The 114,843-nt window shown below is 62.7% G+C and carries 106 protein-coding genes and 2 tRNA genes; 76 read left to right on the plus strand and 32 right to left on the minus strand.

Translation table 11 applies throughout. The features are described 5' to 3' along the window. The first annotated feature begins 131 nt into the window (after positions 1-131). From DFO68_RS00855 to cysQ, 22 genes are all read left to right on the plus strand, one after another. A complete protein-coding gene (locus DFO68_RS00855; RefSeq protein ID WP_133481120.1) occupies positions 132-1,337 on the plus strand; it encodes a glycosyltransferase family 4 protein in 1,206 nt (401 codons plus the stop codon). Between the two features lie 43 nt (positions 1,338-1,380). Further along, positions 1,381-2,466, plus strand: coding sequence for a glycosyltransferase family 4 protein (locus DFO68_RS00860; RefSeq protein WP_133481122.1), 1,086 nt, complete (start codon positions 1,381-1,383; stop codon positions 2,464-2,466). A gap of 2 nt (positions 2,467-2,468) precedes the next feature. Next, the gene (asnB, locus tag DFO68_RS00865; RefSeq protein WP_133481124.1) at positions 2,469-4,481 is read left to right on the plus strand and encodes an asparagine synthase (glutamine-hydrolyzing); all 2,013 of its coding nucleotides are present in this window, start codon (positions 2,469-2,471) and stop codon (positions 4,479-4,481) included. A 103-nt stretch (positions 4,482-4,584) separates the two neighbouring features. Continuing rightward, positions 4,585-4,740 carry a hypothetical protein gene (locus DFO68_RS15430; RefSeq protein ID WP_166637498.1) on the plus strand — a complete coding sequence of 52 codons (156 nt, stop codon included), beginning with the start codon at positions 4,585-4,587 and terminating at the stop codon, positions 4,738-4,740. A gap of 40 nt (positions 4,741-4,780) precedes the next feature. Beyond that, a complete protein-coding gene (locus tag DFO68_RS00870) occupies positions 4,781-5,530 on the plus strand; it encodes a HipA domain-containing protein (RefSeq protein ID WP_133481126.1) in 750 nt (249 codons plus the stop codon). Positions 5,531-5,841: 311 nt separating this feature from the next. Continuing rightward, on the plus strand, positions 5,842-6,459 hold the full coding sequence (locus tag DFO68_RS00875) for a DNA-binding protein (protein WP_133481128.1): 618 nt from the start codon (positions 5,842-5,844) through the stop codon (positions 6,457-6,459). Positions 6,460-6,693: 234 nt separating this feature from the next. Next, on the plus strand, positions 6,694-7,734 hold the full coding sequence (locus DFO68_RS00880) for an EpsG family protein (RefSeq protein WP_133481130.1): 1,041 nt from the start codon (positions 6,694-6,696) through the stop codon (positions 7,732-7,734). Positions 7,735-7,805: 71 nt separating this feature from the next. Next, complete coding sequence (locus tag DFO68_RS00885; RefSeq protein ID WP_133481132.1) at positions 7,806-8,939, plus strand: glycosyltransferase family 4 protein; 1,134 nt, start codon at positions 7,806-7,808, stop codon at positions 8,937-8,939. Positions 8,940-9,085: 146 nt separating this feature from the next. Then, positions 9,086-11,434 carry an MraY family glycosyltransferase gene (locus DFO68_RS00890; RefSeq protein ID WP_133481134.1) on the plus strand — a complete coding sequence of 783 codons (2,349 nt, stop codon included), beginning with the start codon at positions 9,086-9,088 and terminating at the stop codon, positions 11,432-11,434. A gap of 2 nt (positions 11,435-11,436) precedes the next feature. After that, complete coding sequence (tviB, locus tag DFO68_RS00895; protein ID WP_279512784.1) at positions 11,437-12,705, plus strand: Vi polysaccharide biosynthesis UDP-N-acetylglucosamine C-6 dehydrogenase TviB; 1,269 nt, start codon at positions 11,437-11,439, stop codon at positions 12,703-12,705. Between the two features lie 26 nt (positions 12,706-12,731). Next, the gene (locus DFO68_RS00900; RefSeq protein ID WP_133481138.1) at positions 12,732-13,799 is read left to right on the plus strand and encodes a hypothetical protein; all 1,068 of its coding nucleotides are present in this window, start codon (positions 12,732-12,734) and stop codon (positions 13,797-13,799) included. A 966-nt stretch (positions 13,800-14,765) separates the two neighbouring features. After that, complete coding sequence (locus DFO68_RS00905; protein WP_133481140.1) at positions 14,766-16,688, plus strand: asparagine synthase-related protein; 1,923 nt, start codon at positions 14,766-14,768, stop codon at positions 16,686-16,688. A 41-nt stretch (positions 16,689-16,729) separates the two neighbouring features. Beyond that, positions 16,730-17,011, plus strand: a complete 282-nt coding sequence (locus DFO68_RS00910) for a PqqD family peptide modification chaperone (protein WP_133481142.1) — start codon at positions 16,730-16,732, stop codon at positions 17,009-17,011. A 30-nt stretch (positions 17,012-17,041) separates the two neighbouring features. Then, positions 17,042-17,515, plus strand: a complete 474-nt coding sequence (locus DFO68_RS00915) for a lasso peptide biosynthesis B2 protein (protein WP_208107323.1) — start codon at positions 17,042-17,044, stop codon at positions 17,513-17,515. Positions 17,516-17,592: 77 nt separating this feature from the next. Then, positions 17,593-18,741: a nucleotidyltransferase family protein gene (locus tag DFO68_RS00920; protein WP_166637499.1), complete on the plus strand. Its 1,149-nt coding sequence runs from the start codon at positions 17,593-17,595 to the stop codon at positions 18,739-18,741. Positions 18,742-18,859: 118 nt separating this feature from the next. Then, entirely contained in the window at positions 18,860-20,575 is a 1,716-nt protein-coding gene (locus tag DFO68_RS00925; RefSeq protein ID WP_208107324.1) for an ABC transporter ATP-binding protein, read from the plus strand. Next, the gene (locus tag DFO68_RS00930) at positions 20,576-22,489 is read left to right on the plus strand and encodes an asparagine synthetase B family protein (RefSeq protein WP_133481147.1); all 1,914 of its coding nucleotides are present in this window, start codon (positions 20,576-20,578) and stop codon (positions 22,487-22,489) included. It abuts the gene before it with no gap. 377 nt (positions 22,490-22,866) lie between these two features. Continuing rightward, entirely contained in the window at positions 22,867-23,091 is a 225-nt protein-coding gene (locus DFO68_RS16010; RefSeq protein ID WP_133481149.1) for a lasso RiPP family leader peptide-containing protein, read from the plus strand. Positions 23,092-23,222: 131 nt separating this feature from the next. Next, positions 23,223-24,194, plus strand: a complete 972-nt coding sequence (locus DFO68_RS00940) for a hypothetical protein (RefSeq protein WP_166637500.1) — start codon at positions 23,223-23,225, stop codon at positions 24,192-24,194. Beyond that, positions 24,191-25,450, plus strand: a complete 1,260-nt coding sequence (locus tag DFO68_RS00945; protein WP_133481153.1) for a PqqD family protein — start codon at positions 24,191-24,193, stop codon at positions 25,448-25,450. The genes DFO68_RS00940 and DFO68_RS00945 overlap by 4 nt, the downstream gene beginning before the upstream one ends. Then, positions 25,447-26,793: an O-antigen ligase family protein gene (locus DFO68_RS00950; protein ID WP_133481155.1), complete on the plus strand. Its 1,347-nt coding sequence runs from the start codon at positions 25,447-25,449 to the stop codon at positions 26,791-26,793. The genes DFO68_RS00945 and DFO68_RS00950 overlap by 4 nt, the downstream gene beginning before the upstream one ends. Then, entirely contained in the window at positions 26,790-27,617 is an 828-nt protein-coding gene (gene cysQ, locus DFO68_RS00955; RefSeq protein WP_133481157.1) for a 3'(2'),5'-bisphosphate nucleotidase CysQ, read from the plus strand. Before DFO68_RS00950 ends, cysQ begins: the two co-directional genes overlap by 4 nt. A gap of 30 nt (positions 27,618-27,647) precedes the next feature. Here the strand turns inward: cysQ and DFO68_RS00960 are convergent, their stop codons facing one another. The 5 genes from DFO68_RS00960 to leuS all read right to left on the minus strand — a co-directional run bounded on the left by DFO68_RS00960 (position 27,648) and on the right by leuS (position 33,456). Beyond that, positions 27,648-28,541, minus strand: coding sequence for a PA2778 family cysteine peptidase (locus DFO68_RS00960; RefSeq protein WP_243726373.1), 894 nt, complete (start codon positions 28,539-28,541; stop codon positions 27,648-27,650). A 71-nt stretch (positions 28,542-28,612) separates the two neighbouring features. Continuing rightward, on the minus strand, positions 28,613-29,008 hold the full coding sequence (locus DFO68_RS00965; protein WP_133481487.1) for a PA2779 family protein: 396 nt from the start codon (positions 29,006-29,008) through the stop codon (positions 28,613-28,615). A 279-nt stretch (positions 29,009-29,287) separates the two neighbouring features. Next, positions 29,288-30,346, minus strand: a complete 1,059-nt coding sequence (holA, locus tag DFO68_RS00970) for a DNA polymerase III subunit delta (protein ID WP_133481161.1) — start codon at positions 30,344-30,346, stop codon at positions 29,288-29,290. Next, positions 30,343-30,825 carry an LPS assembly lipoprotein LptE gene (lptE, locus tag DFO68_RS00975; RefSeq protein WP_133481164.1) on the minus strand — a complete coding sequence of 161 codons (483 nt, stop codon included), beginning with the start codon at positions 30,823-30,825 and terminating at the stop codon, positions 30,343-30,345. The genes holA and lptE overlap by 4 nt, the downstream gene beginning before the upstream one ends. Before the next feature lie 36 nt (positions 30,826-30,861). Then, positions 30,862-33,456 carry a leucine--tRNA ligase gene (gene leuS / locus DFO68_RS00980; RefSeq protein WP_133481166.1) on the minus strand — a complete coding sequence of 865 codons (2,595 nt, stop codon included), beginning with the start codon at positions 33,454-33,456 and terminating at the stop codon, positions 30,862-30,864. 236 nt (positions 33,457-33,692) lie between these two features. Between leuS and DFO68_RS00985 the strand changes: the two genes are divergently transcribed. Further along, positions 33,693-34,208: a zinc ribbon-containing protein gene (locus DFO68_RS00985; RefSeq protein ID WP_133481168.1), complete on the plus strand. Its 516-nt coding sequence runs from the start codon at positions 33,693-33,695 to the stop codon at positions 34,206-34,208. Positions 34,209-34,283: 75 nt separating this feature from the next. Here DFO68_RS00985 and DFO68_RS00990 read toward each other — a convergent pair whose 3' ends face one another. Then, positions 34,284-35,612 carry a hypothetical protein gene (locus DFO68_RS00990; protein WP_133481170.1) on the minus strand — a complete coding sequence of 443 codons (1,329 nt, stop codon included), beginning with the start codon at positions 35,610-35,612 and terminating at the stop codon, positions 34,284-34,286. Positions 35,613-35,954: 342 nt separating this feature from the next. Next, positions 35,955-36,848: a LysR family transcriptional regulator gene (locus DFO68_RS00995; protein WP_133481172.1), complete on the minus strand. Its 894-nt coding sequence runs from the start codon at positions 36,846-36,848 to the stop codon at positions 35,955-35,957. Between the two features lie 190 nt (positions 36,849-37,038). Here DFO68_RS00995 and leuC point away from each other — a divergent pair, with 190 nt between their 5' ends. From leuC to DFO68_RS01080, 17 genes are all read left to right on the plus strand, one after another. After that, the gene (gene leuC / locus DFO68_RS01000) at positions 37,039-38,508 is read left to right on the plus strand and encodes a 3-isopropylmalate dehydratase large subunit (protein WP_133481174.1); all 1,470 of its coding nucleotides are present in this window, start codon (positions 37,039-37,041) and stop codon (positions 38,506-38,508) included. A 3-nt stretch (positions 38,509-38,511) separates the two neighbouring features. Continuing rightward, positions 38,512-39,165 carry a 3-isopropylmalate dehydratase small subunit gene (gene leuD / locus DFO68_RS01005; RefSeq protein WP_133481176.1) on the plus strand — a complete coding sequence of 218 codons (654 nt, stop codon included), beginning with the start codon at positions 38,512-38,514 and terminating at the stop codon, positions 39,163-39,165. Positions 39,166-39,339: 174 nt separating this feature from the next. Next, positions 39,340-40,419 (plus strand): 3-isopropylmalate dehydrogenase, encoded by a 1,080-nt coding sequence (leuB, locus tag DFO68_RS01010; protein ID WP_133481178.1) that lies wholly within the window; start codon positions 39,340-39,342, stop codon positions 40,417-40,419. 156 nt (positions 40,420-40,575) lie between these two features. Further along, the gene (gene asd, locus DFO68_RS01015) at positions 40,576-41,688 is read left to right on the plus strand and encodes an aspartate-semialdehyde dehydrogenase (protein WP_133481180.1); all 1,113 of its coding nucleotides are present in this window, start codon (positions 40,576-40,578) and stop codon (positions 41,686-41,688) included. A 246-nt stretch (positions 41,689-41,934) separates the two neighbouring features. Next, entirely contained in the window at positions 41,935-44,577 is a 2,643-nt protein-coding gene (locus DFO68_RS01020; RefSeq protein WP_166637501.1) for a FimV/HubP family polar landmark protein, read from the plus strand. A 6-nt stretch (positions 44,578-44,583) separates the two neighbouring features. Further along, complete coding sequence (gene truA / locus DFO68_RS01025) at positions 44,584-45,507, plus strand: tRNA pseudouridine(38-40) synthase TruA (protein ID WP_133481184.1); 924 nt, start codon at positions 44,584-44,586, stop codon at positions 45,505-45,507. Between the two features lie 15 nt (positions 45,508-45,522). After that, positions 45,523-46,158, plus strand: coding sequence for a phosphoribosylanthranilate isomerase (locus DFO68_RS01030; protein ID WP_133481489.1), 636 nt, complete (start codon positions 45,523-45,525; stop codon positions 46,156-46,158). A gap of 61 nt (positions 46,159-46,219) precedes the next feature. After that, positions 46,220-47,434 (plus strand): tryptophan synthase subunit beta, encoded by a 1,215-nt coding sequence (gene trpB, locus DFO68_RS01035; RefSeq protein WP_133481186.1) that lies wholly within the window; start codon positions 46,220-46,222, stop codon positions 47,432-47,434. 15 nt (positions 47,435-47,449) lie between these two features. Continuing rightward, positions 47,450-48,253: a tryptophan synthase subunit alpha gene (gene trpA, locus DFO68_RS01040; RefSeq protein ID WP_133481491.1), complete on the plus strand. Its 804-nt coding sequence runs from the start codon at positions 47,450-47,452 to the stop codon at positions 48,251-48,253. A 76-nt stretch (positions 48,254-48,329) separates the two neighbouring features. Next, entirely contained in the window at positions 48,330-49,352 is a 1,023-nt protein-coding gene (accD, locus tag DFO68_RS01045; protein ID WP_243726375.1) for an acetyl-CoA carboxylase, carboxyltransferase subunit beta, read from the plus strand. A 9-nt stretch (positions 49,353-49,361) separates the two neighbouring features. Then, positions 49,362-50,681 carry a bifunctional tetrahydrofolate synthase/dihydrofolate synthase gene (gene folC, locus DFO68_RS01050; protein WP_133481188.1) on the plus strand — a complete coding sequence of 440 codons (1,320 nt, stop codon included), beginning with the start codon at positions 49,362-49,364 and terminating at the stop codon, positions 50,679-50,681. Between the two features lie 8 nt (positions 50,682-50,689). Next, positions 50,690-51,340 carry an SPOR domain-containing protein gene (locus DFO68_RS01055; protein ID WP_243726376.1) on the plus strand — a complete coding sequence of 217 codons (651 nt, stop codon included), beginning with the start codon at positions 50,690-50,692 and terminating at the stop codon, positions 51,338-51,340. 2 nt (positions 51,341-51,342) lie between these two features. Beyond that, positions 51,343-51,936 carry a CvpA family protein gene (locus tag DFO68_RS01060; RefSeq protein WP_133481192.1) on the plus strand — a complete coding sequence of 198 codons (594 nt, stop codon included), beginning with the start codon at positions 51,343-51,345 and terminating at the stop codon, positions 51,934-51,936. 99 nt (positions 51,937-52,035) lie between these two features. Next, entirely contained in the window at positions 52,036-53,559 is a 1,524-nt protein-coding gene (gene purF / locus DFO68_RS01065; RefSeq protein ID WP_133481194.1) for an amidophosphoribosyltransferase, read from the plus strand. Positions 53,560-53,569: 10 nt separating this feature from the next. Next, positions 53,570-54,766 (plus strand): O-succinylhomoserine sulfhydrylase, encoded by a 1,197-nt coding sequence (locus DFO68_RS01070; RefSeq protein ID WP_133481196.1) that lies wholly within the window; start codon positions 53,570-53,572, stop codon positions 54,764-54,766. A 161-nt stretch (positions 54,767-54,927) separates the two neighbouring features. Further along, the gene (locus DFO68_RS01075) at positions 54,928-55,482 is read left to right on the plus strand and encodes a cytochrome b (RefSeq protein ID WP_133481198.1); all 555 of its coding nucleotides are present in this window, start codon (positions 54,928-54,930) and stop codon (positions 55,480-55,482) included. Positions 55,483-55,541: 59 nt separating this feature from the next. Then, entirely contained in the window at positions 55,542-56,126 is a 585-nt protein-coding gene (locus tag DFO68_RS01080) for a YceI family protein (RefSeq protein ID WP_133481200.1), read from the plus strand. An 86-nt stretch (positions 56,127-56,212) separates the two neighbouring features. Here the strand turns inward: DFO68_RS01080 and DFO68_RS01085 are convergent, their stop codons facing one another. Then, positions 56,213-56,404, minus strand: a complete 192-nt coding sequence (locus tag DFO68_RS01085; RefSeq protein ID WP_279512785.1) for a hypothetical protein — start codon at positions 56,402-56,404, stop codon at positions 56,213-56,215. Between the two features lie 362 nt (positions 56,405-56,766). Here DFO68_RS01085 and DFO68_RS01095 point away from each other — a divergent pair, with 362 nt between their 5' ends. Then, positions 56,767-58,077 (plus strand): MATE family efflux transporter, encoded by a 1,311-nt coding sequence (locus DFO68_RS01095; protein ID WP_133481495.1) that lies wholly within the window; start codon positions 56,767-56,769, stop codon positions 58,075-58,077. Positions 58,078-58,130: 53 nt separating this feature from the next. Here DFO68_RS01095 and DFO68_RS01100 read toward each other — a convergent pair whose 3' ends face one another. The 4 genes from DFO68_RS01100 to cfa all read right to left on the minus strand — a co-directional run bounded on the left by DFO68_RS01100 (position 58,131) and on the right by cfa (position 62,143). After that, a complete protein-coding gene (locus tag DFO68_RS01100; RefSeq protein ID WP_133481202.1) occupies positions 58,131-59,318 on the minus strand; it encodes an aromatic amino acid transaminase in 1,188 nt (395 codons plus the stop codon). Further along, positions 59,319-59,657: a 4a-hydroxytetrahydrobiopterin dehydratase gene (locus DFO68_RS01105; RefSeq protein WP_133481204.1), complete on the minus strand. Its 339-nt coding sequence runs from the start codon at positions 59,655-59,657 to the stop codon at positions 59,319-59,321. Between the two features lie 184 nt (positions 59,658-59,841). Next, positions 59,842-60,756, minus strand: coding sequence for a GGDEF domain-containing protein (locus tag DFO68_RS01110; RefSeq protein WP_133481206.1), 915 nt, complete (start codon positions 60,754-60,756; stop codon positions 59,842-59,844). A gap of 235 nt (positions 60,757-60,991) precedes the next feature. Beyond that, positions 60,992-62,143: a cyclopropane fatty acyl phospholipid synthase gene (gene cfa, locus DFO68_RS01115; protein ID WP_133481208.1), complete on the minus strand. Its 1,152-nt coding sequence runs from the start codon at positions 62,141-62,143 to the stop codon at positions 60,992-60,994. Between the two features lie 146 nt (positions 62,144-62,289). Between cfa and DFO68_RS01120 the strand changes: the two genes are divergently transcribed. The 3 genes from DFO68_RS01120 (at position 62,290) to DFO68_RS01130 (ending at position 64,026) form a co-directional block, all read left to right on the plus strand. Next, complete coding sequence (locus DFO68_RS01120; RefSeq protein ID WP_133481210.1) at positions 62,290-62,598, plus strand: MTH1187 family thiamine-binding protein; 309 nt, start codon at positions 62,290-62,292, stop codon at positions 62,596-62,598. Positions 62,599-62,717: 119 nt separating this feature from the next. Next, the gene (gene cobA, locus DFO68_RS01125) at positions 62,718-63,590 is read left to right on the plus strand and encodes a uroporphyrinogen-III C-methyltransferase (protein ID WP_133481212.1); all 873 of its coding nucleotides are present in this window, start codon (positions 62,718-62,720) and stop codon (positions 63,588-63,590) included. A 49-nt stretch (positions 63,591-63,639) separates the two neighbouring features. After that, positions 63,640-64,026, plus strand: a complete 387-nt coding sequence (locus tag DFO68_RS01130; RefSeq protein WP_133481214.1) for a septal ring lytic transglycosylase RlpA family protein — start codon at positions 63,640-63,642, stop codon at positions 64,024-64,026. A gap of 309 nt (positions 64,027-64,335) precedes the next feature. Here DFO68_RS01130 and DFO68_RS01140 read toward each other — a convergent pair whose 3' ends face one another. After that, on the minus strand, positions 64,336-65,265 hold the full coding sequence (locus tag DFO68_RS01140) for a YihY/virulence factor BrkB family protein (RefSeq protein ID WP_133481218.1): 930 nt from the start codon (positions 65,263-65,265) through the stop codon (positions 64,336-64,338). Positions 65,266-65,376: 111 nt separating this feature from the next. On the opposite strand from DFO68_RS01140, the gene DFO68_RS01145 reads away from it, so the two are divergent. The 6 genes from DFO68_RS01145 to dcd all read left to right on the plus strand — a co-directional run bounded on the left by DFO68_RS01145 (position 65,377) and on the right by dcd (position 70,556). Next, complete coding sequence (locus DFO68_RS01145) at positions 65,377-65,925, plus strand: YqhA family protein (RefSeq protein ID WP_133481220.1); 549 nt, start codon at positions 65,377-65,379, stop codon at positions 65,923-65,925. A 130-nt stretch (positions 65,926-66,055) separates the two neighbouring features. Then, entirely contained in the window at positions 66,056-66,730 is a 675-nt protein-coding gene (locus DFO68_RS01150; RefSeq protein WP_133481222.1) for a spermidine synthase, read from the plus strand. Positions 66,731-66,784: 54 nt separating this feature from the next. Beyond that, positions 66,785-67,198 (plus strand): alternative ribosome rescue aminoacyl-tRNA hydrolase ArfB, encoded by a 414-nt coding sequence (arfB, locus tag DFO68_RS01155; protein WP_133481224.1) that lies wholly within the window; start codon positions 66,785-66,787, stop codon positions 67,196-67,198. Between the two features lie 150 nt (positions 67,199-67,348). After that, on the plus strand, positions 67,349-68,767 hold the full coding sequence (locus DFO68_RS01160) for a hypothetical protein (protein WP_133481226.1): 1,419 nt from the start codon (positions 67,349-67,351) through the stop codon (positions 68,765-68,767). 151 nt (positions 68,768-68,918) lie between these two features. Further along, complete coding sequence (gene apbC / locus DFO68_RS01165) at positions 68,919-69,719, plus strand: iron-sulfur cluster carrier protein ApbC (protein ID WP_166637509.1); 801 nt, start codon at positions 68,919-68,921, stop codon at positions 69,717-69,719. 270 nt (positions 69,720-69,989) lie between these two features. Further along, a complete protein-coding gene (gene dcd, locus DFO68_RS01170; RefSeq protein ID WP_133481230.1) occupies positions 69,990-70,556 on the plus strand; it encodes a dCTP deaminase in 567 nt (188 codons plus the stop codon). A gap of 33 nt (positions 70,557-70,589) precedes the next feature. Here the strand turns inward: dcd and purN are convergent, their stop codons facing one another. After that, positions 70,590-71,330, minus strand: a complete 741-nt coding sequence (gene purN / locus DFO68_RS01175; protein ID WP_133481232.1) for a phosphoribosylglycinamide formyltransferase — start codon at positions 71,328-71,330, stop codon at positions 70,590-70,592. After that, positions 71,327-72,400, minus strand: coding sequence for a phosphoribosylformylglycinamidine cyclo-ligase (purM, locus tag DFO68_RS01180; RefSeq protein WP_133481234.1), 1,074 nt, complete (start codon positions 72,398-72,400; stop codon positions 71,327-71,329). The genes purN and purM overlap by 4 nt, the downstream gene beginning before the upstream one ends. Before the next feature lie 134 nt (positions 72,401-72,534). Here purM and DFO68_RS01185 point away from each other — a divergent pair, with 134 nt between their 5' ends. Together DFO68_RS01185 and hda are read left to right on the plus strand one after the other, a co-directional pair. Beyond that, complete coding sequence (locus tag DFO68_RS01185; protein ID WP_133481236.1) at positions 72,535-73,614, plus strand: AI-2E family transporter; 1,080 nt, start codon at positions 72,535-72,537, stop codon at positions 73,612-73,614. Continuing rightward, a complete protein-coding gene (hda, locus tag DFO68_RS01190) occupies positions 73,611-74,312 on the plus strand; it encodes a DnaA regulatory inactivator Hda (protein WP_133481238.1) in 702 nt (233 codons plus the stop codon). The genes DFO68_RS01185 and hda overlap by 4 nt, the downstream gene beginning before the upstream one ends. 10 nt (positions 74,313-74,322) lie before the next feature. Here the strand turns inward: hda and ehuB are convergent, their stop codons facing one another. After that, positions 74,323-75,210: an ectoine/hydroxyectoine ABC transporter substrate-binding protein EhuB gene (gene ehuB, locus DFO68_RS01195; protein WP_208107325.1), complete on the minus strand. Its 888-nt coding sequence runs from the start codon at positions 75,208-75,210 to the stop codon at positions 74,323-74,325. A 397-nt stretch (positions 75,211-75,607) separates the two neighbouring features. Continuing rightward, entirely contained in the window at positions 75,608-75,976 is a 369-nt protein-coding gene (locus DFO68_RS01200) for a phasin family protein (protein WP_133481240.1), read from the minus strand. A 250-nt stretch (positions 75,977-76,226) separates the two neighbouring features. Here DFO68_RS01200 and DFO68_RS01205 point away from each other — a divergent pair, with 250 nt between their 5' ends. Continuing rightward, the gene (locus DFO68_RS01205; protein ID WP_133481242.1) at positions 76,227-77,606 is read left to right on the plus strand and encodes a class II fumarate hydratase; all 1,380 of its coding nucleotides are present in this window, start codon (positions 76,227-76,229) and stop codon (positions 77,604-77,606) included. Positions 77,607-77,827: 221 nt separating this feature from the next. Here the strand turns inward: DFO68_RS01205 and glpD are convergent, their stop codons facing one another. After that, entirely contained in the window at positions 77,828-79,417 is a 1,590-nt protein-coding gene (glpD, locus tag DFO68_RS01210) for a glycerol-3-phosphate dehydrogenase (RefSeq protein WP_133481244.1), read from the minus strand. A gap of 216 nt (positions 79,418-79,633) precedes the next feature. Next, positions 79,634-80,392, minus strand: coding sequence for a DeoR/GlpR family transcriptional regulator (locus DFO68_RS01215; RefSeq protein ID WP_133481246.1), 759 nt, complete (start codon positions 80,390-80,392; stop codon positions 79,634-79,636). A 219-nt stretch (positions 80,393-80,611) separates the two neighbouring features. Between DFO68_RS01215 and glpK the strand changes: the two genes are divergently transcribed. From glpK to DFO68_RS01230, 3 genes are all read left to right on the plus strand, one after another. Continuing rightward, entirely contained in the window at positions 80,612-82,096 is a 1,485-nt protein-coding gene (gene glpK, locus DFO68_RS01220) for a glycerol kinase GlpK (RefSeq protein WP_133481248.1), read from the plus strand. Between the two features lie 123 nt (positions 82,097-82,219). Continuing rightward, positions 82,220-82,296: transfer RNA gene (locus DFO68_RS01225), tRNA-Val, on the plus strand. Between the two features lie 25 nt (positions 82,297-82,321). After that, positions 82,322-82,398 (plus strand) — tRNA-Val (locus tag DFO68_RS01230). Positions 82,399-82,472: 74 nt separating this feature from the next. Here DFO68_RS01230 and DFO68_RS01235 read toward each other — a convergent pair. The 5 genes from DFO68_RS01235 to DFO68_RS01260 form a co-directional block, all read right to left on the minus strand. Next, positions 82,473-83,117: a phosphoribosyltransferase gene (locus tag DFO68_RS01235; protein ID WP_133481250.1), complete on the minus strand. Its 645-nt coding sequence runs from the start codon at positions 83,115-83,117 to the stop codon at positions 82,473-82,475. A gap of 516 nt (positions 83,118-83,633) precedes the next feature. Next, complete coding sequence (locus DFO68_RS01245) at positions 83,634-84,095, minus strand: GAF domain-containing protein (protein WP_133481252.1); 462 nt, start codon at positions 84,093-84,095, stop codon at positions 83,634-83,636. Next, positions 84,092-84,886, minus strand: coding sequence for a MetQ/NlpA family ABC transporter substrate-binding protein (locus DFO68_RS01250; protein ID WP_133481254.1), 795 nt, complete (start codon positions 84,884-84,886; stop codon positions 84,092-84,094). Before DFO68_RS01250 ends, DFO68_RS01245 begins: the two co-directional genes overlap by 4 nt. Before the next feature lie 96 nt (positions 84,887-84,982). Beyond that, on the minus strand, positions 84,983-85,636 hold the full coding sequence (locus DFO68_RS01255) for a methionine ABC transporter permease (protein ID WP_133481256.1): 654 nt from the start codon (positions 85,634-85,636) through the stop codon (positions 84,983-84,985). After that, positions 85,617-86,675: a methionine ABC transporter ATP-binding protein gene (locus DFO68_RS01260; protein ID WP_133481258.1), complete on the minus strand. Its 1,059-nt coding sequence runs from the start codon at positions 86,673-86,675 to the stop codon at positions 85,617-85,619. Before DFO68_RS01260 ends, DFO68_RS01255 begins: the two co-directional genes overlap by 20 nt. A 315-nt stretch (positions 86,676-86,990) precedes the next feature. On the opposite strand from DFO68_RS01260, the gene DFO68_RS01265 reads away from it, so the two are divergent. The 20 genes from DFO68_RS01265 to DFO68_RS01360 all read left to right on the plus strand — a co-directional run bounded on the left by DFO68_RS01265 (position 86,991) and on the right by DFO68_RS01360 (position 106,526). Next, positions 86,991-87,620: a riboflavin synthase subunit alpha gene (locus DFO68_RS01265; RefSeq protein WP_133481260.1), complete on the plus strand. Its 630-nt coding sequence runs from the start codon at positions 86,991-86,993 to the stop codon at positions 87,618-87,620. Between the two features lie 215 nt (positions 87,621-87,835). Continuing rightward, positions 87,836-89,140 carry an NCS2 family permease gene (locus tag DFO68_RS01270; protein ID WP_133481262.1) on the plus strand — a complete coding sequence of 435 codons (1,305 nt, stop codon included), beginning with the start codon at positions 87,836-87,838 and terminating at the stop codon, positions 89,138-89,140. A gap of 38 nt (positions 89,141-89,178) precedes the next feature. Further along, on the plus strand, positions 89,179-89,724 hold the full coding sequence (locus DFO68_RS01275; RefSeq protein ID WP_133481264.1) for an adenine phosphoribosyltransferase: 546 nt from the start codon (positions 89,179-89,181) through the stop codon (positions 89,722-89,724). Positions 89,725-89,825: 101 nt separating this feature from the next. Next, positions 89,826-90,509: a uracil-DNA glycosylase gene (ung, locus tag DFO68_RS01280; RefSeq protein ID WP_133481266.1), complete on the plus strand. Its 684-nt coding sequence runs from the start codon at positions 89,826-89,828 to the stop codon at positions 90,507-90,509. Between the two features lie 153 nt (positions 90,510-90,662). After that, complete coding sequence (gene upp / locus DFO68_RS01285) at positions 90,663-91,292, plus strand: uracil phosphoribosyltransferase (RefSeq protein WP_133481268.1); 630 nt, start codon at positions 90,663-90,665, stop codon at positions 91,290-91,292. A gap of 383 nt (positions 91,293-91,675) precedes the next feature. After that, complete coding sequence (locus DFO68_RS01290; protein WP_133481270.1) at positions 91,676-92,764, plus strand: ABC transporter ATP-binding protein; 1,089 nt, start codon at positions 91,676-91,678, stop codon at positions 92,762-92,764. Position 92,765: 1 nt separating this feature from the next. Continuing rightward, positions 92,766-93,866, plus strand: coding sequence for an ABC transporter ATP-binding protein (locus DFO68_RS01295; RefSeq protein ID WP_133481272.1), 1,101 nt, complete (start codon positions 92,766-92,768; stop codon positions 93,864-93,866). Beyond that, complete coding sequence (locus tag DFO68_RS01300; protein ID WP_133481274.1) at positions 93,859-94,740, plus strand: carbohydrate ABC transporter permease; 882 nt, start codon at positions 93,859-93,861, stop codon at positions 94,738-94,740. The genes DFO68_RS01295 and DFO68_RS01300 overlap by 8 nt, the downstream gene beginning before the upstream one ends. Position 94,741: 1 nt before the next feature. Next, positions 94,742-95,635: a carbohydrate ABC transporter permease gene (locus DFO68_RS01305; RefSeq protein WP_208107326.1), complete on the plus strand. Its 894-nt coding sequence runs from the start codon at positions 94,742-94,744 to the stop codon at positions 95,633-95,635. A 12-nt stretch (positions 95,636-95,647) separates the two neighbouring features. Continuing rightward, positions 95,648-95,920, plus strand: coding sequence for a DUF2160 domain-containing protein (locus tag DFO68_RS01310; protein ID WP_133481276.1), 273 nt, complete (start codon positions 95,648-95,650; stop codon positions 95,918-95,920). A 57-nt stretch (positions 95,921-95,977) separates the two neighbouring features. Then, a complete protein-coding gene (locus DFO68_RS01315; protein ID WP_133481278.1) occupies positions 95,978-97,720 on the plus strand; it encodes an ABC transporter substrate-binding protein in 1,743 nt (580 codons plus the stop codon). A 143-nt stretch (positions 97,721-97,863) separates the two neighbouring features. Then, positions 97,864-99,480: a glycerol-3-phosphate dehydrogenase/oxidase gene (locus DFO68_RS01320; RefSeq protein WP_133481280.1), complete on the plus strand. Its 1,617-nt coding sequence runs from the start codon at positions 97,864-97,866 to the stop codon at positions 99,478-99,480. Positions 99,481-99,740: 260 nt separating this feature from the next. Beyond that, a complete protein-coding gene (locus DFO68_RS01325) occupies positions 99,741-100,982 on the plus strand; it encodes a uracil-xanthine permease family protein (protein WP_133481282.1) in 1,242 nt (413 codons plus the stop codon). Between the two features lie 164 nt (positions 100,983-101,146). Beyond that, entirely contained in the window at positions 101,147-101,806 is a 660-nt protein-coding gene (gene mobA, locus DFO68_RS01330) for a molybdenum cofactor guanylyltransferase MobA (RefSeq protein WP_133481284.1), read from the plus strand. After that, positions 101,799-102,407 (plus strand): molybdopterin-guanine dinucleotide biosynthesis protein B, encoded by a 609-nt coding sequence (gene mobB / locus DFO68_RS01335; protein WP_243726378.1) that lies wholly within the window; start codon positions 101,799-101,801, stop codon positions 102,405-102,407. The genes mobA and mobB overlap by 8 nt, the downstream gene beginning before the upstream one ends. Further along, on the plus strand, positions 102,404-103,657 hold the full coding sequence (gene moeA / locus DFO68_RS01340) for a molybdopterin molybdotransferase MoeA (RefSeq protein ID WP_133481286.1): 1,254 nt from the start codon (positions 102,404-102,406) through the stop codon (positions 103,655-103,657). The genes mobB and moeA overlap by 4 nt, the downstream gene beginning before the upstream one ends. 12 nt (positions 103,658-103,669) lie before the next feature. Continuing rightward, a complete protein-coding gene (moaC, locus tag DFO68_RS01345) occupies positions 103,670-104,530 on the plus strand; it encodes a cyclic pyranopterin monophosphate synthase MoaC (protein WP_133481288.1) in 861 nt (286 codons plus the stop codon). Between the two features lie 3 nt (positions 104,531-104,533). Beyond that, positions 104,534-104,989, plus strand: coding sequence for a molybdopterin synthase catalytic subunit MoaE (gene moaE, locus DFO68_RS01350; protein ID WP_133481290.1), 456 nt, complete (start codon positions 104,534-104,536; stop codon positions 104,987-104,989). After that, on the plus strand, positions 104,986-105,978 hold the full coding sequence (moaA, locus tag DFO68_RS01355) for a GTP 3',8-cyclase MoaA (protein ID WP_133481292.1): 993 nt from the start codon (positions 104,986-104,988) through the stop codon (positions 105,976-105,978). Before moaE ends, moaA begins: the two co-directional genes overlap by 4 nt. A 257-nt stretch (positions 105,979-106,235) precedes the next feature. Continuing rightward, positions 106,236-106,526 carry an H-NS histone family protein gene (locus tag DFO68_RS01360; RefSeq protein ID WP_133481294.1) on the plus strand — a complete coding sequence of 97 codons (291 nt, stop codon included), beginning with the start codon at positions 106,236-106,238 and terminating at the stop codon, positions 106,524-106,526. Positions 106,527-106,612: 86 nt separating this feature from the next. On the opposite strand, the gene DFO68_RS01365 is transcribed toward DFO68_RS01360, so the two are convergent. The 8 genes from DFO68_RS01365 to flhB all read right to left on the minus strand — a co-directional run bounded on the left by DFO68_RS01365 (position 106,613) and on the right by flhB (position 114,769). Further along, positions 106,613-108,220 (minus strand): ribonuclease J, encoded by a 1,608-nt coding sequence (locus tag DFO68_RS01365; RefSeq protein ID WP_133481296.1) that lies wholly within the window; start codon positions 108,218-108,220, stop codon positions 106,613-106,615. 291 nt (positions 108,221-108,511) lie between these two features. After that, the gene (locus tag DFO68_RS01370) at positions 108,512-109,207 is read right to left on the minus strand and encodes an OmpA/MotB family protein (protein ID WP_133481503.1); all 696 of its coding nucleotides are present in this window, start codon (positions 109,205-109,207) and stop codon (positions 108,512-108,514) included. A gap of 1 nt (position 109,208) precedes the next feature. Next, positions 109,209-110,021: a motility protein A gene (locus tag DFO68_RS01375; RefSeq protein ID WP_133481298.1), complete on the minus strand. Its 813-nt coding sequence runs from the start codon at positions 110,019-110,021 to the stop codon at positions 109,209-109,211. A gap of 158 nt (positions 110,022-110,179) precedes the next feature. Continuing rightward, positions 110,180-110,884 (minus strand): RNA polymerase sigma factor FliA, encoded by a 705-nt coding sequence (locus DFO68_RS01380; RefSeq protein ID WP_133481299.1) that lies wholly within the window; start codon positions 110,882-110,884, stop codon positions 110,180-110,182. Between the two features lie 65 nt (positions 110,885-110,949). Next, positions 110,950-111,363, minus strand: coding sequence for a flagellar protein FlhE (locus DFO68_RS16015; protein ID WP_133481301.1), 414 nt, complete (start codon positions 111,361-111,363; stop codon positions 110,950-110,952). Then, positions 111,360-111,518, minus strand: a complete 159-nt coding sequence (locus DFO68_RS15435) for a hypothetical protein (protein WP_166637502.1) — start codon at positions 111,516-111,518, stop codon at positions 111,360-111,362. The genes DFO68_RS16015 and DFO68_RS15435 overlap by 4 nt, the downstream gene beginning before the upstream one ends. A gap of 3 nt (positions 111,519-111,521) precedes the next feature. Continuing rightward, complete coding sequence (gene flhA, locus DFO68_RS01390; RefSeq protein ID WP_133481303.1) at positions 111,522-113,603, minus strand: flagellar biosynthesis protein FlhA; 2,082 nt, start codon at positions 113,601-113,603, stop codon at positions 111,522-111,524. Further along, a complete protein-coding gene (gene flhB / locus DFO68_RS01395; RefSeq protein WP_133481305.1) occupies positions 113,600-114,769 on the minus strand; it encodes a flagellar biosynthesis protein FlhB in 1,170 nt (389 codons plus the stop codon). The genes flhA and flhB overlap by 4 nt, the downstream gene beginning before the upstream one ends. Between the last annotated feature and the right edge of the window lie 74 nt (positions 114,770-114,843).

Raw genomic sequence — 114,843 nt, forward strand, 5'->3', positions numbered from 1 at the left:
GTTGAGGCAATGGCGAATGCCATTGAAGCCGCGTTGAATGAGCCCGCATGTGTCGATCAGCTTAAAGGGCGCGCTGCCGATTTTCACCCGGCGAAAGCCGCAAAAGCTTATCTTGGTCTGATGAGGCTTTAATGAGCAATACCGTATATCTAACCCGCAATGGCCTTTTGGAGCCCCTTGGCCAAAGCCAGGTGTTTGCCTATCTGCGCGGCCTCTCGCGCGAGCACTCCATTACCCTCATCACCTACGAAAAGGCCGAGGATTGGGAAGACAGCGCACGTATGGCGCGCGCTCGCGCGGATTGCGATGCCCATGGCATCCGCTGGTTGCCTCAGCGTTTCCACTACTCACCTCGCATCATCGCTCCTGCGCTAAGCATGTTGCGCATGACCTGGCTAGCATGGCACGAGGTGCGCAAGGGCAGGGCCGAATTGATTCATGCGCGCTCTTACATTCCTGCCGCCGTGGCTCTGGCGGTGCATCGGCTAAGCGGCGTGCCTTTTATCTTCGATATGCGCGCGCTCTGGCCGGAAGAGCTGATTACGGCAGGGCGGCTGCGGCGCGGCTCTTATATTCACCGAGCCATTTCCTGGATAGAGCGCCGCTGCCTTGCGCGTTCTGCCGCGGTCGTGTCGTTGACGAAGGCAGCCGTCCTTCATTTACGGCAGGAATACCCGAAGGAACTCGAAGGCCAGCGTATTTCGGTGATTCCGACCTGCGCTGATCTGGAGCGCTTTATTCCTGCCCCTGAGCGCGCTTGTGGGCCGATGGTTCACGGATGTATCGGTACGGTGTTGTCGGGGTGGTTTCGCACCGACTGGCTGGCTAGCTGGCTGGCTGTTGCCGCTGCCCGCGATCCGCAGGCGCAATTCGATATTGCCACGCGTGACAACGCCGAGCAGGTGCGTCATGCCCTTGATCCGCAGGGCAAGCTTGCCAACCGCATGCGTATCGGTCCGCGCGCATCGGAAGATATGCCGAAAGCAGTGCAGAAACACGATATTTCGATCATGTTCTATGCCGGCGGGGAGGTTTCTGAGCTTGGCCGTTCTCCCACCCGCATGGCCGAAGTGCTGGGCTGTGGTTTACCGGTTGTGGCCAATGGGGGCGTGGGGGATGTGGCTTCCGTTATCGAAGAAAACCGCGTGGGGGTTCTAGTTGAAGGGCCAGAACCCCAGCAGATTCATGATGCGCTTGATGCACTTGATGCCCTGATGCAAGACCCTGAGCTACCTTCACGCTGCCGTAAGACGGCGGAGGAGATCTTCTCGCTGGATGCCGGCACCGAGGCCTACCGCTCGCTTTACGCTGACTTGCTGGCCGAACGCCCACGTTGATGCACTTGTCGTTTGTTTCTTACGTCGTTTATGGGATGGTTTCTTGAACGTAGCACTTCTTGCCAAGTACTCCCGCCTGGGTGCCAGCAGCCGGCTGCGATCATTGCAGTTCCTTCCCGCCCTGCAGCAGGCCGGCATCGAGGTCACCCCGCATGCCTTGTTTGATGACGCTTACCTGAAGCGACTCTACGGCGGAGAAGGGCGCTCACTGGCCGCCGTGGCTCGCCGCTATGCGCAACGAGCCAAGCAGATGCGACGGCTCAGGCAGGCAGACCTGATCTGGCTTGAGAAAGAGGCGCTACCCTATGTGCCCTATTGGCTGGAGCGCGGGCTTATGCCGCGCGGAGTGCCCTATGTGGTGGATTACGATGATGCGGTGTTCCATCAGTATGATCTCTCCTCCAGGCGCCTGGTCAGGCGGCTGCTGGGCAACAAGATCGACAAGGTGATGGCGGGTGCCTCAGCGGTGATCTGCGGTAACGACTACCTGGCCGAGCGTGCCCGGCAGGCGGGTGCCCGGCGCATCGAGCGGGTGCCGACCGTGGTGGATGCCAACAGATACTCCGTTGGCGAGCCGCCAGGCGCCGAGCCGGGCAGGGCTCCGGTGATCGGCTGGATCGGCTCCCCCTCTACCCAGCGCTATGTGCTGGCGCTCAAGCCGGTGCTGGAAGCGCTGCACCGTGAGCACGGCGTGCGGCTGGTGTTGGTGGGGGCGCAGCCACAACTTGCCGAGCAATTCGGCAAGCTGCCGGTGGAGGTGCTGCCCTGGGCCGAGGAGAGCGAGGCCCAGGCCATCGCCGGCTTCGATATCGGCATCATGCCGCTGCCGGATGGCCCCTGGGAGCGCGGCAAGTGCGGCTACAAGCTGATTCAGTACATGGCCGCCGGCAAGCCGGTGGTGGCCTCCTCGGTGGGCGTCAATGTCGAGATCGTCCAGGGCTGGCAGTGCGGCGAGCTGGCCGATGAGCCGGCCGAGTGGCAAGACGCGCTGAGTGGGTTGTTGCTGGACGCCGCCAAGCGTAGAGCGCTGGGTCAATCCGGGCGGCAAGCCGTGGAGCAGCACTTCTCCTTGCAGGCCCAGGCGCCACGCCTGGCCGAGATCCTGCGCAGTGCGGCCAGGGAGGGCTGACCATGTGCGGCCTGGCAGGTTTTCTCCCGCCCGCTTCCTCGCGCCTTGGTGAGCACGCCCAGGCCGTCATCCAGCAGATGACGACGGCCATCACCCATCGCGGGCCGGATAGCACCGGCTTCTGGGCGGAGGAGGGCGCCGGGGTGGTGCTGGGGCATCGGCGCCTCTCCATCCTCGATCTCTCCCCGGCGGGCCACCAGCCCATGCACTCGGCGTGTGGGCGCTATGTGATGGTGTTTAATGGCGAGATATATAATCACCTGGACATAAGAAAGAAGCTGGAAGCTGGAAGCTGGAAGAAACCCCCTGCCTGGTGCGGGCATTCTGATACTGAGACATTGCTTGCCACATTTGTCGCTTGGGGCATCCAGCCCGCCTTGCAGGCGGCGGTGGGGATGTTTGCCATTGCCCTGTGGGATCGGCAGGAGCAGACGCTGACCCTGGCCCGGGATCGCTTCGGCGAGAAGCCGCTTTACGTTGGATTCGCTGAAGGGCAAGGCAATGAAGAGGGGGCGCTCACGGGGCGTGGTCCGCTGCTGTTTGGCTCGGAGCTCAAGGCGTTGATGGCCCACCCCGAATGGCAGGGCACTCTGGCCAGCGAGGCGCTGGAGGATTATCTGCGCTTCGGCTGCGTGGGCGGCGCGGCGAGCATCTTCCAGGGCGTGGCCAAGCTGCCGCCGGGTTGCTTGTTGACCATCACTCAGGCGGATGTGCAGGCCGGGCGGTTGCAGGCGCCGGAGCAGTGGTGGTCGGCGGAGCAGGCGGCGCGCCAGGCCATTCAGGCGGGGCGCATCGAGGATCCCGAGGCCGCCGTCTCCGCGGTGGAGCAGGCGCTGGGGCAATCCGTGCGCAGCCGCATGCTGGCCGATGTGCCCTTGGGGGCCTTCCTCTCCGGCGGTATCGATAGCTCGCTGATCGTGGCGCTGATGCAGCAACAGGCCGAGCGTCCGGTGCGCACCTTCTCGGTGGGCTTCGACGATGCTCGCTACGATGAATCCCAACACGCCGAGGCAGTGGCCGCGCACCTGGGTACCGAGCACCTGACCCTGCAGGCCACCTCGCAGATGGCGCTGGAGCTGGTGCCGCGCCTGCCCGAGCTCTTTGATGAGCCCTTCGCGGATTCCTCCCAGCTGCCCACCGCGCTGGTCTCGCGGCTGACCCGCGAGCATGTCAGCGTGGCGCTCTCGGGCGATGCCGGTGATGAGCTGTTCGGCGGCTACAATCGCCACCTCTGGGTGCCACGTATCTGGCACAAGCTCCGGCGCCTGCCGCTGCCGGCCCGCCGGGCGCTGGGCGGCTCGCTCAAGGCGATTCCCGCCCACACCTATGATCGGCTGATGCAGTGGGGCGGGCGAGTGCTACCCAGGCGGCTGCAGATGCGCACCTTCGGCGAGAAGCTGCACAAGCTGGCCGCGGTGCTGGAAAGCCCCACTGAGCGGGCGCTGTTCGCCGGCGTGGCCTCGATGAACCGCCAGCCCGCCGCGTTGCTGGAGGGCGCCGGGCAGGGCAGGGCGCCGGAAGCGCTGTTCCCGGCCCTGGCGCAGTTCAACAGCGTGGAGTGGATGCTGCTGATGGATACGCTGCACTACATGGTCGACGACGTGCTGGTGAAGGTCGACCGCGCCAGCATGGCCAGCAGCCTGGAGGTGCGCGTGCCCTTCCTCGACCCCGAGGTATTCCACACCGCCTGGCGCATTCCCGCCGCGACCAAGCTCAAGGATGGCCAGGGCAAGTGGGTGCTGCGCCAGCTGCTTTATCGCCATGTGCCCCGCGAGCTGATCGAGCGCCCCAAGATGGGCTTCGCCGTACCGCTGGACGCCTGGCTGCGCGGCCCGCTGCGCGACTGGGCCGAGGATCTGCTCTCTACCGCCAGCCTCAAGGCGCTGCCGATGCTGGATCTCGCCCAGGTACGTAAGCTGTGGCAGGCCCATCTCAAGGGCCAGGGCCACCACGCCCAGCAGCTGTGGACGGTGCTGCAGCTGCTCGCCTGGCAGCGGCGCTGGGGTGAAGGTTGAAGGGTGAGGAGTGAGTAGCTGTATCGCCGCCTGAAGGTTATGATGCAAGTTTTGCTTGAATCCTGGCTTCAGCAAACCGCAAATGTTTTTGGGGGGAGGCAGTATGGCAACTAGAAAAACACGCAGTGACTGTACCGTTGGAAAATTTGAGAAAAAACATGGCTTACCTGCTGGAACTATCGGCAATGACGATGGGCGTGATACACGCTCTGATAAAAGAATTGGGACTATAAGAAAAGAGAGAACTAAAAGTAAGTGAGTTTGGCTTGGCACTATTGATGACTCATTAAGAGAATGTTATGTCCGATTTCTCGGTTATTGATATCGAGCCAAGCTGGGTGTTGGATGATGAGCCAATGGGGACCAAGGAAAAAGCGTGGGTCGAAATGCCTGGCGACCCTCAGCCTTGGCTTTTCAAGTTTTCTCGCATCAATGAGGGCATCGCTACAGGAGAACATTGGGCCGAGAAGGTGGCAGCTGAGATTGCGGCGTTGCTTGGTATTCCCCACGCTGACGTGGAGCTTGCTCGTTTCGAGGGGCGCCTTGGTAGCCTGACACGCAAGTTCGATGCCCTGAGTGATCCTGGCGTGGAACTGGTACACGGCAATGAATTGTTGGAGGGGGTTGTCGAAGGCTATGACCGCTACAAGTTTCGCGGACAACATGACCATACCCTGCAACATATCCTGGCCGTTGTGGATCGCATCATTGGCACTGAGCCCCGGCGTCGTGAGACGGCCTTCCGTACCATCGGAGGTTTCATCCTGCTGGATGCACTGGTACTCAACACCGATCGTCATCACGAGAACTGGGCGATGTTACGGCAGACAGTCGATGGGGGCCAGGCGCATCATTGGATAGCTCCATCCTTCGATCACGCCTCATCGCTCGGACGTGAACTCACTGAGAATCGCCTGAAGGAATGGGCGCATGAACCGTGGCGTGTAGAGTGGTATGCCAAGCGCACAAGAAGTGGGGTATACCTGAAGACGGAGGGTCGCCATGGCGAGAATCCCTTGCATTTGGCCGAAGTCGCTCATCGGCGTTGAGGTGAATACCTGACTCCCTGGATCAAATGCCTGCAGAGAGTGGGATACGAGCCCTCGCTGAGGGTGGTGGATCGGCTTCCCGTGGGGTGTATCGGCGAGCGCTCCAGAGAATTCACCAAATAGCTACTAACCTATACCCATGGACGACTCAGGGGGCTGAAATGACTCACACTCTTTATCTGGCTTGGGAGGATCGCCGCCGGAACAAAGCGGGGCAGCAGGCAACGCACCACTGGTATACCATCGGTCGGCTCGACGCCGAAGGGGAGAAATAAACTTTCCGTTATACCCAAGGTGCTGAACGGGCACATATGGAGATTGGCTTTCAACCTCTTGAAGCCTTCCCCGATCTGCAGCGACGCTACGAATCCAACGAGCTTTTCTCGGTGTTCAGGAACCGGGTGCCCAATGCCAAACGCAAGGACTACCCGGCGCTGGTCGAGCGCTTGGGGCTAACCATCACAGACGCCGACCCCTTCGAGATCCTGGCGGTGAGTGGCGGGGCGCGCCAGACCGACAACCTGGAGGTGTTTCCGTGGATCGAAAAACAGCCCGACGGTAGCTTTCGCTGTCGCTTTTTCCTGCACGGCTGGCGCTATGTCAGCGCTCCTGCGCAGCGAGCCATTGAAAGGCTGCGTGGTGGCGAGGAATTGCGAGTGGCACTGGAACTGAATAATCCAGCTACCGGCTTGGCCATCCAGCTACAGGAACAAGATACATACTTGATGCTTGGCTGGGCACCTCGCTATCTGATCCCGGACCTGGCCCACTCAATGCTTACCTCGCCAAGCATGCTGGAGGCGCATGTCGCGCAGGTCAATCTGCCACCTGCGCCATACAACCAGCGCCTGTTGATCGAATTCACCGGTTCACTTCCGGCAAGCGTTGAACCGATGACCAGCACCGAGTACCAGCCGCTGGTGGCTTGAAGGCCTGAGGGTGAGGAGGGACTGGATGCTGATAAGCCTGAGCATGGAGGAGGTTTTCAGCGAAGGGTAAAGCAGGTTTCCGAGGTTGTGGGTCAGTATGGCGACCAGTTGCAAAACATTGCTGTTTCATCGCACGCCGGCCTGCATGTTACTCACGATGTGGTTCGGGCGTATCTTTCACTGATCTGCTTTTGGTCTATATGCGCTTCAATCGAGGCGCTTAACTGAGTTCTCATGCTGCCTTACTGGATACTCTTTTTGATTCCTGCCGTCGGGGTGCTGTCCCAACGCGAGCTGGCCGCTGGGTCGCGGCCGCTGATGTGGGGGCTGATCGGCACGCTGTTTACGTTGGTGATCGGCCTGCGCTTTGAGGTGGGCGGGGATTGGGGTGCCTATCTCGCCTACCTGGATCGCGCCGCTGGCATGACCCTGCCTGAGGTGCTGACACACGGCGATCCGGGCTACTACCTGCTCAACTGGTTATCGGCAAAGCTGGGTGGCGGCATCTATGCGGTCAATCTGGTGTGCGGTGCCATTCTGATGAGCGGCGTGATCGCCTTTGCCCGCCGACAACCGCTGCCGTGGCTGGCTCTGCTGGTGGCGGTTCCTTACCTGATCATCGTGGTGGGCATGGGCTACACCCGCCAGGCCGTGGCGCTGGGGTTTGTGCTGCTGGGGCTTGTGGCGCTTGGCGATAACCGGTTGCGTGCCTTCGTGATCTGGCTGCTGGTTGGCGCGGCCTTCCATAAATCCGCCGTACTGCTGCTGCCCATCGCGGGCCTCGCCGCCAGCCAGAACCGGTTCGCTTCCCTGGCCTGGGGAACGGCCGCGACATTGATAGGCGGCTATCTGTTCCTGTTCGATTCCGTCGACCAGCTCTGGACCAACTACGTGGAGGCGGATTACCAGTCTGAGGGCGGGCTGATTCGCGTGCTGATGAACGCGGTGCCGGCCGTGCTGTTTCTGCTGTTCCACCGCTACATGCGGCTCAGCCTGGCGCAACAACGGCTCTGGTGGTGGATGTCGCTACTGGCGATCGCGTGTATCCCGCTCGTCATGATGTCTTCCACGGCCACGGATCGCGTGGCCCTTTATCTGATACCGCTGCAGATGTTCGTGTTCGCGCGTCTGCATCTGATCGTCGGGGATATTGTTTATCGCACCTATATGGTCGCTGGGGTCATGGCCTATTACCTGGCAGCCCAGGCGGTTTGGCTGTTTTTGGCGAATCACGCTCATGCCTGGTTGCCGTATCAAGTGGCGTGGTTGGGCTAAGCTCAGCCTAATGGGTCCGCAATGTGCAAGTTGCCCAGTTTCGCTTCTTCTCACGCTGGATGTGCTAACTGATGCAAGACAAGGACGTTGTGGCGCTGGTCTCCAATACCTCCTGGTACCTCTATAACTTCCGCCGCGGCACCATCCTGGCGCTACGTGAGGCGGGTTATCGTGTGGTGGCGCTGGCGCCGATGGATGAGTACGTGGTGAAGCTGGTGGAAGAACTGGGCATTGAGCACTTGGCGCTGCCCATGGAGGGCAAGAGCACGCGGCTGGTGGGGGAGGGGAAAAGCCTGCTGGCGCTGGCCAATACGCTTCGCCGCCTGAAGCCAGCCTTCGTGTTCAACTTCACCGTGAAGGCCAATATCTATTCCGGGCTTGCCTGCCGAGCGCTGGGCATTGCCTACGCCAACAACGTCTCCGGGCTGGGCACGGCCTTCCTTCACGATAGCTGGCTGTTTCGCCGGGTGCGCTCGCTTTACGGCCTCGCCAATCGCGGCGCGCGACGGGTGTTCTTCCAAAACGACGAGGACCAGGCGCTGTTTCAGCACTATGGACTGCTGCGTGATACCCCGACCACGGTGCTACCCGGCTCGGGCATGGATACCACTCGCTTCGCTTTCTCACCGCTGCCGGCGGCCCCGCCCTTTGCCTTCGTGATGATCGCACGCCTGCTGGGCGACAAGGGCGTACGCGAATACGTGCAGGCTGCCGAGCAGGTCAAGGCTGAATACCCCGAGACACGCTTCATGTTGATTGGCCCCTTTGGGGCCAGCAACCGCACGGCGATTACCGAAGCCGAGGTGCGTCAGTGGCAGCAGGCCGGGGTGATCGATTATCTGGGCGAGCAGACCGATGTGCGCCCCTTTATCGAGCAGGCTCAGGTGCTGGTGTTGCCCTCCTACCGCGAGGGCATGCCGCGCACCGTTCTGGAGGCGGCGGCCATGGGGCGGCCGGCCATCGTGTCGGATGTGCCGGGCTGTCGCCACGCCATCGAGCCGGAGGTGACCGGCTGGCTGTGCGCGGTGAAAAGCGCCGATTCCCTGGCCAGGCGCATGCATGCATGCATCGCCATGCCGGCCGAGCAGTTGCAGCAGGCCGGCAGCGCCGCGCGCGAGCGAATCGAGGCCAAGTTCGATGAACAGATCGTGATACAGGCGGCGCTGGCGTGCCTGTCGCCGGTGCATGATGGAACCAACACGTGATATCTCGGTGGGTGCTCAGATGTTAACTCCGTTCTTTCCCTTGCTGGCGGTGGTGTTCAGTAGCCTCGCCATCGTGTTTCTGCGCCGCCACGCCGTAACCTGGGGCCTGGCCGACATCCCGGGGGGGGCGCAAGGATCATCAGGGCGTGATTCCGTTGACCGGCGGCTTAGGGGTGTTCATCGGCTTTCTGCTGGTGCAGCCGTTGCTGGGCATCCCCATGGGCGCCTGGTACCCGCTTTATCTTGGGCTCCTGGGGCTGATGGTCTGTGGCATGGTCGATGACGCGCGCGTCATTCGTAATACCGACAAGCTCGGCATCCAGCTGACAGTGGCCGCCATGATGGTGGTCTCGGGCGGTCATGTGCTGAATTACCTGGGCACCTTTCCTCTTGTCGGGGAAATACGCCTCGTCTGGTGGTTGGCGATGCCCTTGACCCTAATGGCGGTGACCGGGCTGATCAATGCCGTCAACATGATGGATGGGGTAGATGGTCTGGCCGGGGGCAGTGCCTTGAGCATGCTGGCCTGGTTGGCCTTCGTGGCGGCGCTGCAGAGCCAGCTGGCGCTGTTGGCGGTGATCCTGACGTTAGGCGCGGCCCTGGTGGGGTTTTTGCTGTTCAACTTGCGCCACCCCTGGCGGCGCCAGGCCAGCGTGTTCATGGGTGATTCCGGCAGCATGGCCTTGGGCTTTGCCATTGCCTGGTTCGTGGTGGCCCTGTCGCAAAGCGAGAATGCGCTGGTCAGCCCCGTGGCCTATGGCTGGCTGCTGGCGCTGCCGGTGATGGATACCTTGAGCTTGATGGTGCGCCGGTATCGCAAGGGTATCAGCCCCTTCGCGCCGGACCGTGATCACCTGCACCATATCTTCCTGCGCGCGGGTTTCACGCCGGGGCAGACCACCATGATTCTGATGCTGGTGGTGGGCGCGCTGGGTGGCATCGGGGTGATGTTCTCGTTGGCGGGGGTGCCCGATGTGCTGCTGTTAGCGGGGCTGCTGGGGTTGGTGGTCGTGCATGACATCTTCGTGCGTCGAGCCTGGATGACCAGCAAGGCATTGCGGCGCGTTCACCTGGCGACGCTGAGTGCTGCAAAAGCGCATCAACGCCAGCGGTTGTCGGTACGCCTGCGGCGGCGCCCGATGGTGGGCGGCAAGCGCCGTCAGGTAGCGGTGTTCGGTGCCTACCTGCTGTGTTTCAGCATGACCCTGAACCTGTCCCTTGCGCTAGCCGGGGGCACGATGATGCTGGTGGCGGCGTTGGCCTCGGCGCCGGTGTTATGGCGCGATCTCTACCGGTTGCCGCTGTTCTGGATCAGCCTGCTGCTCAGTGGCTATGTGCTGCTGCGGCTGATGCTCAGCGGCGCGCTGGCTGACCCTTATGGCTGGGCCTTTGTCTCGCTGTGCGGGTTGGTCAGCCTGCCGCTGGGCTGGTGGCTGGCGCAGATGCGTGTGCACTGGGCCTGGTTGGTGTTGACCCTGATCAGCGGTGGCGCCGTCGCCTTCGTGCTGCAGGCCGACTGGTTACGCTTCCAGCAGGGCATGTTGACCAGCCCCTGGGCGTGGGGGCAGCCAGGGCGAGTGGGGTTCATGGCAAGCGCCGGGCTCATGGTGGTGCTGGCCTCGTTGTTTGCTGGCCTGCAGCGGCTGGGGACCGGCTGGCGTCCGGCCTATCAGGTAGCCCTTTCGCTGGTATGTGCGGTATCCGGGGTCGTTATCCTGGTGGGAACGGGCTTCGCGACCGCCTGGCTGGCCACCCTGGCCGGCATGTTGTGCTTTGCCGTGGTCAGCCCGGTGCTGGGGCGCCATCAGGGGCATCGGCTTGGCCGTTGGGGCATGTTGATGCTGCTCATCCTGGGAGTGTTGGGGATTGGCAGCCTGCAAATGATGCAGGGCGGTGGTTCAACCCTGTCATCGATGTTCGTCGAACCTCTCCAGGCGATGGGCATGGTGTTGCGGGGCGAGGTGCAGCAGGCCCATGCGCTTCATCCCGGCATGGTGGAGCGCCTGATGCTGTGGCAGCAGGCGTGGCAGGCCTGGCAGGCTGACTGGCTGTTCGGCAACGGTGGGGGGAGGGCCACCGTGGCAAATGCCTCTCTGGCAGGATACAACCACTACCATTCCTTGCTGGCCGCCGTGGTCTCGGGGCTGGGCGTGGTCGGCGTGCTAGGCTTCGCCGCCGTGGTGCTGATTCCCCTCAATGCTGTCGTGTGGATGGCGCTCAAGCGCGCCTGGCACTCCTCCTGGGCACTCGGCGTATTGAGCTGTGGAGTGAGCGTACTGGTCATGTCGGTGTTGGCCGTGCCAGTGTATTACCCGGAGTCGCTGGTCTTCATCCTGCTCTTCATGGCGGCCGTGCAGGTGGCCGTGATCCAGAAATCCTGGCTGACCACGCCCCGTCATGATGTGCCGGCGCCTTTCTGCAGGATCAAGCCGTTGAGGTCGCCGAACGCTCTGGCGGCCAGTGACCATCGCGATAAAGGACGAAAAGAGTGCTAACAATGGATAGCGTGCGCCTGGGCGTGATTGGTTTGGGCTATGTGGGCCTGCCGCTGGCGGTAGAGTTCGGCAAGCTGATGCCCACCGTGGGCTTCGATATCAACAGCAAGCGCATCAACGAGCTGCGCGGTGGGGTGGATCACACCCTCGAGGTCGAGCCCGATCTGCTGGCCGAGGCCACACAGCTGAGCTTTACGAGCGACCTTGACGCGCTGCGCGGCTGTAACGTCTACATTGTGACCGTGCCGACCCCCATCGATGCCAGCCGGCGCCCTGACCTGACGCCGCTGATCAAGGCCAGCGAGACGCTAGGCCAGGTGGTGGGGCAGGGCGATGTGGTCATCTATGAATCCACGGTGTATCCCGGGGCGACGGAAGAAGATTGTGTGCCGGTGATCGAGCGGATTTCGGGGCTCACCTACAACCGCGATTTCTTTGCCGGCTACAGCCCTGAGCGCATCAACCCGGGCGACAAGGAGCATCGCGTCACGAGCATCATTAAGGTGACGTCGGGCTCGACGCCCGAGGTGGCCGAGTTTGTGGACTCGCTGTATCGCCGGGTGATCACGGCGGGCACGCACAAGGCGAGTTCCATCGCCGTGGCCGAGGCAGCCAAGGTGATCGAGAACACCCAGCGCGATGTGAACATCGCCCTGATCAACGAGCTCGCCGTGATCTTCAACCGCCTGGGGATCGATACCGAAGAGGTGCTGCAGGCCTCGGGGACCAAATGGAACTTTCTGCCGTTCCGGCCGGGGCTGGTGGGCGGCCACTGTATCGGGGTCGACCCTTACTACCTGACCCACAAGGCCCAGCAGGTAGGTTATCACCCTGAGATGATCCTCGCCGGGCGACGGCTCAACGATGGCATGGGCGTCTATGTGGCCAGTCAGCTGATCAAGCAGATGATCAAGCAGCGCATCCAGGTGGAGGGGGCTCGCGTGCTGGTGCTGGGGCTAACCTTCAAGGAGAACTGCCCCGATCTACGCAACACACGGGTGGTTGATATCCTCAGTGAGCTTGCTGACTACAACGTGGCGCTGGATGTCTTCGATCCTCAGGTGAACAAGGACGAGGCCGAGCACGAATATGGCATTCGGCCTGTCGAGACGCCTGAAGCCGGCGCCTACGACGCCGTTATCATTGCCGTGGCCCACCGCGAATTCCGGGAGCTGGGTGTTGAGCGCATGCGCGCCTGGGGTAAGCCCAAGCATGTTCTTTATGATCTCAAGTACCTGCTGCCCAAGGGCCAGGCGGATCTTCGCCTTTAGGCGGTGCCCCATTTCAAGAGGGAGAGGTGTCGATTGGCTACTCCTCGACCACACAATCAAGGGAGTATGAAAAAGTGGCGAGTCAACAAAAGGAACACCAGACCTCTTGTGTGGAGCATGAGATATCACTGTCTCAGCAGGAGCGACGCGGAAATGTCTCCGCGAGTAGCCGGCGTTACTACTATCGTACCTATGGTATGACAATTGCTTCGGAAATCGAGATTCCCGAAATACTGGAAATTCCGCCGGTTGAATCGACTGATCTAGAAATTTTGACACCCGACGTCACGAATCAGATGGAGCACGCGACTTACATTGACCAGTGGTTTCAGATCGGGGATCAGCGCTGTCAGATCGAAATACCCGGGATTGCCCGCTATCGAGTAGAAGGAGGGCAGCGGCTGATGCTCGACAGGCGAGGTGTTGGTGGAAGCGATGCTTCCACAAGGCCTGGCGATGTGCGCTTGTTTCTTCTGGGCTCGGCGTTGGGGGTGTTGATCTATCAACGGCAATGGCTTCCGCTTCACGTGAGTGCCCTGGATACGCCGGCGGGCGTCTGGGCCTTCACGGGCCATTCAGGAGCAGGCAAGTCGACGTTAGGTGCCTGGCTGCATCACACCCAAGGCTGGCCGCTGGTCAGTGATGATGTAGCGGTGATCAAACCGGAAGAGGAGGAGCCGTTGCTGCATCCCGGGCCTTCGCGGGTCAAGCTGTGGCAGGATGCCCTGGCCGCGCTGGGTATCGATAGGCAGGGACTGACACGAGACCTAAGCCGCCATGATAAATATCATCTATCGCTGGATAGGGCATTTGACCTCGAGGCAAAACCGCTGAAAGCACTGGTAAAGCTTGAAAAATCGGAGCCTGGAGAATCGCCTTCATTAGAACGAATTACGGGTATGGAAGCTTTTCTGGTGCTCGCTGCAGCGCTTTATCGTGGAGATTTAGGAAAAGAGTTCTATGGCCCCGGTGAGATGATGAAAGCTCTTACTGAATTGACTGAAAAAATAGACGTATACCGCTTCCGCAGGCCATGGAACTTGGCTAATATCGATGACAACCTCTCGCCTTTACTAAACGAAATAAGTTGCTAGAATATTTGGTTTCCTTAAAAAAGACCCCCGCGGAGCGGGAGTCCTTGTCAGCATTATTTAATATGCTGGATTATGGCGTTAAGAGCTAGTTGGACCTACAAGGCCAAGATCTTTGCCGCTATCTCGACCGATGGCTTCCTCAGGGAATCTGACGGGACCAGTGTAAGTCTCGCGAACCGACATTACATTCAGTTTCGGAGCGGCCCATGCGTTTTTCTGATCGCTTGAGTTTTGAGTATCCATGTGATGTGATTCTCCTGTTTTCTGGATGGGGTGAAAGATGGTGGGATAAGTGAAAATAAGTCCTCAGAGGCAACTTCACCGTAACCACCGTGCCTCATCGAATGATTTTTACCTTCTGCTTTTCCCTACCCATACCATATTAGAACTGGTCAGGGTGCTAGTCAAGAGCCGCAAAGAAATGTTATGGTAGTGTCTTTAGTGCAAGTGATTGAAAAATATCGGCTTTAATCTGAAAGCCACTCATGAAGATAGATTATTGACAATGGTTTTATTGATAATCAGAAGCTATTTTGGATAAAATTTAGGTAAAGTAAAAAATTGGGCAAAGTTTTGGACAAAGTGGAAAAGGTTAATCCCGGGCTGGTCTGATCGTTGACCGCACGATAACGGCTGGTCTTCTGACCCCTGTATGGCTCGGTAAGCGCCAGCACACCGAGTATGGCGAGGGCACGTCACACTGGATGCACCAGTGGCTTATCCCAGCCTACGCGATACCCCCGCCCGCTGTTTTCACGCTGATTTGCGAAGCGCTAAAAAATTTATGAAGGGTGAAGGAAAGTTCTATCTTGCTGATTTTAAATGTTGTAGACGGAAAGGCTCACAAATAATACAGGCTATCATTCTCGCTTATTTATTTATGTTCCATGTTCATGCACCACCGCAAAGGCTTAATTTAATGGCACCGAATACAAACGATAAGGCATAATCCGCAGGAGAGAATGAATGAGTGCCATTTTTGGGTTCGTCAGCTTCAGCAATGCTATGTTACCACGTGCCTCGTTTGATGCGGCATTTGCCACGCTCGATAGTTGGGGAAAAGATGGTCGTGGCGTGCTTCAGATGAAGAATGCCATGCTAGGTCATCAGAAGTTGGCGTTGAGAGAAGTCCATTCGGACCTCACTTCGGAAAACAAGCCAGATGATGTTCAGCCCTACGCAAAGGGTGAGCTGTGCATTGTGGCAGATGCGTTGATTGATAACCGTGAGGATCTATGCCGAAGGCTGGATATATCGAATACTGAAGGAAGCCGTGTCTCCGACTCTCAGCTCATCCTGGCGGCCTTCCTGTGGTGGGGCGAGGAATGTCCTGGGTACCTCTTGGGAGACTTTGCATTCGCGATATGGAACAGCCGTGATGGCACGCTCTTTGCGGCTAGAGATGTGGCGGGGGCGCGGCCCTTTTTCTATGCAGAGCACAATACCCATATCCTGTTCAGTACCACGGTTGAAGCGATAGTGACCACGCCTGGCATCGACTTTGATGTCGATGAATTTCGCGTCGCATTTTTCTTGGCACAACCTTTGCGAGCGAATGAAAACCCGTTCATCAAAGGGGTGAAATTCCTGCCGCCAGGCCATTGGCTTTCTGCTTCAAGGAATGGCACGAAGGTGAACCGCTACTGGTTTCCGGAGGCCATTGAACAAGCTGCACCCGCTAGCCTCGAAGAGTATGCAGAGCGGTTGCGGGAACTTTTGGAACAGGCTGTTGCTGATCGACTATCCCTGAATCATCCCGTTGGCTCACACATCAGTGGTGGGCTTGATTCCACGGGCATTACGGTCCTGGCACATCGTGCCTTACGACAGCATGGCGGAAAGCTTGATAGGGCATATACGTGGGCACCGCCGATCAACGACGAGTTCCCGTTACATCCACAAGGTTTTGACGAGCGTACCGAGATTGATGCGCTGGCCAAGCGAGAAGGTTTCGACGTCACGTTCGGTTCTGCGACCGCGATCAATTACCTTCAATTCTTCAAACGAAATCTCGCGCTTGAAAATTCCGCGGATCTCTTTGAAGAATTGCCATTGATGCAAGAGGCCATGTCACGTGGTACGCGCGTGATGCTGTCTGGCTGGGGAGCGGATGAATGTGTCACTTTCGGTTTACGAAGTTATCCATCTTGGCTTCTTTCACACCGACGTTTCAAGGATCTTTTCAACATGGCAAGAGCCATGGGCGGGGGGCTACGTCATCCATTTGGCGTCGCGAAATTTCTCTTTCAGGATGCCATGCTGCCTTTTCTTCCAGAGTGCGTTAACTCGACTTTCAGCCCTTATTTGAACATGGAAAAGCTGCAGTGCATGGGGCATCCAGACTTCATGAAGCAGCATCCCGATGCCCGGATAGACATCAGTTTGACATCGCGTAATGCAAAAGACCCACGCTCCATGCAGTGTGCCTTGCTCAACAATGGTCATATTGCAGCCAGGATGAGCCTTTGGTCTACGTGGGCAGGGCCTTTGGGTATCCAGTATCGATATCCTTTCATGGATAAGAGGCTCCTGGAATTTTCACTGTCACTGCCTCCTGACATGCTTTGGCAAAAGCGTCGTGGGCGTATTGTTTACCGTACCGCTATGGCCGATGTGCTTCCCAAGAGGGTAAGTAAGTATGATGTGGCAAATGAAACAAAATGCAAAAAGATAAGGTTTGATTGTTGGAACATGCTGAAAGACCATCATGATGAGTACGTGGGCATTGATTGTCCTTGGTTAGATATGAAAGCACTTTCTAGAAAAATAAGAGATGCTCCTTCCTCTTTGGAAGATTTTGATTTATTAAGCTTTATACCCCTTCATAGCAGCATGCGTGTGCTTGAGCTTTGGCACCGTTCCTTTCATGGAAAAATAATCAGATCATGAAAAATATAACCAATACTTATAACTCATAAGGCGATATAAATATGCTGGTAAAATATGATGATACGGTCCAGAGAAATCCCCACATCTTGACAGCAGAAGTCGATGACGAGGTCGTGATGATGAGTGCCGATCAAGGCCAATATTTTGGTTTAAGTGCCGTCGGTGTGGATATCTGGAACTTGGCCGAACGTCCTATACAGGTGAGTGAGGTTATTGGCCGGTTATGTCAGGACTACGATGTTAGCATTGAGAAGTGTGAGGCCGATACACTGCCATTCCTTAATGAAATGATTGCCGCCGGTTTAATGGAAATTGTCGAGTAGTTGTACCGTCCCTAATGGTCGAGGTGTTTCTTGAAAAAGCTTGTTGCTTTTTTAAAAAAACCGATGTTCTTCAAGCTGTGGTTCATTCCCGTCTGGCTACTGCTTGGTGCAAGCAAGTCGCTGATTAACTTGGTAAGTTTTCGTCGATTGGAACGTTTCATGGGGACATGGCACGGCGTGAGTCCGGCAGTTCCCTTGGTGACTTCGTGCCAGCAAGAACGGGCTCGTTACATTGGTCATCTGGTGCGCCACACGGCGCAATACACTCCCTGGGATTCGAATTGTTTTCCCCAAGCATTGACTGCAGCCATGTTGTTGCGCCTTTATCGAGTCCCTTATGTATTGTGCTTCGGGCTTGCACGTAATCAAGCCACCAGCGAGTATCTTGCTCATGCTTGGGTGACTTCTGGTCCAGTTGTTGTCACAGGCGGATTCAGCTTCAATATCTACTCCGTCGTGGCCTGCTACCTCGAACCCGACGTATCCATTGCTGAATCGCTGTAAGTCAGCAACCCTAACAAGGATGTCTTATGTCAGTTACGGCAGCACGAATGCCAGCGCTAAGCCCGGAGCTTCGCCTGTTGCTGCTTTTTTCTCGGTTGGAGCTTGATGATGACCAGACCAAGGCAGCACTAGCGCTCTGCGACGAGGTAGAGGACTGGGAAGCGTTTCGTTCCACAGCGAGGGATCGCTTCATCCTCCCTGTGGTGTATCGGCATCTGCGCTGCCTTAAGCCCTCCTCGCTGCCTGCGGAAAAGTTAGCGCTGATGAAGCAGCAGGTCATGGCGCTGTACCGGCATAATCTGAACGTGATAGCAAGCCTGGGTGAGATTCACCAGCAGCTGCTGGCACCGCTGGAGATCCCCTATGTGACCTTCAAGGGTCCGTCGCTGGCCGCATGTTACTACGCCGAGCCTGCCATGCGTTTCTCTCGCGATATCGACATTCTGGTACCCAGAGAAACAATGGCTGAACTGTTGGCGCGTGCCCTGGAGGTAGGATATACCCCGCTCGATCCCCCGGCGCTGACCAATGATCCAAGCTGCTTGGCATTTGTGGCCCGTTTTCATGACGTGATTACAGTGTCTTCGCCGGCTGGTGTTGCGGTGGAATTTCATGCGCGGATCGACAAGAGCGGGTGGGTATACGATTCGCCTTCACTAATTCATCGTTGCGAAAAGACCCAGGTTGGCAATGTTAACGTATCAGTGTTGCCGACGGATGAGTTGTTTGTTTACATATGTTTGCATCACACGCGACATTTCTGGTCGCGACTACACTGGCTGGTGGATCTTGATGCCATTCAGCGCCACCCGAGCTTCGATCGCCGGCGTGTTCTTGCTTGTGCCGAGCAACACGGACTGAGCACTACGGTTGACGTCTGTCTCCAAATGGCCGAAGTGTTGGGCTCACCTGATTTCGACCCCCATGTTCAACATGGCGTGCGAGTCGATAAGTTATTGAGACTTTCACTTGCGGCCATGCAGGGAAATGATGAATTCGAGCGCCGTTTAATCGACCATAGGTCGTCACCTGATTTTGCTTTCCGTTGGCAGTCGAGTTGGGGGTATCGGTGGCGATGGCTGTTGATGGGGTGGTTGCGTTTCTTTCGCCCGACTTTCGAACTGTATCGAGAGTGGCCACTACCGTCTCGCTGGCAGTGGTTGTATCGCCCTTTGCGGCCTTGGCGCGCATTCCGGCAACGCCTGTTACGTCACGACACTAACTGAACATGGGGACGCTATGCTTTCTGTAGCCAAGATGATGGCGCCACTCTCTACGTTGAAGCGCATCTTTCCTATTTTATGGGCAAGTAGCCGCAAGTGGACGCTGATTTCCAGCGGACTGATGGTTATCGAGATCATTTTCGGGTTGGCGGTGCTTTTCCTGCTCAAGCAACTCGTCGACGTGGTGACGACGATGCTGGGCAGCGATGCCCCCGCCGATGGCATTGGCCAAGTACTCTGGACGGTGGCGGTAACAGGTGTCTGCTCCCTGGGGTTTCTGGCGGCTCGGGGCTTTTCCGGGCTGGCCAGGGAGACGCAGGGATTGCTGGTGGCCGAGCAAATCGATAGCCAGATTCATGATCGCGCCGTGCGCGCGGATCTCGCCTTCTACGAGAGTCCGCGCTATTTCGACACCCTGCAACGCGCCCGCCAGTCCGGTAGCCAACGACCCGTCCAGGTCGTCAACAACCTGATGCTGTTGGTCAAGAACACCTTGATGCTTGTGGCCATCGTGGTCTTGCTGGCCACCATCAACTGGATGTTATTGCCGCTATTGGTCGTGGCCATTGTGCCAGCATTGATGGTTCGGCTGCGTTTCACCCGAAAACTCTACAACTGGGAACTAAGACGCACGCAGATGGAGCGGCGTGCCGGCTATCTTGACTGGCTGTTGACCTCCGATATTCACGCCAAGGAACTGCGCCTGAATCAGCTGGGCGATTTTCTTCGTGAACGCTACGCCGAAATCAAGGCCACCATTCGCCAGGAGAGGCTGGCGATCAGCCGTCGGCGCACCATTGTGGAAGTAGGCGTGGCGACGGCGGCCACGGCGGCATTTTTCTCGGCCCTGGCGTACCTGGCCTGGGAAACGTCTCAAGGTCGTAACAGTGTCGGTAACCTGGTGCTTTTCCTGCTGGTGTTCCAGCGTGCCCAGTCCATGGGTCAGGAGCTCGTGGGGCAGCTCTCCAAGCTATATGAAGACCACCTGTATATTGGCCTGCTGTTCGAGTTTCTCGATGTGCGTCCGATCATTGCGGAACCCGAACACCCCGCACCCCTGCCCGCCCGCATGAATCAGGGCATGCGCTTTGAGAACGTCGGTTTTCGCTACCCTGGAACTAGCCGCGACGTGTTGAGTCATGTCGATCTCACCATCCGGCCTGGCCAGATCGTCGCCTTGGTCGGCGCCAATGGTTCCGGCAAGACCTCACTGATCAAGCTGCTCTGTCGCCTTTATGATCCCACCTCGGGACGTATCACCCTGGATGGGGTCGACGTGCGCGAGTTCTCGCCCGATGACTACCGGCGCAAGTTTAGCGTGATCTTCCAGGACTATGGCATGTATGCCGATACCGTGCGCAGCAATATTCGTTATGGGGATATCCGTCAACCCGAGGATACACCCCTGGTCGAGGCGGCGGGAGACAAGTCGGGCGCCGCTGCTTTTGTTCATCAGTTGCATAGTGGCTACGACACGCCGCTTACCCGCATGTTCGATGATGGGGCCGAGCTCAGCATCGGCCAATGGCAGAAGGTGGCCCTCGCTCGCGCCTTCATGTACCAGTCCGAAGTGATCATCCTCGATGAGCCGACCAGCGCCCTCGACCCGGGGGCCGAGTTCGACCTGTTCGCCAACTTTCGCGAGCGTATCGATCATCGTGCCGCTCTGGTGATCAGTCACCGGCTCTCGACGGTGAGAATGGCGGACTACATCTATGTGCTCGACGAGGGAGAGATTCGTGAAGCCGGTACCCATGACGAGTTGATCCGCCAGGGCGGCATGTACTGCGAGCTGTTCAGCCAGCAGGCATACCACTATCGGGAAGTGGAAGCCTGAATGAGTGCGATATGCGGCATCGTGAGCCTCGATGGGCGTTGCGACTTGACCTCGCCGCTGGAAGCCATGGTGCTGAGATGCCGGCACCGCGTGGTCGACGAGGTCTTCTATCACTACCAGGATGGCATGGGGCTGGCCTGTCTCTCCCGGGATAGCGCCTCGGACGGCACCGGCGAGTGCTTCCCCGAAACATTTCTAGAGGGGCAGTGGGTCTTTGCTGCGGATGCGCGCCTGGATAACCGCGGAGCCTGCCTTGCATGGCAGCCTTCCGGCTTCGCCGCGGATGACAAGGTATCCGACAGCCGCTTGATGTTCGGGAGCCTGCTGCAAGACCCGCAGCAAGGGCCGGGCAAGCTGATAGGGGACTTTGCCTATGCCCTCTGGGATGCCAGGCTAAGAACCCTGCGGCTGGCCCGCGACACCATGGGGATGCGATCACTCTATTATCGGGTCGAGCCGAGGCGGATTCTGTTTGCCACGGAGCTGAGCCAGATACTGGCCGTGGAGGGCGTGCCGAGACGCCTCAATCGGCAGGCGATGGCATGGCACCTCGCTGACCAGCAGACGCCCCCCGGCTGTACCTTCTTCGAGGGCGTCGAAGAGGTCCTGCCCGGTGAGGAAGTCGAGATCGATGGCCGCGGCAGGGTGCGTCGCCGCGTGATATGGAAGCCGGACCCGACCCATCGGCTGCACTACCGGGACAGCCGCGAGTATGCTGAGCATTTCCGTTCGCTGCTCGTCGAGGCCGTGCGCTGTCGTTGTCGGGTGGCCTCGCCTGCGGCTATCGCTCTGAGTGGTGGGTTGGATTCGGGAAGTGTCGCCTCGATTGCCGGATGGCTGGCCGAGCAGGGCCAAGATGTGCCGGCACTCAGGGCCTACAGCTGGGCCTTCACGGATCATCCCGAGTGCGATGAGCGTGAGAACATCTACCGCATCGCCAAGCGTTTTTCCATCCCCGTCAACGAGATTCCCGCCGAGCAGACCTACCCCTTGATGGACATGGCTGCCTATGCACCGGATGAGGATGGCCCTTTTAACCTGATCTACCAGGGCTTCGTCGACAGGGTGCTGCAAGGCGCCGCGGCAGATGGTTGTCGTAGCGTTTGGTTCGGCTACCGTGGCGATGTGGTGGTGGGGGGAGCGATTCACGATGTCTCGGGCCTGGTTCGCGAAGGACGTTGGCGCGAGGCACGCCATGAGCTAGCTAGTCTTCGACGTGGCCATGGGCTGAGTCGAACTCAGGGCCTGTTGCGTTTCGGTATCCGGCAGGTGTTCGATGACGCTCTCTATTTCCTCACAAGGCCTGCAAGGCGTGCCCCTCTCAGCGATAGCTTCCTTTCAGCTTACTCCCCGCGTGATCGCCTGCCGCCCTTCGTGACGCCCGATCTGGCGCTGGATTGCGGCTTGCCCGACAGTGATCCACTGGTTGCCGATGCCAACGCCTGGAGCCTAGCCTCTCAACGTGAGCGCTATCGACAGATCTTCTCGCCTCTGGTCATGAGCGTGATGCGCCACGCCGAACGCCACTGCGCCAGCCATGGTCTCGACAAGGCGGATCCATGGAGTGATCGGCGCCTGGCGGCCTTTGTTCTCGCCTGTCCCCAGCATCAGGTCAACAGGTTCGGTCAGCCGAAACGAATTGCCCGCCAGGCGATACGCGGTATCATGCCGGATGAGGCGCTACTGCATTGCCGGAAGGTGGTGCCGTCGCCTCTGTACGAACATGCGATTCGCCATCTGGTCCACGATTCGGTGCTTGGCCTGTTGACCGACAGCCGATGCGCGGCTCTTGGCTTTGTCGACGAGGCGCATTTTCGGGAACGGTTTCAGCGCCATTGTCGCGGAGACCTTCAAGATGTCGACTTCTGGTCTACGCTGTCGCTGGAACTCTGGCTGCGTCGATGGTGGCCATAGGAAGCAGGGTTTTGTCATGCTACTCGTTGTTTTTATTAATTTTTTTAACAGTGGCTACAATTCGGGGTCTAAGATTTTCTTGGCTCATCGCAGAGTGGTGTGATCGTTGACCTCATGATACCGGCCATCTGACCCTGTAGGCTCGGTAAGCGCCAGCGCACCGGGCATGGCGAGGTCGCCATCGTCACGTCGGATGCATCTCCGCCTTTTCAGCCTACGCGATATTTTCACTGTTTCACGCCGATTCGCGAAGAGCCATTTTTTGCGGAAAATCCGTACCTTTTTCTTGGGTAAGCTGGAATAGTATCTCTGAAGATGGATAAGATCGGTGCTGTGAGATATCGAAACATCATCTTTGATGATCAAGGAGGTCCTTAATGGATACTAAAACAAAGAATACCTGTCAGACTAACGCCAAGGCGCCATATCAACCCCCTCAGCTTAAGGTCTGGGGTACTGTGGCGGAGCTAACTCGCCTAGGTCACACCAGTGGTAGTGGCGATGTGCTTCCCAGCGGTGCTTCCAATGACGATGGCAGCGTGACATGGGCTCAGGGCTCGGGGAAAGGTGGTCATGGTCATGGTCATGGTAAAAATCGATAGTATGAGCATGGTTTTTTTTGTCTTTCGGTAACAAAATATTACGCGAGAATGGGCGAGACGCGATCTCAAGGTTGCGCTTCCGTTACGTCAGCGATGGGTGCTTTTACCCTTCTCGTCTCAGAATTCACCCCGTGGAGGGGGTCATGCCTCGCTTTTACCTGTTCGGCTTTGACACCCTTGCCAATATTGAACTGACTACTTCCATGGCGGAAGCTCCATCGTCGGCGGCTCCCGAGCTCTCTTTTAGCTGCCTGCCGGCTGATTCGGCCGGCAGGCAGGGTTGCACTGGCAATGTCCTCTACCTCAGCAAGCGTCTCAACGGCTCGGGGGAGTCCCGCGTTCAACTGTTCGAGGAGAGCGGAACGACCTGGTTGATGCGATTTCCCGGCATTGCCGACTTTTTCTTGCGCCCGGGAGAGATTGAGTGTCGGCTGGTCGATCCCGCGCTTGCCTTCATGGTCAATGTCCTGCTGCTGGGGCACGTCATGGCCTGCTATCTGGAGCGTCAAGGCATCCTCGCCCTGCATGCAGGTGCACTCGCCGTTGGCGATCATGCCGTGCTGCTGGCTGGCCACAAGGGGGCGGGTAAGAGCACTTTGGTGACCTCGATGGTCACGGCGGGCTTTCCCTTGATGGCAGATGATATCGCCGCCGTGGAAGCGCGCGATGGGAGCGTGCCGTGCCGTTCGGCCTTTCCCCAGCTCAAGCTGACACCCGAGCAACTTGGGTGCTTCATGACGGATGGGGGCGAGTCGTACCCCCGCTTTCACCCGGGGTTTACCAAGCTGAGCGTGCCGGTGGTCGACCTGGGAGCTTTCGACCTTGGGCCTCGTCCGGTTGGGGCGATCTATCTGCTCGAGAGGGAGAGCTGCGACGTCCCTGTCATCGAGAGGCTGCCGCCCGCCCGCGCCGTGGTGGAGCTGGCCAGGCACTCGTTTCTCGGCCACATGCTTGAGCGGACCTCCCTGCAACGCGAACGTTTCGCTCATCTAGCACGCCTGGCACAAGCCGTGCCCGTCAAGCGCTTGCGTTACCCGAATAGCTTCGATCATCTGGCGGATGTGCATGCGGCCATCGCGCGTGACCAGAAGGCTGGTACGTGAGCGCAGTCAACCTCATGGTGCCACTCTATGATGGCACTCGCGTTCCCCCGGAGAGACTCCTCTCGTCGACCGCTCAGCCGGACGTACCTTCGGCTCTCGAGGAGCTGGCGGCGGCCATTCGTGCCAATCCCCTCTGGTCTCGGCTGCCTGGCTTGGTACTGATCGGGCGGTGCGATCCCTCGCCGCTGCTGGCGGTGGCAGGCACCTTTACCGATGAACAGCAGACGCTGATGGTGGAGCTGAGAGAGCACTTGGATGTCCTTCTGTACGAACGTCAGTTTGTCGACTATGCGCAGGCAGAGACCGTGTGTGGCCGGCTGGCAGAGAGACTGGTCGCGGCCTTCGGTGCCGAGTTGCTGGGATCTGCGCAGTTTGCCGCCATTCCCCGCGGTGGCCTGATCGTGCTGGGAATGCTTGCCTACCATCTGGAGCTGCGGCCCGACCAGCTGACCACCTTGGATGCTGCCGATACCGAGAGGACGCTGTTCTTGATAGACGATTGCAGCCTCTCCGGTACCCGGTTGCGAGAAAGTCTTAGCCGCACCCCCGCCGATTCGGTGGTGTTCTGCCCCCTTTATGCCCCAGAGGCGCTCTGCGCCGGTATCGTTTCGCGAGAACCCAGGATATTGGCCTGTTTGTCCGGCGCGACCCTCGAGGATACATCGCCGGCTCCGGGTGAGGCGGGGCATGACGCGTGGCGCCGCCAGCGTCTCGGCCGGCTCGGTGATAACTGCTATTGGCCGGGGCAGACGCTGGGCGTTGCCTTTGCCTGGTGCACGCCGCAAACAAGGCGATGGGATGAAGTGAAAGGATGCTTCATGGAAGGCTGGGATGTGGTGCCGCCATCACGCTCTCTCAAGCGTCGCCTGCTGCTTCGTCGGCTCGAAAACGATGGCGCTGTGGATTATCTGCCAAGACTGATACTGAATATGCCGGTTTCCGAGGCCGATATTCGCGCCGAGGACCGCGTGTTGTGGTGCTGCCAGGGTGATGGCGTGCTTGTTGCTGTGATACCGCCAGAGGCTGACGAAGCCGCCAGCGTGTATGGCTTGGCGGGTATCAGCGCAGAGTTCTGGCAACTGTTGATGACGCAGGGTTCGATGGAGAACACTTTGGCGGTCCTGTTGGGGCGATACCAGGTCTCTCGCCAGCGGCTCGAGGCGGACCTGAACGCCCTGCTGGAGCAGATGCGCATGGCAGGGCTGCTGGTAGAGCGCGATACAACAGCGCACCCGGCCGGAGGTTCGAAGCCATGAAATGGCGAGAGCAAGGTGAGCTTCAAGAGGGTCTGCGGGCTTTACTGCTGTTTCTTTTCGTCGCCCTGTTGGTGGTAGTGCCCTGGGCTCACTGGGGTATGCCCTTGCTGGGATTGGCGCTGTTTGTGCCTTGCACTGTCGCCATGGAGCTTGTGACCGCGCGGAGTCGTCATGCCGGCAGGGCGCCTGCCAGCCTCGAGCGTGATGACTGGCTGTTGGTCGTGGTGTTGCTGGCCTATGGCGGGCTCTGGTTGCTCGATGTCGCGCGCAGTGGGCACTGGCCGCTGGATTCGCCCGGATGGGCGATTCCGCTGCCGTTCTGGCCATGGTTGGCAGCGCTGCTGCTGATATGGTTTCTGCGCCATCCGCCGGGAGTTCGCGCGTTCTGGGTAGCGGTGTGCTGCGGGGCTCTGGGCGCCGGCACGATCGCCCTCCATGAGCGGCTGGTGCTGGGCAATGTGCGGGCCAGCAATGGCTTGAATGCAATTCCCTTCGGCAATCTTGCCTTGCTGCTGGGTGGGCTCTCGCTGCTGGCCCTGCTGTGGTGCCTTCCCCGCCGCCCTGCCAGGTCACGAATGCTGGCGTGTCTGGCCCTGCTGGCGGGGCTGATGGGCATTCTGGGTTCGCTGCTCTCGGGAACGCGCGGTGGCTGGCTGGCACTGCCCTTCTTGCTGGCACTGTGGCTGCGAACCTCTAGGGGCCTGCTGCAGAACGAATGGCGCTATCTCTCGGTTGGCCTGGTGGCCATGCTCATCATTGGGGCAGCGCTTTTACCCAGCAGCAATGTGACCCCGCGCCTGGCGTTAGCTGTAAGCGAAGTGCAACAGTTTCGGGCAGGGGAGACGCATGGCTCGGTGGGAATGCGTCTGGAAATGTGGCGCAGCGCTCTGATGCTCTGGAGCGAGAAGCCACTGCTGGGCTGGGGTGAGGGCGGGGTCGTGCCGCGTGTCCACGCACTGATCAACGATGGCCAGCTCAGCCCGCTAATCAAGCGCTTTGGCCAATTGCATAGCGATATCATCGACACGGCCGCCCGGCGCGGCCTGGTGGGAGTAACGATGCTGCTGATGCTTTATGGGATACCGCTGTGGCTGTTCTGGCGCCGTTTGCGTTCGGCGGGCCCTGTCGAGGTCCAGCTGATGGCCGGGGCCGGCATGATGCTCTGCGTGGCCTATATCGACTTTGGCCTGAGCCAATCGATGCTGCGTGACTCCGTCGGATTGAGCGGTTATCTGGGGCTATGTCTTGCTTGCTGGGTGTCGTTGCGTGCCAGCGAATTGGCCTGGCAACAGGAACGGGAAGTATCCTTAGGGCATTTCCGACATTTCGAGGAGCCGACATGACCGATTTCGTGACCGATGCCCTGCGTGAGCGCTTGCTTGAGGGCGTGCATGCTGCCGGGCGCGAGGTGCTGGCGATCTACGCCGAGGACTTCTCCGTCGAGGCGAAGGCCGACGAGAGTCCACTGACTGAGGCGGACATGGCGTCGCACCATGCCCTGGTGGCGCTGCTGAAAGCGCTCACGCCAGGTGTGCCGGTGCTCTCCGAGGAGTCCGGGGAGATCCCCTTCGAGACACGCCGCCACTGGGCGCGCTACTGGCTGGTCGATCCGCTGGACGGCACCAAGGAGTTCATCAGCCGTAACGGTGAGTTCACCCTCAATGTGGCGCTGGTCGAGAATGGCGTGCCGGTATTTGGCATCGTCCACGCGCCGGTGCTGGTTACGACCTGGGTAGGCCAGGCGGGGCAGGGCGCCTTCAAGTGGAAGAACGAGGAGCGTTTCGCGATCCATGTGCGGGTGCTGCCCAACCCGGATATCGAGCCGTGGAAGGTAGTGGGCAGCCGACGGCACGGTACCGGGGCCTTCGAGACCTTTCGTGAAGGCCTGCCGGCGCATGTCTGCGTCTCCATGGGCAGTTCGATCAAGCTCTGTCTGGTGGCCGAGGGTGAGGCCGACCTCTATCCCCGTCTGGCCCCTACCTGTGAGTGGGATACCGCCGCCGCCCAGGCGGTGGTCACCGCGGCCGGCGGCGAAGTGCTCGACGCTCGCACCCTGCAGCCCCTGCGCTGCAACCAGCAGGAAGACCTGCTCAACCCTGATTTCATTGTCGCCGGGGAGCGTGACGCGCGTTGGGAAAGGGCGCTGAAGGAGGCGCTCGCGGAGTAAGCAGAGAGAGCCAAGGTGGCGCTGGGTCTATTACAGCGCCGCCAGCGCTTCCAGGGCGGGTTGCTGCCAGGGTCCGGGGAGGGCAGCGGCATTCTGCAGGGCCTGGCGAGCCTGACGGGTTTCGCCTTGCTCGCGATGGAGCAGGCCGAGGTTGAGCCAGGCGACGGCCATCTCAGGTTCTTGAGCTACAGCCTGGGCGAACGCCTGTTCGGCGCCTTCGCTATCGCCGTTGGCGTGACGGGCATTGCCCAGGGCGAAGTATCCCATGGCAGAACCAGAATATCGTACCACTAGGGCCTCCCAGGCAGGCAGGCTGGCGGCTGCGCCCTGCACGCGCTCGAAGTCGGCGATGGCCTGCAGGGCTGGCTCGGCTTCTAGGGAGGCGGGTAGCGCGCCTGGCGGCAGGGCGACGAAGGCCCAGCGATCGCTGCGCGCCCAGGTCGCATCAAAGCGCGAGAAAGCGACGCTGCGCTTCGCTGTCATGCCGCTGTGCAGGGTCAGCGTCTGCTCGTCGAGGTCGAAGCCGATGGCCACGGCGTAGTGCCATACCGGCCAGGCCGGCAGGGAGAGGTTCTGCATCACCACCACCGGATGACCGGCGGCAATCTCAGTGAGCAGACTGTCGAAGTTGGGCGCGATCCGAAAGGGGATGTGCCCGTGGCGGCGCACCGTGGCAAGCATCTCGGGCTGCACACTGCCTTGCCGTCCTGGCAGGAAGACCTGGGGAATCAGAGTGTCGACGTCGACCTTCGCCCCTTGCGCCTGTAGCACCATGGCCAGCGACGCCGGCCCGCACTGGTAGTCGCGTTGGGCGTGGAAAGGCACCCCCTCGAGCAGCACTCGTTCGGGCACTTGCTGCCGGGTAGCCTCACTGAGCTGCGGCGTGGTTGCACAGCCGGTCAGGAGCAGCATCGACAGCAACATGACGCCAACGCCCGCGATGCGGGCGTTGGCGTGTCTGCTAGGGCTCGAGGCGAAAGACGGCATCCTTGTCTTCAGCGCGTGAAGGGGTAGACGTCGGTCAGGCCCAGGATGTCGGTGATCAGCAAAATCACGAAGACCGCGAAGAGGGCGCCGACCACGCTGGCACCGGCCGGCAGCTGGTCGAGCTGATCGGCCATGCGGGCGGCTTCCGCATCGGAGAGGGCGGCCACGCGGGCCTTCACCTCGGCGGGATCGACGCCTTGGGCGACGAGCTGCTGCTGGACATCGTCGCGGGCGAGAATCTCATGGATTCGCGCCCGATCCTCCACTGACCGCTCGGCTTTCAGGGCCTCCTGGGTAGTGATCAGGCCTGCGCCGGGAGTGGCCGGTGCGGCAGCGACCGGCAGGCTGGTTAGCACCAGGGCGGTGATCAGCAGTGGGCTGAGGTAACGGCAGAGTGTGTTCATCATGACGGTGTTCCCTTTTCTCGGGTTGGGCTTCCGGCTCCAGGCTCCATCGTTCCTGCTTCCATGCAGGACGACGAAACAGCGATGCCGCTGCAGTATATGATGGAATGCGGCGATATTTCATGCCCTTGTGGGAGGAGAGCAGGGCATTCGTACGTTGATGATCAAGCAATGAGCGATACCACCCCGTGGGAGCTCCGTTTGCTGAGCGGTTGGCGCCGCCATCGCGATCTGACGTCGTGTGCTGAACCGTCGTTCCCAAAAACCCGTGGTGTCAGGTTAGCCGATGCGGTAGGAGGAGGGCTGCTCGGCGAGCAGGCCGCGTCCGCCGGCCAGGGTCAGGGACAGATCATGCAGGCCTTCCCACAGCGGTACGCGGCTGGCGCCCTTGATCGCCAGGTCGAGGCGCTGGGCGAACAGCAGCAGCTTGTGCAGGCGCTTGAGCGGTAGGCGGGCGAGGGCCTGCTGATAGGCGGGGCGTCGCTTTTCGAAGATCGGCGGCTTCTGGGCCTTGCAGGCATGCTCAAGGCTCTGGCCCTGGTCGAGGTGCTGCTGGAGAGAGAGCAGGATGCGCAGCTCCCGGGAGAGCGCCCAGAGCACGATGGGCGCTTCGACACCCTCGCCGCGCAGGCCGGCGATGATTCGCGAGACCCTGGCGCGCTCGCCCTTGAGACAGGCATCCATCAGGGTGAAGACGTCATAACGGGCGCTGTCCTCCACGCCACCGGCGATTTCCCGAGGGCTGACCCGCGCCCCCGCCGGCAGCAGCAGCGCCAGCTTCTGCAGTTCCTGGTCGGCGGCCAGCAGGTTGCCCTCGGTGCGCTCGCCTAGCAGCCGGGCGGCATCAAGATCCAGGGAGAGGCCGTGGCGGGAGGCTCGGTCGCGCAGCCAGAAGCCCAGTCGCGAGGGGTCTACCGGCCACACCGGCACGAAGAGCCCAATCTTGTCCAGCGCCTTGAACCAGGCGCTCTTCTGCTCGCGGTAGTCGAGCTTGCCGGTGGAGAGCAGCAGCACATCGTCGCTGCCCTTGAGGGATTCGGCATAGTCGCGCAGCACCTTGGCGCCTTCCTGGCCGGGCTTGCCACTGCTCAGCCGCACCTCGATCAGCCGTCGCGTGGCGAACAGCGAGAGGCTGGCGGCGGCCTCGGTGAGGCGTCCCCAGGCGAAGTTGGCCTCCACGTGCAGCACCTCGCGCTCATCGACGCCCGCCTGGCGAGCGGCGGCGCGGACGGCGTCGCAGGCTTCCATGTGCTGCAGCGGCTCCTCGCCGGCGACGATCACCACCGGCGGGAGCTTCCTGGCCAGTGCCTCTTGAAGCTTGTCGGGGAAGACCTTCATAGCGCGCGCAGGCGGTCCATCAGCTGGCTCACGGCTGCATTGCGCAGCCTGTCGCGTGCTGCCTGGCGCAGCTCCTCCTGCGCCAGCAGTTCGTCATCGTTGACCATGATTTGTTCGCGAACCGCCAGGCGCTGCTGATCGAGCAGGTAGGCACCGTCGGAACGCCGCTGCACCGAGAAGGGCACTTCAAGGCTCATCTCCAGCTCGCGCGGCCCGCTGTCGAGCACGCTCAGGCGTCGTTCACGGAAGTCTTCCGGGCCCAGGTTGAGCACAAGCGCCGCCTGCTCGTCGACCCGCGTGCCGCTACTCTTCAATCGGCGGGCGACTTGCTGGGCCAGCTCGCTCTCCGCACCTTCCAGGGCCAGGGCATCGATGGCCTCCAATGGCTCGTCGAAGCCGCGCAGGCGAAAGCCGCAGCCGGCCAGCGCCAGGGAGGCGCCAGCGACGAGGCCGATTCGCAGAAAGTGTCGGCGATACATGGGTCAGTCTCCCGTCTGGCGCGATGAAAGGGGCGTTCAGCCAACCACGATATTGACCAGCTTGCCGGGCACCACGATTACCTTGCGGATGGTCTTGCCCGCGATGTGGCGCTGGACATTCTCGGCTGCCAGGGCCTGGGCCTCGATGGCGGCCTTGTCGGCATCGGCCTCGATCTCGAGGCGCGCGCGCAATTTGCCGTTGACCTGCACCACCAGCTCGATGGTGTCGCGTTCCAGGGCGGCTTCATCGACCTGTGGCCAGCGGGCGTCGATCGCCGGTTCATCATGGCCCAGCGCCTGCCAGAGACTGTGGCAGGCGTGGGGAGTGATCGGCGCGAGCAGCAGCACGCAGGCCTCCACTGCCTCACGGGCCACCGCCAGGCCCTGGGGCGAGGTGTCCTCGAACTTCGAAAGGGCGTTGGTCAGCTCCATGACGGCGGCAATGGCGGTGTTGAAGGTGGTGCGTCGGCCGATGTCGTCGCCAGCCTTCTTGATCGTCTCGTGGGTCTTGCGACGCAGCTCGCGCTGGGGCTCGCTGAGGGCAGCCAGCTCTAGCGTGGCGGGCTCGCCGGCGGCGAGGTGCTCGCTGACCAGGCGCCACAGGCGCTTTAGGAAACGATGGGCGCCCTCGACGCCAGTATCGGACCACTCCAGGGACTGCTCCGGCGGGGCGGCGAACATCATGAACAGGCGCACGGTGTCGGCGCCGAAGCGCTCGATCATCGATTGCGGGTCGACGCCGTTGTTCTTCGACTTCGACATCTTCTCGATGCCGCCCATCTCCACCGGCGCCCCATCACTTGCCAGCACGGCGCTGACCGGGCGCCCCTTCTCGTCGCGCTTGACCTCGACATCGGCGGGGTTGAACCACGCCTTGCCGCCGTTCTCGGTGGAGCGGTAGTAGGTCTCGGCGATCACCATGCCTTGGGTGAGCAGGCGCTGGAAGGGTTCGTCGCTCTTCACCAGCCCCAGGTCGCGCATCAGCTTGGTGAAGAAGCGCGCATAGAGCAGATGCAGGATGGCGTGCTCGATGCCGCCGATGTAGAGGTCCACCGGCAGCCAGTAGTCGACCCGCTCGTCGAGCATCGCCTGCATGTTGTCGGCACAGCAGAAGCGCGCGAAGTACCAGGAGGACTCCATGAAGGTGTCGAAGGTGTCGGTCTCGCGGGTCCAGCCGTCGCCGAGGTCGTAGAACTCGGGCATGCGCTTGAGCGGCGATCCGCTGGCATCGACGGTGACCTCCATGGGCAGGGCCACCGGCAGTTCCTCGTCGCTGAGCGCTACCGTCTGGCCCTCGGGGCCGTACTTGACCGGGATTGGCGCCCCCCAGTAGCGCTGGCGAGCCACGCCCCAGTCGCGCAGGCGGAAGTTGGTCTTCACCTCGCCGCGGCCGAGTTCCTCAAGCCGCTTGGCGATGGCATCAAACGCTGCCTCGAAGTCCAGCCCATTAAACTCGCCTGAGTTGATCAGCATGCCGTAGTCGGCATAGGCGCCTGCACAGAGATCTGGTTCCTGGCCGTTGTCGTCGGCGATCACCGGCTCGATGGGCAGCCCGTACTTGGTGGCGAACTCCCAGTCACGCTGGTCATGGGCGGGTACGGCCATCACCGCGCCGGTGCCGAACTCCATCAGCACGAAGTTGGCCACATAGACCGGCACCTCGCGGCCGGTGAGAGGATGCACGGCCAGGTGGCCGGTGGGCATGCCCTGCTTCTCGCGGGTGGCCAGCTCGGCTTCTGAGGTGCCGCCGCGGGCGCACGCGGCGCAGAAGTCGGCCAGCGCCGGGTTGTGCTCGGCGGCCTGCCTGGCCAGCGGATGGTCGGCGGCCACGGCCATGTAGGTGACGCCCATCAGGGTATCGGGGCGGGTGGTATAGACTGCGAGCGGCCCCTCCCCGGTCTCGAGGCCGGAGCCCTCGGCGGGTTTGATATCAAAGGTCAGCTCCACGCCGCGCGACTTGCCGATCCAGTTGCGCTGCATGGTCTTGACCTGCTCCGGCCAGTCGATGCGTTCCAGATCGGCCAGCAGCTCCTCGGCGTAGTCGGTGATCTTGAGGAACCACAGCGGGATCTCCTTGCGCTCCACCAGCGCGCCGGAGCGCCAGCCGCGGCCCTCGATCACCTGCTCGTTGGCCAGCACCGTCTGGTCGACCGGATCCCAGTTGACGGTGGACATCTTCTTGTAGACCAGACCCTTCTCCACCAGCTTGGTGAAGAACCACTGCTCCCAGCGGTAATAGTCGACATCGCAGGTGGCGAACTCGCGGCTCCAATCGTAGGCGAAGCCCAGCGCCTTGAGCTGGCGGCGCATGTAAGCGATGTTGTCGTAGGTCCACTTGGCTGGCGGTACCCCGTTCTGGATGGCGGCGTTCTCCGCCGGCATGCCGAAGGCGTCCCAGCCCATGGGCTGCATGACGTTCTTGCCCTGCATGCGCTGGTAGCGCGAGACTACATCGCCGATGGTGTAGTTGCGCACATGCCCCATGTGCAGCTTGCCGCTGGGGTAGGGGAACATCGACAGGCAGTAGAACTTCTCGCGGCTGGCGTCTTCCACTGCCTTGAAGCACTGGTTCTCGTCCCAGAACTGCTGGGCGTCGCGTTCGGTGTCGTGGGGCTTGTACTGTGCGTCCATCGCTCTGTTCGGGTACCTTGAAAGTCGAGCGCAGCGGCCTGGTGCTGCGCATGTCAGCGGCCCTTGTCCGGCGTCAAGATCCGGCGCCGTGGCGGCGCGAAACCATTGAATTTCCGGCGGGATGTCGTCTAAATGGAATAACTGGCTGTGCGCTAGGATACCCCAGCACGGCGCCCGGCGGCTACGGGCCAACGCTGCCGGGCGCGCAAGCCCCATCGCGATACGAGGAGAGCCACATGAGTGAGCACAAGGATCCGCACCACGACCACCGCCTTCGCGAGGGCTACGAGCGCATGCTCGACCGGCTGCGCGAGGGCGCCGAGGAGCTGACCTGGGAGAGTCTGCAGAAAGAGCTGGACGAGGCGGTGGAGTTCGAGGAAGAGCTGGCGGAGTTCACCAAGGACGAGCTGTCGCTGCTGCGTGCCTGGGTGGAGCGCGACCTTAAAGAGATGCGTCGCTACCTAGGTGCCGGCGGTGAGAGCGTGGCCAGCTGGCTAGGGATCGATCTTTCGATGCTGTCGCGCAAGGTGGTGGAGTCGCTGTTTTCCATCGCCGATCGCAGCGTGATCGAGCGCGAGCGGCTCGAGGACGACCTGGAGGCGTCCCGCGCCGACTACGTGGCTGGCGAGATGGCCGCCCCCGGGCGCATGGCCTGCGTGCACTGCGATGCCCTCGTCGAGCTCGAGGGGGTGACCCGCATCGAGCCTTGCCACCAATGTGGCCATCGCTACTTCGTGCGCGCACCGAAGTAATCTGCCGGATCGCCGCCGCTGCGCGGCGGATCGCGACGCAAGCGATCGCTCCTACAGGGCGGCCTCTCCAATGCCTTAAAGGCTTGTTTCCATCACTAGAATGGCACCCACCACCAGTAGCGTCATGAGGGCGGCATAGCCGAGATTGTGGCGCATCATCGTCATTCCGCTGACGCCGTAGCGCCCTTGCAGCGAGAGGTTGATACCCGAGAGCGGGCCAACGCTGGTGCCCACCGCCCAGGAGGCCAGCGCCACGAAGGCGAACAGGGTCTGACGTTCGGCGTTCAGGTCGAGCATCGAGGCGAGCACCGATACACCAATGATCGGATGCAGGCCAGCCACGGCACTGGCGACGATGGCCAGGAAACTGGCGATGGCCTCCAGGGGGCCGAAGTGGGCAAACAGCGTCCAGTCGCTGCCCGTGGCCGCGGTGATGAAGGTTGAGAGCCCCTGGGTTAGCAGTCCCGCGCAGAGGAACAGCGATATCTCGCCGCGCATGGCGGGCAGCCGGGTCAGGGTGTGCTGATGTACTCGGCGCAGGGTCCAGTGTGGCCCCTGCGGCAGGTTGGTGAGCAGTGCTACGCTCGGCAGCAGGAAGGTGATGATGCTAACGATGGGCAGGTGGGGAGTCAGCACGTAATGGAACAGCATCACCAGGGCCGCCATGCTCACCGGCATCAGTAGGCTCGGCGGCGATAGCGAGAAGCCGGCGGTGTCGGCCAGTTCGAAACGGCGCGACAGTTCGCCGACCGTCAGCAGGCCCGAGACCAGGGCCAGCGGCAAGCCGAAGGCGAGGATGGTGGCATAGTGCATCGCCGGCGTCAGCGTCATCACCACGCCCATGGAGGCGAAGAAGGGTGACCACAGCGCGGCGCTGGTGAGGCCGCGGTTGAGTCCCAGCAACTGGGGTGTGGAGAGCGGGGCACGACGCTCGAGACGGTCGCCAACCATGAACACCGTGGAGAGATTGAGAATCGAGCCGAGCAGATGCACGCCCAGCCAGGTGCCCAGCATGCCGCGGGTTCCGGTTAGGGCCTTGCCCGACGGACGTGACCGCCCGCGCAGGTTGCCGATCAGGCCGATGAAGCTGACGCCGACCAGCATGGTGACCACATAGGTATTGCCGTCGAGGATACCGGCCCAGTCGATGCTGGCGTCGTGCCAGCTGCGTGTCAGTACCAGCAGCCCCAGGCCGATCGCCGCGAGAATCCCGGCTTGGCGGCGAGTTCGCCGGGGAATGTCGACCCACAGCAGCGCGGTGGCCAGCCACAGGCAGTAGCCCACCGCATGTGCCAGGGGGAAAAGGTTGGTGAGCTGTGCTATCTGCAGAATCAAGCCGGCCAGCACCAGCCCTCCGGCCAGGGCGCGACGCGGGACGATGCTTGTCGCGGGAGTGTCGGACACGCAGGAGGTTCCTGTGGCAAATGCTAAGCAGTCTAAACAATTCCTGGCGTGTCTGTCCTGGGAGTAGGGTGGCTTACTAAAAATAGGTTCTTCGCAAATCGGCGTGAAAACAGCGGGAGTGTCGCGTAGGACGGATAAGCCGGAGGCGCATCCGGCATGACGATGGTGCCCTCGCCATGCCCGGTGCGCTGACGCTTACCGGGCCTACAGGGTCGGATGGCCAGCCGGTATCGTGTGGTCAATGATCACGCCAGTCTGCGATGAACCTAAACATAACCCCGTCGCCACTTCGCAACGGATCGCAGCGCAGGCACGGCGCCTACAAACCCCTAGACCTTAACGTCACTGCCACTCCCTGGCCGCCGGCTCACGGGCGGCATTGAGTTGGGCCAGCATGGCCCGGGCGGGGTTGGAACGGGTACGGCTGCGATGCACCAGGTAGCCCAGCGGGCGATGGATGGGCGGGTGGTCGACGTCCAGCTCGTGCAGCTCGCCGGCCACCATGCGCTCCGGCAGCAGGCTCCAGCCCAGGCCGATGGCGGTCATCATCTTCAGCGTTTCCAGGTAGTTGGTGGAGAGCGCCACCGGAAGTTCGAGCCCGGCCGAGGCGAAACGCGACTCGATCAGCCCGCGGGTGAAGGTCAGCGGGCCCGGCAGCACCGCATCGAAGGTGCAGAGCTCGTGCAGTCCCAGCCGGCCTCGCCCGGCCAGGGGGTGGTCCGGTCCGCAGACGAAGCACAGCCGGTCGACCCACACCGGCACCACCTCGAGCTGCGGATCCGGGTGCGGAGCGAGGGTCACCACGGCGAGCTCCAGCTCGCCGTCCAGTACCCCCTGATAGGCCAGCTCGGAATCCAGGAAGTGGAGGTCGAGTCGCACGTCGGGGTGCTCGCGGGTATAGGCCTTGAGCAGCGGCGGCAGCCGATGCAGGCCGATATGGTGGCTGGTGGCCAGCGTTAAGCTGCCGGCCACGCTGCCCTCGAGGTTACCCAGCGCCCGGCGGCTGTCGTCGACCATCACCAGGATCTGACGCGCCCGGGGCAGCAGTACCCGGCCGGCCTCGGTGAGGCTCACGCGCCGGCCGATGCGATCGAACAACCGGGCGTCGATCTGCCCCTCCAGCACGGCGATGCGCTTGCTGACCGCCGGCTGGGTCAGGTGCAGCTGCTCGGCGGCGCGGGAGAAGCTGCCGCTGTCGGCCACGGCGAGAAAGGCCTGCAGGCTCTGGGTATCCATGAGTGCCCCTGGTGGTGAGCTTGTATTCCATTAAGGAATCCAATTTATAAATAACATGAATTGATTTTATGGTCGAGGGGCGGGAAACTGCACTCAAACAGGAAGCGAGGAAGCATCTACGTAGGATCCTTGACCCCTTGCCCAGAAACACGACCGGACGAGAACAGGGCGAAATGCCCGGGAGAACGATATGGCAGGCCAGACACTCTACGACAAGTTGTGGACGCAGCATCTCGTCAAGCAGCGCGACGACGGCACCGCGCTGATCTACATTGACCGTCAACTGCTCCACGAGGTGACCTCGCCCCAGGCCTTCGAGGGGCTGCGCCTGGCGGGGCGCAAGCCGTGGCGCATCGATGCCAACCTGGCCACCCCCGACCACAATGTGCCCACCACCCTCAGGGAGCGTGCCGAGGGCAACGCCGGTATCAAGGACCCAGTGTCATTGATTCAGGTGCAGACCCTCGACGACAACTGCGGCGAGTTTGGCATCGAGGAGTTCAAGATCAACGACCCGCGCCAGGGCATCGTCCACGTGGTGGGCCCGGAGCAGGGTGCCACCCTGCCGGGGATGACCGTGGTCTGCGGTGATTCCCATACCGCCACCCACGGCGCCTTCGCGGCGCTCGCCCATGGCATCGGCACCTCCGAGGTGGAACACGTGCTCGCCACCCAATGCCTGCTGGCCCAGAAGATGAAGAACATGCAGGTGCGCGTCGAGGGCGAACTCGGTACCGGCGTCACCGCCAAGGACATCGTGCTGGCGATCATCGGCCACATCGGCACCGCCGGTGGTACCGGCTACGCCATCGAGTTTGCCGGCAGCGCCATCCGCGAGCTTTCCATGGAGGGCCGGATGACCGTCTGCAACATGGCCATCGAGGCCGGCGCACGGGTTGGGCTGATCGCTGTGGACGATACCACCATTGACTACCTGCGTGACCGTCACTATGTCCCGACGGGCGAGCAGTGGGACGCCGCGGTGGCCGACTGGCGCCACCTGGTCTCCGATGCCGATGCCGATGCCGCCTTCGACAAGGTGGTGACCCTGGATGCCGCCGAGATCGAGCCGCAGGTCTCCTGGGGCACCAGCCCCGAGATGGTCACCGGCATCTCCGGTGAGGTGCCGGATCCTGCTGAGGCCGGCGATGAGACCATGCAGCGTGGCTACACCCGGGCGCTGGAGTACATGGGGCTCTCGCCGAAGCAGAAGATCACCGATATCCGCCTCGACAAGGTGTTCATCGGCTCCTGCACCAACTCGCGCATCGAGGATCTGCGCGAGGCGGCCAAGGTGGTGCGCGGCAAGAAGGTCGCCGACTCCATCGCGCTGGCCATGGTGGTACCCGGTTCCGGCCTGGTGAAGCGCCAGGCTGAGGCGGAAGGCCTTGACAAGGTATTCATCGAGGCAGGCTTCGAGTGGCGCGAGCCGGGCTGCTCCATGTGCCTGGCCATGAATGCCGACAAGCTGGGGGCCGGGGAGCACTGCGCTTCCACCTCCAACCGCAACTTCGAGGGCCGTCAGGGCTTCGGCGGGCGCACCCACCTGGTCAGCCCGGCCATGGCCGCGGCCGCGGCGATTGCTGGCCACTTCGTGGATGTGAGGGAGCTGGGAGACACTGGTGCCGCCAATGACGATGCCCAGGCACAGGAGGCCTGAACCATGAACAAGTTCGAACGCACCCAAGGCCTCGTCGCACCGCTCGACCGGGCCAATGTCGATACCGATTTGATCATTCCCAAGCAGTTCCTGAAGTCGATCAAGCGCACCGGCTTCGGCGTTAATCTCTTCGACGAGCTGCGCTACCTCGACGAAGGCCAGCCTGGCCAGGATGTCTCGAAGCGCCCCAAGAATCCTGATTTCGTGCTCAACCAGCCGCGCTACCAGGGGGCCAGCATACTGCTCACGCGGCGCAACTTCGGCTGTGGCAGTTCGCGCGAGCACGCGCCCTGGGCGCTGGAGGACTTCGGCTTCCGGGTGATCATCGCGCCGAGCTTTGCCGACATCTTCTACAACAACGCCTTCAAGAATGGCCTGTTGCTGGTGACCCTGCCCGAGGAGACCGTGGATCGCTTGTTCGCAGAAGTCGAGGCCAACGAAGGCTACCGGCTCGACGTGGACCTGGAGAATCAGCAGGTGATCACGCCCTCCGGTGAGACAATCACCTTCGAGGTGGACGCGTTCCGCAAGCAGTGCCTGCTCGAAGGCCTGGACGACATCGGCATCACCTTGAAGGACGAGGAGGCCATCCGCGCCTTCGAGGCGAAGCACCGCGCAGCGCGGCCTTGGCTGTTTCGCGATTCCGCTCAGGCTTAATGACGTAGATCTGGCTGTTCTTGACGGGACCGGGGCGCCGGGGACAAGCCGAAGAGGAGGTCCTATGCCAGGGGGATGGCATTGGCAGCGCCCAGGGATGGGTTCACAGCGCCTCCTCGCAGGCTTGTCGCCGGAAAAGCCTTGTACCGGGGGTGGCCATACAAGGAAGCAAAGATGACGCAGAAGATTCTGGTACTACCGGGGGACGGCATCGGCCCCGAGATCACCGCCCAGGCCAGCCGTATCCTGGCGGCCTGCCAGGCCCGCGGTCTCGACATCGAGGTCGAGGAGGGGCTGCTGGGCGGTGCCGCCTATGAGGTACATGGCGAGCCGTTGCCAGCTGAGACCCTCGAGAAGGCCAAGGCGGCGCGAGGCATCCTGCTGGGTGCTGTGGGCGGCCCCCAGTGGGACAAGATCGAGGATCTCAGCAAGCGCCCGGAAAAGGGGCTGCTTGGGGTGCGCAAGCAGCTGGGCCTGTTCGCCAACTTGCGCCCGGCCATCACCTATCCGCAGCTAGCCTCCGCCTCCAGCCTCAAGCCTGAGCTGGTGGCCGGCCTGGATATCATGATCGTGCGTGAGCTCACCGGCGGCATCTACTTTGGCCAGCCGCGCGGCATCGAGGAGCGTAACGGCGAGCGGGTGGGCTTCAATACCTATGTCTATTCCGAGAGCGAGATCGAGCGCATCGGTCGCGTGGCCTTCGAGATGGCGCACAAGCGCGGCAAGAAGCTCTGCAGCGTCGACAAGGCCAACGTGCTCGAGGTCACCATCCTGTGGCGCGAGGTGATGGAGCGTCTGGCGCCAGAGTATCCGGACGTCGAGCTCTCCCACCTGTACGTCGACAACGCCGCCATGCAACTGGTGCGCGCACCCAAGCAGTTCGACGTGGTGGTCACCGGCAACATGTTCGGCGATATCCTCTCGGACGCCGCCGCCATGCTCACCGGCTCCATCGGTATGCTGCCCTCGGCCTCGCTCAACGAGAGCGGCCAGGGCATGTACGAGCCCTGTCACGGCAGCGCACCGGACATCGCCGGTCAAGGCATCGCTAACCCGTTGGCAACCATTCTCTCGGTGGCCATGATGCTGCGCTACTCCCTCGACGAGCCGGCGCTGGCAAGCCGCATCGAGGCTGCCGTGGGCACGGTGCTGGACGGCGGCCTGAGAACGGCCGACATCGCCCTCGAAGGCACGCGCAGCGTCTCGACGGCCGAGATGGGCGATGCCGTGCTGGCGGCCTTCGAGGCGCAGTAAGCGGCCCAGCGCCAAGCAGCCAAGAACCACCTCCCGCAGAGTAACCTGCGGGAGGTTTTCCTTTGGTGCTTTAGTGTTGCGCGAGCAGCATCCTGCTCGGCGCTCGTCCCGGCTTTCTGTATAATGTCCTTACATTCGATTTCTGGAGGGCTTTACATGTTGAACGTCGGTTTTGTCGGTTGGCGTGGCATGGTGGGTTCCGTCTTGATGCAACGCATGCTCGAGGATGGCGATTTTTCGGGCATCGAGCCGATCTTCTTCACCACTTCCCAGGTCGGTCAGCAAGGCCCCGATGTCGGCGTCGACGTGCCGCCGCTCAAGGATGCCTTCGATCTGGACGCCCTCAAGGCACTGGACGTGGTGGTGACCTGCCAGGGCGGCGAGTACACCGAGAAGGTCTATGCTGACCTGCGTCAGGCAGGTTGGAAGGGCTACTGGATCGATGCCGCCAGCACCCTGCGCATGGCGGATGACGCGACCATCGTGCTCGATCCGGTCAATCGCAAAGTGATCGATGCCCAGCTGGCGAAGGGCGCCAGGACCTTCGTCGGCGGCAACTGCACGGTGAGTCTGATGCTGATGGGCCTTGGCGGCCTTTTCGAGGCGAACCTGATCGAGTGGATGACCTCCATGACCTATCAGGCCGCTTCCGGTTCCGGCGCCAAGCACATGCGCGAACTGCTCAACCAGATGGGTCACCTGCGCGACAGCGTGGCTGATGAGCTCGCCGACCCGGCCAGCGCCATTCTCGACATTGACCGCAAGGTCACGGCGGCCATGCGTAGCGGTGATTTTCCCACCGACAATTTCGGGGCACCGCTGGCCGGTAGCCTGCTGCCGTGGATCGACAAGCCCATGGAGAACGGCCAGAGCAAGGAGGAGTGGAAGGGGTCTGTCGAGACCAACAAGATCCTCGGCCTTCAGGACAATCCCGTTCCCATCGACGGCCTCTGCGTGCGTATCGGTGCCATGCGCTCGCACAGTCAGGCCTTCACCATCAAACTCAAAAAGGATGTCCCGATCGACGAGATCGAGGATCGTATCGCCAGGCACAACGACTGGGTCAAGGTGATTGCCAACAACAAGGATGCGAGCATCGAGGGCCTCACTCCGGCCGCGGCCACCGGTACCCTGAGCGTGCCGGTGGGCAGGCTGCGCAAGCTGGCCATGGGCGGCGAGTACCTCTCCGCCTTCAGTGTCGGCGACCAGCTGCTGTGGGGCGCGGCCGAGCCGCTCAAGCGGATGCTGCGCATCCTGCGGGAGCAGTAAGCCGCCAGCGCTGACCTGGATCACCTGAATGCAAGCGGGACGCCTTGATGGCGTCCCGCTTGCATTGTTAAGCCATGATGGGGCTGTTGCGCCATCGATAACTCAGGTTGCGGGTGGCGCTGCCGATAAGTATCAGCAGGCGTATCGGTACAGGGAAGATGATGCAGCGGCATCATCGCCAGTAGGATGAACGACGCGGTCACCACCTGTCTGGTGGGACGCAGTGGAACGACGCTAGGGAGTCTGATGAAACGCAAGCTGTTGCTCGCCATGCTGCTTTCGCTCTCCGCCACCAGTCCGTTGGCGCTGGCTCTCGGCCTGGAAGAGGCCGAGGTGAACTCGACGCTTAATGCCCCATTGCGGGCGAGCATTCCCTTGACCGACAGCAGTGGATTGCAGGCTGAGCTGCTTAATGTCTCGGTGGCCGATGAGCAGGCCTTCTCATCGGCCGGCCTGTCGCGTACGCCGTTGGCCGCCAGCGTGAAGATGGAGGTCACTCGTCGGCAAGGACGGCTGGTGGTCGACCTGAGCACCCAGCGGCCGGTAAATGAACCCTGGCTCGATCTGCTGCTGCGCCTGGAGTGGCCGGGGGGCCAGCAACTCCAGGAAGTCACCCTGCTGCTTGACCCGCCCGACTATGACCAGCTTCCGGCGTTGGTCGAAGCGTCATCCATTGCGCCGCGGTCATCGGTTGCCCCGCCACGCTCGAACGCCCCGGCGCGGCAATCCTCTTCACGCTTGCAAGCTCGCACCTCGAGGGCGGACGCGGGAGACCCTGCCTGGATAAGCAGTGGCGATACCCTAATGACGGTGGCGAGGCGGCTGCGACCGGACAGCGGCATTAGCATGAGCCAGATGATGGTGGCCCTGGTGGAGGCTAACCCCGAGGTCTTTCCTTCCGGCAATATTAACGCCATGCGCGCCGGCTTTACGCTGGTGGTGCCGCCTCGCCAGGCGATCACGTCACGTTCCGAGGCCGAGGCCGACCGCCTCGTTCAGGCCATGAACCAGGCCTGGGCCAACCGCGGCAGCGGGTCACCGGCGCCAGTGGCGGTGGCCCGCGCCCCCTCGCCGCAGGGCGCGTCAGCGGCACTTGCCGAGACAGGCCAGCCTAAGGCAGCGTCGCGTGAGGCTTCACAAAGTGGTGATGACACCGCCAGTGAAGGGGGGCAACGGCTGACCCTGCTCAGCGATGCCGAGCTGGCCGCCGAGGTCGCGGCACCGGGCGATGGCGTATCGAACCCGCAGGAGGGCGGTCAGTCAGCTCAGTCAACCTTGTCATTTCAGCGGGATGCGCCGCCGCCCCTGGCCATGCCCGACGGCAGCGAGGGGGCAGGCCCGGTCATCGCTCCGGGGGTGCTGGGGATGATCCACGGCAGCGCCGAACTCACCGAGGCACAGCGCCTGCAGCGACTCGAGTCCCGCTGGCGCGAGAACCGTCAGGCCCTGGAAGCGGTTCGCCGCGAGCGTGACGTGCTGCAAGCACAGCTCGCAAACCTGCGCGATGAACTGCAGGCCATGGGCGATCAACTGGCCGTGCTGACAGCCGATAGGCAGGGCGTTGATGCCGCCGGCGGGGGTAGTGAGGTGGCACCGGACAGCACGGCGGATTCGCTACAACAGGCGCCCTGGTGGGGGACGTTGGTACCGGGGGAGGGTAGCCGCTCTCTGCTGCTGGGAGGGGCAGGCCTGGCGCTGTTGCTTGCACTGTGGGCCGTGCTGCGCCACCGCCGGCGTGATGACAGCGATTCGACGAGGGACTTCAATGAGGCGCAGCCGGTAGAGACACCAGATGATGGCCTGGAGGCGCCGGGCGACCAGACGGCTGCGCAGAAGGATGCCCAGCGCATCGACAGCCAGGCACCGGTGTACGCCTCCATGCCCGAAACCGAGGCGATCAATGAGGCCGATATCTTCATTGCCTACAGGCGCTACGACCAGGCGCGTGAACTGCTCGACGCCAGCCTCGAGCGGGAGCCCGGCCGTGATGATCTCAGACTCAAGCTGCTGCGCGTGCTTCTCGAGCAGGGCGATCATGCGTCTGCCGCGCACCAGGCCAAGCAATTGCGCGATACCGCAGACCCTCAGATCAGCGCCGAGGTCGAGCAGTTGCTGGAAGGCCATGCGCTCAGCGCGGCACCAGACGAGCCCCGAGCGGAGTCGCCCGCCGATCGGGCCATCTTCCCTGCGGCTGACGAACATCCCCCGCGGCTCTTCGAGGCCGCCGGGGTGAATGAGGCGCTCGATACCCATGAGTCAGGCGAGTGCAAAGAGATCACCTCTAGTGCCTGTAGTAAAACGCCTTCTCGTGACATGTCCTCTGATGATACGCGCGATAAGGCGTTGCGATCGTCGAAGGGGCCCAGTCAGGGCGACTCTGCGGCCGAGCGCAGTGAGCTTGCAGCCTGCTATCGTTCTCCTGAACAAGGGCCGCAGTCCCATGGTGCGAAGGGAACCGATGAGCTGCCACAGCCGCCACTGACCGCGCGACAGATGCAAGACGGCAGCCGCTTCATCGACTACCAACCGCCGACGCTTGAAAAGCGCCCGGCACCCCGCGAGGAGACGCCCATGCAGCCCAGCGTGGAGTTCACCTCGGCCACCGGCGGAGGCGGCGAGTCGGCCGCTGCCAAACCCGCTATCAGGGCCGAGCGTGATGACCTTGAGCAGTGGGACGTCGAGGAGGTGGCCTTCCCGCCGCTGTCGCGGGATAATACCCACTATTTCGCGGCGCCTTCCTCTTCCTCGACACTGGCTGAGGCGCGGCGCTTGCTGGACGCCGGCGAGGCCGGCCAGGCTCGTGTACTGCTCGAGAGTCTGATCGACGAGTCCGACGACCCGGATGCCCGGCAGGAGGCCCGCGAATTGCTGGATCAATCCGTGCAATGAGGCCGAATGACCCTTTTCCGATCCCTCGATGACCGCCACCCCCTGACAGGCCGCCTGGCCATGGGAGTGGAGTACGACGGCAGCGCCTACTGTGGCTGGCAGCGCCTCAAGCATGCCCCTTCTGTACAAGGGGCGCTGGAAGGGGCGCTGGCCAAGGTCGCCAACCAGTTCATCACTGTGCATGCCAGCGGGCGCACCGACTCGGGGGTGCATGCCACCCGTCAGATTATTCACTTCGATGCCCCGGTGCCGCGCTCGCAGAAGGCCTGGGTGTTCGGGGTCAATGCCAACCTGCCGCGGGATGTCGCCGTGCGCTGGGTGGCATCGGTTCCCGAGGGGTTTCACTCGCGTTTCAAGGCCCTGGCACGGCGTTACCGCTACGTGATCCTCAACCAGCCCAGCCGCCCGGTATTGGAGCGGGCCAATGCCACCTGGTGCCGCGACCCGCTGGATGTTGAGGCCATGCACCGGGCCGCCCAGGCGCTGGTGGGCGAGCACGACTTCTCGAGCTTCCGTGCCGCCGGCTGCCAGTCGAAGACCCCCTGGCGCCACCTGCACTTCATCGAGGTGCATCGTCATGGCCCGCTGGTGGTCATCGACGTCCAGGGCAATGCCTTCCTGCACCATATGATCCGCAATATCGTCGGCGCTCTGGTCACGGTGGGGCGTGGCGAGCGTGGCGATGACTACCTGGCCACGCTGATGGCACTCAAGGACCGGCGTCAGGCCGACGTGACGGCGCCAGCCTGTGGTCTGCACTTCGTCGACTCGCTGTATGACGCGGCGTGGGGGCTGCCCCGCGAACCGCTGGGCCCCAACCTGCTGGCCTTCCTCGGCGAATGGACCGGTGAGCGGCCGTTACCCGACTGCCCGATGGTCGCGTTCAGACGAGGTAGGCCCCTGGCAGAAGGGGTGAGTGGTGAGGAGTGAGACGTGAGCGATGTCATGAACCGAACCCGCATCAAGTTCTGCGGCCTGACCCGTCCCCAGGATGTCGATGCCGCGGTGGCTGCGGGTGCCGATGCCTTGGGCTTCGTGTTGTGGCCGGGTAGCCAGCGCGCCATCGACGAGCAACGCCTCGCCGCACTGAGCGAACGGGTGCCGGCCTTCGTTACCCGCGTGGGACTGTTCGTCGACCCGGCTCCGGCACTGCTGGCCCATTGCGCCATGCACCTGGATCTTGTGCAGTTTCATGGCGATGAGTCGCCCGACGCCTGCATGGCCGCCGGGCGCCCCTGGATCAAGGCCTTGCGTATGCGCGATGGCCTCGACCTGCGCGCCGCCGCCGAGGCCTTCGGCGGGGCTCGGGCGCTGCTGCTGGATGCCTATCGACCGGGCGTGCCGGGGGGCACTGGCAAGACCTTCGACTGGTCGCGAATCCCCGCACCCCTGGCAAAACCTGTTATCCTCGCTGGAGGCTTGACGCCGGACAACGTGGCCGAGGCGATTGCCGCAGTGGCCCCCTTCGCCGTGGATGTTTCCGGCGGCATCGAGGCTGCCCCCGGCATCAAGGATGCCGCGCAGATGGCGGCCTTCCAGCGGGCCGTGCGCAGAGCCGATAACGCGCGTTGCGGCGCCTGAGCCGCTCGCTCCACCCTGTTTCCCCTGCATCCTTTACTGGCGACCCTATGAGGTGTCTTTCGTGAGCAAGTTCAGTGACCTGACCCGACTGCCGGATGCCCGCGGCCATTTCGGCGCCTACGGCGGCCGGTTCGTCTCGGAGACCCTGAGCTTCGCCCTGGATGAGCTGGAGAAGACCTACCTGAGTCTTCGCGACGACCCGGCCTTCCAGGCGGAATTCGACTATGACCTGGCCCATTACGTGGGCCGCCCGTCACCGCTCTATCATGCCGAGCGATGGTCGAAGCAGCTCGGCGGGGCACAGATCTGGCTCAAGCGCGAGGACCTCAATCACACCGGTGCCCACAAGGTGAATAACACCATCGGCCAGGCGCTGCTCGCCAAGAAGAGCGGCAAGCCGCGGGTCATCGCCGAGACCGGCGCCGGCCAGCACGGTGTGGCGACGGCCACCGTGGCGGCGCGCCTGGGCCTCAAGTGCGAGGTCTACATGGGCGCCGAGGACGTCGAGCGCCAGAAGCTCAACGTCTATCGCATGCGTCTGCTGGGGGCCAACGTCATTCCGGTCACCTCGGGCACCCGCACGCTCAAAGACGCCATGAACGAGGCGCTGCGCGACTGGGTGACTAACGTCGACGACACCTTCTATATCATCGGCACCGTGGCCGGCCCGCACCCGTACCCGATGCTGGTGCGTGATTTCAATTCGGTGGCCGGCCGCGAGGCGCGAACGCAATCGTTTGCGGAGTTCGGCAAGCTGCCCGATGCACTGATCGCCTGCGTGGGCGGTGGCTCCAACGCCATGGGCCTGTTCTACCCGTTCGTCGAGGATGACGATGTCGTCATGTACGGCGTCGAGGCCGGTGGCGAGGGCGTCGAGACCGGACGCCATGCCGCGCCTCTGGCCTCCGGTGCGCCGCGCGGGGTGCTGCACGGCAACCGCACCTACCTGATGTCCGACGAGGGTGGCCAGGTATCCGACACTCACTCCATCTCGGCGGGCCTGGACTACCCCGGCGTGGGGCCCGAGCATGCGCTGTGGAAGGACGTGGGGCGGGTCCACTATGTCGCCGCCAACGACACCGAGGTCCTCGCGGCGTTCCGCGAGCTGACCCGCGTCGAGGGCATCATGCCGGCCCTGGAGTCCTCCCATGCCCTGGCCTATGCCAAGCTGCTGGCCCCCACCATGCGTCCCGACCAGAACATCGTGATCAACCTCTCCGGGCGTGGAGACAAGGACATCATGACGGTGGCAAAGATTGACGGGATCGAATTCTAGATGACGGCCCAGACCATGAATCGTATCGACCAACGCTTCACCGCGCTCAAGGCCCAGGGCCGTCGCGCGCTGATTCCCTACATCACCGCCGGTGACCCGGCACCCGCGCATACCGTCGGCTTCATGCACGCGCTGGTGGAAGCCGGGGCCGACATCATCGAGCTGGGGGTGCCGTTCTCGGACCCCATGGCCGATGGGCCAGTGATCCAGAAGGCCTGCGAGCGTGCCCTCAGGCACGGCGTGCGCCTCTCCCACCTGTTCGAGATGGTGCGCGAGTTTCGCCAGAGCGATGGCGAGACTCCGGTGGTGCTGATGGGTTATCTCAATCCGGTGGAGCGCATCGGCCTTGCGGCCTTCGCCGATCAGGCCGCCGAGGCCGGCGTTGACGGTGTGCTGATCGTCGACATGCCACCCGAGGAGGCCGACGAGGTGGGGCCACTGCTCAAGGCTCGCGGGCTGGCCTCGATCTTCCTTGTCGCCCCTACCACTACGCGCGCCCGGGCCGCTACAATATGCGCCCATGGCGAGGGCTACCTCTACTATGTTTCGCTGAAGGGCGTGACCGGCTCGGCGACCCTCAATGCCGAGGATGTGGCACAGCACCTGGCGCCACTGCGCGAGATGACCGAGCTGCCGCTGTGTGTGGGTTTCGGCATCCGCGACGGGGCCTCCGCCGCCGAGGTGGGCAAGGTGGCCGATGGCGTGATCGTCGGCTCGGCGCTGGTCAACCGCATCGCCGAGAACGCCGAACGGCCCGAGGCGATTCCCGCCGCCCTGCAAGCGGTACTGGGGGAGATGCGCCAGGCGCTGGACGCCTGATCCGCGCCCGTCGCCAACCGAATCGATCCTGCTCCCGGGGCCTCCGGGGGCATCAGCCTATACGGGTGTTTCTGACATGAGCTGGCTAGACAAGATCGTGCCCTCGGTGGGCCGCATCCAGCGCAAGGATCGTCGGGCGAGCGTGCCTGATGGCCTGTGGAGCAAGTGTCCCAAGTGCGAGGCGGTACTCTATCTCCCCGAGCTGGAGAAGCACCATAACGTCTGCCCCAAGTGCGACCATCATTTGCGACTGACTGCCCGCAAGCGCCTGGATTGGTTCCTGGACAAGGCGGGACGCGAGGAGATCGCCGCCCATCTCGAGCCGGTCGATCGCCTCAAGTTCCGCGACTCCAAGAAGTACAAGGATCGCCTGGCAGCGGCCCAGAAAGGAACCGGCGAGCATGACGCCTTGATCGCCATGCGTGGCACCCTCGAAGGGCTGCCGGTGATGGTGGTGGCCTTCGAGTTCACCTTCATGGGCGGTTCCATGGGCGCCGTGGTGGGCGAGAAGTTCGTACGTGCCGCGACCCTCGCTCTGGAAGAGCGCATCCCGTTGATCTGCTTCGCGGCCTCCGGCGGCGCTCGCATGCAGGAGGCGCTGTTCTCGCTGATGCAGATGGCTAAGACCTCGGCGGCGCTCGAGAAGCTCAAGCAGGCCGGTGTGCCCTATGTCTCAGTGCTCACCGACCCGGTGTTCGGCGGCGTCACCGCCTCCCTGGCGATGCTTGGCGACCTTAACGTGGCCGAGCCCAACGCGCTGATCGGATTCGCCGGCCCGCGGGTCATCGAGCAGACGGTACGCGAGCAGTTGCCGGAAGGCTTCCAGCGCAGCGAGTTCCTGCTTGAGCACGGCACCGTGGACATGATCGTGGCGCGTGGCGAGATGCGCGAGCGACTGGGTAGCCTGCTGCGCAAGCTGACCCACTGGCCGGTGGCCGGGCAGGACGATGATCTCGTCGATGCGCCCGACCTGGTGCAGGCCGCCGAGCAGGCCGAGCAGGATGAGGCTCTGGCGGTCAGCGTTGCGGCGTCTCATACCGAGCCGAAGCCCCCGGGTGACGCCGCGCCGGTCGGCGAGCGCCACGACCCGGGGCGCTGACCGATCGGCATGAAGGATCACACCCTGCCCACCACGCTTTCGGCCTGGCTGGCCCGGCTGGAAACGGCTCACCCAGTGGGTATCGAGCTGGGCCTCGAGCGTGTCGCCGAGGTGGCGCGTCGCATGGGGCTTTTCGCCTTGCCGCTTAGCGAGCAGGTAATCACCGTGGCCGGCACCAACGGCAAGGGCTCGACCGTGGCCATGCTCGAGGCGCTGGCACGGGCCCATGGCCTCACCACGGCGAGCTACACCTCGCCCCACCTGCTGCGCTACAACGAGCGTCTGCGCCTCGATGGCCAGGAGGCCGACGACGCGACCTTGATCGCCGGCTTCGCGGCGGTGGAGGCGGCCCGCCAGGGGGGAGAGCCGATCAGCCTGAGCTACTTCGAGATGGGCACCCTGGGTGCGCTGTGGGCCATCGCCCAGCAGCGCCCGGAGCTGGCCATCCTCGAGGTGGGCCTCGGCGGCCGCCTGGATGCGGTCAATATCATCGACCCGGATGTGGCCGTGATCACTACTGTGGCCCAGGACCACGCTGCCTTCCTGGGCACCGACCTCGAGGGTATCGGCCGCGAGAAGGCTGGCATCCTGCGCGCCCATCGACCTGCGGTGCTGGGCAGCACGACGCTGCCGGAGAGCGTGCGGCAGGTGGCTGGCAAACTCGGCGCCGAGGTTCACGCGCTGGGCGAGGCCTTTCATCGCGAGGGCGATGGCGAGGGCTGGCGCTTTCGGGGGCCGGCGCTGGCCTTGAGCGCGCTCCCCGACCCCGGCCTGCCGCTGAATAACGCCGCCGCGGCCCTGCAGGCCCTGCACTTGGCGGGTGTGGTGCTGGAGGCGGACGCCTGTCGCCGTGCGCTTTCCGGCGTCCAGCTGGCGGGTCGCATGCAGTGGCTGGGGCCATGGTGCCTGGATGTGGGACACAATCCCCATGCCGCCCACTATGTGGCCCAGCGCCTGACGGCGCTTCCCTGCACGGGCCGCACCGTCGGCCTGCTGGGCATGCTCGCCGACAAGGATGCCGACGGTGTGATCGCCGCCCTGACGCCGGTGGTAGATACCTGGGTGCCGGTGAGCCTGGGTGGTGAGCGGGCTCGCACAGCAAAGGATCTGGCTGAGCGCCTGGCGTTCGCCGGCGTCGAGGTGTGGCATTGCGCTGCCTCACCGGCTGATGCGGCTGGCTGGCTGGCGGCGCGGCTTGCACCCGAGGATCGCGTGCTGGTCTGCGGCTCCTTCTTCACCGTGGCCGAGGTGCTGGAATGGTACCTGGCGACGCGGCCGGGGCCGGATCAGACTGCAGGGCAAGCCACCATTCTCGAGGGTTTGCGATGAAATATGGAATGCGAGAACGTCTTAGCGGGGCAGTGATCCTGATTGCTCTGGCGGTGATCTTCGTCCCCATGCTGTTCGACGATCCTGCACCGCGCAGCGAGCGCCCCCAGCCGGTGATGACCATCGAGCAGCCGGTGGAAGTCAAGCATCGAGACGTGCCCGACCCGCAGCCGCCGGCGAGCCTGGGGCAGATCCAGTTGCCCAGCGCTTCGACAGCATCCCGGCAGGCGCCGGCGGATCGGCCCTCGAACACCGGGCAGGCGACCGATACCACGGCCAAGGCGTCCTCTGGCGCGAATCAGGCATCTGCCGATGCGGGAGCGCAGGACGCCCAGGGTCAGGATAAGGATCCCATCGCCGCGCTGGCGCGCGCCGCCGAGCAGCGGATGTCGCAACAGGCTGAGCAGGCGGACCGCGCCAGCGCCGCCAAGGGCGGATGGGCCGTTCAGGTCGGCAGCTTCGGCGAGAAGGCGAATGCCGAGCGTCTCGCCTCGAGGCTGTCCGGGCAGGGCCTGCCCGTCTATCGTCGCGTTCGGGAAAGCGGTCTGACCAGCGTCTATGTCGGTCCTTATGAAACCTCGCGTGAGGCTGAGGAGGTAATGTCCGCGCTCAAGGCTGATTCCAACCTCCAGGGCCTGCTGGTACGGGCGGACAACTGAGCATGGCACTGACCTGGATCGATTGGCTCTTCGTGGCGGTGCTGGTGGTGACCGGGCTGGCCGGCTTCGTGCGTGGGCTGATCCGCGAGGCCCTGGGCCTGGCGACCTGGATCATCGCCCTGCTGGTGGCACGGCTGCTGGCCCCGCCGGTAGCGGACCTGTTCTCCGGGGTGATCGACAATCCCGACGGGCGGCTGGTGCTGGCCTTCGTGCTGGTGATCTTTGCGGTGATCCTGCTTGGTGGGTTCGTCATCCGCCTGATGCATGCCGCCGTGGAGTGGGTGGGGATGGGGCTTGCGAATCGGCTCACCGGTGCCGCCTTCGGTCTGGCCAAGGGGGGGGCGATGTTGGTACTGGCCACCATCCTGCTCGGCTTGACGCCACTGGCCCAGCTTCAGGCCTGGCAGCAGGCCGAGCTGCGCCCACCCTTCGAGCAGCTGCGCGACTGGGCGTTGCGTCATCTCGAGGAGTGGGAAGGGCGCATTCCCGAGGCGCCGACATCGCTGCGCGAGTTCTCCCTGCCGCGTCCAGAGCGGCCGTCGGTGATCGACACCCATCCGGCTGGGCAAGACGCTACAGAGTCGATACGCCCCTGACAGAGACATCGTGTGGTGGTTCGCGGTTGCGGTGCATCGCGGTGGCAGTCACAGCAAGTTCCAGTCACAGCAAGTTCCAGGCAAGCGAGGTAAGGTGGAATGTGCGGTATCGTGGGCCTGATGGCCAAGCAGGCGGTGAACCAGGGCATCTATGACGCCCTGACGGTGCTCCAGCATCGCGGACAGGATGCCGCCGGCATGATGACTTGGCACGATGGCCAGTTCCTGTTGCGCAAGAGCAACGGCCTGGTGCGGGATGTCTTCCATACCCGTCACATGACCCGCCTCAAGGGCAACCTGGGCATCGGACATGTGCGCTATCCCACCGCGGGCTCCTCCAGCGAGGCGGAGTCACAGCCGTTCTACGTCAACTCGCCCTACGGCATCACCCTGGCGCACAACGGCAACTTGACCAATTCCGACCAGCTCAAGCAGGAGCTGTTCTCCTCCGACCTGCGCCACATCAATACCAGCTCCGACTCCGAGGTGTTGCTCAATGTCTTTGCTCATGAACTCGGCAAGCAGGGCCTGCACCTGGCACCTGGCGACATCTTCGATGCGGTGCGTCGCGTATACCGTCGCTGCCGGGGCGGCTACGCCGCGGTAGCGATCATCAATGGTGTGGGGCTGGTCGCCTTTCGCGATCCCCACGGCATTCGTCCGGTGGTGTTCGGCACCCGCGACGAGGGAGCCGGCCAGGAGGTGATGATCGCTTCCGAGTCGGTGGCGCTGGACGTGGGCGGCTTCCAGCTGCACCGTGACCTGATGCCGGGCGAGGCGATCTTCGTCGACATGACCGGCGCCATCCATACTCAGCAGTGTGCCGACCATCCGCGGCTCACCTCCTGTATTTTCGAGCACGTCTACTTGGCGCGTCCCGATTCCATCCTCGACGGTGCCTATGTTTACGGCACCCGTATGCAGATGGGTCGCAAGCTCGGTGATCGCATCCAGAGCGAGTGGCCGGCACACGACATCGATGTGGTGATTCCGATTCCCGACACCTCGCGCACCTCGGCACTTGAGCTCGCCCAGCACCTGGGCGTGACCTATCGCGAGGGCTTCATGAAGAATCGCTACATTGGGCGAACCTTCATCATGCCGGGCCAGACCCAGCGCAAGAAATCGGTACGTCAAAAGCTCAACGCCATCGGTGTCGAGTTCAAGAACAAGAACGTACTGCTGGTGGATGACTCCATCGTGCGCGGGACCACCTGCAAGCAGATCATCCAGATGGCCCGCGAGGCCGGGGCGCGCAAGGTCTACTTCGCCTCGGCGGCGCCGCCGGTGCGTTATCCCAACGTCTACGGCATCGATATGCCGGCGGCCAGCGAGCTGATCGCCCATGGCCGCAGCGAGGCCGAGGTCGGCGAGCTGATCGGGGCCGATCGGATCTTCTATCAGGATCTTGAGGACTTGAAGGCCGCCTGCCGCGAGGTCAACCCCGAGCTCGAGGCCTTTGACTGCTCGGTGTTCGATGGCCAGTACGTCACCGGCGATATCGACGCACATTACCTGTCGGCGCTGGAGGCCTCGCGCAATGACGACGCCAAGCAGCAACGCAGCGCCGGCGACCACGCTCTGGTAGGCATGCACAACCAGGAAGACGATCTTGACGATTGAGGGATATGTCATGCAGCAGGATCATACATCGGCCTCGCAGTGGGAACTGGAGACCCTGGCGATCCGCGCCGGTCACCAGCGTACCCATGAGCAGGAGCATGGCGAACCGATCTTTCCCACCTCGAGCTTTGTTTACGGCAGTGCCGCCGAGGCGGCCGCCAAGTTCAGTGGCGAGACACCGGGCAACGTCTACTCGCGGTTCACCAACCCCACCGTGCGTACCTTCGAACAGCGTCTGGCCGCCATGGAGGCAGGCGAGCGCTGTGTCGCCACCAGTTCCGGCATGGCGGCGATCCTGGCCACGGCGCTGGCCCTGCTGCAGTCAGGTGACGAGATCGTGGCTTCGCGCTCGCTGTTCGGCTCTACGGTCAGCCTGTTCGACAAGTACCTGGGCAAGTTCGGCATCACCACGCGCTATGTCGAGCTCTCCGATCTCGAGGCCTGGGAGGCGGCGATGACCCCGGCCACACGGCTGCTGTTTGCCGAGACGCCCTCCAACCCGCTCTCCGAGCTCGTTGACATCGCCGCCCTGGCCGAGATCGCCCACCGCCATAATGCGCTGCTGGCCATCGACAACTGCTTTCTGACCCCGGCACTGCAAAAGCCCATCGCCCTGGGTGCCGACCTGGTGATCCATTCCGCCACCAAGTACCTGGACGGGCAGGGCAGGGCGATCGGCGGTGCCGTGGTGGGGCGCGACAAGGAGCTCGAGGAGGTGTTCGGGGTGGTGCGTACCTGCGGCCCCTGCCTGAGTCCCTTCAACGCCTGGATCTTCACCAAGGGCCTGGAGACGCTCAACCTGCGCATGCGTGCCCACTGCGAGAATGCCCGTTTGCTGGCCGAGTGGCTAGAGGGACATCCCGCCGTAGCGCGGGTCCACTACAGCGGCCTGGCCACTCATCCGCAGCACGCGCTCGCCAGCCGCCAGCAGCGGGGCTATGGGGCGGTGCTGGGCTTCGAGGTGAAAGGCGAGCGCGAGGCGGCTTGGTCGGTGATCGATGCGACGTGCATGCTCTCCATTACCGGCAACCTGGGGGACGTCAAGACCACCATCACCCATCCCGCCACCACCACCCATGGACGCCTCTCCCAGACGCAGAAGGACGCCGCCGGGATCACCGAGGGGCTGATCCGCGTGGCGGTCGGGCTGGAGGCCATGGAAGATATCCGCGCCGATCTGGCTCGCGGGCTCGACGCGTTGGGGTGAGCTCGAGTTGTTCACCCATCGATCAGGATTCTCCCCGTTGCATGTACGGCCATGATGGCGAGGGTGATTTTTGTGAATGATGCGTTCGGCTTTTTTCAGCGGATGTCGATGCTGCCCTGCGCTACGCTGTTGCATTGACACACGCGGATCAAGGGATCGCCATGTGGAAGAACAGCCGCAGCGGCTGGGGACTGATCAGCATCCTGCTGCATTGGATCAGTGCTCTGGCGATCGCTGCTCTCTTCATCCTGGGCTGGTGGATGACCGGGCTCGATTACTACCACAGCTGGTATAACCTCGGCCCGTGGTGGCATCGCTCCGTGGGCATGCTGTTGCTGTTCGCCACATTGATCCGCCTGGCCTGGCGGGTCGTCAATCCCGCTCCGCTGGCGAGGGGAGGTCGTCTCGAGCGACTGGTCGCCCAACTCGGCCACATCGCCCTGTACGTGCTAATGCTGGTGGTGATGATCAGCGGATACCTGATCTCCACCGCCGACGGCAAGGGCATCGCGGTGTTCGATGCCTTCACGGTGCCCGCCGTGATCAGCAACCTGCCCTATCAGGCCACCCTGGCCGGCCAGGTCCACTGGTACAGTGCCCTGGCACTGATCCTGCTGGCGGCGGGGCATGGCCTGGCAGCGCTCAAGCACCATTGGGTCGATGGTAACGACGTCCTGTTGCGCATGGTCGACCCGCGCCATTCGCGTCGCCGCTGAGGCGATATCCTTTCGCGACACACTCGCAAGCCCGACATGCCCGCAAGGAGAGAGACCTGATGATCAAGAAGACCGCCATTGCCACCGCCCTAAGTGCCGCCGCCCTGGTAGGCGTCAGTCAGGCCCAGGCCGCCGACTATGTGATTGATACCGACGGCCAGCACGCCTTCATCCAGTTCAAGATCAGCCACCTGGGCTACTCCTACATCCTCGGCAACTTCGAGGAGTTCTCCGGCAGCTTCAGCTACGACCCCGAGCATCTGGAAGCCTCCGGCGCCGAGCTCGAGGTTCAGATCGCCAGCCTTAACAGCAACCACGCCGAGCGTGACAAGCACATCCTGAGTGATGACTTCCTGGACGTAGGCGAGTATCCCACCGCTACCTTCAACTCCACCGGTTTCGAACCGACCGGTGATGACACCGGCATACTCACCGGTGAGTTGACCCTGCATGGCGAGACCAACACGGTCGAGATGCCCGTCACCCTGATCGGCGAGGGCAAGGATCCCTGGGGGGGCTATCGTGCCGGTTTCGAGGGCTCCACCATGTTGATCCTGGCAGATTACGGCATCGACATGAGCGATTTCCCGGCGGCGATGCATGACCTCGAACTCTATGTGACCTTTGAGGGCATCCGCCGGTAAGCCATTTGCCTGGCGCGACCCGCAAGCAGTAGGACGCCCCCCGCAATGTTCCGGGGAGCGTCTTTGTTACACGCTCAGAGGTAGGCTCAGCGGGTCTCGTTGAGCACCGCATCGGGGAAGTGTCGACGCAGGATACGGTTCTGGAAGTCATCCACGAAGCGGCTGTTGATGATGATGAAGCGCTCGAAGGGCGCCTCGACATCCCGCTGGTGAATGGCGTCCACGCTATGGAAGAGCCGATCGTCGCGCAGGTGCAGGATGTCTCCCGGGGCAAGCATCGTATCGACCAGGGGCGGGTACCCGCCTTGTCGGCATAGAGGTGGTTATCCCCGCCGGCGACATTGTCCCGGTTTAGCACCATGATGCTCAGTGCCTTGCAGCCGTCGGCATGAAAGCCGCGAACAGCTGGTGCTGGTCCGGGAGATGCACTGTGATCTGGTCCAAGGGTTCTATTTCTTCCGCCCCATGCCTGCCCTGGAAATGCAGCGTGTGGTATCCAGTCATGCGAGGTTTTCGGGCTGAGACTGGCGCTCGCTTGGCGTAGAATGCCAACTCTGCGCGTGACCCCGGAGCTGCCGTGACCCCACTCGAAGAATCCCGTTCCTCGCTTGGCTTCACCCTGTGGCGCCAGACCTGGCCGATGGCTATCGGCGTGTTGGCACTGCTCGGCTTTCAGCTGGTGGACAGTGCCTTCATCGCACGCCTCGGCACGGCGCCGCTGGCCGCCCAGTCGTTCACCTTCCCGCTATCCTTCCTGGTTATCGGTATCCAGGTCGGCCTGGGGATCGCCATCGCGGCACTGATCTCACGTGCCCTGGGAGCAGGGGAGGCCGCCAGGGCACGGCGACTGAGCAGCCTGGTGCTGCTGGTGGGAACAATAACCATTGCGCTGTTGGTACTGCTGTTGTGGGCCGTGCAGGCGCCGGTCTTCGCTCTACTAGGGGCCGATGCGTCCACTCGCGCACTGATACGCCTCTACTGGGCGCCCCAGCTACTGGCAGCCTGGCTGGGAGCGGTTCTCTATTTCGGCTATAGCCTGTTCCGCGCCCATGGGGACACCTGGTTGCCCGGCAAGATGATGGTGATCACCAGCCTGGTCAACCTGGTCCTCGATCCGCTGCTGATCTTCGGCATCGGGCCTTGGCCAGGATGGGGGTTGCCCGGCGCCGCTTGGGCCACGACGATCGCCTTTGCCACCGGCCTGCTGGTGCTGGGACGCCGGCTGGTTGGCCGGGGATGGCTGGCGGCCCGAGGCTTGCTCGATGAACTGCGCCGATCGTTGCTGTCCTTCGCCGGTATTGCCGGCCCGGCGATGATCAGCCAGCTGATGCCACCGTTGGCAGCGATGCTGGCGATCTCGGTGGTGGCCTCTCTCGGCGAGACTCAGGTGGCGGCCTGGGGCCTGGCCAGTCGACTGGAAACCCTCTCGCTGATGGTAGTGCTGGCCATGACGATGTCGTTGCCGCCTTGGCTAGGGCGCTGCTACGGCGCCGGGGACTGGAACCAGATCCACCGACTGATGCGCCTGGCGCTCAAGGTGGTGGTGGTCTGGCAGTTGTCGCTGGGGATACTGATGGCCCTGGCGTCGCCCTGGGTGGCACTGGCGCTTTCTGGCAATCCCGAGGTGCGCGACGACCTGGCGATCCTGATTCGCTTCTTGCTGCCCAGCTATGCGGCATTGGGGGTATGCATGATCGTGGTCTCGGCGGGCAATGCGCTGGGCTGGCCGTTACGCGCCATGCTGATGTCGGCCGCCCGGTTGTTCGTCTTCTACCTGCCCTGTCTCTGGGTTGGGGCCTGGCTGGGGGATCTGCTCGGCCTGGCCATGGGGGCAGCGCTAGGTAACCTGCTGGCGGGACTGGCGGCCTGGCAGGTGTTGCGACGCATTCTTGCCAGCCCCGGCCGGCAACCCGCGAATAGCCATCGTACCGCTGGCCAAGAGAGCCCATGAACGACGACGCTCGAGCGATTGCCCGGGCGTCGTGCCTGCTGGAACCGTCGCGATCAGTTGACCGCGGCGATCGCCTTGGTCAGGTAGGCGAGGTTTTCGTGTGAGAAGCCGGCCACATTGGCACGGCCCGAGCGGACCATGTAGATGCCATACTCGTCGCGCAGACGGTCGACCTGTTCGGGCGTCAGGCCGGTGTAGGAGAACATGCCGCGCTGCTCGGCCACGCAGGCGTATTGCTGCGCCAGCCCATAGGGCTTGAGCGCCTCGACGAAATCGCGACGCAGGGTGTTGATACGATCGCGCATCTCGGTGAGCTCCTCACGCCAGATGGCCGCGAGCTCCGCGGAGTGCAGGATCTCGCTGACGATGGCTCCGCCATGGGCCGGCGGGTTGGAGTAGTTCTCGCGGGCAACGATGGCGATCTGTGAGCGGACGTTTTCCATCTGCTCGTTGTTCTTCGCCACCATGATCAAGCAGCCAGTGCGCTCGCAGTAGATGCCGAAGTTCTTGGAGCAGGAGCTGGTAATGATCACCTCGTCGAGATTCTCGGCCATTAGCCGAACCCCGTAGGCATCCTCATCGAGGCCCTCGCCGAATCCTTGATAGGCGAAGTCGATCAGCGGCAGCAGCTGGCGTTCGCGAACCACCTCCATCACCTGTTGCCATTGCTCGCGGGACAGATCGAAGCCGGTGGGATTATGGCAACAGGCATGCAGCAGCACCACGTCACCCTCAGGGATCTGCTCGAGCGCCGCCAGCATGCCGTCGAAGTCGAGGCGGTTCTCGGCGTCCACGTAAGGGTACTTGCGCAGTGTCAGGCCGGCGGCCGGAAAGATCCCCAGGTGGTTCGGCCAGGTCGGATCGGAAACCCAGATCGCCTTGCCGGGCATCTGCTGGGCGATGAAGTCACCCGCCAGGCGCAGGGCACCGGTGCCGCCTGGGGACTGGGTGGCGCTGGCGCGCTTGGTTTGGAGCACCGGCGAGCCCTCGCCCAGCACCAGGGGCAGGATCACCTCGCCATACGTCGCAGAACCATGGGAGCCGATGTAGGTCTTGGTGGTCTCGTTCTTGAGCAGCAGGGCCTCGGCTTCTTTGACGGCGCGCATCACCGGGGTGTTGCCTTGGGCATCCTTGTAGACGCCCACGCCGAGATCGACCTTCTGAGGGTTGGTATCCTTCTTGTAGGCTTCGATCAGACCCAGTATGGCATCCCCGGGAACCCGCTCAATGTGCTCGAACATTTATTTCGCTACCTCGTCGGTTCTTGCGGCAAGAATGAAGTCGTTCTTGTGCAAGCCCTTGATCTTGTGGGACCACCAGGTCACGGTGACCTTGCCGTATTCGGTGAGTATCGCCGGGTGGTGATCGGCCTGTTCGGCGATATCGCCGACACGCTGGGTGAAGTCGAGGGCCTGCACGAAATCCTTGAACGTGAACGTGCGCTCAAGCTGCATGATGCCATCGCGCTCGATGATCTGCCACTCGGGCACCTCCTTGCGGTATTCGGCGATGTCGTCTTCCGTGACGCGAGGGGCATCGACGCTGCACGCTTCGCATTGCTGTGCGGAAAGCTGGCTCATGGAACCTCCTGTTGCCCCAGCGGGGCGTGGTTGGTGAAAAACAAAGAGCTGGCATGAAAAACTGTGTACTGCCTGTCAAGCCCGGCATATGTTCTCCGTCAGGGTCAACCTTCAGTGGTTGAGAGTCGGCAAGCCGACGGCTCAGGCAATGCTTAACTCTCGAACAGTGCGAGCATGTGTCCGCTTAGACGCCGACCATGACCTGATTACGCCCCCGGCGCTTGGCTGCATACAGGCTGTCGTCGGCACGCTGGATTAGGGTCTCGCGGGTATCACCGATACGGTGCTCGGCGATGCCGATGCTGACGGTGATCTCTCCAGGCCCGATTCCAAAGTCATGGTTGGCAATGCGCTCGCGAAGGCGCTCGGCCAATTGCTGGCAGTGTGTCTCTGCGGTCAGCGGCAGCAGCAGGGCGAACTCCTCGCCCCCCAGGCGGGCGGCCAGGTCTTCCTCGCGCAGCATGTCACGGCAGTGTGCCGCAACCCTTTCCAGTACATGGTCGCCCTTGAGGTGTCCCCAGGTGTCGTTGATCGACTTGAAATGATCCAGGTCGAGCATCATCAGTGACAGCGGCAGGGCATGCCGATTGCTCAACGAGATTTCCTCGTCGAGGCGCTGCATCAGCTTGCGGCGGTTGGCCAGGCCGGTTAGATCGTCGGTGTCGGACAGGCGGCGAAGTCGCTGCTCTTCGACGACCTGCTCGCTGATATCGATCATCACGCCGTGCCAGAGGATCCCAGTCTCGACTCGGCAGGGCTGGGCTCGCAGGGCGATCCAGCTCTGACGGCCAGCGGCCATCTTCAGCCGGAACTTAGTGGTGATGGGACGTTGCCAGCGGGCAGAACGCTCGATGGCGGCCATCAGGCGAGGGTAATCTGTCTCGTCCAGACATTCGAGAACCGGAAGCGCATTTTGCATCAGGTCATGCCGGTCGATCCCCAGAAGTTGCGTACCGCTGCCGGCCAGGTAGGGAAAGTGCATCCGCCCGTCTGGTGCACGATGCAGCTGGAAGATTACCCCGGGCAATTGCTCGGTCAAATCGCGGATCCACTCCGGCTGCGGTCTTTCCCCACCCGGCATGACGTCGTTGGAGGGCATGCGGGTGTCCTTTTCCCTGTCTTTCCCTGCTGCGTACAGGTTGTTCATTCTTGGCTTGGTTATTGTCCTGCCCCACGGCGATGACAGGAAGCGTAAGCTGAGCGCTTCTTGGGCAAGCACCTTTATTATACGCCGTCGGGGGATTGCCGATACCCTCCCTCCGGCGTAAGAGATCGCCTACAAGCGGGGTCCGGCTATGACACGGATCGAGGAAGGGGAAGTTTGTTCAGGTGACTCACCGCGGGGCGTCGTAGCGTTCAGGACGTCCACGGGAGAAGACGACCTGCCACAGTTGCAGATGCCGGGCGCGGAAGGCGCCGGCGCAGATCGCCAGGTAGTAGCGGAACATGCGGCGGGTGCGCTCGTTGTAGCGATGGGCAATCTCATGCCAGTGGGCATCGAAGTTTGCCAGCCAGGCCATCAGGGTGCGGTCATAGTCCGGGCCGAAGTTCTGCCAGTCCTCCATCAATAGATAATCTTCGCTGTTGCGTGCGATGTGGGTGGCCGAGGGCAGCACTCCATTGGGGAAGATATAGCGATTGATCCAGGGGTCTGCCGAGATCTTGGTGCGGTTGGAACCGATGGTATGCAGCAGGAAGAGGCCGTCGGCGGGCATCAGGCGTCTTACCGTATCGAAGTAGGTGGTGTAGTTGCGGTGTCCGACATGCTCGAACATGCCGATGGAGACGATACGATCATATAGCCCGTTTAGGTCTCGGTAATCTTGCAGCACGATCTCCACCGGCAGTCCGGCACAGCGCTCTCTGGCCAGGGCAGCCTGCTCGCGGGAGATGGTGATGCCGGTGACTTCGACGTCGTGGTAACGGGCGGCGTGCTCGGCGAAGCTGCCCCAGCCACAGCCGATATCGAGAACTCGCATGCCCGGCTTGAGGTCGAGTTTGCGACACGCCAGCTCCAGCTTAGCCTTCTGGGCCTGGTGCAGGTCATCGGTCGACTTCCAGTAGCCGCAGGAGTAGCACATGGTGGGGTCGAGCATACGCTCGAAGAGGTCATTGCCCAGATCGTAGTGGGCCTCGCCGACCATATAGGCTCGCGCCTTGCTCTGCAGGTTGAGGAAGCCGGCCTGCAGGCGGTACTTGAGGCGTTCGGTGGTTGAGCGGGCATGCTCGCCTAGCCCGTTCAATAGCAGCCGGTAGGCCAGCTCGTCGATACGCTCACACTCCCACCAGCCATCCATGTAGGACTCGCCGAGTCCTAGTGTGCCCTGACGCAGGACCCGCGAGAAGAAATCGGGATGCAGCACCTGGATATCCTGGGACGCATCCCCATTGAGCGTGACGCCTGAGCCCTCGAGCAACTGTTCGATGACCCGGCGGGCCCGAGTGTTGGGTAGGGCAATCGGGCCGATAGGTGTTTCGCTGGTCATGGAGTCCTCCGGGTCCGGTCATCAAAAATATTGGCTGGTCAAGGTGTCGGGCAAGATTTCGTGGCTGTCTCGCTTTTTGCTAATTATCATAGACCAGCATGATCGGGTCGTATATTAAGCCAGGTTAACGAATGAGGAGAAAGCGCATGAACGTGATCATTGATCTTTGTGTGGTGCCATTGGGCGTCGGGGTCTCGGTATCATCGCATGTCGCCGCCTGTCAGCGGGTGATCGAGACGTCGGGGCTCGAGCACCGCCTGCATGCCTACGGTACCAACATCGAAGGCCCCTGGGACGAGGTGATGGCGGTGGTCAAGCGCTGTCACGAAGTCGTTCACGAGATGGGCGCCCCACGTATCACCACCACGCTCAAGCTTGGCACCCGCACCGATCGTGACCAGCACATGGATGACAAGGTATCGAGCGTCGAGCGCCTGCTGGACAGGGGGGAGTGAGCTTGCCGCTTGTGCCAAACCTCTGGATGCAGCATTTATCGACGAGAGAATAGTAGCAAGTAGCCTGCATTTTAATTACCATATCGCATATAAAATGTTTTTTTATGGGGTTCTGGAATATGCAGGCGGATCATCCATGCCATAGTAATCGGAATATCAGGTGGCCGACCGGCTCCGTCTTTCCGGCCGGTGGTGTCAGCCTGGTGGGCGCCGGGCCGGGAGATCCCGAACTGCTGACGATCAAGGCGCTGCGCCGCCTGCAGGCCGCCGAGGTGATCCTGCATGATCGCCTGGTCAGCGACGAGGTGCTTGCCCTAGCGCCCCCGCAGGCTTCGCTGTGCTATGTCGGCAAGGAGCGTTCCCGACATAGCGTTCCCCAGCAGGGTATCAACCAGGCGCTGGTCGACTGGGCCCGAGCCGGCAAACGCGTGGTGCGGCTCAAGGGGGGCGATCCCTTCATCTTCGGTCGTGGCGGCGAAGAGCTCGAGACCCTGATAGGCGCAGGCATCGAGGTGGAAGTGATTCCCGGGATTACCGCGGCCTCCGGTTGTGCCGCTTATGCTGGCATTCCGCTGACCCATCGCGATCATGCCCAGTCAGTGCGTTTTGTGACCGGGCATCTGCGAAATGGCAGCAGCGACCTGGACTGGACGACGCTGGCAAGCCCTGGCCAGACGCTGGTGTTCTACATGGGACTGGGCAGCCTGGCCCTGATCGGCGAGCAGCTTCAGCGCCATGGCTTGCCTCCCGAGACCCCCATGGCCCTGATCGAGCAGGGCACCACCTCGCGCCAGCGGATACATATTGGCACCCTTCAGAACTTGCCTACATCCGGCGATGTGGTTACCATCCGTCCACCAACCCTGATTATCGTCGGCGGAGTCGTGACGTTGCACGATCGTCTGGCCTGGTTCGACCAGGCGTTGGCAACGAGTTCGGGTTGGCTGCAGGGTAAGCATCCTGCGCCGTCAACAACCGATCATGGCGCCTGATCGCTGGACGCGAACGTCGGCGCAATACGGTAAGTCATGAGGTGACAACATGGGGATACGTTCCCGCCTGAGCCTGACCTGGTGCCTGGCGGGCCTGATGACGGTCGGTTTTTCCGGCATAGGGCAGGCCCACGAGAAGACCTCAGAGACCCAGCAGGGTGTCGCGTCCTACTACAGCGACCGCTTCCAGGGCCGGACCACGGCCAGTGGCGAGCCCTTCGACCAGAAGGCCCTCACGGCTGCGCACCCCAGCCTGCCGTTCGGGACCAAGGTATTGGTGACCCGCGAGGATAACGGCCGCGAGGTCGAGGTGCTGATCAATGACCGGGGCCCCTATGCCAAGGGCCGTATCATCGACCTCTCCAAGCGTGCCGCCAAGGAACTCGGCATGCTCAACCGCGGTACTGTGCCGGTGGAAATCTCCTTCATACAGTAAGGCGCTCGTCCCAGGTATCCAGGCATCGACTCCATCGAGTCGATGCCTTTCTTGTTCAGGGTGGCCAGCAGGGCGTCATCCTCCACCAGCAGCAGCGTCATGGGCCGGCTTCGCCGGCCTGGGGCTGATCCTGCCCTATATCGTCGGGCCCATCCTGCGTCGGCGCATGCGGGTGACCAGCGGGACGGGTGGACCGGAAGGCGACTGAGCTTCGCGCGAGACAACTGCCCGGCGCAAGCGGGATCGCCGGCCTATCTTTTGACGGACTGGCGGTTCAAGGCTTTGCACCTTCCCGGCTTGTGGATCGCTTCAGTCGACATGGGTCACGGCCTGGCGTCGCGGGTCGACGTGCCAGGGCAGGCCGAGGCGGGCATTGCGCTCCAGTTCGGCGATCACCTGGGCGCCCAGCAGCAGGATGATGGCGCCCACCTCCAGGCTCAACAGCACCACCACCAGGGTGGCAAGGGAGCCGTAGACCGCATTCACCAGCGAGATGTTGGCAAAATAGAACACCAGCAGCAGGCGCACCCCCTCCCACAGCAGGGCGGCGACGAAGCCCCCCACCACGGCGCGACGCAGCGCGATCTTCACCACCGGAAGGAACTTGTAGATGGCGCTGAACAGCAGGAAGACGCCGAGGAAGCTGGTCAGGTTCAGTGCCGTTTCCGAGAGCCCCGCGAGTGGCAATTCGCGCTCGAAGAGTGCCAGCCACAGGGCGTTCACCGCGCTGACCAGGCTGACCAGCAGCGTCAGGGCCAGTAGCCCCGCGCCCAGCACCAGCATGAAGGCATAGGGCAGCAGCGCCGAGACCCAGGCGCTGCGCCGGGGATGCTGGGTGTCCGGGGTGTGGAAGATGATCGCCAGGGCATCCTCGAGCATGCGAAAGGCGAACGAACTGAACAGCAGTAGCACGGGAAAGCCCAGCATGCCGATCACGTCCCGGGAGTCGAGCAGGGTTCGCACCGCATCGAGCAGCACCTCGGCATGGGCGGGCGCCAGGTGGCGAACCTGGATGGCGAGCACCTCGAGCAGGTGTTGCTGGTCGGCCACCCCGGCCAGCAGCGCGACCAGCAGGGCGAAGAGGGGCACGATGGAGAGCAGGATGTTGTAGCCCACCCCGCCGGCCAGCAGGATGCCGCGGTTGCCGAGGAAAACGACCAATACCCGCCACAGGAAACGCAGAATGCGTGGCAGCAGGGTAAGTGCCAGACGTGCTGAGGGAAAGGATGGTGATGTCATCGCGGCTGCCATGCAAGAATACGTGACTCATCATAGGCGTATCCTGCGCCGTCGGGTCAAACCCGTTCCCGACGTTGCCCCGTCGGGGCGAGAACACTCGAGGAGATAACCATGGATCCGGATTCACGGCCCGAGCCCCGCACCACCCGCAGCGAGCTGGAGCGACGCTTCGAGACCTTCCTGTGGAGTTCGCGTCTAATGGTATTGTTGGCCGTGGTGCCGGCGCTGCTGGGAGCCTTGGTGCTGTTCGTCATCGCCAGCCTGGATATCCTCTCGGTCCTGGCCGATACCTGGCGCCACTATGCCGGGGGTGGAGCGGACATCCACAAGAGCGTGGTTACCGACATTATCGTCGCGGTGGACATCTACCTGATCGCCCTGGTGCTGATGATCTTCGCCCTCGGGGTCTACAAGCTGTTCATCTCGCGCATCGAGCCGGCGGAAGGCCGCGACCCCCATCACCCCTTCAATGTCCAATCTCTCGATCAGCTCAAGGACAAGATTGCCCGGGTGGTGATCCTGGCCGTGATCATCGAGTTCTTCCGTGCCGTGGTGGGCATCAGCTTTGCCACCCCGCTGGATGCCATCTACCTGGCGCTCTCGGTACTGGCCTTGTCCTTGGCGCTCTACCTGATGGCGTTGGCCCACAAGCAGGAGTGAGGTGCCCGCGAGGACGGGTCATGCTGGCGCACTGGTTGCAGTCGGCTGGCATGGCCGGTCGCATGGCACGTCGCCGGCGTGCCCGCGCATAATGCGCGCCCTTGATCCCCTCTTTCCACAGCGAGGCACCATGGCAAAATTCGAAGAGATCGGCACGGCAAGCATTCCCGGCTCGCGCGGCGAGCTGCGGTTGCTGCAGCGTAACGACGAGTTCTCGATCCGTATTGCCGGCAAGACGGGGGAGCTGATGAACACTCGCCTGCACGGCTCCGAGGATGCCCTGGCAGAGTTCGCTTGCGAGCGAGTCGCCGGCCGCTCTGGTGCCCGTGTGCTGGTCGGCGGGCTGGGCATGGGCTTTACCCTAGCGGCGGCGCTGAAGACGCTGGGCGAGGACGCCGAGGTCGTCGTCGCCGAGCTGGTGCCGGGGGTGGTGGAGTGGAACCGTGGCCCACTGGGTGCCGCCGCCGGTCGCCCCCTCGACGATCCGCGTACCCGGGTCAGCCTGGGTGACGTCGGTGAGCTGCTGCGCCGCGAACCCGCTGGCTTCGATGCCATCATGCTCGATGTCGACAACGGCCCCGAGGGGCTGACTCACCGCGACAACGACTGGCTCTATTCGCCCCAGGGCCTGGCCACGGCCCAGGAGGCACTGCGCCCCGACGGGGTGCTGGCGGTCTGGTCGGCCGGCCAGGACCCCGCCTTCACCGAGCGGTTGCGCCGTGTAGGGCTATTGGTCGAGGAAGTCACGGTGCGTGCTCATCGTCCCGGCAAGGGCGCCAGGCACTGCATCTGGCTGGCCAGCTGAGGTGCGCGGTGTCTGCTACCGGTCGCGATTCTTTACCATGTGGAGGCAGACAGCATGCTGGAACTCTCTCGCCAGGTAAGCATCCCCGACCACGAGATCGAGATGCAGGCGGTGCGCGCCCAAGGAGCCGGCGGCCAGAACGTCAACAAGGTCGCCACCGCCATCCACCTGCGCTTCGATATCCAGGCCTCGAGCCTGCCCGAGGGCTTCAAGGAGAAGCTGCTGGCGCTGGGTGACTCGCGCATCACCCGTGACGGCGTGGTGATCATCAAGGCCCAGAGCCAGCGTACCCAGGAGCGCAACCGCGCCGAGGCCCTGGCGCGATTGAAGGCGCTGATCAAGAGTGTCATGTACGCCCCTCGCAAGCGTATCGCCACCCGTCCCAGCAAGGGCGCCAGGCAGCGAAGGCTGGACAGCAAGAAGAAGCGGAGTCGGCAAAAGGCGTTACGCGGCAAGATCGATACCTGATGTCGATGACTCTGAGCGTTGTTCGAGACGTTGATAAGGGCGTCGATAGTCGGGTGGCGACCTTTCGCCGGGCGTGTATGCTGGGAGTCGTGACCAGGACGGCCGGCCAACCAGGGCTGGCGACATTTCACCATGCAGGGGGATGCGGCGATGGCCGATTCGTCAATCAGTGAGCTTTTCAAGGACAACCGTGTCAAAGGCCTGGCGGCCGTGGCAGTGGTTGCCATCATCTGGGCCCTGTTTGCCCAATCCAATGTCAGTTCCAGCAATGAGGCCCGCGAGTCGCTGCAGGCGCGTCTCGAAAAGGTCCAGGCCGAAAACCAAACCTTGTCAAGTCGCGTCGAGAAGCTGCGCAGCGAGGCCGGGAACATTGATGAACTGGCAGAGCAGCGCAACGCTCTCGAGCAGCAATTGCAGGCCACCCAGGAGGAACTGGCCAGTACCCGGGAGCAAATCACTACGGTCCGCAGCGAACTCGAGGACGTCCAGGCCTCATTGGCATCGGTGAAGTCAGAGCTGCAAGCCCGTCAGAAAGAGCTCGAGACCGCCGACCAGGCCTTGGCCAGCACTCAGGAAGAGCGTCAGCAGGCCGTTCAGGCACGCGACGAGGCTCAGGCATCGCTGCAGAAGGCCGAGGAGGCTCGTCAGGCCGCCGAAAAAGAACGCCAGCAAGCCGAAGAAGCCCGCCAGCAGGCCGAGCAGAAGCGCAGTGACGCGATGGCCGAGCGCGACGCGGCCCGTGCCGAACTCGAGGACCTTCAGCAGCAGATTGCCTCAGCCGAAGAGAGTCTGGCGTCATTGAACGACGAGATTGCCTCGCTGCAGCAGCAGCGGGATGCCCTCCAGCAGGAGATCAGCGACCTCGAAGCCAGCCGCAGCGAGGCCAACCAGGCGCTTGAAGCGGCCCGTGCCGAACTCAAGGATCTGAAGCAGCAGATTGCCTCAGCCGAAGAAGCCCGCCAGCAGGCCGAGCAGGAGCGCAGTGACGCGTTGGCCGAGCGCGACGCGGCCCGTGCCGAACTCAAGGACTTGCAGCAGCAGATTGCCTCAGCCGAAGAGAGTTTGGCGTCATTGAACGACGAGATTGCCTCGCTGCAGCAGCAACGCGATGCCCTCCAGCAGGAGATCAGCGATCTAGAAGCCAGCCGCAGTGAAGCCAGCCAGGCGCTCAAGGGGACCCGCGCCGAGCTGGCGGAGGCCAAGGCCCAGGTCGAGCAGGCCCGGGAGACCTTCAATGACCTCGAGGTGGCCATCAAGGTCGGCCGTGAGGAAGTCGCCAAGATCGAATCTCAGGTGGAGTCGCGCCAGTCCCAGCTCGACCGCCTGGAAGGCCAGCTCGAGAGCTGGCGCAACGAGCTGGCTCGCCTTCAGCAGAGCAATACCGTCAGCACCAGCACCCAAGGCGGCGGCAATGCCTCGTCAGCGGCTGCCACTGAATCTGGCAGCGCCGCTACGCAAGCGCCGGCCAATACCGGCAGTGGCGCAGGCAAGGCGGGCAGCCAGCCACAGGCCAATGCTGCCCAGGAGGACGACGGCGAGGAGCATGCGGTCCAGAAGAAGGCCAACTGATCGCCTTTCTCTCATTCCGGAATGCGAGACGGCGAGCCCTGGGCTCGCCGTCTCGCGATGGCGGGCATTGCATGGCAGGCCGGCACGGCGGGTATACTGAGCCCTCAAGCCGCTTGCGTGGCAACCCCCACTGCATAAGGAGCGAGTCGTGATCGAAGGGGTAAAGCATATCGTCGCCGTGGCATCCGGCAAGGGCGGAGTAGGCAAGTCCACCGTGACCGTCAATCTGGCACTGGCGATGGCCGCCGAGGGCTATCGGGTGGGCCTCCTGGATGCCGACATCTATGGCCCCAGCCAGGCCCAGATGCTCGGAGTGGGCGAGGGGGTGCGGCCTCAGTCCGCCGGCGAGAATCGCTTCAAGCCGCTCGAGGCGCATGGCATCCAGGCCATGTCCATGGCCTTTCTGGTCGATATCCGCGAGCCCATGGTCTGGCGAGGCCCGATGGTCGCCGGTGCCTTCCAGCAGATGCTCACCCAGACCGTCTGGGACGATCTCGACTATCTGTTCATCGACATGCCGCCGGGCACCGGCGACATCCAGCTGACCCTGGCCCAGAAGGTACCGGTGGACGGCGCGGTGATCGTCACCACGCCTCAGGATATTGCCCTGTTGGATGCACGCAAGGGCATCGAGATGTTCCGCAAGGTCAACGTGCCGGTGCTCGGCGTCGTGGAGAACATGAGCCTGCACATCTGCTCGAACTGCGGCCACAGCGAGCCGATCTTCGGCGAGGGCGGCGGCGAGCGCATCGCCCAAGAGTACGAGACCCGCGTGCTCGGTCGTCTGCCGCTGACCTTGTCGATCCGCGAGCAGGTGGATAGCGGGCGGCCCACCGTGGTGGCCGAACCCGAAGGCGAGGTGACCGCCACCTTTCGCGACATGGCACGCCAGGTCGGCGAGCAGGTCCGCGGCCAGGGCGCCGAGGGGCCGGAGATCTCCTTCAGCGAGTGAGATGCCAGGCCATTGCTGTTACCCACAGCGAGAGGCACCGGGGACAAGCCGACGAGGAGGTCCTACGCCATGGATGGCGTCGGTAGCGCCCATGGACGGGTTCACAGCGCCTCCTTGCAGGCTTGTCGCCGGGATAGCCTCGAGTGATAGATCCCTTTGCAGTCGCCCTGAGCGAGTGGGCAACTCCCGTGACCTTCCCTGCCCGGGGCCGCTATGATGTGGCCCCGATTTTCATTCGCTGGCTTCCCAGACACAGTTCAGGACGTTTCGATGAGTATCAAGTGCGACAAGTGGATTCGCCGCATGGCCGAGCGCGACGGCATGATCGAGCCCTTCGAGCCCGATCAGGTGCGCTATGAGAACCAGCGGCGGGTGATCTCCTACGGGACGTCCAGTTACGGCTACGATGTGCGCTGCGCCGACGAGTTCAAGGTGTTTACCAACATCCATTCCGCGGTGGTAGACCCCAAGGGCTTCGACGAGAAGAGCTTTGTCGACATCAAGAGCGATGTCTGCGTAATTCCTCCCAACTCCTTCGCCCTGGCACGCACCGTGGAATACTTCCGCATACCGCGCAGCGTGCTGACCATCTGCCTGGGCAAGTCCACTTATGCTCGCTGTGGCATCATCGTCAATGTCACCCCGCTAGAACCCGAGTGGGAAGGACACGTGACCCTGGAATTCTCCAACACCACCAACCTTCCGGCGCGCATCTATGCCAATGAAGGGGTGGCGCAGATGCTGTTCCTGGAGTCCGACGAGGTCTGCGAGACGTCCTACAAGGACCGCGGTGGCAAGTACATGGGGCAGCGCGGCGTGACCCTACCGAAGACATGACACGGCCTTGGGCAGGAGTGATATGCGGTAAACTTACAGCTCCTGATCCTCGTCCAGCTCCTCGGCGGCATCGGCATGCGAGAGGCGCATGCCGCCGGGCGGCAGGGTAACATCGTCAATGCTGGCGCTATCCCCTCGCAGCTGCAGGCGTCCTTCCAGGAACCAGCGCACGGCGATCGGATAGATCAAGTGTTCGCGGGCCTGCACCTTGGCCTTGAGGCTTTCCTGCGTATCGTCCTCGGCGACGGCCACCTCGGCCTGCAGGGCGACCGGTCCACCATCCAGCTGCTCGGTGACGAAATGTACGCTGCAGCCATGCGTGGTGACGCCATCGGCCAGCGCGCGGGCATGGGTATGCAGGCCCGGGTAATCGGGCAGCAGCGAGGGGTGGATGTTGAGCATCCGCCCCAGGAAGCGGTTGACGAAGCGCGGCGTGAGGATGCGCATGAAGCCGGCCAGCACGAGCAGATCGGGCTCATGGCGTTCGATCACCTTGATCAGGGCGCCATCATAGGCCTCGCGGCTGTCGTATTCTTGATGAGGCAGGGCAACGGCATCAATGCCGGCCTCCCTGGCACGTTTCAGACCGTAGGCGTTCGTTTGGTTGGAGATCACCGCGACGATCCTGCCGCCCAGGGCATCGTGGTGCTGGGCATCGATCAATGCCTGGAGGTTGCTACCGCTGCCGGAGATCAGCACCACCACTCGCCGAGCCTCGCTGGGTTCGGGAGTAAAGGCATTTAGGGTGTCGCTTTGGTAGTCGGTGCCACTCATGCCTTGAGGTTCTCCAGCTGGAGCTGCTGCTCGGCGTTGCCTCGCGCGGTGATGACGCCGATGCGATGGACCGTCTCGCCCTGGGCCTGGAGGTGAGCGCGGGCCTGGTCGGCCTTGTCTGCTGGGACCACGATCACCATGCCGATGCCGCAGTTGAGCACGCGGTACATCTCCTGCTCCTCGACGTTGCCCTCGGCCTGGAGCCAGTCGAAGAGAGCCGGGCGCTTCCAGCTGGAGACATCGACGCGCGCCGCCAGGGTCTCGGGCAATACGCGGGGGATGTTCTCGGCAAGGCCGCCGCCGGTGATGTGTGACAGGGCATGCACCGGTATGTCGGTCTCCTTGAGCAGCGACAGCAAGGGCTTGACGTAGATGCGCGTCGGCTTGAGCAGAGCCTCGCCCAGTGAACGGCCATCGATGGAAGTGTCGAGGCGTGCATCGCTGGCTTCGAGGATCTTGCGGATCAGTGAATAGCCGTTGGAATGGGGGCCGGAGGAGGCCAGGCCGAGCAGCACGTCGCCCTCGCCGAGCTGCTTGCCGTCGAGGATCTCGGACTTTTCCACTACGCCGACACAGAAGCCGGCGAGGTCGTAGTCGCTGCCCTGGTACATGCCGGGCATCTCGGCGGTCTCGCCACCTACCAGGGCACAGCCGGCCTGCTCGCAGCCGTGGCCGATACCGCTCACCACATCGGCAGCGATATCCACCTCGAGCTTGCCCGTGGCATAGTAGTCGAGGAAGAACAACGGCTCAGCGCCAGCCACCACCAAATCGTTGACACACATCGCCACCAGGTCGATGCCGATGGTGTCGTGGCGACCAAGCTCCATGGCCAGGCGCAGCTTGGTGCCGACGCCGTCGGTGGCGGAGACCAGCACCGGCTCCCGGTAGCCGGTCGGCAGCTCGCACAGCGCGCCAAAGCCGCCCACGCCGGCCATCACTTCCGGGCGGGTGGTGTGTTCGGCCACGCCCTTGATACGGTCGACCAGGGCATTACCGGCATCGATGTCGACGCCGGCGTCCTTGTAACTGAGCGATGCCCCGCTCGGGCGGGGAGTGGAATCCGTCATGTCGCTTCCTGTAAGAGGTGGGCGCTCGCGAGGCCGGTCGCCGGACGATGCGCAAGTGCCAGATTGAAGTAAGAATTGTAGCATCACGGCACGCGGCTGGCAGCCTGCCAGCTTAGCGAAACACGGAGGCAACGATGCACAGGCAGTGGTGGGTGGCGGCCGCGGTGGCGGCGCTGGGGCTTTGGTTCCTGGCCAGTATCGAGCCGGTGCTGACGCCCTTTTTCGTCAGCATGATACTTGCCTACCTGGGCGATCCCTTGACCGATCGTCTCGAGGCCCTTGGCCTCTCGCGGCGCTTGGCGGTATCGCTGGTCTTCCTGTTGCTTTTGCTTGTCATCGTGGTCACCCTGCTGCTGGTGGTGCCGATACTCGGCCGACAGCTCGGTCAGTTGATCGAATCGCTGCCGGCGGTGCTCAACTGGCTGCAGCAGACGGTGGTGCCGCGCATCCAGTCACTGACCGGCATGGACCTCTCCACTGACATCGACCAGATGCGCCAGGCGATCGTCGACAACTGGAAGGAGACCGGCACCTTCGCGGCCAGCCTGCTGGCCCGGGCCTCGCGCTCCGGCCTGGCGCTGGTTGCCTGGATCGGCAACCTGGCGCTGATCCCGGTGGTCACTTTTTACCTGCTGCTGGACTGGGACATCTTGGTCGCCCAGCTGCGCGGCTCGCTGCCGCGTAGCTGGGAGCCAGCCGCAGTACATCTGGCCGGCGAATGCGACGAGGTGCTGTCGGCCTTCCTGCGCGGCCAATTGATCGTCATGCTCTGCCTGGGGGTGATCTATGCGGTGGGGCTCACCTTGCTGGACGTGCGCTTTGGCCTGCTGATCGGCATGCTTGCCGGCCTGGCCAGCATCGTGCCCTATCTGGGGGTGATCGTGGGCATCTCCGTGGCGGGGGTGGTGGCGTTCTTCCAGACCGGTGACTGGTGGATCCTGCTTGGCGTCGCGGTGGTGTTCGGCTTCGGTCAACTGGTCGAGAGCGTGGTGCTCCAGCCCAAGCTGCTGGGCAACAAGATCGGTCTGCATCCGGTGGCCGTGATCTTCGCCGTGCTGGCCGGTGGGCAGCTATTCGGTTTCACCGGCGTGCTGCTGGCGCTGCCGATGGCCGCGGTGGTGATGGTGGTATTGCGTTATTTGCATAAGCACTATAAAAGCAGCTCTCTATATGACGCACGCCGTCAACGCACCCACGACGAGGAGTCGCCATGAGCCGAGCACCCGCGCAGTTGCCGCTGGGCGTGGGGCTGCGCGACGACGCTACCTTCGCCAATTTTCACCCCGGGCCTAATGCAGCCCTGGTCGACCGGCTCATGCACCAGTTTGATGAAGGCGGCGAGCCTTTCCTGTATGTATGGGGAGCATGTGGCACCGGCCGCAGTCACTTGCTGCAGGCCGCCTGCCATGCCGCCTCCGACCGCGACTGTCGGGCTCTCTACCTGCCCCTGGCCGAGCTCGGCCATTTCCCGCCGCTGATGCTCGAGGAGATCGAGCGCCTGGATCTGGTAGCGATCGATGACCTCGACCGTGTGGTGGGGCGCAAGCGCTGGGAAGAGGCGCTGTTCCACGCCTTCAACCGCCTGAGGGATGCCGGAAAGCGCCTGGTGATCGCCGCCGAGGCGCCGCCGCGCCAGTTGCCGGTGGCACTCTGTGACCTGGCCTCGCGTCTGAGCTGGGGCATGACCTTCCATCTGCGGGGGCTGGATGACCCCGGGCGGCTAGCCGCGCTTCAGTTGCGCGCCCGAAGGCGTGGCATGCAGATGCCCGTCGAGGTGGCCCGCTACATCCTGCACCGTGGCCCACGACGCCTCGACGAACTCTTCGATCTACTGGCGCGCCTTGACCGCGCATCACTCACCGCCCAGCGCAAGTTGACCATTCCCTTCGTGAAGCAGACGCTAGGGTGGTAGTGGCTGAGGCTCAGTGCGGGCGATTGCACAACCATTCGGTATCAAAACGGAAGGCGTTGAGGATGTCATTCTGGGTAAAGCCGTGCTTTCTCAGCGTGTCTTCCCAGGCCTGGGTGTTGCGATAGGCCAGCAGTACTTCATTGAAAGCATCACGCAGCGTTTCTGCCTCCCGAGGGAAGGTGAAGGCGCCCCAGCTGCGGATCATCTCTCCATCCACGACCGGGTCGACGAAATTCTGTGCGACCTCGACTTGCGGGCTCTGCGCATCCAGCTGGCTGACCGTCAATCCGGTACCGGCATAGGCGTCGGCCTGGCCCTGGATGATGGTGTCGATGGCTGCGGCATTGGTGTCGATCACTTCGATGCGCGACTTGGGAACGCCGAGGGAATCCAGGATATCGATCTGGGTCGATCCGGCGAGTACAGCCACCGTTAGCTCGTCACGTTCGGCGAAGTCACTGTAGGCGTTGATCTCCTCGGGGTTGGTGGCGCGTACCAGAAGGCCTTCGCCGTAGGAGGTATTGGGCTGCGAAAAGAGAACCCGCTCGCAGCGCTCAGGACGAATGGCCATCTCCGCTGCGGTCATGTCGAACTGGTTAGCTTCCAATCCAGTGATCAGGTCGTTGAAACTCACCACCTGCCAGTCGATCTTCTCGATGCCCAGCTGCCCGAGTATGTATCGAGCCACGTCGGGTCCAACGCCTTGTCCCTTGCCGCTCTCGTCGAGATAGCCGTAAGGTATTTCGTCCGCTACGGCGACACGAATGCTGCCGCGTTCACGAACCTCGTCAAGTGTGGCCGCATGGGTTTCAGCGCCGAATGCCAGGCAGGCTGTGATGACCAGTCCCGTCAGGCCCCAGCCTCGCAGGGTTCTGGTGAACATTGCGGTCGTGTCCATAGTGTCGCTCCTGGCGCCAGAGCCGTCCCGAGGAACATTATGGCGCCGATTTTTTTAAATGCCGGCTTTTAGCATAGAAGCCTACGATGGCGACTGCCATCTTCGGGCAGCTCAACCTTTCGGCAACTCGAGGGATTAGCTCGACACTGCGTGATAGCCCGCTGCCCAGGCGGAGCTGGTGGCGGGTAAGCAGGATGCGATGATGATCTGGCATTCGGCAGCACGAGCCCAGCAGGGCCGGAAGGAGAGGTTGTCATCAGTGCTCTTTTGAAAGGGAGAGGAGCCTCCCGTCCCCATCGTGCATAGCGCAAGAGGGCCGCCGATCAGTGATCGGCGGCCCTCTTGTTGAGTCTAGCGTCGGGTCAAGCGAGCGCCGGCCTGGCCGGCGCCGTCAGGCTTACTTGGCAGCCTTGGTCGCTGTCTCGGTGGCCTGCTTGACGTTGTCTTCGGTCAGCTTCTGGCTCTGCTGAACGAAGTCCTGCTGCAGAGAGACGACCTTCTCTGTGTCGCCCTTCAGGCGCTCGGTCAGATCCTTGGCGACCTTCTGCTGGCCTTCCATGTAGTTCTTCAGGCCTTCGGCATCCTTGACGTTCAGCAGGCGGCGCAGCTGTGCTAGGCCGGTGTCGGTGTAGGCCTTGGTGGCGTCCAGCTGGGCATTGACCAGTTTCTCGGTGTAGTCCATAGACAGGGCGGCATAAGCACGCGCCGGACCGAAGTACATGGATTCGAACTGTTCGGTAAACTGCTTGGTGTCGAAGTTTTGCATCGTGAGTCCCTCCAGGGAGTTTCGGATCAATTCGAAGGCCTTGGCGATCTGCCGATGCCTTCTGTGTCTTTGCTGCGATGCACAATAGCAAAGCCGTTTGTGCAGTGCAACAATTTTTCCGACGCCCATCCTTTTTTTCTTTCGACATGCCAAGACGCTTGTTTTTCGATGCGCCAGGGTACTTGCAACATGACGTGCTCAAAGTCATGTTGAAGGGATAACCCTCCCTTTCAACCGCGAGGAGCCCGAGATGAGCGACTACCGTATCGAGCGTGACAGCATGGGTGAGCTGGAAGTGCCGAGAGAGGCCCTTTACGGCGCCCAGACCCAACGTGCCGTCAACAACTTCCCGGTCTCCGGCCAGTCGATGCCGACAGCCTTCATCCATGCCATCGCCCGTATCAAGCTGGCGGCAGCCCGAGTCAATCACGGGCTCGACTTACTCGACGACGCGCGCTGCCGCGCAATCGTCGCCGCCGCTGAGGCAATTCTCGCCGGGCAGCTCGACGACCAGTTCCCGGTGGATGTCTTCCAGACCGGCTCGGGCACCTCCAGCAACATGAATGTTAACGAAGTGATCGCCCAATGGGCCAGCCGTGACGGGGTGGAGGTCGGTGCCAATGACCACGTCAACATGGGCCAGTCGAGCAACGACGTTATCCCGACCGCGATCCATCTTTCGGCGGCGCTGGCGGTGACCGGCGAGCTGCGCCCGGCGCTTGAGCACTTGCGCGCGACCATCGACACCCGCGCCGCGGAACTCGATGACGTGGTCAAGACCGGGCGTACCCATCTGATGGACGCTATGCCGCTGCGCATGAGTCAGGAACTGGGGGGGTGGTCGAGTCAGGTGGGGCAGGCCATCGAGCGCCTGGACAGCGCTCTGGTGCGGCTCAGTCGCTTGGCCCAGGGCGGCACTGCAGTGGGCACCGGCATCAATGCCCATCCCGAGTTCGCCGAGCGCATGGCGCGCGAGCTGAGCGATCAGACAGGGCTGTCGTTATCGCCCAACGACAGCTTCTTCGCGAGTCTCGCCTCGCAGGATGCCGCGGTGGAGCTCTCCGGACAGCTCCGGGGCCTGGCGTGCGTGGTGATGAAGATCGCCAACGACCTGCGCTGGATGAATTCGGGGCCGCTGGCCGGGTTGGGCGAGATCGAGCTCCAGGCGCTGCAGCCCGGCAGCTCGATCATGCCCGGCAAGGTCAATCCGGTGATTCCCGAGTCGGCGGCCCAGGCCGCCGCCCAGGTGATTGGCCTCGACACGGCGGTGACGGTGGCCGGACAGAGCGGCAACTTCCAGCTCAATGTGATGTTGCCGCTGGTCGCGCACAACTTGCTGACCTCGATCACCCTGATGACCAACACCGCTCGGCTGCTGGCCGATCGCGCTATCGCTAGCTTCAAGGTGCGTCATGACCACCTCGAGGCGCCGCTGGCGCGCAACCCCATCCTGGTCACCGCGCTGAACTCAGTGATTGGCTATGACGCCGCAGCCGCCATCGCCAAGCAGGCCTATCAGGCGGGGCGGCCGATCATCGAGGTGGCCGCGGAGCGGACTGAGCTCTCTCGCGCCGAACTCGAACGCCTCCTCGATCCCGCCTCGTTGACACGAGGTGGGGTGCCGGAGTAGTGCTATCGGCGACACGGTCGCGCTGCTTGCGTGTTTCGTCGACCGGGGTATCTGGGGGTGGCGTCTGGAAGGAGAAACGCTCCCGCGGATCAGCCATGGGCGCCGTTGCAGATCCTGCTCCCCGCGCTGGAGGGCCGTGAGCTTGGCCGGCATCGCGAGCGGGCGGAACTGGCACCGGCCAGCGTCACCGAGCTGAGTTCTCTGCAGAGGATGGATGACGCTCAGGCCAAGCGTCGTGGATGAGTCCGTGCGCCTGAAAAGGCAGGTGGCAAGACCTCGCTGTTGCGTGGGGCAGGTGGCGCTGCTGCGCGCCCGCACCCTTCCTCCAAGGACTTCTCCAGATACGCCTCTAGGCGCTGGGTCTCGATGACGGTGAGCTGCAGAGACAGCTTGGTGCGCCGCCACAGGATGTCCTCGCGGGAGCGTGCCCACTCCTGCGTCACTAGATAGTCCACCTCGGCGGCAGTCAGCCCGGCACCAAACGCCTGTCCCAGGTCCGCTTGTGAGTGTCTGCCATCGAGGAATTGCCGGCACAAGGTGCCATAGGTCCGTGCGAAGCGACGCGCCTGGGCAGCATCTAGGAAGGGATAGTCCTCGAGCAGCTGGGTCTCGAAGCTGCCCCGGTCGCCGATGTCGCCGCCCGGCAGCGGCGTCTCGGCGGTCCAGGGCGCTGCCATCCTCGGCAGGTGGGGCGCGAGCGCCGTCAGGGTGGCCTCGGCGAGCTTTCGGTAGGTGGTGATCTTGCCGCCGAAGACCGACAGCAGCGGCGCGCCGCGGGTATCGAGGTCCAGCGTGTAGTCGCGCGTCATGGCCGAGGGATCGGACGACTCGTCGTCGCACAGCGGGCGTACGCCGGAGAAGGTGCGGATCACCGCATCCCGGCTTAGCTGGGTGCGAAAGTGGTCGTTGACCACCGATAGCAGGTAGTCGATCTCCTCCTCGCTGGCGGTAACTCGTGCCGGGTCGCCGGTGTAGTGTCGGTCGGTGGTGCCGATCAGGCTGAAGTCCTCCTCGTAGGGCAGCACGAAAACGATGCGTCGATCAGAGTTCTGGAGGATAAAGGCTCGTTCGTCATGGTTCAGTCGGGGCACGATCAGGTGGCTGCCCTGGATCAGGCGTACGCCATAGCGCGACGGGCGCTGGACTTGTCGGCGCACGACCTGCTCCACCCAGGGGCCTGCGGCGTTGACCAGTGCCCGGCAACGGCGTGTCAAACGCCGACCGCCGTCGAGGTCTTCCAGGGTGAGCATCCAGATTCCGTCGCACTCGCGGGCATCGATACAGCGAGTGCGCACCAGGATCTCGGCGCCATTGTCGCGAGCCTGGAGGGCATTGAGCACTACCAGGCGGGCGTCATCGACCCAGCAGTCCGAGTACTCGAAGCCGTGGGTGATGCCGACGGCCAGACCTTGTTGCGGGCTGAGCCGAATACCACGGGAGCCCGGAAGCCGGGTGCGCTTGCCAAGATGGTCGTAAAGAAACAGCCCGGCGCGCAGCATCCATGCCGGGCGCAGATGAGGCTGATGGGGGAGGATGAAACGCAGTGGCCAGATGATGTGCGGGGCCTTGGCAAGCAGCACTTCACGTTCGCGCAGTGCTTCACGAACCAGGCGGAATTCGTGGTGCTCCAGGTAGCGCAGGCCGCCATGGATCAGCTTGCTGCTGGCCGAGGAGGTGGCCCCGGCCAGGTCTCCCTGTTCGCATAGGCCGACCGACAGGCCACGCCCGGCGGCATCGTTGGCAATGCCGGAGCCGTTGATACCGCCGCCGATCACGAAAAGATCGAGCACCACATCCGCCATGTCGCTCATGTCACGCTCCCGTCCGACCTGTTCCAGGTCGTATTGATGTTTAATATCGAAAATAGGCGAAAACAAAACGAACATCAAGAAGTGGTTCAAAAACGCGTGCCAGAGACGGGCCAACAGGAGGGCTACGCAAATAGGACGGGGCTGTGCAGAATGGGTAGGACGGGCCTATGCAGGCTGGGGTGAGCGCGGCGATATGCCCGGCGGAAGGGCTCGAGATCAGGCGATGTGCAGAGCCACATCATGCTGCTTGAGCAGGCGCAGAATGGTTTCGGGCGGGTCGCGGTCGGTGAACAGGGCGTCGAGCTGGGCCAGATTGCCCTGGCGGACCACCGGGTTGCGCTGGAACTTGGAGTGATCGGTGGCCAGGAAGACCTTGCGTGAGTTGCTAATGATGGCCTGAGCGACACGGACCTCCTGGTAATCAAACTCCAGCAAGGAGCCGTCCTCATCGATGCCGCTGATGCCGATGATACCGAAGTCGACCTTGAACTGATTGATGAAATCGATGGTCGCCTCGCCGATGATACCGCCATCCCGGGAGCGCACCTGGCCACCGGCGATGATTACGTTGAAATCCTTCTTGTGCTGGAGGATCGCCGCGACATTGAGGTTGTTGGTGATCACCTCCAACCCTTGGTGGTCGAGCAATCCCTCGGCGATCACCTCGTTGCTGGTCCCAATGTTGATGAATAACGATGAGTGGTCGGGAATGTGCCGAGCGAGCAGGGCGGCGATACGCTGCTTGGCTTCGAGATTGAGCGTCTTTCGCGTCGAGTAGGCGGTATTGACAGTGCTTGACTCGAGCCCTGCACCGCCATGAACCCGGCGGATGCGCCCCTCGTTGGACAGCGTGTTGAGGTCACGGCGTATGGTCTGGGGCGTTACCTTGAAGTGCTCGGTGAGCTGCTCGATGCTGGCATAGCCCTGGCGGCGCACCAGCTCGATGATAGCGTCCTGGCGTTGCTGCTGGTTCATGGGGTCTCCTTGGCTTAGCGGATTCTACGCCATTGTCCTGGCGGCTGCAGGCATAGGCATCGCCCTGCCGTGCCACTTCTCCATCTAACGTCGTAGTGGTTCAGGCATGAGGATGTTTGAGCGGCAGGGTCGGCTGGAGTAGTCTGGATGATCACAAACGAACATTAGCGGTTAAAAGCGAAATCAGCACGCCAGTGCCACCACAACAGGATGCTTGCCATGGCTTCATACCTTCTGGCCATCGACCAGGGCACCACCAGTTCCCGCGCCATCCTCTTCGACCGTCAGGCACGCAGTGTCGCCACGGCGCAGCGCGAATTCCCGCAGCATTTTCCCCATGATGGCTGGATCGAGCACGATCCAGAGGACATTTGGGAGACGGTACTTTCTACCTGCCGGGAAGTGCTCGCCGATACCGATATCCCGATTGACGAGGTTGCCGGTATCGGCATCACCAACCAGCGCGAGACCACCGTGCTGTGGGAGCGGGTCACCGGGAAGCCGCTGCACAATGCCATCGTCTGGCAGGATCGGCGTACCGACGAGGCCTGCCGGCAGCTACGCGAAGCGGGTCATCTGCAAGGTGTTCAGGCCTCAACGGGGCTGCTGATCGATCCTTATTTCTCGGCCACCAAGCTCGCCTGGCTGCTTGATGAAGTGCCTGGGGCCCGGGAGCGGGCCGAACGGGGCGAGCTAGCTTTCGGTACCGTGGATAGTTTCCTGATCTGGCGGCTCACTGGGGGGCGAGTGCATGCCACCGATGCCACCAATGCCTCGCGTACTGCGCTGTTCAACATCCACGAGCAATGCTGGGACGAGGATCTGTTGAATCTGTTCGACATTCCGGTGAGTCTGCTGCCGGAGGTCAAGGATTCCAGTGACGATTTCGGCAGCGTCGATGCCCGCTGGTTGGGTGGCGAGCTGCCCATCGCCGGGGTGGCTGGAGACCAGCAAGCGGCACTGGTCGGTCAGGCCTGCTTCTGGCCCGGCATGGGCAAGAGTACCTACGGTACCGGCTGCTTCATGATCGTCAATACCGGCGAGGTCGCCGAGACCTCCCGCAACCGCCTGTTGACTACGGTGGCCTATCGATTGCACGGCAAGCCCACCTATGCCATGGAAGGCAGCATCTTCGTGGCGGGGGCCACCGTGCAGTGGCTACGCGATGGCCTGCAGCTGTTTGCCGATGCCGCCGAAACCGAGACCTTGGCATGTCAGACCCGCAGCGGGCACAGTGTCTATCTGGTGCCGGCCTTCACCGGCCTCGGGGCGCCGCACTGGGATCCCAAGGCGCGCGGCGCCATCTTCGGCCTGACTCGCGACACCGGCATTGCCGAGATCGTGGCCGCCGGGCTCCAGGCGGTCTGCTATCAGACCCGTGATCTGCAGGTTTGCATGGAGGCCGACATGTCGGCATCGCCGGGCATCCTGAGGGTTGATGGCGGCATGGTAGCCAACAATTGGCTGATGCAGTTCCTCGCCGACATGCTCGGCGTCCAGGTGGATCGCCCCACGGTGTTGGAGACGACGGCTCTGGGAGCCGCTTACCTAGCGGGCCTTAGGCTCGGCTGGTATCGCGATCTCGACGAGATCGCCCAGTTGTGGTGCTGCGAGCGGCGTTTCATGCCGCAGATGGAGGAAGCCGAGCGTGAGCGACTCTACGCCGGCTGGAAGGAAGCCGTTGAGCGGGTGCGTACCCAGTAGCGGGAGCTCAGGCAAGGTGCTGATTCCCGAGTGTTGCCTGGCAAGTCCGGGCTTGCATTTGCAAGGCGGATGAGTAAAATACGCATCCGTTACCGCGGCGACGGGTTGCCGTGGCGGTGAGGCAGGACCATAGCTCAGTTGGTTAGAGCGCCACGTTGACATCGTGGAGGTCGGCGGTTCAAATCCGCCTGGTCCTACCAGATTTTACACAGTGATGACAGCTTCAGGACCATAGCTCAGTTGGTTAGAGCGCCACGTTGACATCGTGGAGGTCGGCGGTTCAAATCCGCCTGGTCCTACCAAATACGAGCACCTCTGCAGGGCCGATCTTTTTCTCCTGTCGTTTCTTTTCCCGATCTTTCATTCGTCCCAAGCGTCAGCGACTGGCCTGTTCCAGCAGATTCTTGACCTCCTGATCGCTGGTCTGGCCGAAATCCTGATACCACTGGCCGATCCCCATAAAGGAGGAGGGCACGGCGGGACAGACGACCTCGTCGGCCTCTTCTCGCATCCTCTCCAGGGTATCGCGGGGCGCAACCGGCACGGCCATCACGATCTTCTCCGGGGACTGTTGGCGAACCACTTGGATAGCCGCCCGCATGGTGGCGCCGGTAGCCAGGCCGTCGTCGACCAGGATCACCGTGCGTCCCTCGAGGTTGGGAAGCGGGCGATCTCCCCGGTAGGTCTTCTCGCGGCGCTCGAGTTCCTTCCTCTCCTTTTCGACCACGCGCTCAATAGCGCTTTCCGAAACTCTTTTGAAGCGCAGGACATCATCGTTCATAACGCGCGCATTGCCGGTGGCGATGGCGCCCATGGCGAGTTCCTCGTGGCCGGGCAGGCCGAGCTTGCGCACCAGGATCACGTCTAGCGGGGCACCCAGTGCCGCGGCGATGACGGCCCCCACCGGAACCCCGCCTCGTGGAAGTGCCAGCACGATGACTTGCCGCTGGTCCGCATACTCCTTTAGCTCATCTGCAAGAATGTTTCCGGCCTGGTGCCGGTCGGCGTAGGGAATAGCCATATCGGGCTCCTTCTCGGATATCGAAGTGGGGTGGTTATCAAGGAGTCGCATCGAGAAAGATACTGCGGATTGAAAAATCGCGCTTCTCTAACTCGACTTGTTAATTAAAATTAGGATTCAGGTCAAGATAGTCGATGGGTCAGGTGGTGTCTCGTCTTGATGTGTTGCCCCCGCCCGTGAAGGTGAAAAGGGCGAGCCGGAATGGCTATTCTGTAGTTTCGCGGGGCGGGCGACCGGACCTGGCGGGAGACCATCTGGCTTTCGTTGAGGCGCCGACCCTGCTGCTGGTCGGAGGGCGTGATGAGCAGGTGATCGAGCTTGGCGCAGAGGAAAAGCCCCGGTAACTGCGAATTAACGGTGGTACCCGGCGCCTCTCATCTCTTCGAGGAGCCCGGCAAGCTGGAAGAAGTTCAGGAACACGCCGCTCGCTGGTTCCTCATGCATTTCTGAATCCTGGAAGGGCTCGACGATGCTTCGGACTGACGACAAAAAACAAGCCGGTCTGAAACTTTCTCTTCACAGCTCCAGGTCGGTTCTGCTCACGAACAAGGCCACTAGCCGCTCGATACCCGCCTGGTCATCGACACTGAATCGCCGCGGCAGTGGACTGTCCAGGTCGAGCACACCCCAGAGATAATCCCCGCTCAGCACGGGGATCACCAGTTCGGCATTGGAGGCGACGTCACAGGCGATATGGTCGGGGATGGCATGGACGTCATCGATGCGCTGGGTTGTGCGTGTGCGTGCCGCCGCGCCACAGACCCCTTTGTCGAAGGGGATGGGATTGCAGGCCGGCCTGCCTTGGAAGGGGCCCAGGGTAAGTAACCCGGGCTGGCGCTGCAGGTAGAATCCCGCCCAGTTGAGGTCAGCCAACTCCTCCATCAGGAAGGCGCAGGTCTGGGCGCTGTTGGTCAGCCAGTCACGGGTATCGAGCAGGGCCTCCAACTGGCGGGCGATCAGGGCGTAGTCGGGGGTCATTTCCAGCCGGGCACCGCCTGCGGCCCGAACAGCTCCGCTGCCTTGGCCACGACCTCCTCAGTTTGGTAGGCGTCGACCAGCTGCTGAATGGCCTTGCGGTCCTCGTCACCGCTGCGCACCACGATCAGGTTGACATAGGGTGACTCAGGGCCTTCCTTGATCAGGGCATCGTCTAGGCTCAGGCCAGCCGGTTGCGCGAAGGTGTTGTTGATGAAGGCCATGTCCACATCGGGCAGCACGCGGGGCAGTTGTGCCGCCTCGATCTCGCGGAACTCGAAGTCATGCGGGTTCTCGGCGATGTCCAGCGGGGTAGCTTCCAGGAATGTCGGGTCCTCGAGCTCGATCAGGCCCTCGTTGTGCATCAGGATCAGCGCCCGGCCCTCGTTGGAGGGGTCGTTGGGCAGGGCGATGGTGGCGCCCTCCGGTAGCGCCTCGATGCTGTCGTACTGCTCGGAGTAGGCGCCGATCGGATAGACGAAGGTGTAGCCGGCGATGGCGAAGTCGTAGCCACGGTCCTCGACCATGGCGCGCATGTAGGGCTCGTGCTGGAAGGCATTGGCATCGAGACTGCCGTCGGCCAGGGCAGCGTTGGGCGTGACGTAGTCGGTGAACTCGATGATCTCGACGTCGAGGCCGTACTCGCGCTGGGCGGTCTCTGCGGCCACCTGCATGAGCTCGGTCTCGGGGCCGGCCACGGTGCCGACCTTGATGGCGTGCTCCTCGGCCAAAGCGGAGCCAGCGCCAAGGGTCAGGGCGGTGGCAGCCAGGGTGCTGATCAGGCTCTTGCGCATGTCATGGTTCTCCTCGTTAAGGGTGTCGCGGAATCGTTGACAATAATGGAATAACCAGGAAATTTATAATACATTTTGATTATCGATAGGAAGATCTCACTTGTGGTCGCTCTTGCGGACCAGATAATCCCCCAGGCTCTGAAAGCCCTGGACCATCACCACCAGGATCACCACGGTGATCAGCATGATGGTGGGGTTGAAGCGGTTATAGCCATAGCGGATGCCCAGGTCGCCGAGCCCGCCGCCGCCCACCGCGCCGGCCATGGCAGAGTAGCTGACCAGGGTGACCGCTGTTACCGTGAGTGCCGTGAAAATGCCGCCGCGTGCCTCGGGCACCAGCACCTTGGTGATGATTTGCCAGGGCGTGGCGCCCATCGATTGGGCGGCCTCGACCAGGCCCGGCGGGATCTCGTTGAGCGCCCCTTCCACTAGGCGGGCTACGAAGGGGATGGCGGCGATGGTCAGCGGCACGGCAGCGGCATTGGTCCCGATCGACGAGCCGACCAGCATCCGCGTAAAGGGGATGATCGCCACCATCAGGATGATGAAGGGGATCGAGCGACCGATGTTGGTGATTGCTCCCAGCACTCGGTTGAGCGTCGGCTGGGCGAGTATCTGTCGCGGCCGGGTGACATAGAGCAGCACGCCCAGCGGGATGCCCATCAGGGCCGAAATCGCCCCCGACACACCCACCATGTAGAGCGTATCCAGGGTGGCCTTGAAGATCAGCTCAAGCATCGCGCTGGACATGGCCAAGTACCTCCACTTGCAGGTCGTGGGATTCGAGATAGTCGAGGGCCTGGCGAGTCTTTTCCGCGGGACCCATCAGTTCAGCGATCATCAGCCCCAGGGTGCGTTCCTGGATCGATTCCACCTTGGCTTGGAGAATGCTGACGTCCACGCCGCACTCACGGGCCAGTCGCGAGATCAGCGGGGTTGAGACGGCGTCGCCCGAGAAGGCCAGACGCACCACCGGATGGCTGTGCGGACCGGGCGCCTCCTCGAGGCGCTCGATCAGCGCGCGTGGTGGCTCGAGCTTCAGGAAGTCGTTGAGGAAATCGCGTCCCAGGCGGGTGCGCGGCGCGGTGAAGAAGTCGCCCACGTCGGCTTCCTCGACCAGCTCCCCATTGGAGATCAGGCTGACCCGGTGGCAGATCGACTTGACCACCTCCATCTCGTGGGTAATCAGCAGGATGGTCAGGCCGAGCTTGTGGTTGATGTCACGCAGCAGGTCGAGGATCGACCCGGTGGTATACGGGTCCAGCGCGGAGGTGGCCTCGTCGCAGAGCAGCACCTTGGGGCGGCTGGCCAGCGCTCGGGCGATGGCCACCCGCTGCTTCTGGCCGCCTGAGAGCTGGGCCGGGTACTGGTGGGCCTTGTCGGCCAGGCCTACCAGTTCCAGCAGGGGTGTGATCCGCTCACGAATCTCGCCGCGTTTCATGCCCATCAGCTCCAGCGGCAGGGACACGTTGGCGAACACAGTGCGCGAGGTCAGCAGGTTGAAGTGCTGGAAGATCATGCCGATTCGGTGGCGCGCCTGGTTGAGAGCCGCCCCGGAGAGGGCGGTCAGTGCCTGACCGTCGACGGTGACAGTGCCGGTGGTGGGCCGCTCGAGCAGGTTGACGCAGCGGATCAGCGTCGACTTGCCGGCCCCGGAGAGGCCGATCACACCATGGATACGGCCCTTCGGCACATGGAGGTCGGCATGCTTGAGTGCCGTCACGGCGGTGGCGCTGCTACTCTGCCCCTTGGGGTAGTAGGTTTTGGAAACGTCGTGGAGTCGAATCATCACAGCCGCCGCTAGGGCGCCGAGGGCGGGCAGGGCAGCGCAAGGTAATAGATCCAACCCTGGCGGGTGGCCATCAACGCTGGATGCACCCTTTTAGCTGCACTTCACGCCGTGGGCTTGCCAGGCAATCGATCCACAACATTGGCGCCCGCAATCCGAGGGCAAATCGGCACCTTCAAAAGGGAGCCCACAACGATAGGTTTCGAACCAGCGTATGTCAATCAGAATGGGCCACCATGGACGTCTTCCCTGCGGTTTCCTAGACTGGCGATCTTTGACCGACCCGGCCGCGGTCGGCCAGCACGAGGAGCGTTCATGTTCACAGGCATCGTACAAGGCACCGCCGAGGTGGTGGCCATCCATGAGGCCGAGGCCTTTCGCACTCATGTACTGGCGCTGCCGGAAGAGCTGCGTGAGGGGCTGGCACTGGGGGCTTCGGTGGCTCACAACGGCGTCTGTCTCACGGTCACCGCCATCGATGGCGAGCGTGTCAGCTTTGATCTGATGCGCGAGACCCTGAAGGTGACCAATCTTGGTGCAGTGACGGTGGGTGACCGCGTCAATATCGAGAGGGCGGCGCGTTTTGGCGACGAGATCGGCGGTCATGCCATGTCTGGCCACGTGATGGCGCTGGCTGAACTGGTCGAACTCGAACAGGCCCCTAACAATCGCCGCCTGTGGTTCGAAGTGCCTCCCGCATTGGGTCGCTTCCTGTTCGACAAGGGCTATATCGGGGTGGACGGCATTAGCCTGACCATCGGGCAGGTGCGATCGGCCACCGCGGAGCATGGCCCGCGCTTCTGCGTCGACCTGATCCCCGAGACCCTGGCCCGCACCAGCTTGGTGGATCGGGTGCGGGGGGACGCCGTCAATATCGAGATCGATCCCCAGACCCAGGCTATCGTCGAGACGGTGGAGCGGGTGCTGAACGCGCGTGGTGTCTGACGCCAGCGCAAAGCGGATCGTTTTGCCAAGTCTATGTCGATGAGTCGGGTGGATAATGCCCTGCTTGTTGCTTGACTAGCGGGAACCGAGACGTGTGGTTACCCCGGGTGTCTCGCCACACAGCGAGGCTTTGGGTAGCATAGGCGGCTTTTCTCACCGGCTTTCCTTCGCCCACCCCGACCATCGCAAGGTCCACGCGCCCAGGATCGACAACCATGCTGAATCGCCTGATCGACAACCAGTTCAAGCTGGTCGAACACCATACCGATGTAAAAACCGAGGTCATCGCCGGGATTACCACCTTCCTGACCATGGCCTACATCATCTTCGTCAACCCAAGCATCCTCTCCCAAGCCGGCATGGACTACGGCGCGGTGTTCATTGCCACCTGCCTGGCCGCCGCGGTGGGCTGCCTGATCATGGGCCTGTGGGCCAATTACCCCATCGCCCAGGCCCCCGGCATGGGCCTCAACGCCTTTTTCACCTACGGCGTGGTGCTGGGCATGGGTTACACCTGGGAGGCGGCGCTGGGCGCAGTCTTCTTCTCCGGTTTGCTCTTCTTCCTGCTCAGCATCTTGCGGATCCGTGAGTGGATCATCAACTCGATTCCGCTCTCCCTGCGCTTAGGGATAGCCGCGGGCATCGGCCTGTTCCTGGCGATGATCGCGCTGAAAAATGCCGGCATCGTGGTTGCCAACCCGGCCACCTATGTGACGCTTGGCGACCTCTCGAAGCCTGCCGCCCTGTATGCGCTGCTGGGCTTCTTCGTGATCACCGCGCTCGCCTATCTCAGGGTTACCGGGGCGGTGATGATCGGCATCCTCGGCGTGACTCTGCTGTCGCTGATTCTCGGCCACAACGAGTTCGGTGGCATCATGTCCATGCCGCCTGCCATCGCGCCGACCTTCATGGCGCTGGATCTAGCGGCTGCCCTGGATGTGGGGATGCTCAGCGTGATCTTCGCCTTCCTGTTCGTTGACCTGTTCGATACCTCCGGCACCCTGGTCGGCGTGGCCCACAAGGGCGGGCTGCTCGACAAGGACGGCAAGCTGCCGCGCATCGGCCGTGCGATGATGGCTGACAGCACCGCCTCCATGGCCGGCGCCTTGCTGGGAACCTCCACCACGACCAGCTACATCGAGTCCACGGCCGGCATTGTCTCCGGTGGCCGTACCGGCCTGACCGCGGTGGTGGTGGCTGTGCTGTTTCTCGTCAGCCTGTTCTTTGCACCGTTGGCAGGCTCCATCCCGGTCTACGCGACCGCCGGGGCCCTGCTCTATGTGGCGGTGCTGATGGCCGGCAGCCTGGCACATGCCAACTGGGACGACCCAACCGACGCCGCCCCGGTGCTGATCGCCGCCCTGGCCATGCCGTTGACCTTCTCGGTCGCCGACGGTATTGCCCTGAGCTTTATCAGCTACGCTGCGATCAAGACGCTCTCCGGGCGTTTCAGGGACCTGAATCCTGCAGTGATCGTGCTGGCGTTGCTGTTCGCCGGCAAGTTCCTGTTGCTTGACTGAACCCAACTGACTGCATTCATTCACCGAGATTCGACCCGATGAGCATCTACGGCGACTATATCAAGTCCGTGATCCGCACCGTCCCCGACTGGCCGCAGCCGGGCGTCAATTTCCGCGACATCACCCCGCTGCTGCAGAATAGTGCAGCCTTCCGCAAGCTGGTCGACAGCTTCGTGCATCGCTACCAGGAGATGGATCTCGATGCCATCGCCGCCATCGATGCCCGAGGCTTCATCATCGGCGCGCCGCTCGCCTATGAACTGGGCTGCAGCTTTGTGCCGGTGCGCAAGAAGGGCAAGCTGCCGTTTCGTACGATCAGCGAGACCTATACCCTGGAATACGGCGAGGCCGAGGTGGAGCTGCACTCCGATGCGTTTCATCAGGGTGATCGTATCCTGATTGTCGACGATCTGATCGCCACTGGCGGGACCATGCTCGCCGCAGCCAAGCTGATCACCCGCAGCGGCGGGCAGGTTGTCGAGACCGCGACCATCGTCGATCTGCCGGACTTGGGGGGCTCCCAGCGCATTCGCGACGCCGGCTACGGGGTCTTCGCGGTCTGTTCCTTTACCGAGGACGAGTAAGCGACATGAGCATCCATCGTTACCATCAGCATTGCATCATTTCCTGGGGCATGGGCATGGCCTATGTCGAGCCGCTGATCGATCAGGCGAGGCGCTGAGCCATGGACACGCCGCTTCCCGACAGTTGGCAACGCTGGTTGGGCGATGAGTTCAAGGCCCCCTACATGCAGGCGTTGCACGATTTCCTGGCCGCCGAAAAGGCCCGGCGAAAGGTGATCTATCCGCACTCGACCGACTGGTTTCGCGCCTTCGAGCTGACGCCCCTGGAGCAGGTCAAGGTGGTGATCCTCGGGCAGGATCCCTATCACGGGCCGAACCAGGCCCATGGGCTGTGCTTCTCGGTGCAGCCCGGCATGCCGGTGCCGCCGTCACTGGCCAATATCTACAAGGAGCTACAGGCGGATGTGGGCATGCGGCCGGTGGCGCATGGCAATCTCGAGCACTGGGCGCGTCAAGGAGTATTGCTGCTCAATACCTCGCTGACGGTGGAGCAGGGCAACGCCGGCTCTCACCGCGGCAAGGGCTGGGAAACCTTCACCGATCGTGCCATCGCCACGGTCAGCAAGCATGCCAAGCCTACGGTGTTCCTGCTGTGGGGAGCTCCGGCCCGCAAGAAGAAGGCGCTGATCGATACCTCGCGCCACCTGGTGCTGGAATCCCCGCATCCCTCGCCGCTCTCGGCGCACCGCGGCTTCTTCGGCAACCACCACTTTTCCCGGGCCAATGCCTTCCTGGCCGAGCACGGCCGCGAGCCCATCGACTGGCAGCTGCCGGAGAGACCCTGAACACACTGCCGGGCATCAGCACAAAGCCAGGTGCGACGGGAAACCGCCGTGCTTAACCTCAAGGCGGTATGCGTTTAGAATGGCCGACAATTTGTGGTTGCCGTCCATCCGACGATAGTCGTCACCTACTCCCCGCCGTCCAAGAGGCCCCTCATGAGCGTTCAAGCCATCCAGCATCCCCTGGTCCAGCACAAGCTCGGGCTGATGCGCGAAGCCGGCATCAGCACCAAGAGCTTTCGTGAATTGGCCGGTGAGCTGGCAAAGCTGCTCACCTACGAGGCGACCAGCGACCTGGAACTCGAGACCCAGCAGATCGACGGCTGGAACGGCGAGAAGATCCCGGTGCAGCTGCTCAAGGGCAAGAAGGTTACCATCGTGCCGATCCTGCGCGCGGGGCTCGGGATGCTCGATGGCGTCACTGACCTCATTCCCAGTGCCCGGATCAGCGTGGTGGGCCTCTACCGAGACGAGGAGACCCTCGAGCCGGTGCCGTACTTCGCCAAGTTCGCGAGGGACTTGGACGAACGCATGGCCATCGTCATCGACCCCATGCTGGCCACCGGCGGTACCATGGTGGCGACGCTGGACATGCTGCGCGAGCGTGGCTGCAAGCAGATGAGGGTCATCGTGCTGGTGGCCGCCCCCGAAGGCATCAAGCGCGTCCAGGCGGCCTATCCGGATATCGAGATCTATACGGCGGGTATCGACGACCATCTCGACGAGAACGGCTATATCGTGCCTGGCCTGGGGGATGCGGGAGACAAGATCTTCGGTACCCGCTGACGCCCTTTACTTGCTTTACCCCCTATCGACGGCACCTGGCGGCGTCGCTATTCCTCCACCTGCCTACCCGCGGCTGGCCGGGGAGTGGCAGCGGCGTTTTTTCTTTGTACCGCACGATGTTCGTTTTCGATCATATGATGGCGATCTGTTGATGAATCTTCCAAAAGCTCTTCGCTTTCGACTCGCTCGCGACGCCTTAGACAAAAGTTTATAAAGAATAATCTATCATATAAAAACAAGAGCTTAAGTGTATTTAACCAGCATTCTTCGGATCGGAGGTAATGTTTTCAATTGACGACATTTGTGTTTGAAAGCGAATTTCGGCTACGTTGTTATCCAGCACTCTCCGAACCCATCAGATAACAACGAACGGCGAGATCAGTATGTCCTTGATCCTAGATAACATCGATCATGTGGTCGGTGGCGCCACCCATATCGCGGGGGTGAATCTGGAGTTGCAGCCAGGTTCCTTCAATGTTCTGCTGGGACGGACCCTGGCTGGCAAGACCACCCTGATGCGCCTGATGGCGGGGCTCGATACCCCGACCCAAGGGCGAATCCTGATGAATGGGGAGGACGTGACCGGACGCTCGGTGCGTAAGCGTAACGTCTCCATGGTCTATCAGCAGTTCATCAACTATCCGGCACTCTCCGTCTACGACAACATCGCCTCACCCCTCAAGCTGGCCAAGGTCGAGCGTTCCGAGATCGATCGTCGAGTACGGGAGGTCGCCGAGATGCTGCATATCGAGCAAATGCTCGATCGCCTGCCCCTCGAGCTCTCCGGTGGCCAGCAGCAGCGTACCGCCATGGGGCGTGCGTTGGTCAAGGATGCCGATGTGGTGCTCTTCGATGAGCCGCTGGTCAATCTGGATTACAAGCTGCGCGAGGAATTCCGCGACGAGCTGCGTTCAGTGTTCAGCGAGCGCAACTGCATCGCCGTGTATGCTACCACCGAGCCTGCCGAGGCCCTGGCGCTGGGCGGTAACACGGCGGTGCTCCACGAAGGTCGGCTGCTGCAGTATGGCCGCACGGATGACGTCTATCACCGTCCTCGCGATATCCTCACCGCAGGAATGTTTTCCGAGCCGCCCATCAACATCATCGAGGGCATCATCTCAGGCAACGAGGTGACCTTCGACAAGTCCCTGTATTTTCCCCTTGACGATGATCTGCGCACCCTGGCGCCGGGCGAATATCGTTTTGGCGTGCGCCCCTCACATATCTCGCTTTCCCCCCGGGCGAAGGATGACATCGAGGTGCAGATGACCGTTGATCTGGCGGAGATCAGTGGCTCGGAGACCTTTCTTCACGTCCACAACGACCTCTTTCACGTTACGGTCCACCTTGAGGGGGTCCACGAGTTCGACGTCGATGATCCCGTGACGCTGTATTTTCCGACCCACAAGGTCTATGCCTTCGATCGCCAGGGTGCAGTGGTGCATATACCGACACATTTGGGGGGCATCTAAGATGGCCGAAATCACCCTAAAATCCCTGGCGCATACCTACCTGGCCGACCCACAGTCGCCGCAAGACTATGCCATTCGCGAGATGGATCACGTCTGGCACCAGGGCGGTGCCTATGCGCTGCTAGGGCCCTCCGGCTGCGGCAAGTCGACTCTGCTCAACATCATCTCCGGGCTGCTGGAACCCACCAGCGGCGAGGTGCTCTTCGACGGTGAAGTGGTCAATTCACTGCCTCCCGAGGCGCGCAATATCGCCCAGGTTTTCCAGTTCCCCGTCATCTACGACACCATGACGGTCTACGACAACCTGGCCTTTCCGCTGCGCAACGTGAAGACCCCCGAGGCCCGGGTCCATCAGCGTGTCATGGAAATTGCCGAGGTGCTGGAGCTCACCGCCCAGCTCAAGCGCAAGGCCAAGAACCTTACCGCCGACGAGAAACAGAAGGTCTCCATGGGCCGTGGCCTGGTGCGTGAGGATGTCTCGGCGATCCTCTTCGACGAGCCGCTCACCGTCATCGATCCCCAGCTCAAGTGGAAGCTGCGTCGCAAGCTCAAGGAGATCCACCAGCGCTTCGCGATCACCATGGTCTATGTGACCCATGACCAGCTCGAGGCTTCCACCTTCGCCGACAAGATTGCCGTGATGTATGAGGGCCAGGTGGTGCAGTTTGGCACGCCCAGGGAGCTCTTTGAGATGCCGAATCACACTTTCGTGGGCTACTTCATCGGCAGCCCCGGCATGAACTTTCTCGGGGTGAAGAGCCGCGACGGTCGGGTGATGGCCGATGACACCGAACTGGCGGTGGGGCAGGGCATCCATGACGCCGTGGCCGGTGCCCGCTCAGCCAACATCAAGCTTGGCATCCGTCCTGAATTCATCGAGGTGCATGCCGAGCCTATCGAGGGCGGCATGCAGGCGCGGGTAGATCATGCCCAGGATCTGGGAACCCATTCGATCGTCTACCTGACACTGGGCAAGCTGCCCCTCAAGGCGCGGATCGAGGAGGACCAGGAGACGCCCACCGGCACGGCCTGGCTGCGCTTTCCCGATGAGCATATCGGCCTCTATGTCGATGAATTCCGCGTGGAGATCGAACATGACTAAAGTCTACAACAATCGGGCCTGGTGGCTGATCCTGCCCATGCTGCTGCTGGTGGCCTTCTCGGCCGTCATCCCGGTGATGACCGTGGTGAACTACTCGGTCCAGGATGTCTTCGATGCCCATACGCGCTTCTTTACCGGCACCGAATGGTTCAGGGAGATGCTTAACGACCCGGCCCTTCAGGCGGCCGTGCTGCGCCAGTTTGCCTTCTCGCTGACGGTGCTTGCCATCGAGGTGCCGCTGGGCATCGGTATCGCCCTGATCATGCCCAAGAAGGGCTGGCAGGCTTCGGCGATATTGATCCTGGTGACCATGCCATTGCTGATCCCCTGGAACGTGGTGGGCAGCATCTGGCAGATCTTCACGCGAGGAGATATCGGCCTGATGGGCTGGAGCCTGCGTGAGCTCGGCTATGGCTACAACATCACCTCGAGCCCGTTGGATGCCTGGGTGACCATCATCCTGATGGATGTCTGGCACTGGACGCCGTTGATCGCCTTGCTGTGCTTCAGCGGTCTGCGCTCGATCCCCGATGCCTACTATCAGGCGGCGCGCATCGACCGTGCCTCGAAGTGGGCGGTATTCCGCTACATCCAGTTGCCCAAGCTCACCAATGTGCTGGTCATCGGGGTGCTGCTGCGCTTCATGCACTCCTTCATGATCTACGCCGAGCCCTTCGTGCTCACCGGCGGCGGCCCCGGCAACTCCACCACCTTCCTCAGCCAGTCGTTGACGACCATGGCCATCGGCCAGCAGGACCTGGGTCCGTCGGCAGCCTTTTCGCTGATCTACTTCTTGATCATCCTGCTGGTCACCTGGGTGTTCTATACCGCGATCATGAACATGCAGAAAGACGACAACAACCAGGAGGCATGACATGAGTGATTCATTGCCCACCACGCCAGAGGCCGTGCGCCAGCGCGCTGCGGCCGCCGACAGCCGGCGCCGACGCCAGGCGCGTCCGGTCTCCCGCCAGTGGCGTCGCCGAGGCCTGATGGCCGCCTACATCGTGTTCGTGCTGCTGCCGATCTACTGGCTGCTGAACATGTCCTTTCAGTCCAACACCGAGATCCTCGGCGGGCTGACCCTGTGGCCAGAGAACTTCACCACAGAGCACTACGCCAAGATATTCACTGAGCCTAGCTGGTACATGGGCTATGTGAACTCGATCATCTACGTGCTGATGAACATGCTGATCAGCATCGCCGTGGCACTGCCGGCCGCCTATGCCTTCAGCCGCTACCAGTTCATCGGCGACAAGCATCTATTCTTCTGGTTGCTGACCAACCTGATGGCGCCGCCAGCCGTGTTTCTGCTGCCCTATTTTCAGCTCTATTACACGGTGGGGCTGTTCGACACTCACATCGCCGTGGCGCTGGCCCACTGCCTGTTCAACATCCCGCTGGCGGTGTGGATTCTCGAGGGCTTCATGAGCGGCGTGCCCAAGGAGATCGACGAGACGGCCTTCATCGACGGCTACAGCTTCCCGCGCTTCTTCGTGAAGATCTTCATCCCCATGATCAGCTCGGGCATCGGCGTGACACTGTTCTTCCTGTTCATGTTCTCTTGGGTCGAACTGCTGCTGGCCAGCACCCTGACTGCTACCCATGCCCAGCCCATCGCCTCAGTGATGACCCAGACCAAGGGAGCCTCGGGCATCGACTGGGGAACGCTCGCCGCCGCCGGCACCCTGACCATCCTGCCCGGCATCGTGGTGGTCTACTTCGTACGTAATCACATCGCCAAAGGCTTCGCTCTGGGCCGTACCTGAGGAGGACACCACATGGACTGGATGGTCTGGACCACCCCCACCGCGGTCTTCTTCGCGGTCATTGCCGCCATGCTGGTGGGCATGACGGCCTGGGAAGTCGTCTCGCCCACGGTCGAGCGCAAGGGCTTCCTGCCGATTGCCACAACACGCGGCGATCGACTCTTCATCGGGCTGCTTTCCGCTGCCTATATCCACCTGGCGGTGGTGGGTTTCACCCAGCTCAGTATCTGGCTGGCCCTGGGGGGATCGGTGATCTGGTTACTGATCCTAATGCGCTGGGGCTGACAGAAACGCATGGAGCCCAAGGTTCACGGATGAACGACCACAACCCAAGAGGTCAATATGAAAGCGACAACAATGCGACTCTCTCTACTGGCGGCCGGTGTCATGCTGGCCAGCAGCGCCCTGCACGCCGAAACCCATGACGCGCGCGCCATCGCCGAACGCCTGGTCGATGAACACTTCCAGGAGTCGACACTGTCCCGCGAGAAGCAGATTGAGGAACTGATGTGGTTCGCCAAGGCGGCCGAGCCCTTCCGTGGGATGGAAATCAATACCGTCGCCGAGGGCCTGACCACGCACATTTACGAGCGTGATGTGCTGGCCGAGGCGTTCAGCGACCTGACCGGTATCGACGTGACCCACAACATCATCGGCGAAGGCGATGTGGTCAACAACATGCAGACCCAGATGCAGTCGGGTCGCAATATCTATGATGGCTACATCAATGACTCCGATTCTATCGGCACCCATATCCGCTACGGCACCACCATCAACATTTCCGATGCCATGGCCAACGAGTGGGCCGACTACACCCTGCCGACCCTGGACCTTGACGACTTCATCGGCCTGCAGTACGGCACCGGCCCGGATGGCAACATCTACCAGTTGCCCGACCAGCAGTTCGCCAACCTCTACTGGTTCCGCTACGACTGGTTCCAGCGCGAGGATCTGCAGCAGCAGTTCCGCGATATCTATGGCTACGACCTGGGTGTTCCCACCAACTGGACAGCCTACCAGGACATTGCCGAGTTCTTCTCCGAGCATGTCGGCGAGATCGATGGCACCAAGGTTTATGGTCACATGGACTATGGCCGTCGCGATCCCTCGCTGGGCTGGCGTTTCCATGACTCCTGGCTCTCCATGGCGGGCATGGGCAGCCCCGGTGTGCCGTTCGGCAATCCGGTGGACGACTGGGGGATCTGCGTCAACGAGCAGAGCCAGCCGGTGGGCGCCAGTGTCAGCCGCGGCGGAGCCACCAACTCGCCGGCCTCGGTGTTCGCCGTGACCAAGATGGTCGACTGGCTCGAGAAGTACGCCCCACCCGAGGCCAGCGGCATGACCTTCGGTGAGGCCGGTCCGGTGCCTGCTCAGGGGAATATCGCCCAGCAGATCTTCTGGTATACCGCCTTCACCGCTGATATGACCGACCCTTCGCTGCCGGTCACCGACGACCAGGGCAATCCCAAGTGGCGCATGGCACCATCGCCCACCGGTCCGTACTGGGAGGAAGGCATGAAGGTCGGCTATCAGGACGTGGGATCCTGGACCTTCTTCGATTCCACGCCCGAGGATCGTCGCACGGCGGCCTGGCTGTTCGCCCAGTTCACCGTCTCCAAGACGGTCTCCCTCGAGAAGCTGCTGGCCGGCCTTACGCCGATCCGCAAGTCCGATATCTTCTCCGAGCAGATGACCGAGATGGCTCCCAAGCTGGGTGGCCTGGTGGAATTCTATCGCAGCCCCAACGCGTCCAAATGGACGCCGTCATCCACCAACGTGCCGGACTATCCGCGCATGGCCCCACTCTGGTGGCAGAACCTGGCACCGGCGGTCAACGGCGATATTTCGCCCAAGGAAGCGCTCGACAACCTGGCCGGAGATCTCGACAGCATCATGGCGCGTCTGGCGCGCGCCAAGGTCTTCGCGATCTATGCGCCCAACCTCAATGAAGAGCGTGATCCCGAGTATTGGCTCTCCCAGCCGGGCGCGCCCAAGGAGAAGCTAGATAATGAGATGCCGCAGGGCACCACCGTACCTTACGACGAAATGATGGAGGCGTGGATGGCTGCTGGTTCTCGCGAATGATGAGCGGGCGGGTTGCTTGATCCGCCCATTACTGCCCCGGGCATCCCCGGGACACTTCAAGATCGTGTAACCGGTTGCCTGAACGGGAGGGCCCCCTCGGTGCAGGCCGAGCGGGGCCTGTTGCTTTCAAAGAAGGGCCAGACATGCAACTCAGAGAGAATAACATTCGCAAGCTCCCCGGCCAGACCTTCGATGCGCTGGTGATCGGGGGCGGAATCAACGGGGCCTCAGCGGCGGCGGCGCTGAGCGGCAAGGGCGCCAGGATTGCGCTGATCGATCGCGGTGACTTCGCCGGCAGCACCAGCATGCACTCCTCCAACCTGGTATGGGGAGGCATCAAGTACATGGAGAGCGGCGACTTCAAGTTAGTGCGTAAGCTCTGCAAGAGTCGCAACCACCTGATCAGAAGCTACCCCTCCACAGTCCAGGAGATTCGCTTCCTGACCACCATCAACAAGGGCTTTCGCCACCATCCCCTCTATCCCTGGGCCGGTACCTGGCTGTATTGGCTGATGGGTAATGCCTTCACGCGCCGTCCCAACTACTTGCGCCCATCAGGCATCAAGGCGCGCGAGCCGATCATTGATACGCGCAATGCCCGAGGGGGCTTTGAGTATTCCGATGCCTATCTGCACGACAACGACGCGCGTTTCGTTTTCAATTTCGTGCGCGGCGCCATGGATTTTGGCACGGTGGCGGCTAACTACGTCGAATCGCTGGGGGCGCGCCGCGAGGGGGATATGTGGATCACCCAGGCCCGGGATTGTACCCACGGCACGACCTTCAAGATTCGCTCCCGGGTGTTGATCAATGCGGCCGGTCCCTGGGTTGATCACCACAATAGCCTTTCCTGTCAGCAGACCGACCATCACCATGTCTTTTCCAAGGGCATCCATCTGATTGTTCCCCGCCTGACCGAGAGCAAGCGGGTGCTGGCCTTCTTCGCCGACGATGGGCGGCTGTTCTTCGTTATTCCCATGGGCCCGCGCACCTGCATCGGTACCACGGATACCCGGGTCGAGAAACCCGAGGTCGGCGCGACGGAGGAGGACATCCGCTTCGTGCTTGACAACATCAACACCCGGCTTGAACTCGCGACCCCGCTAGGCAAGCAGGACATCATCGCCACGCGCTGCGGTGTGCGCCCGCTCGCGGTCAAGCCCAGTGGAGGTGGCGACCGGGACTTTCTCAATCTGTCGCGCAAGCATGCCATCGACATCGATGCCGAGCAGCGTCACCTGAGTATCTTCGGCGGCAAGCTCACCGACTGCCTCAATGTTGGCGAAGAGGTCGTGGAGGAGGTGCGTCGGCTGGGCGTCGAGATCCCGTTTCCGGATTATCGCTGGTACGGCGAGTCTGATGCCTCGGTTTGCGAGGCTTTCATGCATCAGGCACGGCTGATGGAACTGGATGCGATGACCCGCGCCGAGGCCTCCGAGCCGCTCAGCACCCGGTTGTGGCGCCGCTATGGCGCCCAGGCCCTGGAGCTGCTCGAGGACATCCGCCAGGATCCGCGCCAGGGAGAAGTGCTCATCGAAGGCACGGAATACCTGCGCTGTGAGCTCAAACTAGCCCGGCGCCGCGAGATGGTGACCAAGCTCGAGGATTTCCTGCGGCGTCGCGCCAAGATTTCGCTGGTAGTACCCGAGGAGAGTATCCGCCACTCGCCGGGACTGCGCGAAGCCTGTGAGATCCTCTTCGATGACCAGGCCGAGGCACGCCTTAAGGAGTATCTGGAGACGGCGACACCCGAGTCTTGACAGGGCTTTCGCAGCTGCACAAGCGAGAGGGTGCTGGGGGCAAGCCGAAGAGGAGGTTCTACGCCATGGATGGCGTCGGTAGCGTACAGGGAAGTATTCACAGCGCCTCCTTGCAGGCTTGCCGACGGGTCAGCTCAGAGCGATGGCAGTGACTGCGATAGCTCAGACGAACATTAAGGGACGAGAAGCTATTGGGGCAGCCAGGCTGGTAGAATGCCGCGCGATTTCCTCCCTCTATCATCTTTTCGGAGCCCTGGATCATGACCGATAACTCCGCGGCGGCCGCCATGCCCACCGACTCCCCGTTGCGCACCTTGCTGAGCGGGGCGCAGATGCTCTTCGTGGCCTTCGGTGCCCTGGTGCTGGTGCCGCTGCTCACCGGCCTGGACCCCAACGTGGCACTGTTCACGGCGGGGGTCGGCACCCTGATCTTCCATGGCGTGACCCGGGTCAGCGTGCCGGTATTCCTGGCCTCGTCGTTTGCCTTCATCGCCCCCATCCAGGGCTCGGTGGCCAATTACGGTATTCCCGCCACCCTCGGCGGGCTGATGGTCGCGGGCCTGGTCTATGTGGTGATCTCCCAGTGTGTGCGCCTCAAGGGCACCGCCTGGCTGCACCGCCTGCTGCCCCCGGTGGTGGTAGGGCCGGTGATCATGGTGATTGGCCTGGCGCTCGCCCCGGTGGCGGTGGATATGGCCACCGGCGAGACCAGCGAGAGCATTGGCTATGGCGCCGCGATCCTGCTCTCCATGGCCAGCCTGCTGGTCACGCTGGTGCTGGCGGTGTTCGGCCGTGGCCTGATTCGCCTGATCCCGATCATGGGCGGTATCGCCACCGGCTACATGCTGGCGCTGGTGATGGGGGTGGTGGACTTCACGCCGGTGCAGGAGGCAGCCTGGCTGTCGCTGCCGTCGTTCACCGCCCCCAGCTTTCACTGGGCGGCGATCCTGTTCATGATCCCGGTCGCCATCGCGCCGGCGGTGGAGCATATCGGTGATATGATCGCCATCGGTTCGGTGACCCGTGAGAACTATCTGGTCAAGCCTGGCCTGCATCGCACTCTGCTCGGCGATGGCCTGGCTACCAGCGCCGCGGCGATCTTCGGCGGACCGCCCAATACCACCTACTCCGAGGTCACCGGCGCGGTGACCCTCACGCGTGTCTTCAATCCCTGGATCATGGTGGTCGCGGCCTGCATCGCCATCGTGCTGGCTTTCGTCGGCAAGCTCGGCGCGCTGCTGCAGACCATCCCCGGGCCGGTGATGGGCGGCATCATGACGCTGCTATTTGGCTCCATCGCCGTGGTTGGCATGAACACCCTGGTGCGGGCCGGCAAGCCTCTCACTGCACCGCGCAATCTGGTGGTGGTCTCGCTGGTGCTGGTCTTTGGCATCGGCGGCATGCAGTTCGGTAATGGCCAGTTCACCCTGCAGGGGGTCAGCCTCGCCGCCCTGGTGGGCATCGTGCTCAACTGGGTGCTGCCCCGCGCCGAGGAGGAGTGACACCCCTCAGCCGTGGTGCAGCTGCTGACCCGCCTTGGCGGCACGACGATAAGCCGTGGCTTGATGGTGTCAGCGCAGTGCGCCAGCGTGGCCGGACGGCATGGCACCTGCCTTCGTGCTGAGGCATCATGACCCATGACATGACCCTTTCATTAGGAGAGACGATGATCACCCGAGACGAGCTTACCGGTTTGATCCTGGCCGGCGGCCAGGGACGCCGGATGGGCGGGCGTGACAAGGGGCTCGAACCCTTCCTCGGCCGACCGCTGGTGGCCCACGTCCGCGATCGCCTGGCAGGTCGGGTGGTCGAGGTACTCATTAACGCCAATCGCAACGCCGAGGCCTATGCACCCTTTTCCGATCGCGTGATCGTGGATGCCGAGGGTGGCTTCCAGGGCCCGCTGATGGGGATCTACAGCGGCCTGCGCGCAGCGACGACGCCCTGGCTGCTGGTGGTGCCTTGCGACAGCCCGGCGCTGCCCCGAGATCTAGTCGATCGCATGGTGGCGCGTCTGGCGGCCAGCGATGGTCAGCACCAGGGCGAGGGCGATATCGCCGTGGCCTTCGACGGCGAGCGACTGCACCCGGTGGTGGCGCTGATCCGTACCGCCCTAGTGGATGATCTCGCGATGGCGCTGGCTGCCGGTGAACGCAAGATCGATCGCTGGTATGCCCGTCACGCTTGGTGCCGGGTGGACGTCAGCGATTGCCCGGACGCCTTCGCCAACCTCAATAGCGATGACGAGAAGCAGCGGCTGGAGCGCGTGCTGAGCGAGGCACCTTCAGCAGCGAAGCAGAGGAGCCCGCAGGTTGCAAGTGACTGAATCCCTCCCTCCTAGCGTGCCGCGGCACCTGTCGTTCGACGATGACCTGCCGCTGCTGGGCATCGCCGCCTGGAGCGGTACCGGCAAGACCACCCTGCTGGAGCGGCTCTTGCCGCGCCTTGGCGAGCGCGGCCTGCGGATGGCGGTGATCAAGCATGCCCACCACGGCTTCGACGTCGATCAGCCCGGCAAGGATAGTTATCGTCTGCGCCAGGCCGGTGCCTCGCCGATGCTGGTGGCGTCCCGCGCCCGGGTGGCGCTGATGATGGAGACTCCCGGGCGCGAAGAGGCCGACCTGGCCGAGCTCGTCGGTATGGTGCGCCCCCAGCATCCCGACCTGGTGCTGGTAGAAGGGTTCAAGGCCTGGCCGCTGCCTAAGCTTGAACTCTACCGTCCCGAGGTCGGCAAGACACTACGCGTCGCCCAGGACCCCTGGGTGCGCGCCGTGGCCAGCGACGCGCCCCTCGCACTACCTGAAGGTGTGGCGGCGCTGGATATCAATGACCTCGTGGCGCTCACCGACTGGATCGCCGCCTGGCCGGCACGCTGGCCGAGCAGCCAGCTGCCCCGCGAGAGCAAGCGGGGGGAGCCCGCGCCATGACGCTTTCCTGCTTCGATCTCGGCGAGCGCATGCTCCCGGTGGCAGAGGCCCGCGCCCGCCTGGTCAGCCTGGTCGAGACGCCGCTGCCCGCCGAGCGGGCAGCGTTGGGTGAACTTCACGGCCGGGTACTGGCCGAGGATATCGTCTCGCCCATTGACGTGCCGCAGAACACCAATGCCGCCATGGACGGCATCGCCCTGGCCTGGCCGGCAGACGACGAGCGGCCCGACGCGTGGCGAATCTCCGGGGAGGTATTGGCTGGCAGTCGCCGGGATGAGGCGCTGGCTAAGCACGAATGCGTTCGCATTACCACCGGGGCACCGCTGCCGCAGGGCGCCGACACCGTGATCATGCTCGAGCAGCTCGAAGCGCGCGGCGAGACGGTGGTGGTGCATCAGCCCGATGGCGTCCGACGCGGCCAGCACGTCCGTCAGGCCGGCGAGGACATTCCCCGGGGCCGCACGGCGCTGCGCGCCGGGACCCGGCTGGGGGCGGCTGAACTGGGGCTGCTGGCCTCGCTGGGCATCGCCGTGGCGAAGGTGTATCGTCGTCCACGGGTGGCCATTTTCTCCACCGGCGACGAGGTCACCGCGCCGGGCGAGCCGCTGCCCTCGGCCGGCATCTTCGATGCCAACCGCTATACGCTGGCCGGCCTGCTGGCCGAGCAGGGCGCCGAGTTGCTCGATCTGGGCATCCTCCCCGACGACCGCCAGGCGATGATCGCCGCCTTGACTGATGCCGCCGGGCGGGCCGACCTGGTGGTCACCAGCGGCGGCGTGTCGGTGGGCCATGCCGACTTTACCCGCGCCGCACTGGAGGCGGTCGGTCGCCTAGCCTTCTGGCGCATCGCCATCCGTCCCGGGCGCCCGCTGGCCTGTGGCCTGCTCGGCGAGCGCGATGTGCCCTTCCTGGGGCTGCCCGGCAATCCGGTGGCGGTGATGGTGACCTTTCTGCAATTCGTGGTGCCGCTGCTGTTCAAGTTACAGGGCAGGCCGATGCACGTACCCACACGGCTGATCGCCGTCGCCGACGAGTCCCTGACAAGCCGGCTGGGGCGTACCGACTTCCTGCGCGGGCGCTACCACATCGACGCCGATGGCCGCCTGCATGTGGTCAGCACCGGTGCGCAGGGCTCGGGGATACTCTCCTCGATGGTGGCGGCCAACTGCCTAATCGAGCTCACCGATGACCTTGCGGGGGCGGCCCCGGGCGAGACGGTGAGCATCCAACCCCTTTATCGACTGCCATGAGACGCTGACCCCATGCCTCTGACCCATCCGTCCCTGACCCATCTCAATGCCCGCGGCGAGGCTCACATGGTCGATGTCGCCGACAAGCCGGAGAGTCGCCGCGAGGCCAGCGCCTCCGGCCTTATCCGCATGCAGCCGGCCACCCTGGCGCTGCTCGCCGAGGGTGGCCTGCCTAAGGGCGATGTGCTGGCCACGGCGCGCATTGCCGGCATCCAGGCCGCCAAGCGCACCCACGAGCTGATCCCGCTGTGCCATGCGTTGGCGCTGTCCAAGGTGGCCATCGACTTCACGCTCGACGAGCGCGAGTCCTGCGTCCACGTCACCGCCACCTGCCGCCTCACTGGCCGCACCGGGGTGGAGATGGAAGCCCTGACCGCGGTATCCGTGGCCTGCCTGACCCTCTATGACATGTGCAAGGCGGTGGACAAGCGCATGGAGATCGACGCCATCCACCTCGACACCAAGACCGGCGGCAAGTCCGGTGACTATCGACGCGGTGAGCCCCGCGGAGCGCAAGCGATGGTGCCTCCCGTCATCGAGTCGGTCGCCTCGCCGATCGTCACCGGGGACGGGGGGCCGGGCGAGGTCTCGGTGGGGCAGCGGGGTGACGTCGCCACACCCTCCATCCACGTCAAGTGCCTGGCCGAGCTGCGCGAGCGCCTCGGGGTCGGGGAGGTTTCGGTTCCCGTCGAACGCCTGCCGAGCTCCGACGTGGCCGGCCTCAAGACGGCCCTTAAGGCCCTCGATCCGCGCTTCGCCGGCCTTGACGAGGGGCGGGTGCTGTGTGCTGTCAACCAGGTGATGGCCGGCGAGGCCACGCCGCTGACCGACAACGACGAGGTCGCCTTCTTTCCTCCGGTGACCGGAGGCTGAACGATGATCCGTGTGCAGCAAGACGCCTTCGACGCGGGCGTGGAACAGCGCACCCTGCTCGAGGGGCGCCGCGATATCGGGGCGGTGGTGAGCTTCACCGGCCTGGTGCGCGACTTCAACGAACGCCCCGAGGTCCAGGCCTTGACCCTGGAGCATTACCCGGGCATGACCGAGGCGGCCCTTGGCACGATCGTCGAGCAGGCCGAGGCCCGCTGGCCGCTGCAGGGGGTGACCGTGATTCACCGCATTGGACGCCTTACCCCCGCCGACCCTATCGTGTTGGTCGTGGTCGCCAGCGCGCATCGACGCGCCGCCTTCGAGGCCTGCGACTTCATCATGGATTACCTCAAGACCCGCGCCCCTTTCTGGAAGAAGGAGCACACTACCAGCGGGGATTACTGGGTATCGGAGCGCGACGGGGACCATCACGATGCCCGTCGCTGGGAGATGTTTTCATGACCGATGAACTGATCGACGACTTCGGCCGGCGAGTGCGCTATGTGCGCATCTCGGTCACCGATCGCTGCGATTTCCGCTGTGTCTATTGCATGAGCGAGGAAATGACCTTCCTGCCGCGTGCCCAGGTGCTGACCCTGGAGGAACTGGCGATGGTCGCCCGCGCCTTCACCGAGATGGGCGTCGAGAAGATCCGCCTGACCGGTGGCGAGCCCTTGGTACGGCGAGACATCGACCGTCTCGTGGCCGATATCGGCGCACTGCCAGGACTCAGCGATTTCGCTATGACCACCAATGGCGCCAGCCTGCCCAAATTCGCCTCTCTCCTGCGCGCGGGGGGGCTTGAGCGTCTCAACATCAGTCTCGACTCCCTGGATGCCGAGCGCTTTCGTCTCCTCACCCGCACCGGCGACCTGCACAAGGTCATCGAGGGTATTCATGCCGCGCGTGACGCCGGCTTCGAGCGCATAAAGCTCAATGCCGTGATCCTCAAGGGGCGCAACGACGACGAGGTGCTCGACCTGGTCGGCTTCGCCCGCGACGAGGGCCTCGACATCAGCTTCATCGAGGAGATGCCACTGGGCGATGTTTCGGATCACTCCCGTGCCGAGACCTTCTGTTCCAGCGACGAGGTGCAGGCGCACATCGAAACTCGCCATACCCTGATCCCAACCACCGAATCGACCCTCGGCCCGTCGCGCTACTTCATGATGCCCGACAGCGACAGCCGAGTGGGTTTCATATCGCCCCATAGCCACAACTTCTGTGATACCTGCAACCGGGTTCGCGTCACCGTGGAGGGGCGTTTGCTGCTGTGTCTGGGCAACGAGCACTCCGTCGACCTGCGTGCGGTGCTGCGCCGCCACCCTGGAGATATCGAGGCTCTCAAGCAGGCCATCGTGCGCGCCATGCCGCTCAAGCCCGAGCGTCATCACTTCACCACCGATGGCGATGTGCAGGTGGTACGCTTCATGAACATGACCGGTGGTTGAATCGTCCAGCGCCGGACAGATAACGGCATCAGGGCACAACGGGCGACATCGCGATGTCGCCCGTTGACTTATCGGTGAGAGAAGTTCCGCCGGTATTCCGTGAATCCTGCCCGGGTGTCGGTCTCAGTGTGCGGCAATTTTTTCTCTCTTTCTTTCGGTTTTTCCCACGACTTTTCTTGCCAATGTAAGGCAAGTGCATATACTTTTGACGTGTCATTATCCAACGCAACCATCCAACATTCGGCATGGAGAACACAATGTCCAGCGAATCCCTGGAGCGCATCGCCCGCAACAAGAACGTGGCTCGTGCCGCTGCACGTCAGCTGAGCATGGAACAGCTGCGCAAACTGGCCGAGGTCATCGGTGAGGTGATCGATCAGAAGAAGAATGAGGAAGTTCAGCGCCAGGAAGAGGAAGCCGAAAAGGCCAGGAAACTGGCCGAGATCCGTGAGCAGATCAACGAGGCCGGTCTTTCCCTGGATGATCTGGTGACCGAACAGCCTAAGCGCAAGCGTGGCCGCCCGCCGAAGAGTGCCAGCAAGGGTTGATGTAGGCTTTGAGGCCCTTTTGGGAGCCGTGCTTGCACCACGTTCTATCTTGATCATCGCGATCTGAGGATCGCTTGCACATCCTGCTACTTCTCCAGCATCTGCGCTTCCACGGCGAGAATCTGCAGGTGTACCTCGGGCACTCGATGCAGGTGATCGGCAAGCCAGCGCAGCAGTCTGGGCTGCAATGCTAGGCGCAGCTCCGCCAGGGAATCCACCTGAATGTCCTCGAGGCAGTCGTCCAGCCAGTCGGCAAAGGCGGTCTCATCCATGGTGCTTGCCTGGCTGGCGTCGAGCATCAGCCGGCCGATGCGCGTCCAGCCGCTCTCGGTGGCGGCTACCGAGATGGCCAGATAGAGGCTGCCATGGCGTGAGCGATTGATGCCTTCATCGCCGCCCAGGCCAGGCAGGGCGGCGACGGCGTCCTGGCTGACAATGTACGGCTGCTGGGGATGGCGCGCCGCCACCGAAAGCCCTTCGTTATCCAGACGGATCAGATCGCCGTTGACCGGGATCACCGGCGCTCTTATGCCGAGGGTCTCGGCCAGCTCCCGGTGGGCCTGTTGATGGCGCGGTTCCCCATGTACCGGTAGCAAGTAGCGGGGATCCACCCAACCATAGAAGGTTCGCAGCTCGTCCTGGGCCGGGTGGCCCGAGGCGTGCAGTTCCGGGTGGTTGTGGTCGTCGAGGATGGCCACGCCGCAGTGGGTCAGTCCGCGCTTCAGGCGGTCGATCAGCCTTTCATTGCCGGGAATGGCCTTGGCCGAGAAGATCACCGTATCGCCGGGTTTCAGCTCGAAGTGCTGATGGCGGCCGTGGGAGAGACGTGACAGCGCGGCACGCGGTTCGCCCTGGCTGCCGGTGGCGATCACCAGTACCTCCTCCGGCGGCAGATAACCTAGATCGCTCACCGGCACCAGCGCCGGCAGGTCGTCCAGATAGCCGAGCCCTCGCGCCACGCCTACCATGCGCTCCATTGAACGCCCCATCAGGCTGATTCTTCTGCCACAGCGCTCGGCGGCGCGGCTGATGGCCAGCACTCGCGCCAGGTTGCTGGCGAAGCAGCTCACTACCACGCGCCCCTCGCAACGGTCCAAGGTGCGAGCCAGTGCCTCGGCAACCTCGCCCTCGCTGCGTGAATGGCCGGGCAATGGCGCGTTGGTGGAATCTCCCACCACCAGATCCACGGGAGCAATGGCGCGAAAGGTGGCCGCCGAAATCGCAGGACCGATCAGCGGCTCGGGGTCGAGCTTCCAGTCGCCGGTGTGTAGCACCCGGTGCTCGCCGACGGCGATCAGCAGGGCGCAGCTCTCGGGAATCGAGTGGGTCACTGGCAAGTAGCGCAGGGTGAAGGGGCCGGTCTTTAGCGCTTCGCCGGGCTCGATGATCTGGATGGCATCCGTGGCGAGCCCGCGTTCGATGAACTTGGCCCGCAGCAGGCCGGCGGCCAGCGGGGTGGCATGTATCGGGCAGCCCCACCTTGGCCATAGCCAGGCAGCGGCGCCGATATGATCCTCGTGGCCATGGGTGATGATCAGCGCGCGAGGACGGATCGACAGGGCGTCTAGAGTGGAGAGGTCTGGTACCTGCAGGGGGGTGTCCGGAAGATCCTGGCGGATCATCATGCCGCAGTCCACGGCGATCCACTCATCTCCCTGGCCCCTCTCCCCATACCCATAGAGGCTCAGGTTCATGCCGATTTCGCCGCAGCCACCTAGCGGCAGGAAATGCAGGGGAGGGCGACGGCGAGGGCGGATATGGGCGCGTGGCTGTGGCATCGGCGAGTGCGCGGGCCTGGTAAAATGTATCACCACTATACGGGAAGCCCACCGGGGCTCACAACGCGGCCTCGGGCCGTCGGCTCAGCCCCGGGGTGTCCGGTGCTACTCGGCTCATCCTCGATACGCCGTGCGCAGTATCGCCCTGCGCTGGTCCAACGGCTCACCCCATGCCCTTATATATCAATGCCTTATGATGGATTTTCTTCACGGTTCACGAGTGAGCAGCAGCTCGACCCGACGGTTGGCTGCACGTCCTTCGCTGGTGTCATTGCTGCGGATGGGCTGGGTATCGGCATAGCCGATGGCACGCAGACGCTCCTCAGGAAGACCGGCAGCCACAAGGTAGCGAAGCACCGCGATGGCACGCCCGGTAGAGAGTTCCCAGTTGGAGGGAAAGCGTGGGGTGGCGATAGGCAGGTTATCGGTGTGTCCCTCTACCGATATTCGCCCATCGAACGCCACGAGGGTCTCCATCAGGCCTTGGAGGACCTTTCGCCCCTCTTCGGTCAACTCGGCCTGACCACTGGCAAACAACAAGTTGTTGTCGATGCGTAGGGTGATCCCTCTGTCGCCCTCGACAACGCTGACACCCTCGATCTCCAGTCCCTTGAAACGCGGCTGCAGCCCCTCGTGACGAGGCTTCAGGCCAGGGCTCAGGGGGTCAATGCCGTTCGCGGCAGCGAGGGAGGTTGATCGGGCCTGGGGAGATACCGGCGGCGTTGCCTGCCCCGACAGCTGGTTGCCACTGGTGGCCTGGCCATTGCCGGCCAGCGACAGGAGAAGTACGAAGAGGGTGATCAGCAGGGTCAATACATCGAGGTAACTCATCAGCCAACTTTCGCTGTCTGCGTCACCCTGGTCCGGTGGGCTGAGTACCTGGCGGATGTCCTGATCCTCCATGCTAGCTTGTCTCACTCTTGGCACGACGAGCAGCAGGGGGTTGCGGGTCACGTATCTCATCGTGGTAATTGGCGACGAAGGAGTTCAGGGTCTCTTCGATGAACGATGGCAGGCGGCGCTTGGTGATCAGGGAGATACCCTCGAGTACCATGTTCATCGCGATCAATCGCTCCTCGGTGCGACGCTCGAGCTTCACGGCAATCGGCTTGAAGACAAGATTGGCCAGCAGGATGCCGTAGAAGGTGGTGAGCAGGGCAACGGCCATGCGGGGTCCGATCACGTGCAAGTCACCGGCCTCCATGACCTCCAGCATGTTAACCAAGCCCACCAGGGTGCCGATCATCCCGAAGGCTGGTGCATAGGTGGCCATGGTACGGAATATCTGGGCTTCCGCGTGTTCGCGTGCCTTGAGCCGCGAGATTCGCCAACGCAGCAGGTCGAAGATCTCATCTTCCTTGGTATTGGCGATCACCAGTTGGATGCCGGTGCGTAGAAAGGGGTTGCGCGTCTGTTCCAGGGACGCTTCCACCGCACGAACATCACCCTTCAGCCAAAGCCGGGACATGTCGACCAGCTCCGTGATGTCATCGCGGATATAGGTGTTCTCGCGTCGGAAGACGATAGCGACCAGGCGCACTACCCTCAGCACCTCCTTGAGGGGGTAGCTGATGAAGGTCGCAGCCAGTGTGCCGGCAACGACGATACCGAGTCCCGGGAGATTGATGAAGCTCTGCGGGGATTCGGCGGTAAAGAGCAGGACACTGGCGAGCAGCACGCAGCTGGCCAGTATCCCGATCAGTGTCGAGGGATTCATTCAGGACTCCTGGCCGTCGATCACATGGACATACAGTAGTTATCGGACATCGTGCCGAATACTTTAATCAGGTGTTTTTACGCAGCAGCACCACCATGACCCTGAGTGAGGCCTGGATGCAACGCAAGCGAGCTGCTCGTCCAGGCCAGGAAGGAGGTTCAATCCGTGTCATGGAGTTGTGCTCGCAGGCGGCTAACCGCCTGGCTGTGCAGTTGGCAGACCCGTGACTCCGATACGCCCAGCACCGCGCCGATTTCCTTGAGGTTGAGTTCCTCCTGGTAGTAGAGGGCCATCAGCAGCTTCTCGCGCTCGGGCAGCGCCTCGATCGCCTGGATTAGAAGGTTGCGCTTTTCCTGGTCGATCAGGCGGGAGAACGGGCTTTCCAGGGCGCGGCCTTCGAGCCGTGACTCCCCCCCCTCGGCCATCAGCTCCTCGAAGGGCAACAGCTGGCCGCTGTTGGTATCGTTGAGCAGGCGACGATAGTCCGCCAGGGGCATCTCGAGCTCGGCGGCGATCTCCGTCTCCTCGGGCGGACGCCCCAGCTGCTGTTCCAGCCGGCGCACGGTCTCGTCAACGGCTCTGGCGCTACGCCTTACGCTGCGCGGCAGCCAGTCCCGGCTGCGCAGTTCGTCCAGCATGGCACCGCGGATACGTTGGTTAGCGAAGGTCGCAAAGCTGGCGCCCTGCCCGGTGTTAAAGCGGCCCATGGCTTCTAGCAGCCCCACGGTACCTGCCTGAATCAGGTCATCCAGTTCGATGCTGGCTGGCAGGCGCACCTGCAGTGCCAGCGCCTGACGGCGTACCAGGGGCAAATACTCGGTCAGCAGTGCTCGCTGATCGATCTTGCCTTGTGCTGTATACATCCTGTTGCCTCACAGCTGGTCTGCAGACCCACCCACTTGAGCGGATGGCGTTGCTAAATTCGGTGTTATCGATAATTCACGATCACCTGAAGTCCACCCACCGTTACCGGACGCTGCCCTTCCGGCAGGGAGAAGCGAAATTCCAGGGGCGCATCGGCGGCGCTCCCTGCCAGTGCCCGAGTAGTTCCCCGCATATTCGCAAGCGGGGTACAACCGGCAGGGTGACAAAGCCTGACGTTGACTCGGCTGCCCGGAGGATGTCGGTAGCGCCAGACGATACTCTGTATGACATGACCCCTGGGTATGACGTGACCCCTGGCTTGCGAGGTGCTTGGCCTCAGAGCATCAGACGCTGTGTCGCGTCCTGTCAGGCTGACCCTGACCGGGGGTGCTGTGGCGACCCAGCTGCCTGCTGCCTGCAGCTCTCCGCAGGCAAGGGCCAGCAGCAGTAGCAGACAATAGCCGCTGTACCTTTTCATCTGGCGAACACCAGCAAGCCGATCTCCAGGGAGTGCCACGCGGCCTGTCGCAGATTGTCCTGCCTCTTGCGCGGCCGCAACTCGCGCAGCGGGCGCAGGGCATCTCGGCGGGTAGTGCCTGAGAAGCGAGTGACCCTTATCTGAGTGACCCTCATCTATCAGCGGCCTCCTAACAGGGTGGTGACTCGCAGGGTGCGGTCGTCGGGAATCTCGGCTTGTGACATCACCACCAAGTGGCGCAGGCGGCGGCGCAGGAAGCGTGACAGCAGCGCCCGAAGGTTATGCTGTACCAACAGTACCGGGGGCTCACCGCTCGCCTCGTGGCGCGCGAGGGCCTGTTCGGCCTGGTTCATCAGGGTGTCGGCCAGGCCGGGTTCCAGCGCGCCGTTGCCGTTCATGGCCTGGATGAGGATCTGTTCAAGCTGGCTTTCCAGGCCGATGACCTTGAGCTCCTCGCGGCCGTCAAACCACTGCTGGATGATGCTGCGGCCCAGCGCGATTCGTACCTGGGCGGTCAACTCATTGACGTCCTGCTGATGTGGGGCATGCTCGGCCAGGGTGTCGAGGATGGTGCGCATGTCGCGGATCGAGACCTCCTCATCGAGCAGATTCTGCAGCAGCCGCTGCAACACCGTCAGCGAGATGGCCTTGGGTACCACGTCTTCCACCAGGCCCGGTTGCTCCTCGCTGAGCTTGTCAAGCAGCTTTTGCACTTCGGAGCGTCCAAGCATCTCGGCTGCATGCCGGTGGAGGAGGTGGTTGAGGTGAGTGGCCACCACCGTGCTGGCATCCACCACGGTATAGCCGTAGACCTGGGCATGTTCGCGCTGGCTGCTATCCACCCATACAGCCGGCAAGCCGAAGGCCGGGTCCTGGGTCATCGTGCCCTTGAGCTCACCGCTCACCTGGCCCGGATCGATAGCCAGCCACTGGCCGGGAAAGGCTTCGGCACGGCCGATTTCCGCGCCCTTTAAGGTCAGCACGTAGGTATTGGCCCCCAGTTCGAGATTGTCACGGATGTGGACCACGGGAGGGAGAAAGCCAACCTCCTGAGCAAACTTCTTGCGGACGCTCTTGATACGGCCCAGCAGTTCCCCCTGTTGACGGGCATCCACGAGCGGGATCAGTCGATGTCCCACTTCTAGGCCCAGGGTGTCCACCAGCTGTACATCCTCCCAGCTGGCTTCCGGTGTCTCAGGGCTTGGGGGGGTGTCGGTGGCGATCTCTTCTGCGACCAGACGGCGTTCCTGCTCGCGCAGCAGCCACCAGGCCAGCCCGCCCAGCAGGCCCGTAAAAATCAGGAACACCAGGTTGGGCATCCCCGGTACAAGCCCCAGCAGTCCCATGACCACGGCCGCCAGGATCATCACCTGCGGATTGACGAACAGCTGGCTGATCATTTGCTGCCCGACATCCTGATCGGTAGTGACTCGTGAGACGGTCACGCCGGCAGCCGTGGAAATCACCAGGGCGGGGATCTGCGCGACCAGACCGTCACCGATGGTCATCAGTGTGTAGGTGCGCGCCGCACTGCCAAACCCCATGTCATGCTGTAGCATGCCGATCAGCAAACCGCCGATCACATTGACCACCATGATTACCAGGCCCGCCATGGCGTCGCCCCGCACAAATTTGCTGGCGCCATCCATGGAGCCGTAGAAATCGGCTTCCTGGGCTACGTCGCTGCGCCGTTGGCGCGCTTCGTCCTCGCCGATCAGCCCCGCATTGAGGTCGGCATCGATGGCCATCTGCTTGCCCGGCATGGCATCGAGCATGAAGCGGGCGCCGACTTCGGCGATGCGTCCGGCCCCCTTGGTGATGACCATGAAGTTGATGATGACCAGGATCAGGAAAACCACCAGACCTACCGCGAAGTTGCCGCCCACCAGGAACTCACCGAAGGCCTCGATGACCTTGCCCGCCGAGTCACCGCCCTGATGGCCCTCCATCAGGATGACGCGGGTCGAGGCGACGTTCAGGGATAGCCTCAACAGGGTAGTGAACAGCAACACCGCCGGGAAGGCAGCGAAATCCAGCGGTTTCTGGGTGAACATGCTAACCAGCAGCACCATGATCGCCAGCGCGATGTTGAACGTGAACAGCAGGTCCAGGGTGAAGGGCGGCAGGGGCAGGATCATCATGGAAAGAATCATGAGGATCAGCACGGGACCGGCCAGCACCTTCATGGGCACGTTGCCCAGCCAGTCGCGTTGGCCCAGATAGTTGTTCAAGGCCTTCATCGATGAGCTCCGTCAGCAGTATCGGTAGCGCGTGCCGGAACTTCGAGTGAGGCCGGCACCGGCAGGTTCTTGGGAGAGGGCGGCGCTTCACTACCCTCCCTCGCCGCCCGTTTCAATCCGAAGGCCCAGGCCAGAACTTCGGCGACGGCGGTATACAGGTCCACCGGAACCTCGGCGTCGAGCTCCACATGGTGGTAAAGCGCCCTTGCCAAGGGAGGTGCCCCGAGCCGCGGGATCCCATGCGCCTGGGCGACCTCGCGAATACGTGCGGCCACGGCATCGGCCCCCTTGGCAATCACCCGGGGCGCTGACATGCCACTCTCCTGATACTGCAGCGCGACGGCGTAGTGCGAGGGATTGGTGATGACCACGTCGGCTTGCGGCACCTTGCTCATCATACGGCCGCGAGCCATCGCTTGCTGTTGCTGACGGATACGCCCCTTTACCTGCGGGTCACCCTCGGATTCCTTGTGTTCACGCTTCACTTCGTCCTTGCTCATCCGCAGCTTCTTGGCATGGCTCCAGAGCTGATAGGGCACATCGATCAGGATCACCACCAGCAGGGTCAACACCATCAGACCGCTGGCCTCGGCGGCCATCCACATCGCCTTGGCAAGGGCCTGTTGAATCGGTTGGTCCATCAAGGCCATGAAGTTACTACGGTTGCTGTAGAGAAAAACCACCGCCACGCTACCCACCAGCAGGGACTTGGCGATGGCCTTGGTCAGCTCTACCAGCGCCTGGACACCGAACAGCCGTTTCAGCCCCTTGAAAGGGTTGAGCTTCGATAGCTGTGGCTGGAGTGACTTCGCCGAGATCAACCACCCCCCGAGCAGTGCCGGTGCCACCAGGGCGATCACCGTCAGCAGCAGGAACAAAGGCAACAGGGCGTAGAGCGTGCGCTGGCCGAGATCCAGGGCGTGCGCCAGCATCGGTGTGGTTTCCAGCGCGTGACGACGTTCGAACAGGAACGCCTGCTCCATCACCAGGCCAAGCTGGTTATAGAGCATGCTGCCCATCGACCACAACCCTGCCACGCCCCCCAGCAGCAACATGAAGGTGGCCAGCTCGCGTGAACGGGCGACCTGGCCCTCCTCCCGCGACTTTTCCAGCCTCCGCGGAGTGGCTTCTTCTGTCTTTTCCTGATCGCTATCTTGGTCGGCCATGGCCAGTCACCGGGCAGTCGTGCGGATCTTGGCCATTGTGTCGGGGAAGGGCAAAGGGTGATGCGTCAATAAGG

The sequence above is a fragment of the Halomonas ventosae genome (genome assembly GCF_004361885.1).
Classification (GTDB): Bacteria; Pseudomonadota; Gammaproteobacteria; order Pseudomonadales; family Halomonadaceae; genus Halomonas; species Halomonas ventosae_C.

Coding starts and splice junctions, on each gene's coding strand:
- DFO68_RS01160 (WP_133481226.1), top strand. CDS start 67,349: ATGGCCGATTCGTCAATCAGTGAGCTTTTCAAGGACAACCGTGTCAAA.
- DFO68_RS01290 (WP_133481270.1), top strand. CDS start 91,676: ATGTCCTTGATCCTAGATAACATCGATCATGTGGTCGGTGGCGCCACC.
- DFO68_RS00875 (WP_133481128.1), top strand. CDS start 5,842: ATGGAGATTGGCTTTCAACCTCTTGAAGCCTTCCCCGATCTGCAGCGA.
- DFO68_RS15430 (WP_166637498.1), top strand. CDS start 4,585: ATGGCAACTAGAAAAACACGCAGTGACTGTACCGTTGGAAAATTTGAG.
- moeA (WP_133481286.1), top strand. CDS start 102,404: ATGACGCTTTCCTGCTTCGATCTCGGCGAGCGCATGCTCCCGGTGGCA.
- purN (WP_133481232.1), bottom strand. CDS start 71,330: ATGAGTGGCACCGACTACCAAAGCGACACCCTAAATGCCTTTACTCCC.
- DFO68_RS01080 (WP_133481200.1), top strand. CDS start 55,542: ATGATCAAGAAGACCGCCATTGCCACCGCCCTAAGTGCCGCCGCCCTG.
- dcd (WP_133481230.1), top strand. CDS start 69,990: ATGAGTATCAAGTGCGACAAGTGGATTCGCCGCATGGCCGAGCGCGAC.
- DFO68_RS15435 (WP_166637502.1), bottom strand. CDS start 111,518: ATGAGGGTCACTCAGATAAGGGTCACTCGCTTCTCAGGCACTACCCGC.
- DFO68_RS01255 (WP_133481256.1), bottom strand. CDS start 85,636: ATGTCCAGCGCGATGCTTGAGCTGATCTTCAAGGCCACCCTGGATACG.
- lptE (WP_133481164.1), bottom strand. CDS start 30,825: ATGTATCGCCGACACTTTCTGCGAATCGGCCTCGTCGCTGGCGCCTCC.
- DFO68_RS01055 (WP_243726376.1), top strand. CDS start 50,690: ATGCGAGAACGTCTTAGCGGGGCAGTGATCCTGATTGCTCTGGCGGTG.
- purM (WP_133481234.1), bottom strand. CDS start 72,400: ATGACGGATTCCACTCCCCGCCCGAGCGGGGCATCGCTCAGTTACAAG.
- DFO68_RS01120 (WP_133481210.1), top strand. CDS start 62,290: ATGAACGTGATCATTGATCTTTGTGTGGTGCCATTGGGCGTCGGGGTC.
- DFO68_RS01310 (WP_133481276.1), top strand. CDS start 95,648: ATGGACTGGATGGTCTGGACCACCCCCACCGCGGTCTTCTTCGCGGTC.
- DFO68_RS00910 (WP_133481142.1), top strand. CDS start 16,730: ATGCTGGTAAAATATGATGATACGGTCCAGAGAAATCCCCACATCTTG.
- DFO68_RS01360 (WP_133481294.1), top strand. CDS start 106,236: ATGTCCAGCGAATCCCTGGAGCGCATCGCCCGCAACAAGAACGTGGCT.
- moaA (WP_133481292.1), top strand. CDS start 104,986: ATGACCGATGAACTGATCGACGACTTCGGCCGGCGAGTGCGCTATGTG.
- glpK (WP_133481248.1), top strand. CDS start 80,612: ATGGCTTCATACCTTCTGGCCATCGACCAGGGCACCACCAGTTCCCGC.
- flhA (WP_133481303.1), bottom strand. CDS start 113,603: ATGAAGGCCTTGAACAACTATCTGGGCCAACGCGACTGGCTGGGCAAC.
- DFO68_RS01185 (WP_133481236.1), top strand. CDS start 72,535: ATGCACAGGCAGTGGTGGGTGGCGGCCGCGGTGGCGGCGCTGGGGCTT.
- flhB (WP_133481305.1), bottom strand. CDS start 114,769: ATGGCCGACCAAGATAGCGATCAGGAAAAGACAGAAGAAGCCACTCCG.
- cobA (WP_133481212.1), top strand. CDS start 62,718: ATGCAGGCGGATCATCCATGCCATAGTAATCGGAATATCAGGTGGCCG.
- folC (WP_133481188.1), top strand. CDS start 49,362: ATGAAGGATCACACCCTGCCCACCACGCTTTCGGCCTGGCTGGCCCGG.
- DFO68_RS01085 (WP_279512785.1), bottom strand. CDS start 56,404: ATGCTTGCCCCGGGAGACATCCTGCACCTGCGCGACGATCGGCTCTTC.
- DFO68_RS00965 (WP_133481487.1), bottom strand. CDS start 29,008: ATGAACACACTCTGCCGTTACCTCAGCCCACTGCTGATCACCGCCCTG.
- leuB (WP_133481178.1), top strand. CDS start 39,340: ATGACGCAGAAGATTCTGGTACTACCGGGGGACGGCATCGGCCCCGAG.
- asnB (WP_133481124.1), top strand. CDS start 2,469: ATGTGCGGCCTGGCAGGTTTTCTCCCGCCCGCTTCCTCGCGCCTTGGT.
- holA (WP_133481161.1), bottom strand. CDS start 30,346: ATGAAGGTCTTCCCCGACAAGCTTCAAGAGGCACTGGCCAGGAAGCTC.
- DFO68_RS00985 (WP_133481168.1), top strand. CDS start 33,693: ATGAGTGAGCACAAGGATCCGCACCACGACCACCGCCTTCGCGAGGGC.
- truA (WP_133481184.1), top strand. CDS start 44,584: ATGACCCTTTTCCGATCCCTCGATGACCGCCACCCCCTGACAGGCCGC.
- DFO68_RS00880 (WP_133481130.1), top strand. CDS start 6,694: ATGCTGCCTTACTGGATACTCTTTTTGATTCCTGCCGTCGGGGTGCTG.
- DFO68_RS01100 (WP_133481202.1), bottom strand. CDS start 59,318: ATGTTCGAGCACATTGAGCGGGTTCCCGGGGATGCCATACTGGGTCTG.
- hda (WP_133481238.1), top strand. CDS start 73,611: ATGAGCCGAGCACCCGCGCAGTTGCCGCTGGGCGTGGGGCTGCGCGAC.
- DFO68_RS01030 (WP_133481489.1), top strand. CDS start 45,523: ATGAACCGAACCCGCATCAAGTTCTGCGGCCTGACCCGTCCCCAGGAT.
- glpD (WP_133481244.1), bottom strand. CDS start 79,417: ATGAGCGACATGGCGGATGTGGTGCTCGATCTTTTCGTGATCGGCGGC.
- DFO68_RS01145 (WP_133481220.1), top strand. CDS start 65,377: ATGGATCCGGATTCACGGCCCGAGCCCCGCACCACCCGCAGCGAGCTG.
- DFO68_RS01235 (WP_133481250.1), bottom strand. CDS start 83,117: ATGGCTATTCCCTACGCCGACCGGCACCAGGCCGGAAACATTCTTGCA.
- DFO68_RS00960 (WP_243726373.1), bottom strand. CDS start 28,541: ATGTTGCTGTCGATGCTGCTCCTGACCGGCTGTGCAACCACGCCGCAG.
- trpA (WP_133481491.1), top strand. CDS start 47,450: ATGAATCGTATCGACCAACGCTTCACCGCGCTCAAGGCCCAGGGCCGT.
- DFO68_RS01365 (WP_133481296.1), bottom strand. CDS start 108,220: ATGAACCTGAGCCTCTATGGGTATGGGGAGAGGGGCCAGGGAGATGAG.
- DFO68_RS01250 (WP_133481254.1), bottom strand. CDS start 84,886: ATGCGCAAGAGCCTGATCAGCACCCTGGCTGCCACCGCCCTGACCCTT.
- DFO68_RS01200 (WP_133481240.1), bottom strand. CDS start 75,976: ATGCAAAACTTCGACACCAAGCAGTTTACCGAACAGTTCGAATCCATG.
- DFO68_RS01095 (WP_133481495.1), top strand. CDS start 56,767: ATGGCTATCGGCGTGTTGGCACTGCTCGGCTTTCAGCTGGTGGACAGT.
- cysQ (WP_133481157.1), top strand. CDS start 26,790: ATGACCGATTTCGTGACCGATGCCCTGCGTGAGCGCTTGCTTGAGGGC.
- DFO68_RS01270 (WP_133481262.1), top strand. CDS start 87,836: ATGCTGAATCGCCTGATCGACAACCAGTTCAAGCTGGTCGAACACCAT.
- accD (WP_243726375.1), top strand. CDS start 48,330: ATGAGCTGGCTAGACAAGATCGTGCCCTCGGTGGGCCGCATCCAGCGC.
- DFO68_RS01205 (WP_133481242.1), top strand. CDS start 76,227: ATGAGCGACTACCGTATCGAGCGTGACAGCATGGGTGAGCTGGAAGTG.
- ehuB (WP_208107325.1), bottom strand. CDS start 75,210: ATGGACACGACCGCAATGTTCACCAGAACCCTGCGAGGCTGGGGCCTG.
- DFO68_RS01295 (WP_133481272.1), top strand. CDS start 92,766: ATGGCCGAAATCACCCTAAAATCCCTGGCGCATACCTACCTGGCCGAC.
- DFO68_RS01260 (WP_133481258.1), bottom strand. CDS start 86,675: ATGATTCGACTCCACGACGTTTCCAAAACCTACTACCCCAAGGGGCAG.
- ung (WP_133481266.1), top strand. CDS start 89,826: ATGGACACGCCGCTTCCCGACAGTTGGCAACGCTGGTTGGGCGATGAG.
- DFO68_RS01375 (WP_133481298.1), bottom strand. CDS start 110,021: ATGAATCCCTCGACACTGATCGGGATACTGGCCAGCTGCGTGCTGCTC.
- purF (WP_133481194.1), top strand. CDS start 52,036: ATGTGCGGTATCGTGGGCCTGATGGCCAAGCAGGCGGTGAACCAGGGC.
- DFO68_RS01245 (WP_133481252.1), bottom strand. CDS start 84,095: ATGACCCCCGACTACGCCCTGATCGCCCGCCAGTTGGAGGCCCTGCTC.
- DFO68_RS00995 (WP_133481172.1), bottom strand. CDS start 36,848: ATGGATACCCAGAGCCTGCAGGCCTTTCTCGCCGTGGCCGACAGCGGC.
- moaC (WP_133481288.1), top strand. CDS start 103,670: ATGCCTCTGACCCATCCGTCCCTGACCCATCTCAATGCCCGCGGCGAG.
- DFO68_RS01370 (WP_133481503.1), bottom strand. CDS start 109,207: ATGGAGGATCAGGACATCCGCCAGGTACTCAGCCCACCGGACCAGGGT.
- DFO68_RS01150 (WP_133481222.1), top strand. CDS start 66,056: ATGGCAAAATTCGAAGAGATCGGCACGGCAAGCATTCCCGGCTCGCGC.
- DFO68_RS00905 (WP_133481140.1), top strand. CDS start 14,766: ATGAGTGCCATTTTTGGGTTCGTCAGCTTCAGCAATGCTATGTTACCA.
- DFO68_RS01305 (WP_208107326.1), top strand. CDS start 94,742: ATGAGTGATTCATTGCCCACCACGCCAGAGGCCGTGCGCCAGCGCGCT.
- DFO68_RS01130 (WP_133481214.1), top strand. CDS start 63,640: ATGGGGATACGTTCCCGCCTGAGCCTGACCTGGTGCCTGGCGGGCCTG.
- DFO68_RS01315 (WP_133481278.1), top strand. CDS start 95,978: ATGAAAGCGACAACAATGCGACTCTCTCTACTGGCGGCCGGTGTCATG.
- DFO68_RS01105 (WP_133481204.1), bottom strand. CDS start 59,657: ATGAGCCAGCTTTCCGCACAGCAATGCGAAGCGTGCAGCGTCGATGCC.
- DFO68_RS00855 (WP_133481120.1), top strand. CDS start 132: ATGAGCAATACCGTATATCTAACCCGCAATGGCCTTTTGGAGCCCCTT.
- upp (WP_133481268.1), top strand. CDS start 90,663: ATGAGCGTTCAAGCCATCCAGCATCCCCTGGTCCAGCACAAGCTCGGG.
- DFO68_RS00950 (WP_133481155.1), top strand. CDS start 25,447: ATGAAATGGCGAGAGCAAGGTGAGCTTCAAGAGGGTCTGCGGGCTTTA.
- DFO68_RS01325 (WP_133481282.1), top strand. CDS start 99,741: ATGACCGATAACTCCGCGGCGGCCGCCATGCCCACCGACTCCCCGTTG.
- DFO68_RS01320 (WP_133481280.1), top strand. CDS start 97,864: ATGCAACTCAGAGAGAATAACATTCGCAAGCTCCCCGGCCAGACCTTC.
- tviB (WP_279512784.1), top strand. CDS start 11,437: ATGGATAGCGTGCGCCTGGGCGTGATTGGTTTGGGCTATGTGGGCCTG.
- arfB (WP_133481224.1), top strand. CDS start 66,785: ATGCTGGAACTCTCTCGCCAGGTAAGCATCCCCGACCACGAGATCGAG.
- DFO68_RS01070 (WP_133481196.1), top strand. CDS start 53,570: ATGCAGCAGGATCATACATCGGCCTCGCAGTGGGAACTGGAGACCCTG.
- leuC (WP_133481174.1), top strand. CDS start 37,039: ATGGCAGGCCAGACACTCTACGACAAGTTGTGGACGCAGCATCTCGTC.
- DFO68_RS01265 (WP_133481260.1), top strand. CDS start 86,991: ATGTTCACAGGCATCGTACAAGGCACCGCCGAGGTGGTGGCCATCCAT.
- DFO68_RS16010 (WP_133481149.1), top strand. CDS start 22,867: ATGGATACTAAAACAAAGAATACCTGTCAGACTAACGCCAAGGCGCCA.
- DFO68_RS01110 (WP_133481206.1), bottom strand. CDS start 60,756: ATGCCCTCCAACGACGTCATGCCGGGTGGGGAAAGACCGCAGCCGGAG.
- DFO68_RS16015 (WP_133481301.1), bottom strand. CDS start 111,363: ATGAAAAGGTACAGCGGCTATTGTCTGCTACTGCTGCTGGCCCTTGCC.
- cfa (WP_133481208.1), bottom strand. CDS start 62,143: ATGACCAGCGAAACACCTATCGGCCCGATTGCCCTACCCAACACTCGG.
- leuD (WP_133481176.1), top strand. CDS start 38,512: ATGAACAAGTTCGAACGCACCCAAGGCCTCGTCGCACCGCTCGACCGG.
- DFO68_RS01275 (WP_133481264.1), top strand. CDS start 89,179: ATGAGCATCTACGGCGACTATATCAAGTCCGTGATCCGCACCGTCCCC.
- DFO68_RS00885 (WP_133481132.1), top strand. CDS start 7,806: ATGCAAGACAAGGACGTTGTGGCGCTGGTCTCCAATACCTCCTGGTAC.
- DFO68_RS00925 (WP_208107324.1), top strand. CDS start 18,860: ATGGTTATCGAGATCATTTTCGGGTTGGCGGTGCTTTTCCTGCTCAAG.
- DFO68_RS01140 (WP_133481218.1), bottom strand. CDS start 65,265: ATGACATCACCATCCTTTCCCTCAGCACGTCTGGCACTTACCCTGCTG.
- DFO68_RS01020 (WP_166637501.1), top strand. CDS start 41,935: ATGAAACGCAAGCTGTTGCTCGCCATGCTGCTTTCGCTCTCCGCCACC.
- DFO68_RS01300 (WP_133481274.1), top strand. CDS start 93,859: ATGACTAAAGTCTACAACAATCGGGCCTGGTGGCTGATCCTGCCCATG.
- DFO68_RS01060 (WP_133481192.1), top strand. CDS start 51,343: ATGGCACTGACCTGGATCGATTGGCTCTTCGTGGCGGTGCTGGTGGTG.
- leuS (WP_133481166.1), bottom strand. CDS start 33,456: ATGGACGCACAGTACAAGCCCCACGACACCGAACGCGACGCCCAGCAG.
- DFO68_RS00930 (WP_133481147.1), top strand. CDS start 20,576: ATGAGTGCGATATGCGGCATCGTGAGCCTCGATGGGCGTTGCGACTTG.
- mobA (WP_133481284.1), top strand. CDS start 101,147: ATGATCACCCGAGACGAGCTTACCGGTTTGATCCTGGCCGGCGGCCAG.
- DFO68_RS01380 (WP_133481299.1), bottom strand. CDS start 110,884: ATGTATACAGCACAAGGCAAGATCGATCAGCGAGCACTGCTGACCGAG.
- asd (WP_133481180.1), top strand. CDS start 40,576: ATGTTGAACGTCGGTTTTGTCGGTTGGCGTGGCATGGTGGGTTCCGTC.
- DFO68_RS01215 (WP_133481246.1), bottom strand. CDS start 80,392: ATGAACCAGCAGCAACGCCAGGACGCTATCATCGAGCTGGTGCGCCGC.
- DFO68_RS01075 (WP_133481198.1), top strand. CDS start 54,928: ATGTGGAAGAACAGCCGCAGCGGCTGGGGACTGATCAGCATCCTGCTG.
- moaE (WP_133481290.1), top strand. CDS start 104,534: ATGATCCGTGTGCAGCAAGACGCCTTCGACGCGGGCGTGGAACAGCGC.
- DFO68_RS00870 (WP_133481126.1), top strand. CDS start 4,781: ATGTCCGATTTCTCGGTTATTGATATCGAGCCAAGCTGGGTGTTGGAT.